This window comes from Pseudomonas sp. SWRI51, from assembly GCF_014268825.1.
Classification (GTDB): domain Bacteria; phylum Pseudomonadota; class Gammaproteobacteria; order Pseudomonadales; family Pseudomonadaceae; genus Aquipseudomonas; species Aquipseudomonas farsensis.
Map to the genome: position 1 here is coordinate 1 of NZ_JABWRG010000006.1, position 112719 is coordinate 112719.

The following is a 112719-nucleotide window of genomic DNA, read 5'->3' on the forward strand; positions in this document are numbered from 1 at the left end:
CGAAGCAGCCCCAGGATCTGAGCAGCATGCACAATCGCCGGGGCTGCTTCGCAGCCCTTTCGCGGCACAAGGCCGCTCCTACAGAGACTGCGCCGAGCGGACGCGGCCTGTGTGGGCTTGCCTCGCGATCGAAACGCAGGCACAAAAAAACCGCGCCAGGGCAAGCCGGGCGCGGTTCGGTCAACGCATCAACAATTACTTGTTGATGGCATCGCTCAGGCCTTTGGCCGGTACGAACTTGACGACTTTCTTGGCAGCGATTTCGATGGCAGCGCCAGTCGAAGGGTTGCGGCCGGTACGGGCAGGACGCTCGGAGACTTTCAGCTTGCCGATGCCTGGCAGGGTGATTTCGGCGCCGTTTTCCAGTTGGTCGGCGACGATCTGGCCCAGTTGCTCCAGGGCGTTACGCGCGGTGGTTTTCGGCGCGTCGATGGCTTCAGCGATGTCGGCAATCAGTTGGTCTTTGGTCAATGCCATGGTGGTGTTCCTTCCCTATCAAATTCAGAGGTTGTGCAGCGTGCTCGGTCGGTTGGTGGTCGGGCCAGCCCGGGACAATCCAGAGGCCGCGTCGATCGCGTATGTAGATACGCAAATCGGCGTTTGGTTCGACACCCGCCAACCTGGCTGCCAGCAATGCGCCACCCAAGGGGCGCAAGACGGCGCAAAGCTACCACAGGAATCGATAAATATCCGCCCTCGACCTGGTTTTTGTGCAGGTATTTCGGGGGTTTAGGCAAAAAACCGGCGATTTTGGACAAAAAATGCACAACCGCCATTTCTGCCAATATCTGGCCACTGCATCGCCCCCACCCTGGGGTAAACTGGGCGCCTTTTGCAGCGCGGTGCCACACCGCCCAACAGACCGAGAATTCCATGCCCATCCGACATTGCATCGTTCACCTGATCGACAAGAAGCCCGATGGCAGCCCCGCTGTACTGCATGCGCGCGACAGCGAGCTGGCCACCTCCGACGCCATCGAAAACATGCTGGCCGACCTCAATGACAGCTACAACGCCAAGCAAGGCAAAGCCTGGGGTTTCTTCCATGGCGAGTCGGGTGCCTACCCGTTCAGCGGCTGGCTGAAGCAGTACCTGGACGGCGAGAACACCTTCGCCGCGTTCAGCCGCACCGCCGTCGAGCACCTGCAAAAGCTCATGGAAGAATCCAACCTGTCGACGGGCGGCCATGTGCTGTTCGCCCACTACCAGCAAGGCATGACCGAATACCTGGCCATCGCCCTGCTGCACCACAGTGAAGGCGTGGCGGTGAACGCCGAGCTGGACGTGACGCCGTCGCGCCACCTGGACCTGGGCCAGTTGCACCTGGCGGCACGGGTCAACCTGTCGGAGTGGAAGAACAACCAGAACTCCAAGCAGTACATTTCATTCATCAAGGGCAAGAATGGCAAGAAGGTGTCGGATTACTTCCGCGACTTCATCGGCTGCCAGGAAGGCGTTGACGGCCCCGGCGAGACCCGCACCCTGCTCAAGGCGTTCAGCGACTATGTGGAGCGCGAGGACCTGCCGGAAGAGGCCGCCCGCGAAAAGACCCAGACCCTGGTCGACTACGCTACCAGCCAGACCAAGCTGGGTGAGCCGATGGGCCTGCAAGAGCTGTCCAGCCTGATCGACGAGGACCGCCCGGAGGCGTTCTACGACCACATCCGCAACAGCGACTATGGCCTGTCGCCGGAGATTCCGGCCGACAAACGCACCTTGAACCAGTTCCGCCGCTTCACCGGCCGCGCCGAAGGCCTGTCGATCAGCTTCGAGGCGCATTTGCTGGGCTCCAAGGTGGAGTACGACGAAGAAGCCGGCACCCTGGTGATCAAGGGCCTGCCGACGCAACTGATCGACCAGCTCAAGCGCCGCAAGGACTGACTCGGCCTGACGTCACGGCATAGGAGGCGACCAACGCCTCCTTGGCGCTCTTGCGCAGCTTCTTCACCAGCCGCTCCTGGCGCAACGCCTCGCCCTTGTCTGGCCATTGCTCGATGTACACCAACGCCTGCGCCGGGCTGGTCTTGAAGTAGCGCGCGCCCTGGCCTTTCTGGTGCTTGATGAACCGCCGCTGGGGGTCATCACTGATGCCGCAGTACAGCGAGCCGTTGGCCGCGCGCACCAGGTAGACGAACCAGGGTTTACCGGCTTGTTCTGGAACGTCTTCTTTCACGACACCCGACCTTTCCCTCATTAGCGTGGCAAGCCTTGTCAGCCCCGAAACACCTCAGCGCTGCTGAAACGCCTTGAGGCCACGTGCGGCCTGCTCGCGGACCTTGTTCTGCAGCATCGGCGTCCAGCCCAGCAACACACCCGGCAGGCCCAACGCCTGTCGCGCCCAGCGCCACAGGTCGAACGTGTCGTCGTGCTGGCAGATCAAGCCATCACGAATGACGAACCGCGCCTGAATATCATTGACCACCACGCGCCCGGTCTGGCTGAACAGATAGGTCGCCACCCAGTGCGCACCACCGCCGCGCTCGTCGCTGCGCACGCTGTCGAAGGTCAGGGTGAAGTCCTTGGCGCGGGTGATGAGCATGCGCCACATGTCCTTGGCGTCTTCACCCCGCAAGGTGCCGAACACCGGGTCGCTGAACACGATGTCGGCGCTGTAGCAGGCCACCATGGCCTCGGCATCGAGGCGCTGGAAGGCTTGGTAGAAACGGGTGATCAGGGCGCTGTTGGCGTCGCTCATGGGGTGGTCCTGCCACTGGATTGAGAGCGCACGATAATCCCCCGCCTGCGGCAACGCCACTTTCATTTACACGCTGAATGGCTCAATGCCACTGTCAGACCTTCTCACTGCTGACCTGAACATGCAGCGCCCGCCCGGCACCAAGGCCGAAACCGATGGCGCCAATGCCCAGTACGGCGAAGATCCAGCCCACCGCCTGCCAGCCGCCGGTGATGTCATGCACCAGGCCGACCGCGAACGGCCCCATGGAGGCCAGGGTGTAACCCACGCCTTGCGCCATGCTGGAAAGGTTGGCGGCCACATGGGCGTCTTTGGAGCGCAACACGATCAAGGTCAGCGCCAGCGCAAAGGTACCGCCCTGCCCCAGCCCCAGCAGCACCGCCCAACCCCACAGCCCGTCAATCGGGGCATACAGGCAGCCGAACAGGCCGGCCAGGGTCACCAGCATCACCACCACGATAGCCAGGCGCTGGTCACGGCCACGGGTGGCGAGCCAGGGGGCGCTGAGCGAGCTGATCAACTGCACGATCACCGAGCCGGACAGCACCAGGCCCGCATCCACCGCGCTCAAGCCGCGGCCAATGAGGATCGACGGCAGCCAGCCGAACACGATGTAGGCAAGGGAAGACTGCAAGCCCATGTACAGGGTCACCTGCCAGGCCAGTGGGTCGCGCCACAGCCCGCGCACCCGGTAGGCCACTTTATGCAGGCCGTGGCCCTGGCGTGCCTGGGGCAACCAAACCAGCATTGCCAAAAGCGCAGGCACCATCCAGAACCCGAGGCCCAGGGCCCAGTTGTCTTCAAAATGGTGGCTCAGCGGCACCGTCGCGCCCGCCGCCATGGCCGCGCCGAGGCACAGGGCCATGGTGTAGACGCCGGTCAGGGCGCCAGCATGCTGGGGGAAGTCGCGTTTGACGATGCCCGGCAGCAGTACGCCAATGATGCCGATACTCGCCCCGGCCACCAGGCTGCCGAGGAAAAGCCCGGCAACACCCAGCGCACTGCGCAGGAAGATGCCCAAAGCCAGGGTCAGCAGGATGCCAAGGATCACCCGCTCGCTGCCAAACCGGCGCGCCAGTACCGGCGCCAGCGGCGCGAACAGCCCCAGGCAAAGCACGGGCAAGGTGGTCAAGAGGCCTGCGGCCGAGGCGCTGAGGCCCAGGCCTTCCGAGACCTGGCCAAGCACCGGGGCCATGCTCGACAGTGCCGGGCGCAGGTTCAGCGCCACCAGCACCAGGCCGAGCAACAGCAGCCAGGGGCGCTGCAGCGTTAGGGGTTGCTGCTGCACTTGTTCGTCGTCGGCTTCGGCGTCGATCAACAGTTCGTCAAGTTCGCGGCTTGTACGTTCGCTCATGGTGGGTTTCCGATCAGGATTCGATGAGAGCCCGGCTCAGGCGCTTGGCGAGCTCCGGATCGCGTTGTTCGAGGGCGTCGAGAATCTGCCCGTGCAGGTCGAATACGCTTTGGCAGCGGGGCACGGTGGTCATGTTGTGCTGCAAGGCGGCGGCGACCACGCCTGAGAAGTAGCGGTACAGCTCGCTGAGGGCAGGGTTGTGGGCGGCGTCGACCAGGCGCTGGTGAAACTTGATGTCGCAGGCGACGTAGGCGTCGACGTCGGCATGAAAGTGCTCACCGCTTTGCTGCAGCGCCTGGCGCAGGGCTTTGAGGTCTTCGGGGGTACAGCGCTGCGCTGCCAGGCCGATGGCTTCGGCTTCGAGGATGTGGCGGGTTTCGCGGGCGTGTTCGAGGGTGCACTGGGCCATGGCTTGTACGGCTTGCAACGGGTCTTGGGCGGTGCGCAGGTAACTGCCGTCGCCTTGGCGGATTTCGACCAGGCCGCTGAAGGCGAGCACGCGCATGGCTTCGCGGACGGTGTTCCGGCTGATGCCCAGGTCGGTGGCGAGTTCCGGTTCGGTGGGCAGACGCTGGCCGACGGACCAGGCGCCTTGGGCGATGCGGGTGCGCAGTTGGTCGACGGCTTGTTCGACCAGGGAGCGTTTGATGAGTTGAGACACCGGTTTTTCGTCCAGTCATCGGATGAATTAGGGCGTAGAAGGGTAACGAGTTGGCGGGGTTCGGGCAACCGTAATTGCGCTGCTTCAAGGGAGGACTGCATTTGCCTCGGGATCCTGGGGCTGCTTTGCAGCCCTTTCGCGACACAAGGCCGCTCCTACAAATTGACCGCATCCTTGCTGGGGAATGCGGTCACCTGTAGGAGCGGCCTTGTGTCGCGAAAGGGGCGCAAAGCGCCCCCGGCTCAAGCCTGGCCCACGATCAACCCAAAGCATCCAACAGCGCTTGGTTCATCTCCGGCGTCCCCACCGTAATCCGCAAGAACTGCGCAATCCGCTCCTGCTTGAAGTGCCGCACAATCACGCCTTGCTCGCGCAGCCGCGCCGCAATCCCTGCCGCATCCTGCCCCGGGTGCCGAGCAAAGATGAAGTTAGCCGCCGAAGGCAATACCTCGAACCCACGGGCCTCAAGCGCCGCCACCAACACCTCGCGGCTGTCGATCACCTTGCGGCACGTCTGCTCGAAATATTCGCGATCCTCGAACGCCACGGCCGCGCCGACAATCGCCGCACGGTCCAGTGGGTAGGAGTTGAAGCTGTTCTTGATCCGCTCCAGCGCCTCGATCAGGTCCGGGTGGCCAACCGCCAAACCTACCCGCAACCCCGCCAGCGAACGCGACTTGGACAGCGTCTGCGTGACCAGCAGGTTGTCATAGCGGTCGACCAGGCTGATAGCCGTCTGCCCGCCGAAGTCGATGTAGGCCTCATCCACCACCACCACCGAATCCCGGTTGGCCTGCAACAACTGCTCAACCGCCTCCAAGGGCAGCAGGCAACCGGTAGGCGCGTTAGGGTTGGGGAAAATGACACCCGCATTAGGCTTGCTGTAGTCAGCCACACGGATCTGGAACTGCTCATCCAGCGCCACCGGCTCGTAGGCAATACCGTACAGCCCGCAATACACCGGGTAGAAGCTGTAGCTCACATCCGGGAACAACAGCGGGCCACGGTCATGCTGGAACAGGCCGTGGAAAATGTGTGCCAGCACCTCATCGGAACCGTTACCTACAAACACCTGCGCGGTGTTGACGCCGTAATAGCCGGCAACCGCCTGTTTGAGCCGGTCACTGTTTGGGTCGGGGTACAGACGCAGGTTGTCGTTCAACTCGCCGCGCATCGCCTCAAGCGCCTTGGGCGATGGGCCGTAGGGGTTTTCGTTGGTGTTCAGCTTCACCAGGCGCGCAAGCTTGGGCTGCTCGCCCGGCACGTAGGGCACCAGGTCCTTGACGAAAGGGCTCCAGAAACGACTCATGCTCAATTCCCCTTCTCGGTGAGGATGCGGTATTCGGCGCTGCGGGCGTGGGCAGTCAGCGACTCGCCTCGGGCCAGTACCGAGGCGGTCTGGCCAAGGTCGGATGCGCCCTGCTCGGAGCAGAAGATGATCGACGAACGCTTCTGGAAGTCATACACACCCAGCGGCGAGGAGTAACGCGCAGTACCGGAAGTGGGCAGCACGTGGTTCGGGCCAGCGCAGTAATCGCCCAACGCTTCGCTGGTGTGGCGGCCCATGAAGATTGCGCCGGCATGGCGGATCTGGCCAAGCCAGGCCTGCGGGTCGGCCACCGACAACTCAAGGTGCTCAGGGGCGATGCGGTTGGCCACCTCGATGGCCTGCTGCATGTCACGCACCTGAATCAGCGCACCACGGCCATTGATCGATTTTTCGATGATTTCGGCACGTTCCATGGTCGGCAGCAGCTTGTCGATGCTGGCGGCAACGCGGTCAAGGAATTCGGCATCGGGGCTGACCAGAATCGCTTGGGCGTCTTCATCGTGTTCAGCCTGCGAGAACAGGTCCATGGCGATCCAGTCCGGGTCAGTCTGACCGTCGCACACCACCAGAATTTCCGAAGGGCCGGCGATCATGTCGATGCCCACCTGGCCGAACACATGACGCTTGGCAGTGGCCACATAGATATTGCCGGGGCCGACGATCTTGTCCACCTTCGGCACGCTTTCGGTGCCGTAGGCCAGGGCAGCAACGGCTTGCGCGCCCCCCACGGTGAACACCCGGTCGACACCGGCGATGCAAGCTGCGGCCAGCACCAGCTCGTTGAGCTCGCCACGCGGGGTCGGCACGACCATGACCACCTCGGTCACGCCCGCCACTTTCGCAGGGATAGCGTTCATCAGCACGGACGACGGGTACGACGCCTTGCCGCCCGGCACGTACAGGCCAGCGCGGTCCAGCGGAGTAACTTTCTGCCCGAGCACCGTGCCGTCAGCTTCGGTGTATTGCCAGGAATCCTGCTTCTGCCGCTCGTGGTAGACGCGCACACGGTTGGCGGCCTTTTCCAAGGCTTCGCGCTGGGGCGCGGTGATGCGGGTCAGCGCCAGCTCAAGGCGTTCGCGGCCAAGAATCAGGTCATCGATGGACTTGGCATCGACGCCATCGAACCGCTGGGTGAACTCCACCAGCGCGGCATCGCCACGCTCACGCACCGCCTTGATGATATCGAGCACGCGCTGGTTGACCGCGTCATCAGACACGCTTTCCCAGCTCAGCAGATGATCAAGATGTCGGGCAAAATCCTGGTCAGCGGCATTGAGACGGGCAATTGCAGTGGACACGGTCATGGCGAGGGCCTCGGTAGATAGCGAATGCTCAGGCGCCCTAAGCTACCAGTCGATCCGCGCGGGCACCCGAGAAAAGTGGCTATGACGCGGATAGACGGGCGCGACAGCGAAGGTCGCGCGCAGAAGTCAGCCGCGGTGTCGTGATTCGACGGCGTTACGCAGGGTGTCGATCAGGCTCTGGATACGGGCGTGCTGCATTTTCATGGAGGCCTTGTTGACCACCAGGCGCGAACTGATCATGGCGATCAGGTCTTGCGGCTCAAGGCCGTTGGCGCGCAGCGTGTTACCGGTGTCGACCACGTCGATGATCTTGTCGGCGAGGTTGATCAGTGGGGCCAGTTCCATCGAGCCGTACAGCTTGATGATATCGACCTGGCGGCCTTGCTCGGCATAGTAGCGCTTGGCGACATTGACGAACTTGGTAGCCACGCGCAGACGGCCTTTGGGCTCAGGGGCGCCGGTAACGCCAGCAGTCATCAGTTTGCACTGGGCAATCTGCAGGTCGAGGGGCTCGTACAGGCCCTGACCGCCGTATTCCATCAGCACGTCCTTGCCGGCTACGCCCAGGTCAGCGGCGCCATGCTCGACGTAGGTCGGCACATCGGTGGCACGTACGATGAGCAGGCGCACATCATCCTGGGTCGTCGGGATGATCAGCTTGCGGCTCTTGTCCGGGTTCTCGGTAGGCACGATGCCAGCCTCTGCCAGCAGGGGCAGGGTATCGTCGAGAATGCGGCCTTTGGATAGCGCGATGGTCAACATGGGAAACGTCGGTCCTTAAGCAGCGACTGCCAGCCAGGTCGGGGACCTGGCCGTGTTCAATTCGGGGGCGCGTCCTTGCGCCGGCAGGCAGTTAGCCCGGTACGCGGCGGATTTTCGCGCCGAGCATCTGCAGTTTTTCTTCGATGCACTCGTAACCACGGTCGATGTGGTAGATGCGGTCGATCAGGGTATCGCCTTCGGCGACCAGTGCCGACAGTACCAGGCTCGCCGAGGCGCGCAGGTCGGTGGCCATGACGGGCGCGCCTTTGAGCGTCTTGGTGCCGGTGACGATGGCGGTGTTGCCTTCGACCTGGATCTGCGCGCCCATGCGGTGCATTTCGTACACGTGCATGAAGCGGTTTTCGAAGATGGTCTCGATGACAGCACCGGTGCCTTCGGCAATGGCGTTGAGCGAGATGAACTGCGCCTGCATGTCGGTCGGGAACGCCGGGTAAGGCGCGGTACGCAGGTTCACGGCTTTGGGCCGCTTGCCGTGCATGTTCAGCTCGATCCAGTCTTCGCCAGTGGTGATGTCGGCGCCGGCTTCCTTGAGTTTTTCAAGAACCGCTTCAAGGATGGTCGGGTCGGTATCCTTGACCTTGACGCGGCCACCGGTCACGGCAGCGGCGACCAGGTAGGTACCGGTTTCGATGCGGTCAGGCATTACGCGGTAAGTAGCCGGATGCAGACGAGGCACGCCATCAATGGTGATGGTGTCGGTGCCGGCGCCTTGGACGTTGGCGCCCATGGCGTTGAGGAAGTTGGCGAGGTCGACCACTTCCGGTTCGCGAGCGGCGTTTTGCAGCACGCTGCGACCAGTGGCCAAGGCTGCTGCCATCATGATGTTCTCGGTACCGGTCACGCTGACGGTATCGAAGAAGAAGTGCGCACCACGCAGGCCGCCCTCAGGCGCCTTGGCCTTGATGTAACCGCCTTCGACTTCGATGTGCGCGCCCATGGCTTCGAGGCCACGGATGTGCAGGTCGACCGGACGCGAGCCAATGGCGCAGCCGCCTGGCAGTGCGACTTCGGCATAACCGAAGCGAGCGACCATCGGGCCGAGCACCAGGATCGACGCACGCATGGTTTTCACCAGCTCGTACGGGGCGACCAGGGTCTTGATGGTACGCGGGTCGATTTCGACCGAAAGCTTCTCGTCGATCACAGGCTCGATGCCCATGCGCCCGAACAGCTCGATCATGGTGGTGATGTCGTGCAGGTGCGGCAGGTTGCCGACCGTCACCGGGCCATCGCACAGCAAGGTAGCCGCAAGAATCGGCAGGGCCGAGTTTTTTGCGCCGGAAATGCGGATCTCGCCGTCGAGACGCGCGCCGCCAGTAATAATCAGTTTGTCCATTGGTATCTCGCCGCCAAGTTGGCTCAGGTGCGCTCAGCCCAGGCTGCGCTGCTGAAGAATTTCATGGTTACCGCGTGGATTGCGCCGTTGGCAATCCACGGATTGAGGTGAGCGTAGACCGCTTGCTGACGCTTGACCGGGCTCTGGCCGGCCAGCTCGTCGCTGATCACGTTCAACTGGAAGTTGCAGCCTTCGCCTTCAACTTCTACCCGGGTTCCCGGCAATTTTTCTTCCAGAAAGCTTTTGACTTCTACGGCCTGCATGCTCAACCTCGATCGGCGCCCAACGCGCGCGGGTCGGCCATCATACAAAAAAGCCCCTCGCCTGCGAAGCCCAAGACGGGGCTTGCTGACCGAGGGGCCTTCACCATAAAGCAGGGCATCAGCCTGCAAGTACTTCATCGAGGTCATAGACCTCGGCGATTTCACGCATATCGTCAGGCATTGCGCGCACTTCGACCGCCTTGCCGGCGGCCTCGGCATCACGCATGAACGCCAGCAACAGCGACAGCCCGACACTGCTCGACTTCACCACTGCGGTGCAGTCGAGCACCAGCCGCTGCTCGCGACTGGCTGCAATCAGCGCCTTGCCCTGCTTGCGCAGGGCCGGGCCGCTACGGTAGTCCAGCACACCGGCCAGGCGCAAAACGCCAGGCTCGGCCATGCTTACGGCCGCTTCGGTCATTTGACTTCCTTCTCCGGCGAACTGTCGGCGGTCTGCTTGGCCTTGGCCACCTCGCCTGCCCAACCGTCGATGGTCTTGTCCAGGTCATTGCCATTGCGCTGCATGGCATCGGCGAACTGATCGCGGAACAGCTTGCCGATGTTGATGCCGTTGACGATGACGTTACGCACTTTCCATTCGCCGTCGAGCTTCTGCATCGTGTATTGCACCGGGTAGACCGCACCATTGTTGCCGGTGACTTTCATGCCGACGCTTGTGCGGTCGCCGTCTTCAGCCTTGGCCGGGTCGACGGTGATGCCCTGGTTGTTGTACTCAAGCAATGCATTGCCATAGAACTGCATCAGGCTGCGCTTGAAGTTTTCCTGGAAGCGCTGCATCTGCGCAGGGGTCGCCTTGCGCGAATACTTCACGGTCATGATGCTTTTGGAAATACCGTCGGCATCGACAACCGGGCCCAGATTATTGTTGAGCGCGTTGTAGAACGCCTCTGGGTTGGCCTTGTACTGCTCTTTATTAGCCTTGAGGTCACTGAGCAGCTGGGTCGTGGTGGTCTGGATGACCTCACGGGCAGACTGCCCGGGCGCCGCCAGGCTCAACAGAGGAAAGGCCGCCAGCAGTACCAGCAGGCCGCGTCGCAGGATGGAAACCATGGAGACTCCTTAATTAGCCGGTTGTGCTTCTTTCGGTTCCTTGCCCACCGAGTTGAGCAGGAACTTGCCAATCAGATCTTCCAGCACCAGCGCCGACTGGGTGTCGTGGATGGTGCTGCCATCCTTGAGAACCGCGTCTTCGCCGCCCACGCTGATACCGATGTACTTCTCGCCCAGCAGGCCGGCGGTCAGGATCGAGGCAGTGGAGTCGGTCGGCAGGTTGTCGACGTGCTTGTCCAACTGCAAGGTCACCCGGCCGGTGTACGAGTCGCGGTCCAGATCGATTGCCGTGACCTTGCCGATGGTTACACCCGCCATGGTCACTTTAGCTCTGACAGTCAAACCGGCGATATTGTCGAAGTACGCATAAACTTTATAGGTATCACTGCTCGGGCTGGCCGACAGGCCGCTCACACGCAGGGCGAGCAGCAGCAGCGCCAGGACCCCGGCCAGAAGAAACAGGCCGACACCGATTTCCAGGGTGCGGTTTTGCATCAGAAATCTCCAAACATCAAGGCGGTCAGAATAAAGTCCAGACCCAGGACTGCCAGCGAGGCATAGACCACGGTCTTGGTGGTGGCACGGCTGATCCCTTCTGAAGTGGGTTCGCAGTCATACCCCTGGAATACGGCGATCCAGGTCACCACGAAGGCAAACACCAGGCTTTTGATCAGCCCGTTGAGCACATCGTCGGTGAAAGAAACACTGTTTTGCATATTGGCCCAGAACGAGCCCTCGTAGACGCCAAGCCAGTCTACCGCCACCCACGAACCACCCCAGATGCCCACCACGCTGAAAATCAGCGCCAGCAGCGGCAGCGAGATGAAACCGGCCCAAAGGCGCGGGGCGACGATGTACTTGAGCGGGTCGACGCCGATCATTTCAAGGCTCGACAACTGCTCGGTGGACTTCATGTTGCCGATTTCAGCGGTCAGCGCAGAACCTGCGCGCCCAGCGAACAGCAGCGCGGTAACCACCGGCCCCAACTCGCGCAGCAAGGTCAGCGCGACCATCTGGCCCACGGCCTGCTCCGAACCGTACTTGGTCAGGATGCTGTAGCCCTGCAGCGCCAGCACCATGCCGATGAACACGCCAGACACGGCAATGATCGCCAGCGACAGCACGCCAACCGAATAAAGCTGCTTGACCAGCAACTGGAAGCTGCCGCCAATGCCGCCCCGGCCAATCAGCGCATGGCCCAGGAAAATGCAGGAACGCCCGAGCACAGCCAGCACATCGATGGCAGCACGGCCGAACAGGCGGATTCGTTCAAGAATGGATTTTCTGCGCATCAACGCGCCCCCAGCAGGTCGGCGCGGTAGTCAGGCGCAGGGAAGTGGAACGGCACCGGGCCATCAGGGTCGCCCTTCATGAACTGGCGAATACGCGGGTTGTCCGAGCCCATCAGTTCGGCCGGTGTGCCCTGCCCCAATACCTGGCCATCGCCGACTACATAGATGTAGTCGGCGATGCTCGCGGTCTCGGCCAGGTCGTGGGAAACCACGATGCTGGTAATGCCCAGGGCATCGTTGAGCAGGCGAATCAGACGTACCAATACGCCCATGGCGATCGGGTCCTGGCCAACGAAGGGTTCGTCGTACATCAGAATCTGCGGGTCCAGGGCGATGGCCCGGGCTAGCGCCACACGGCGCTTCATGCCACCAGACAGCTCGTCGGGCATCAGGTCGATGGCGCCGCGCAAGCCGACGGCCTGCAGCTTCATCAACACGATGTCGCGGATCATCTCTTCCGAAAGGTGGGTATGCACGCGCAGAGGAAAGGCGACGTTCTCGAAAACATCGAGGTCGGTGAACAGTGCACCGCTCTGGAACAGCACGCCCATCTGCTTGCGCGCATCGAACAGGTCACTGCGCGACAGGCTTGGCAGGTTCTGGCCGTTGACCCACACCTCGCCACCGGTCGGGCGCAGCTGTGCCCCCATCAGGCGCAGCAGCGTAGTCTTGCCGCAGCCCGAAGGGCCCATGATGCCTGTGACCTTGCCGCGGGGGATGCGGATGTCCACGTTGCTGAAAATGCTACGCGTGCCGCGTTTGAAGGTCAGGTCCTTCAATTCGACCGCATAGGCGTTATCCACACTCATCTAGACTCCTTGCAGTGCAGCCTCGTCCCATGGACGTGTGATTCCATCTTGAAGGCACACTGGTTCCCCGGCAGGCCGAATCGCGGCGAACTATACCACCGCTGCACAGGCCGGCCCAAGGCCGAGCCTGCGCCGTTCAGCCAGCAGACAGGCTTTGAGGGTTTTCCTACACGCATCGAAGAGGTGAGGTATTGCCTCTTTGCCGCTATAATCGCCGCCTTTTCATCAGGCATTGCGTTTTCGACATGAGCCAATCCAGCGAGCTGATCCAATCCGCCCAGCGCACCTTGCGCCTTGAACTCGAGGCCGTAGAGGGCCTGATGGCGCGTATCGACGCCAATTTCGTCAAGGCCTGCGAGTTGATCCTGGCCAGCAAGGGCCGGGTCGTGGTGGTCGGCATGGGCAAGTCGGGGCATATCGGCAACAAGATCGCCGCCACCCTGGCAAGCACCGGCACGCCGTCGTTTTTCGTGCACCCAGCCGAAGCCAGCCACGGCGACATGGGCATGATCACCCGTGATGACGTGATCCTCGCCTTGTCCAACTCCGGCAGCACCGCCGAAATCGTCACCCTGCTGCCGCTGATCAAGCGCCTCGGCATCCAGATGATCAGCCTGACCGGCAACCCCGACTCGCCACTGGCCCAGGCCGCCGAGGTCAACCTCGATGCGCGCGTGGCCCAGGAGGCCTGCCCGCTGAACCTGGCGCCGACCTCCTCCACCACTGCCGCCCTGGTATTGGGCGACGCCCTGGCCATCGCCCTGCTGGAGGCCCGCGGCTTCACCGCCGAAGACTTCGCCTTCTCGCACCCAGGCGGCGCACTGGGCCGGCGCCTGCTGCTCAAGGTCGAGAACGTGATGCATGCTGGCGACGAACTGCCCCAGGTTCAGCGCGGCACGCTGCTCAAGGACGCGTTGCTTGAAATGTCTCGCAAAGGCTTGGGCATGACCGTGGTACTGGAGGCCGATGGTACTCTGGCCGGCGTCTTCACTGACGGCGACCTGCGCCGCAGCCTGGACCGCAACATCGATATCCATGCCACGCTCATCGATGAAGTCATGACCGTCCATGGCAAGACTGCCCGCGCCGAGATGCTCGCCGCCGAGGCACTTAAAATCATGGAAGACCACAAGATCAGCGCCCTCGTGGTCATCGACAAGGACCGCCGCCCCAACGGCGCCTTGAACATGCACGACCTGCTGCGCGCCGGAGTGATGTAAATGAACCAGGACCTGATGCAACGGGCCAAGGCCATCAAGCTTGCGGTGTTCGACGTCGACGGCGTGCTCACCGACGGGCGCCTGTACTTCCTCGAAGATGGCAGCGAATTCAAGACGTTCAACACCCTCGACGGCCACGGCATCAAGATGCTCATGGCCTCGGGCGTAACCACCGCCATCATCAGCGGCCGCAAGACCCCGGTGGTGGAGCGCCGCGCCAGGAACCTCGGCATCCCGCACCTGTTCCAAGGCCGCGAAGACAAAATGGTGGTACTGGACGGCCTGCTCGCCGAACTCAATCTAAGCTACGAGCAGGTTGCCTACCTGGGCGACGACCTGCCGGACCTGCCGGTCATTCGCCGGGTCGGCCTGGGCATGGCGGTGCACAATGCTGCGGCGTTCGTGCGCGAACATGCCCACGGCATCACCCAGGCGCGCGGCGGCGAAGGTGCTGCACGCGAGTTCTGCGAACTGATCATGCAGGCCCAGGGTACCCTGGACGCTGCCAACGCTCACTACCTGTAAGGCCGGACATGTTCAGCAAGAAGGTTAAAAACATTGCGCTGCTCGGGGCTATCGCTGCCGTACTGGTGGCCGTCGGCTACTGGAACGTCAGCCCAGAAAGCTTCCTCGACAAGCCCGTGGCGCAGGTCGACGAAAGTGCCATCGACTACTACGCGGTCAATGCCCACAGTGTGCAGTTCACCCCTGAGGGCAAGCTGCAGTACGAAATGACTGCCGACAAGGTCGAGCACATGAAGGCCAGCGACGTCACCCTGGTGACCACGCCCGACCTGCACCTGTACCGTGGCACCCAGTTCCCGTGGCATGTGCAGAGCAAGCGCGCCGAGGTCAACCCGGACGGCACCGAGGTCGAACTGATCGACGCGGTCCGCGTGGCCCGCACCGACGAACGCAAGCGCGACACCATCATCACCACCACCCGCATGACCGTGTTCCCGCAGAAGGAATATGCGCAGACCGAGCAAGCCGTTAGAATCGACGGCGCCGGTGGCACCACTACGGGCAAAGGAATGAAAGCGTATTTGAAAGAAGGCAGGATGGACCTGCTCTCTAACGTAAGAGGACAGTATGAGGCTCGTTAAAACCATCCCCCTTCTGCTCAGCCTGGGCGTAGCACTGGGAAGCGCGAGCGCCTTCGCCCTGCCGAACGACCGTGACCAGCCGATCCGCATCCAGGCGGACAACGCCCACCTAGACGACAAGCAAGGCGTGGCCACCTATACCGGCGATGTCATCATCACCCAAGGCTCGATGATGATCAAAGGCAACACCGTGACCATGACCCGTGCCGCCAACGGCGACATCGACGTGGTCACCTCGGTGGGCAACCTGGCCTACTTCGAGCAGCAGCAAAGCGCAGCCAAGGCCGACAAGATGAAAGGCTGGGCGGTGACCATCCAGTACCAGGCGCAAAAAGACCTGGTCGTGCTCACCGACCGCGCCAAGGTCGAGAACGAAGGCAACACCACCGAAGGCGAGAAAATCGTCTACAACACCAAGACCCAAGTGGCTACCGCCGGTCGCGGTGGCAACGTGACTGCACCACGTCAGCGTATCGACATGGTCATTCAACCGAAGAAAAAGGCCGAGTAAATGGCAACCCTCAAAGCCCAGCACCTGGCCAAGAGCTACAAGAGCCGGCAAGTCGTGCGTGACGTCAGCCTGTCGATCGACAGCGGCCAGATCGTCGGCCTGCTCGGCCCTAACGGCGCCGGCAAGACCACCTGCTTCTACATGATCGTCGGGCTGGTCCAGGCTGATCAGGGCCGCGTGCTCATCGACAACCTCGATGTCAGCCACCAGCCCATGCACGGCCGCGCCCAGGCAGGTATCGGCTACCTGCCGCAGGAAGCCTCGATCTTCCGCAAGCTGTCGGTGGCCGACAACATCATGGCCATCCTCGAGACCCGCAAGGACCTCGACCGCGACGGCCGGCGCAAAGAGCTCGAAAGCCTGCTGCAGGAGTTCCACATCAGCCACATCCGCGACAACCTCGGCATGAGCCTGTCCGGTGGCGAACGCCGCCGCGTCGAGATTGCCCGCGCGCTGGCGACTGCACCCAAGTTCATCCTGCTGGACGAACCTTTTGCCGGTGTCGACCCCATTTCGGTGGGCGACATCAAGCAGATCATCCACCACCTCAAGAACAAGGGCATCGGCGTACTGATCACCGACCACAACGTTCGCGAAACCCTGGATATCTGTGAAACTGCGTACATCGTCAACGACGGCCAGCTGATCGCCGAAGGCGACGCCGAGACCATCCTGGCCAACCAGCTGGTCAAGGAAGTCTACCTGGGTCACGAGTTCCGCCTCTGATCCGGGCCGCCTGGAGCACTGTTGCCGCGAGTCGTTCAAGACTTAAGTGTTACAGTGCTCTAGGCAAACGCTGCATTTTCAGGCATATAACTTGCTTAAAATCGGCGCCCACGCGCCCTACGTGTAGTGGATGGCGCATGCGCGCCGGCGAACAAGGTATTAAGCCCCTGCCATGAAACCATCGCTCGTCCTAAAAATGGGCCAGCAACTGACGATGACCCCGCAGTTGCAACAGGCCATTCGTCTGCTCCAGCTTTCTACCCTGGACCTCCAGCAGGAGATTCAGGAAGCGCTGGAATCCAATCCGATGCTCGAACGCCAGGAAGACGGCGAAGATTTCGACAACAGCGACCCGATGGCGGACAACGCCGAAAGCAAACCGGTCGCCGAAGTTCAGGACAACAGCTTCCAGGAATCCACCAGCAGCAGCGAAAACCTCGAAGACGGCGACTGGGGTGAACGCATCCCCAACGAGCTACCGGTCGATACCGCCTGGGAAGATATCTACCAGACCAGCGCCAGCAGCCTGCCCAGCAACGACGATGACGAGTGGGACTTCACCACCCGCACCTCGGTCGGCGAGAGCCTGCAGAGCCACCTGCTGTGGCAACTGAACCTGGCGCCTATGTCCGACACCGACCGCCTGATCGCCGTGACACTGATCGACAGCATCAACGGCCAGGGCTACCTCGAAGACTCCCTCGAAGAAATCTGTGCAGGGTTCGACCCGGAGCTGGACATCGAGCTGGACGAGGTCGAGGCCGTATTGCACCGCATCCAGCAGTTCGAGCCGGCCGGCATCGGCGCTCGCACCCTGGGTGAATGCCTGCTGCTGCAATTGCGCCAACTGCCGGCTTCCACCCCATGGATGGCCGAGGCGCAGCGCCTGGTCACCGACTTCATCGACCTGCTCGGCGGGCGCGACTACAGCCAGCTGATGCGCCGCATGAAGCTCAAGGAAGACGAGCTGCGCCAGGTCATCGAGCTGGTGCAGAGCCTCAACCCGCGTCCCGGCTCGCAAATCGAGTCGAGCGAGCCTGAGTACGTGGTACCTGACGTGATCGTGCGCAAGGACAGCGAGCGCTGGCTGGTCGAGCTTAACCAGGAGGCGATGCCGCGCCTGCGGGTCAACCCGCAGTACGCAGGGTTCGTGCGCCGCGCCGACACCAGCGCCGACAACACCTTCATGCGCAACCAGTTGCAGGAGGCGCGCTGGTTCATCAAGAGCCTGCAGAGCCGCAACGAAACGCTGATGAAGGTCGCCACGCAGATCGTCGAGCACCAGCGCGATTTCCTCGAGTACGGTGACGAGGCCATGAAGCCGCTGGTGCTGCACGATATCGCCGAGGCGGTGGGCATGCACGAGTCGACCATTTCCCGCGTTACCACGCAGAAATACATGCACACCCCGCGCGGCATCTACGAACTGAAATACTTTTTCTCAAGCCACGTGAGCACCGCGGAAGGCGGCGAATGCTCGTCCACGGCGATCCGCGCGATCATCAAAAAACTGGTTGCGGCGGAAAATCAGAAAAAGCCATTGAGTGACAGCAAGATCGCTGGTTTACTGGAGGCACAAGGCATCCAGGTAGCCCGTCGCACCGTCGCCAAGTACCGCGAATCGCTGGGCATAGCCCCATCGAGTGAGCGCAAGCGACTGATGTAGCACCGGGGTCCGCCACAGCGTTTCAGTGGCAGGTGCAACACCTGCCTCTTTATGCACGGGCAATAAAGGAGAAGCTGTATGCAAGTCAACATCAGTGGCCAGCATGTAGAAGTTACCCAACCACTGCGCGATTACGTGCTTGAAAAGCTCGCCCGCGTGGAAGGGCATTTCGACAAGATCACCAATGCAACGGTGATCATGAAAGTCGAGAAGCTGCAGCAGAAGGTTGAAGCAACCCTCCAGATTCCCGGCGGCGAAGTGGTCGCCAATGCCGAACACCTAGACATGTATGCCGCGATCGATGCCTTGGCCGACAAGCTCGACCGCCAACTGAAAAAACACAAGGAAAAACAGCAAAGCTTGCTGCAAGGCGCAGCCGCCCGCTGATCCCCCTCATCCATGATCCGACTTGAAACCATCCTGACCCCCGGCCGTTCCCTCGTGAACGTGCCGGGCGGCAGTAAAAAACGCGCCCTCGAAAAGGTCGCCACCCTGATCGCCGACCAAGTACCAGAGCTGGAGATGCAAGACGTCTTCGAAAAGCTGGTCGCTCGCGAAAAACTCGGCTCAACCGGTTTTGGCAATGGCATCGCCATTCCTCACTGCCGGCTCGAAGGCTGCACGGCGCCGGTAAGTGCCCTGCTGCATCTTGACGCCCCTATCGATTACGACGCCATCGATGGCGCACCGGTCGACCTGCTGTTCGTGCTGCTGGTCCCCGAAGCTGCCACCGATGCCCACCTTGAACTGCTGCGCCAGATCGCCAGCATGCTTGATCGCAAGGACGTTCGCGATCGCCTGCGCTCGGCAAGCAGCAACGAGGCCCTGTACCAGGTTGTCCTGGACGTACAGAACGAGCACTGAACATGCGCCTGATCATCGTCAGCGGCCGCTCCGGCTCCGGCAAGAGCACCGCCCTCGACGTACTGGAAGACAACGGCTACTACTGCATCGACAACCTCCCTGCCGGGCTGTTGCCGCAGTTGGCAGAAAACGCGCTGATCAACACCGAGCTGCAGCAACCCAAGGTTGCTGTTTCCATCGATGCGCGCAACCTGCCCAGCCACCTGTCACGCTTCCCGGAACTGCTCGAGGACGCCCGCGCCCGGCACATCCAATGTGATGTGTTGTACCTGGACGCCGACGAAGACACCCTGCTCAAACGCTTTTCCGAGACACGCCGGCGCCACCCGCTGACCAACCAGAACCGCTCGCTGGCCGAAGCCATTCGCGTCGAAAGCGAGCTGCTTGGCCCCATCGCGGATCTGGCCGACCTCAAGATCGACACCACCAACCTGAACCTGTATCAGTTGCGCGACTCGATCAAGCTGAGGCTGCTCAACCAGCCCGAACCGGGTACGGCGTTTCTGGTGGAATCATTCGGCTTCAAACGCGGCATGCCGGTGGACGCCGACCTGGTGTTCGATGTGCGCTGCCTGCCCAACCCCTACTGGAAGCCGGAACTTCGTGAGCATTCTGGCCTCGAACAGCCGGTTATCGACTACCTGGCCGCGCAGCCGGACGTCGAGGAAATGTTCCAGGACATCTCCAGCTACCTGCTCAAATGGCTTCCGCGTTTTGCCGCCAGCAACCGTGCCTATGTCACCATCGCCATCGGCTGCACAGGCGGCCACCATCGCTCGGTGTATATCACCGAACGCCTCGGCCAGTTGCTCCAGCCCACCCTGAAAAACGTCCAGGTCCGCCACCGCGACCTCTAGCCACAGGATCCGCCCCACCATGCCCGCCCGCGAAATCACCATCATCAACAAGCTGGGCCTGCACGCCCGAGCGGCGGCAAAGTTCGTCGGAGTGGCCGGGCGCTTCCCCTGTCAGGTCCGCGTAGGGCGCGCGCCGGACAAACTGGTAGACGGCAAGAGCATCATGGCCGTCATGATGCTCGCCGCCGGCAAAGGCACCCAAGTGCACCTGTTTACCGAAGGTGAGCAGGAGGACGAAGCCATGGATGCGATTGTCGAACTGATCAACAACTTCTTCGACGAAGGCGAGTAGAGGCCCCACCGCAACATTCTCTGCCAATTGCCAGGATGAAATAAGACCTTGTTGTTTTTATACCTATACAGGTATAGATTCGATGGGTGGCTTCATGACGTTCAGCGGGCAACACAAAAAGCTGTACTGGGTAGCAAGCAGTAAAAAGGACCTTATGGCACTGCCGTTAGACGTCCAGCATGTGTTTGGTTTTGCCTTGCACCTGGCCCAAGAGGGCGGGCGGCATGTGCACAGTAAAATCCTGAAAGGCTTTTCCGGCGCTGGCGTGCTTGGTCGTGGAGGATCATGAAGGCAACACGTTCCGCGCGGTATACACCGTGCGCTTTGGCAACGCTGTCTATGTACTGCACTGCTTCCAGAAGAAATCCAGGACAGGCATCAAGACGCCCGAATCGGATATCGCCTTGGTCCGCATGAAGCTGCGGCTTGCACAGCAACATTCTGAAGGACAAATCCCATGAGCGAGATCGAAGAAGGCAGCGGCAACCTGTACGCCGACCTCAGCCACCCAGCTGCTGACGAAATGCTGGTCAAAGCTCGTCTGGCCAGCAAGATATGCAGCATCATCAAAGCTCGCCACCTGACTCAGGTTCAAGCGGCAGAAATTCTCGGCCTACCGCAACCGAAAGTTTCCGATATGGTTCGCGGCAAGTTCCGTGGCATTAGCGAGAGCAAGATGATCGATTGCCTGGCGCGTCTGGGGCGCGACGTTCAGATCGTGGTCAAAGCGGCCCCGCGATCTCGGCCCCAGGGGCGCGTAGAAGTAGTGTTCGCTTAAGCAAAGGGCAGTGGCCCTACCCACGCCCAGCCCTTCAAGACATCGCCGTATCCATCACCATCATCAGGCAAAAACCGATACACAGCCCCAAGCTGGCCAAACGGTGATGGCCATTGCTGCGCGACTCAGGGATGACCTCCTGGGTCACCACCAGCAACATGGCCCCCGCCGCGCAGGCCAGGCCTAGCGGCAACAGCAGTTCTGCAATGTTGACCAGCCACGCGCAGATCACCGCCGCCAAGGGCTCGACCAAGCCGGAAGCCGCGCCAATCAGAAACGCCTTGAAACGCGACATGCCGGCCCCAGCCAGCACCAAGGCGATCACCAGGCCTTCCGGCACGTCCTGCAACGCAATGCCCATTGCCAGGCTGTCGGCATCCGGCATACCGCCACCTGCGGACACACCGATCGCCATGCCTTCAGGAATGTTGTGGGCAATGATGGCAATGACAAACAGCCAGATGCGCGCGGCGATCACAGGCTGCTCGCCCGTCGCCACCAGCACCTGTGGGCAAGCGCCGGAAACCTTCAGGTCGATCAGAAACAGGCACAGGGCGCCGAACAGCAAGCCGCTACTTACAAGCCCGCCAGCCCCCCAGGGGCTGAAACCGATGGCCTGGGCAGCAGCCAGCCCGGGCATGATCAGGGAAAACGCCGTAGCCGCCAGCATCACCCCCGCGCCAAAACCCAAAAGGGTATCGGCTACCGCCACTGGCATGTTGCGGATAACCAGCACCGGTACCGCGCCCAATGCCGTGCCAAGCGCACACAGCGCGCCGCCCTCGAGTGCGCGCAGCATGCGTGGCTCGAGGTCGAGCCAGGCAAGACCGCGGGCCACCAGCAAAGCGGTGCCTACCAACAACAGCAAGGTGCCCAGCGCCAGGCGGAACAGCCGAACACTGCTGACAGACATCACGGCAGAGCGCATACCGGTTCGACTCACTTCAGGGCTTGATGGTAGCGGCGTTCCACTTCGGCCCAATCGACCACGTTGTAGAAGGCACCGATGTATTCCGGGCGGCGGTTCTGATACTTCAGGTAATAGGCGTGCTCCCATACATCCAGCCCCAGAATCGGCGTGTTGCCATGCATCAGTGGGCTGTCCTGGTTGCCGCTGCTTTCAACCACCAGCGTGTTCTGCGCGGTGACGCTGAGCCAGGCCCAGCCGCTGCCGAAGCGGGTCAGTGCAGCCTTGGTGAATGCCTCTTTGAACGCCTCGAAACCGCCTAACTGAGCGTCGATTGCCTTGCTCAGCTCGCCCTGCGGCTGGCCGCCGCCCTTGGGCGACATGACCGTCCAGAACAGCGAGTGGTTGGCGTGGCCGCCGCCGTGGTTGATCACCGCCCCGCGCAGGCTCTCAGGCAGCGTCTGCACCGCGCCCACCAGTTTTTCGACCGGCCAATCAGCCCATTCGGTACCTTCGATGGCTGCGTTCAAGCCGTTGACGTAGGCCTGGTGGTGCTTGGTGTGGTGGATTTCCATGGTGGCCGTGTCGATGTGCGGTTCCAGCGCATCGTAGGCGTAAGGCAGAGCAGGCAAGGTATGTGGCATATCAGTGGATTCCGTAGGCTGGGGTGCGATCGTTGATGCCGGTTTGTGCGACCAGTTCGCTGGCAGCCGGCGCCTGGCGATTGAGCAGGCGCTCGGTCCGCGGGTACTGGCCGTACTCGGCAATGAAACTCAGCAATTCGGTGTAGGTGCGCGCGCTGTGGCGCAACGCGGCGTCACGCAGCGGCTGCGGCAGACGAGTCTCCTGGCTGGCTTGTAGCAGCCGCTGGTGGGCGGCGCACAGGTAGTCGGCGCTTTCGTGTGGCTGGTTCAGGCGCAGGTGCAGGTCGGCCAGGTTATGGTGGGCAATGACCAACGCGGCCACCGCTTCGTCGACGTCATGCCAGCGCTCGAACAGCACCTGGGCCAGTGCCAGGGCTTGCAGATAATGTTCCCGGGCATCGACCAGTTCGCCGAGCTCAAACAGGCTATTGGCGTTTTGCGTGGTGCGTCTCAGTGCTGCATGACGTGCCTCCAGTGCGGCTGGGTGTTCAGATGCCGCCAGCGGTGAGTTTTTCAGGGTCGAGCAGTGCTTCGAGCTGGTCGCGGGACAGGTCGGTGTGCTCAAGCGCGACATCGATGACCGGGCGGCCCTGCTTGTAGGCGGTCTTGGCGATCTCGGCAGCCTTCAGGTAGCCGATGATCGGGTTCAGGGCCGTGACCAGAATCGGGTTGCGCGACAGCGCCTCCTTGAGCTTGGCCTCATTGACCGTGAAGGTCGCGATGGCCTTGTCGGCCAGCAGGCGGCTGACGTTGGCCATCAGCTCGATGCTTTCCAGCAGGTTGCGAGCGATCACCGGCAGCATCACGTTCAGCTCGAAATTGCCGGACTGGCCCGCCACGGCGATGGTGGCGTCGTTGCCAATCACCTGGGCTGCGACCATGGCGGTGGCTTCCGGGATCACCGGGTTGACCTTGCCTGGCATGATCGAAGACCCAGGCTGCAAGCCTTGCAGCTCGATTTCGCCAAGGCCCGCCAGTGGGCCGGAGTTCATCCAGCGCAGGTCGTTGGCGATCTTCATCAACGCCACCGCGCCGGTCTTGAGCTGGCCGGACAACGCCACGGCAGTGTCCTGCGAGCCGATCAGGGCAAACAGGTTTTCGCCTGGGGTGAACTCGATCCGCGTCAGGCCGCCCAACTGGCGGGCAAAGCCCTTGGCAAATTCGGGGTGCGCGTTGATCCCGGTGCCGACCGCAGTGCCGCCTTGGGCCAGGGCCTGCAAGGCCGGCAAGGTGGCTTCGATATGCGCGTGGGCTGCCTTGATCTGCGCCGACCAGCCACCGAGCACCTGGCTCATGCGCACCGGCATGGCATCCATCAGGTGGGTGCGGCCAGTCTTGACGTAACGGTGTACTTGCACAGCCTTGGCGTCGATCACCTGGGTCAGGTGACGCAGCGCCGGCAGCAGTTGCTCATGCAGGGCCAGCGCGGCGCTGACATGGATGGTGGTGGGGATGATGTCGTTGCTGCTCTGGCCGCAGTTGACGTGGTCATTAGCATTGACCGGCTCACCCAGCACGCGGCTGGCCAAGGTGGCGATCACCTCGTTGGCGTTCATGTTCGAGCTGGTGCCGGAGCCGGTCTGGAACACATCTACCGGGAAATGCTGGATAAAGTCCTCGGCCAGCAGTTGCTCCACGGCCTTGACGATGGCCGCGCCCTGCCCTGCGCTGATTTGCTTGAGCTCGATGTTGGTCTTGGCAGCGGCGGCCTTGGCCAGCAGCAGGGCGCGAATGAACTGCGCCGGCATCGGCTTGCCACTGACCGGGAAGTTGTCGACCGCGCGCTGGGTCTGGGCGCCGTACAGGGCCTGGGCCGGCACCTGCAGCTCACCCATGCTGTCACGCTCGATACGGGTATCACTCATCGTCTAATCCTTGCATCAGTTCATCGGGGGAAATCGATGGCAGCAGCACGCAATTGGCGAGCTGCATGGCATAGGGCTGCCAGCGCTGGTTCTGCTCACGGCGGTCGAGGTTGCGCAGGTCCAGCAGCGGGCGCCAGGCTTGATCAAGGCACAGGCAGCGCCAGTGCCAGGGCAGCATGCGGTCGCTGGCGGTATCGAGCAGCAGGCGCAGGGACGTCAGCGCCACCGTCCATGGCGAGGTCTCGGTGCAGCACACCAAATAGCGACCTTCGGCCAGGTAATGCTCGATCAGACGCGGCTCGTCGGGCTCCAAGGCGCAGCGGATACGGCGGCTGAGCCAGCGCCAGTTTTCCAGGTAGGGCAGTTCGTGGAGGACGGATTTCATGAACATCATTCGCCGGGTCACTGGGTAATGATATTCATTATTAATTGATAAACAGAATCACTTCAAGTGCGGCGAGGTAAACAAAAAACCCGGCGCGATGGCCGGGTTGTGTGTCACAGGCGTGGGAGCAGGCTTGCCCGCGATCGACCGCAATGGCCATCGCGGGGCAAGCCCCCCTCCTTACAAAAGCTGTTGTCAGCTGCCTGCTACAGTCATGCGCTCGATCAGCACCGAGCCTGTATGGATGTTGCTGCGGGTTTCGACATCGCTACCGATGGCAACAATTTGCTGGAACATGTCTTTCATATTGCCGGCGATTGTCACTTCTTGAACCGGGAACTGAATTTCACCGTTCTCGACCCAGAAACCGGCAGCACCGCGCGAATAGTCACCCGTCACCATGTTCAGGCCGTGCCCCATCAGTTCGGTGACCAACAGGCCGCGCCCCATCCGCCGGATCAACGCCTGTTGGTCCTCGACGCCATGGGTGACGAACAGGTTGTGCACACCGCCCGAGTTGGCGGTGCTCGGCAACCCCAGTTTGCGCCCGGAGTAGGTGCCCAGCACGTAGGAGACCAGCTCACCTTTGTCGACGAACGGTTTGGCGTAGGTCGCCAGGCCGTCACCATCGAACGCGGCGCTGGCCATAGCACGCGGGATATGCGGGCGCTCGTCGAGGGTCAGCCAGGCGGGGAACAGACGCTGCCCCAGGGTGCCTTCGAGGAACGACGACTTGCGGTAGAGGTTGCCGCCGGAAATGGCCGACAGGAAGCTGCCAAACAAGCCTCCGGCAAGCTCGGCGGCGAACAGCACTGGCACTTCGCAGGTAGGCACCGGGCGTGCGCCCAGGCGGCTGGCAGCGCGCTGGGCGGCGCGCTGGCCGATGCTGCGCGGGTCGGCCAGCAACTGGCCTTGGCGGTTGACGTCGTACCAGTAGTCGCGCTGCATCTGCCCGTCACCTTCGGCGATCATCACGCAGCTCAAGCTGTGACGGGTAGAGGCATAACCGCCGATGAAGCCATGACTGTTGCCGTACACGCGCACACCCTGGTGGGTGTTAAGCGAGGTACCGTCGGCATTGAGGATGCGCTTGTCGGCCTCGAACGCCGCAGCCTCACAGGCCAGCGCCATTTCAATCGCCTGTTCAGGTTCTATGCCCCAGTCGTGGTACAGGTCAAGGTCGGGAATGTCACGCGCCATCAAGGCTGCGTCAGCCAGGCCCGAGCAGTCATCCTCGGACGTGTGCTTGGCAATTGCCAGCGCAGCCGCGACGGTTTCGCGAATGGCTTCAGGGCCACTGGCGGAGGTACTGGCCGAGCCCTTGCGCTGGCCGACGTAGAGGGTGATGCCAAAGCCCTGGTCGCGGTTGAACTCGACGGTCTCGACCTCGCGCTGGCGCACCGTGGTGGACAAGCCCTGCTCCAGCGACACGGCCACTTCGCAGGCACTGGCGCCTTGGCGCCGCGCTTCGGCGACGATTGCTTCGACCTGTTCCTGCAACGCCGGCAGGTCCTTTGGACCTACGCTCTGGACTGCACTCATGGTTCTCTCCACTGAAAATTCTGCGTACGGCTTGGGTCATTCTACGACCGGGCCGGACAAGCGGCCCCCGACTGGTTATCATGGCGGCGATTTCCTGCGAGCTGCCCCCATGGTTGATTCCTACGACGACGCCTTCGATGGCGAAAAAAGCAAAACCCAGATCAAGCGCGAGCTGCATGCGCTGGTCGATCTCGGTGAGCGCCTGACCACACTCAAGGCCGACACCCTGGCCCGCCTGCCACTCACCGACGAGTTGCGCAAGGCGCTGGCCGAGGCCTGCAAGCACACCGCCCACGGCGCCCGTAAACGCCACATGTCGTTCGTCGGCAAGCTGATGCGCGATCAGGACCTGGACGGCATTCATGCCGTGCTCGACCAGATCGACAGCTCCAGCCGCCAGTACAACGAGCGTTTCCACGGCCTGGAGCGCTGGCGCGACCGGCTGATCGACGGTAACGACGAGGACCTCGAACGTTTCGTCAACGAGTTCCCCGACACCGATCGCCAGCACCTGCGCTCGCTGATCCGTCATGCCCAGCATGAAAAGGCGCGGAACAAGCCGCCTGCCGCTTCGCGCAAGGTGTTCAAGTACATCCGCGACCTCGACGAAAGCCAGCGCGGCTTGCGTTAAGGCCATTGAGGTTCAAGCCAGCCCCCATGCGGGGGTGGGCTTGAACCGCGATCGCGTTGCGCATCAAGCGCCGGTACCGCCCACGGTAATGGCGTCCAGCTTCAAGGTCGGCTGCCCAACGCCGACTGGCACCGATTGCCCGTCTTTGCCGCACGTGCCCACGCCACTGTCCAGGGCCAGGTCGTTGCCGACCATCGACACCCGGCTCATCGCTTCCGGCCCGTTGCCAATCAGGGTTGCGCCCTTGACCGGCGCGGTAATCTTGCCGTCTTCGATCAGGTACGCCTCGCTGGTGGAGAACACGAATTTGCCGCTGGTGATGTCCACCTGCCCACCGCCAAGGTTGGCGCAGTAGATGCCCTTTTTCACCGAAGCGATGATCTCTTGCGGGTCGCTTTCGCCGGCACGCATATAGGTGTTGGTCATGCGTGGCATCGGCAGGTGCGCGTAGGACTCACGGCGCCCGTTGCCCGTCACGGCCATGCCCATCAGCCGGGCATTGAGCTTGTCCTGCATGTAGCCCTTGAGAATGCCGTTCTCGATGAGTGTGGTGCACTCGGTCGGTGTGCCTTCGTCGTCGACGCTGAGCGAACCACGACGGCCTTCAAGGGTGCCGTCATCAACGATGGTGCACAGGCTCGATGCGACTTTTTCACCGATACGGCCACTGAACGCCGAACTGCCCTTGCGGTTGAAATCGCCTTCCAGGCCATGGCCGACCGCCTCGTGCAGCAGCACACCCGACCAACCCGAGCCAAGTACCACCGGCAACGTGCCCGCCGGGGCCGGGATTGCTTCGAGGTTGACCAACGCCTGGCGCAGAGCCTCGCGGGCATAGCCCATTACCCGCTCTTCGGTGAAGAACCGGTAGTCGGTACGCCCGCCACCGCCGTGCCCGCCGCGCTCGCGACGGCCATTGTGCTCGACGATCACGCTGACGTTGAACCGCACCAGTGGGCGTATATCCGCCGCCAGGCTGCCATCGGTGGCGGCGATCAGGATGCGCTCATAAACACCGGCCATGCTCACGCTGACCTGCTGGATACGTGGGTCGAGGGCACGGGTGGCGGCATCGACGCGCTTGAGCAACTCAACCTTTTCGGCGCGGCTGAGCACGTCCAGCGGGTTGTCCTGGCCGTACAGCGCAGCGACATCCTGGCTGCGGAACGCCTGCACGGTGCCGTTCTGGCCAGCACGGGAGATGGAGCGGGCAGCGCGGGCGGCAGAAGTCAGCGCCTCGAGGTTGATTGCATTGCTGTAGGCGAAGCCGGTCTTTTCGCCAGACTGGGCGCGGACACCAACGCCTTGATCAAGGTTGAAACTGCCCTCTTTGACGATGCCGTCTTCGAGCGCCCAGGTTTCCGAGATCTGGCCCTGGAAATACAGGTCGGCAGCGTCGATGCCGGGCCCGGCCAACTCGCCCAGCACAGCCTGCAGGCTTTCCAGCCCGAGGCCGCCGGGGGCCAGGAGCTGTTCGCTGACGGTGGTTAACATCTGGCTCATAGTCACTCCGAGGTGTGCGCAGGCCGCAAGGCGTCCTGCGAGAAAAAGCGCCGATGGTTGAGCACCGGCATGCGCGCCCTGATGGACGCCTGTTCATCACTGTCGCGCGTGGCCAGCAATACCGCTTCACCGCGCGCCTGTTGCGCAACGATCCGCCCCCAGGGGTCGATGATCGCCGCTTGCCCGTGGGTTTCCCGCGGGCCCGGGTGCAGGCCGCCCTGAGCGGCTGCCAGTACATAGCACTGGGTCTCGATGGCCCGTGCGCGAATCAATATTTCCCAATGTGCCGCGCCCGTCACTGCGGTGAACGCAGCGGGGGCGGTGATCAACTCGGCCCCGGCAGCGCGCAGCGCGCTGTACAACTCGGGAAAACGCAGGTCATAGCACACCGAAAGGCCAACGCGACCAACCGGCGTATCCGCCACTACCACTTGGCTGCCGTGGGCGTAATCGTCCGATTCGCGGTAGCGGCCACGGTTGTCGGCCACATCCACGTCGAACAGGTGCAACTTGTCATAGCGCGCGGCAATTTCGCCGTGCTCGTCAATCAATAGTGAGCAGGCGTTGGCCTTGGCCTCGGGTTGACCGACCGGTGGCAACGGCAGCGTGCCCGCAACAATCCATAACCTGAGGTCGCGAGCGGTGCGTTTCAACCATGGCAGGATCGGCCCTCGGCCCAAGGCCTCGGCGCGGCCAATGGCTGCGGCATCACGCCGGCCCATTGCGGCGAAGTTTTCCGGCAGTACCGCCAGCCGTGCGCCGCCCGCGGCGGCCTGCTGCAGCAGCACTGTGGCGCGCTGCAGGTTGGCCGCCACGTCATCCTGGCTGACCATCTGGATCACTGCTGACTTCATCGCCACCTCTTATTTGTCGAACGGCTTCACAAAGGTGATCTTAGGCTCTTTGATCGGGCCGTCGACCCGATAGTGCACACTGGCGAAGCGCGACACGCGGTCGCCGATCAGCCGATCGACCAGAAACAACGCGCCACCCACAGCCGGCGCACCGACAATCAATGCCGCCAGCGGCAGGTTGTTGGTGACGGGCAACGTCACCAGCAGCTTGGCATCGATGCGGTCGCGCACGAAGTCCAGGGTACCGTCCAGCTCGAAGTTGCTCGAAGGCCCGGTGACACTGATCGGCTCGCGGGTCACATACACCCCTTCACTGGCCACCAGCAAACCTTTGACCCGGTCGTAGGCCAGGCCTTTGCTGAACAGGTCGGAGAAGTCCAGGCGCAGACGCCGGCCAATCGAGTTGAAGTTGAGCAGGCCGAACACGCGTAGCGCCTGGGCGCTGCCTTCAACTTCGACGAACTGGCCCGAGCGCAGGGCCGCATTCATGCTGCCAGAGAAGCGGTTGATGCTGACCCAGGCGGGCGAACCGGGCCAGCGCCCATCGACGTCCATGCGGAAATCACGGCTGGTGACAGTGGGCGCAAAGCCCCAGGCCTTGAGCACTTCGCCCAGGTCCTTGCCGTCCAGGCGGCCCTTGTACCAGCTGGAGGTACTGCCAGGCACGCCCTCCCAACCACCATTGCCGTCAAGGTGCAAGCCCTTGAAGTTCAGGTCGATGTCGTCCATGCCCAGGCCGCGTGGGGTCTGGCGCAGTTTCAGGCTGGCGCTGCCGTACAGATCGTCACCGCGGTACAGCTTGTCGATGGCAAGGTCCAGTGGCGGCATCTTGCGTGGGTCGAAGCTGGCCAGCGGGTCCGGGGCGTTTTCATCCTGCTCTTGCGCAGGGTCGGCAGGCGGCAGGCGCAAGGTTTGCAGGCGGATGGTCATCGGCGCAGCCTTGGCATCCGGGATGCGCGCACTGCCCGCTACCTCCTTGCTGTCCACCCGCAGGTCCCAGGCAGGGCCGCCGCGCGCCAGGCGCACTACCGCCTGGTTAAGGTCAACGCCATAAGCCTTCAGCTGGCCGATGCTCAGGTCAACGCTCTGCAACAGTTGCCGGGCGCTGCCACCGGGGTCGTTGCCGGCAAGGTGTGCAGCCTTCTGCTGCCAGGGGTCCAGGTCCAGGCTGTCGAGCCGGCCGCGCACCCGCAGGCCCTGCCCGCTCGGCGGGATCGCCTCGTCCGTACCCAGCATCAACTCGCCACGGCCTTGGCCAAGCTTGTCGGCAGGCGCTGCGTAGGCAAAGCGGGCAAGGTCGGCATAGGCGGCATCAATGCGCCGCTCGGCGCCTTGCAAGGTCATGCTGAAACGGCTGTCGCGGGTTTGTGCGGCGGTCTTGCCGAACGGCGCCGGCAGGTCGATGGCTACGCCCTTGAGCGATGAATTGACGGTCAGGCGGTTATCCCGCGCGCCAAGGCTCACCTGCAACTGATACGGCACCTCACCGCTGACCGGTAGCGCCTGTTGCACCTGCAGCCATTCGGTGAGTGTCTTGACCGGCATCTGGCCACTGGCACTGACGCGCGTCTGGAACTGGCCATTCTTGCCTTCAGCGACAATCTGCGCACTGAGCGGTTTGCCAAACGCCTGCAGGCTCAGGTCCTTGGCACTCAAGCCCTTCTCGATATCGAAGCTGAAATCACCGGTAAGGTCGGTCAGTTCCAGGCTTGGCGGCGCGATCTTGAGCGTTGCGCCTGCGGTGGCGAAGTCCACCAGCACTTTCGGGCGCGGGCCGCGAGCCAATGGAATATCCAGTTTGACCTTGCCTGCAAGCGGGCCTTCGCCCTCCCAGGCTGCAAACGTCTCGCCAGTGCCGATCGGCGCCTGTTGGAGGATTTTCAGCCCATCGACAAGGCTGCCGTCGAAACTGCCATCGAGATACAGGTGGCTTTCCTTGCCAGCCTCGACATGCGGAATATCGACGTTGACGTTGCTGACTTTGGTGTCGAGCAGCAAGCCGCGGCGAGCCTTGACACGTACTCCGGTGTCTTCGATGAACACGTCGCCCTCAACCTGGGTGACCTTCGGCCAACCAGGCTGGTAGTCGAGGGTGGCGTCATGCACCTTGAAGAACAGGCTGATGTCGCGGGCGTGGGCCGGGGCGCCATGGTTGAGCGAACCCTGGTACTGGAAATAGCCCTCATCGACGTTGCCCTTGACGATGGCACTGCGCAGCCATTCATCCAACGCCGGGCTCAGCACTTCAGGCAGGTACTTGGCGGTGTAACGGCCATCACCCTCGGTGAGGCCGACGCGCAGGTCCATGTAATCCTCATGGCCGGGCTCCAGGTGCAGGCGAATAAGGAAGTCGGCGGCAATCTTGCCTTCCTCGCCCAGCACCTTGATGTACGGCGCCACCAAGGTGAAGGTCTGCTTGTCGATAGCCCAGGTCAGGCGCGCATTGGCTTTTTGGTAATGCCACGGTTTGCCGAAGATCGGGTAGAGATGCAGCATGAAGGCATCGGTATCGAGGCGTAGCTCGCCGTGCCCGAGGTCGCCGCTGATGGCGCCGCTGACATTCCCGGCAGCGGGTGCACCGTGGTAGGCATCAAAACCGACCTTCTCCAGGTTTGCCGCGAACTGCACGCGCTGGTCGCCTTCGGCTTTGGGGTGCAGGTCGAGTTGCACGTTGCGCAGGTTGCCGGTGACCTTGAGCGCATTGACCACGGTCAACAGCTTGTCGGGCAGCGGCGCCAGGCCGTTGATCAGCGGAGTCAACGGCGTCAACTCCAGGCGGTCGGCCTGGATTTTCCAAGATTCTTCAGCCGGGCTGTCGCCCACCCGTTGCGCCAGTTGCAGGTGGGACTCCCAGCGGTCCTTGCCGATGCTGGCGGCCAGGGAGTCGACGGTGACATCGAAGCCATCACCGCTGCGTTTGAACCAGGCATTGAGGGCCAGATCATCCAAGGTCACGGCTTTGCGGTCAGCGTAGGCGCCCTTCAAGCGCGGGGCATTCAGGCGTACCACAGCGTGCTGCAACTGGCCCTTGCTCCAGTCGACCCAGAACTCGCCACCTGCGTGCAACGTGGCAGCTTGCCATTGACCCAGCAGGCGCGGCGGCAGCCAGCGCGCCCAGTCGCTTTGCGGCAAGCTCACATAGGCCTCGACCCGCCCATCACGCCAAGCCTTGGCGGTGGCGCGGGTGCGCAGGCTGATTGCCAGCGGCTGGCCGTCGGGCAAGGTGGCACGCACATCCAGGCTCTGGCGCGAGGCCCCAGCCTGCAAACCGAGGCTGACATAAGTGAGGGTCAGCGGGTCGCGCTGCCAGGGCTGCAGCGTAACCTGGCTGTCGAAGAGGTCCAGACGCCCCAACTGGCGCAGCCGCTTGAGCGCCTCACCGGGGTCGAGCGGGCTGTCGTCCTTGTGCGGCAGGCCTTCAAGGGCCCACTGGCCCTGCTCGTCTTCACGCAGGATCAACTGCAAGCCGCCAAACTGGATATGCGCCAGGCGCACTTCGCGTGCCTTGAGGCTGGCCCAGAGGTCTGGCACGGCTTTGACTTCGTCCAGACGCAGGGTGTCTGCGCCTTCGCCAAGCTCCAGGTCGCGAATGCTCAACACAGGGGCCAGGCCGCTCCAGCGGCCTTCGAGGGCGCCAATATGCACCGGCAACCCCAGGGCCTGCTGCGCCTTGAGCTCGACGTCTGCGCGATATTCGGCGACCAGCGGGATAAGTTGCCGGCCAAGGCTGACGTACAACGCCACCAACACCGCCAGCAAGGCGCAGGCTGCCAGGCCCCAGCGGGTCAAGGCACCCAGAACGCGGTTCAGACGTTCCATGGCCGAGGCCCTCCGAGTCGTCCCTTAACTATGGCCGGTGAATAGCGCTTTGCCAGCCCGTCCATGGGGCGACCGCTTTTGAGCAAAGTCAGAGCAGCACCACATCGTATTGTTCTTGCGAGTACATGGATTCGACCTGAAAACGGATAGTTCGGCCAATAAAGGCTTCAAGTTCGGCGACGTTGCCCGATTCTTCATCGAGCAGGCGGTCCACCACCTTCTGATTGGCCAGCACACGATAGCCCTCGGCCTGATAGGCCCGGGCCTCGCGGAGGATTTCGCGGAAGATTTCGTAACAGATGGTCTCGGGGGTTTTCAGCTTGCCGCGGCCCTGGCAACCGGCACAGGGTTCACACAGCACCTGTTCCAGGCTTTCGCGGGTGCGCTTGCGGGTCATCTGCACCAGGCCAAGCTCGGTGATGCCAATGATGTTGGTCTTGGCATGGTCCCGTTCGAGCTGTTTTTCCAGGGTGCGCAACACCTGGCGCTGGTGCTCTTCGTCTTCCATGTCGATGAAATCGATGATGATGATGCCGCCAATGTTGCGCAGGCGCAGCTGGCGAGCGATGGCGGTGGCGGCCTCGAGGTTGGTCTTGAAGATGGTTTCTTCAAGGTTGCGATGGCCGACAAACGCGCCGGTATTGACGTCAATGGTGGTCATCGCCTCGGCGGGGTCCACTACCAGGTAACCACCCGACTTCAGCGGAACCTTGCGCTCAAGCGCGCGTTGAATCTCGTCTTCGACGCCATACAAGTCGAAAATAGGCCGCTCGCCGGGGTAATGCTCCAGGCGATCGGCGATTTCCGGCATCAGCTCGGCGACAAATTGCGTGGTTTTCTGGAAGGTTTCCCGGGAGTCGATGCGGATCTTCTCGATCTTGGCGTTGACCAGGTCGCGCAGGGTACGCAAGGCAAGGCCCAGGTCTTCGTAGATGACCGTGGGGGCACCGCACACCTGGATCTGTGAGCCGATCTGCTCCCACAGCCTGCGCAGGTAACGGATGTCCTGAAGGATGTCCTCGGCGCGTGCGCCTTCGGCAGCCGTGCGCAGAATGAAGCCGCCGGCGTCTTTCATCTCTTCGCGGGCCATGCAATCGGCGACCACTTGCTTGAGGCGGTCGCGCTCGGCTTCTTCTTCGATTTTCAGCGAAATGCCGACATGGCTGCTGCGCGGCATGTACACCAGGTAACGCGACGGAATCGACAGCTGGGTGGTCAGACGCGCGCCCTTGGTGCCGATAGGGTCCTTGGTGACCTGCACTACCAGGGCTTGGCCTTCGTGTACCAGAGCACTGATGCTCTCGACCGCCGAACCTTCGCGCTGGGAAATTTCAGAGGCATGGATGAACGCCGCACGTTCAAGGCCGATGTCGATGAATGCCGCCTGCATGCCCGGCAGCACACGCACCACCTTGCCCTTGTAGATGTTGCCGACGATGCCGCGGCGCTGGGTGCGCTCGACGTGCACTTCCTGCAGAACACCGTTCTCCACCACCGCCACGCGTGACTCCATCGGGGTGATGTTGATCAGGATCTCTTCACTCATGGCAGGCTCTCGTCAAAGGTCTCAGGTAATGATGGATCGCCGCACGGTGGCTGGCTAGCGCGCAAATGAATCCTCATGCGACTGCCAGCAGGGGATGGCGAACTGCTCAAGCAGCTCGGCCGTCTCGCTGAGGGGCAGGCCGACCACGGCCGAATAGCTGCCCTGAAGATGGCTGACAAACACTGCGCCCAAGCCCTGGATGGCATAGCCACCGGCCTTGTCCACAGGCTCGCCACTGGCCCAGTAGCGCCAGGCTTCATCGAAAGAAATGGCGCGAAAGCGCACGGTGCTGGTGACACACAGGCTCAGGCTGCGCTGGCCATCGGTCAATGCCACCGCCGTGAGCACCTGGTGCTCGCGGCCGGACAGGTCACCGAGCATGGCCAGGGCCTGCTCGCGGTCAGCGGGTTTGCCCAGGATCGTGCCGTCGAGCACCACGGTGGTGTCCGCACCGAGCACCACACCCGCGCCCTCGATGCCGCCGAAACCAGCCACAGCCTTGGCCCGGGCCAGGCGTTCGACATAGGCACCTGGCCCTTCGCCGGGCAGCGGTGTTTCGTCAATGGCGGCGCTGACGACCGTAAACGGCACGCCAATCTGCGCCAGCAATTCGCGCCGGCGCGGTGAGCCCGAGGCCAGGTACAACTGTGTCATGTGGACATCTCCCTGTCAGTGGTGGCGGGCCGTCAGTGAATGTGCAGGCGTACGCGCAGGCCACGCAGGGCGAAGCTCACCCACGGCCAGAGCAACGCACTGATCACCGCCGACCACACCAACGCCAGCGTTGGCAGGCGGTTGCCGGTCAGGGCGCTGAGCCACAGCTGGATCAGTTGGGCGATGCCGAAGACCACGAGGATGACCAGGCTTTGCTGCCATATCGGGAACATGCGCAGGCGCTGTTGCAACGACAGCACCAGGAAGGTGATCAGGGTCAGGATCAGGGCGTTCTGGCCCAGCAGGGTGCCGTACAGCACGTCCTCGGCGAGCCCCAGAATAAATGCGGTGGTCATGCCGACCTTGCCCGGCACGGTCAGCGTCCAGAACGCCAGCAGCAGGGCCAGCCACATCGGCCGGAACACTTCCATGAACTGCGGCATGGGCGAGACGCTCAGCAACAGGCCAATGGCGAAGGTCAGCCAGATGACCCAGCCGTTTCTGCTACGGGTGCTGGCCATTATTGTCTCCGGGGTTGGGCAGGCGTGGCAGCCGGTTGCGCTGGCGCCGCCGCTGGGGCGGCCTGGGGCGCAGGGGCAGCAGGTGCCGCCTGGCTGGCAGGGGCCTGGCCGTGGGTGGCGCCCTGGCGATCGGCTTCTTCCTGGGCCATGGCCGCTTCGGTGGCACGTTCTTCCGGGGTGCGCCGATCACTGAACACCAGGAGCATGTAGCGGCTGCGGTTCAGTGCGGCGGTGGGGATGGCACGCACAATGGCGAACGGCTGGCCGGAATCGTGGATCACTTCGTTGACCGTGGCCACCGGGTAGCCGGCCGGGAACCGCTGGCCCATGCCGGAGCTGACCAGCAGGTCGCCTTCCTTGATGTCGGCGGTATCGGCAACGTGGCGCAGTTCCAGGCGCTCGGGGTTGCCGGTGCCGCTGGCGATGGCACGCAGGCCGTTGCGGTTGACCTGTACCGGAATGCTATGGGTGGTATCGGTGAGCAGCAGCACCCGCGAGGTATATGGCATCAACTCGACCACCTGGCCCATCAGGCCGCGGGCATCGAGTACCGGCTGGCCGAGGAACACGCCGTCGCGCTCGCCCTTGTTGATCAGGATGCGGTGGGTAAACGGATTAGGGTCGACACCGATCAGCTCGGCGACTTCGACCTTCTCGTTGACCAACGCAGAAGAGTTGAGCAACTCGCGCAGGCGCACGTTCTGCTCGGTCAGGGCCGCCAGTTTTTGCAGGCGCCCCTGCAACAGCAGGGCTTCGGTCTTGAGTTTTTCGTTCTCGGCGATCAGCTCGGTGCGGCTGCCGAACTGGCCGGCCACACCCTGCCACATGCGCTGGGGCAGGTCGGTGATCCAGTAGGACTCCATCAGCACCAGGCCCATCTGGCTGCGCACAGGCTTGAGCAGGTCAAAACGCGAGTCGACCACCATCAGCGCGACCGACATCACTACCAGTACGAGCAGGCGCACGCCCAGCGAAGGGCCTTTGGAGAAAAGCGGTTTAATGGGCCGTTCCTCGTGGACGACGACTCAGGAAGTCATAGGGCATGGGGCAACGCACCGGCCTGCTTGCAGATTGACGGAAACGGCGCCGCGAAGACGCCTGATAAGCGCATACAGGTAGCACTGTGCGTGCTACCTGTAAACCGGGGCGCTGTGCTGCAACCGCGATCACTCGCTGGAGAGCAGGTCCATGGCGTGCTTGTCCATCATCTCAAGCGCACGGCCACCGCCGCGAGCGACGCAGGTCAGCGGGTCTTCGGCGACGATCACCGGGAGGCCGGTTTCCTGGGCAAGCAGCTTGTCGAGGTCACGCAGCAGCGCACCACCACCGGTCAGCACCAGGCCACGCTCGGCGATGTCCGAGGCCAGCTCCGGCGGCGACTGCTCCAGTGCACTCTTGACCGCCTGGACGATGGTCGCCAGCGATTCCTGCAGCGCTTCGAGCACTTCGTTGGAGTTCAAGGTGAAGGCACGCGGTACGCCTTCGGCCAGGTTACGGCCGCGTACGTCGACTTCGCGCACTTCGCCGCCTGGGTAGGCAGTACCGATTTCCTGCTTGATGCGCTCGGCAGTGGATTCGCCGATCAGGCTGCCGTAGTTGCGGCGCACGTAGGTGACGATGGCTTCATCGAAGCGGTCGCCGCCAACCCGTACGGATTCTGCGTAGACCACGCCGTTCAGCGAGATCAGCGCGATTTCGGTGGTACCACCGCCGATATCGACAACCATCGAACCGCGGGCTTCTTCGACCGGCAGGCCGGCACCGATGGCGGCGGCCATGGGTTCTTCGATCAGGAACACTTCGCGAGCACCGGCACCGAGGGCCGATTCACGGATTGCACGGCGCTCGACCTGGGTCGATTTGCACGGCACGCAGATCAGCACACGCGGGCTGGGCTGCAGGAAGCTGTTTTCGTGAACCTTGTTGATGAAGTACTGCAACATTTTTTCACAAACGCTGAAGTCGGCGATGACGCCGTCTTTCATCGGACGAATGGCAGCAATGTTGCCAGGCGTACGGCCCAGCATGCGCTTGGCTTCGGTACCGACAGCGACAACGCTTTTCTGGTTGCCGTGGGTACGGATGGCAACAACCGAGGGCTCATTCAGAACGATACCGCGCTCACGCACGTAAATAAGGGTGTTGGCAGTACCCAGGTCGATGGAGAGATCGCTGGAAAACATGCCACGCAGTTTCTTGAACATGGGAAAGTGACCCTGGGGAAAGCGTGGGTAAAAAAGTGCGGCAAACTCTAACAATGGCAGGGATTTTGGGCAAGGAGCCAATATGTTAAATTGGCTGTTTTTCCGAGCATGCCTGCCGGTGATCGCGGCTCTTCGACCGTAAAAAGCCCGGCATGTTCCTCAATTGCGCAGCCATTGCGCTTTTTCGTTTCTCCTGGAGATCCCCATGGCGCTTCAACGCTCCGACGTGGAAAAGATCGCCCATCTGGCCCGATTGGGCCTGAATGACAGCGAGCTGCCACGCATTACCGACGCCTTGAACAGTATTCTCGGGCTGGTCGACCAGATGCAGGCCGTCGACACAACTGGCATCGAACCGCTCGCGCACCCGCTGGAAACCACCCAGCGCCTGCGCCCCGACCAGGTCACCGAAAGCAACCAGCGCGATCGCTACCAAGCCATCGCCCCGATGACCGAAAACGGTCTGTACCTGGTTCCGAAAGTCATCGATTAAGGGAAAGCGCCTGCCATGCATCAACTGTCTCTCGCCGAGATCGCCCGCGGCCTCGCCGACAAGTCGTTCTCTTCGCAAGAACTGACCGGCGCGCTGCTGTCGCGTATCAAGCAGCTCGACCCGCAGCTCAACAGCTTCATCACCGTGACCGAACAGCAAGCCCTGGACCAGGCCCGTGCCGCCGACGCGCGCCGCGCAGCTGGCGAAAGCGGCGCGCTGCTGGGTGCCCCGATCGCCCACAAGGACCTGTTCTGCACCAACGGCGTACGCACCAGCTGCGGCTCGAAGATGCTCGACACCTTTACCGCCCCGTATGACGCCACCGTGGTCGCCAAGCTGGCCGAAGCCGGCATGGTCACCCTGGGCAAGACCAACATGGACGAGTTCGCCATGGGCTCGGCCAACGAGTCCAGCCACTACGGCGCGGTGAAGAACCCGTGGAACCTCGAACACGTGCCCGGCGGCTCCTCCGGTGGCTCGGCTGCAGCCGTGGCTGCGCGCCTGCTGCCGGTCGCCACCGGTACCGATACCGGCGGCTCGATCCGCCAGCCCGCGGCGCTGACCAACCTCACCGGGCTCAAGCCGACCTACGGCCGTGTCTCGCGCTGGGGCATGATTGCCTACGCCTCCAGCCTCGACCAGGGCGGCCCGATGGCCCGCACCGCCGAAGACTGCGCGCTGCTGCTGCAAGGCATGGCCGGTTTCGATGCCAAGGACTCCACCTGTGTGGATGAGCCGGTGCCGGACTACAGCGCAAGCCTCGGCGCCTCGCTGCAAGGCCTGCGCATCGGCCTGCCGAAGGAATACTTCGGCGCCGGCCTCGACCCACGCATCGCCGACCTGGTGCATGCCAGCGTCAAGGAGCTGGAAAAGCTCGGTGCCGAGGTCAAGGAAATCAGCCTGCCGAACATGCAGCACGCCATCCCGGCCTACTACGTGATCGCCCCTGCCGAAGCCTCCTCGAACCTGTCGCGCTTCGATGGCGTGCGTTTCGGCCACCGCTGCGCCGACCCCAAGGACCTCACCGACCTGTACGAGCGTTCGCGCGGCGAAGGTTTCGGGGTTGAAGTGCAGCGCCGCATCATGGTCGGCGCCTACGCGCTGTCGGCCGGCTACTACGATGCGTACTACCTGCAAGCGCAGAAAATCCGCCGCCTGATCAAGAACGACTTCATGGCCGCGTTCCACGACGTCGACGTGATTCTCGGCCCGACCACGCCAAACCCGGCCTGGAAGCTCGGCTCGAAAGTCAGCGACCCGGTTGCCGCGTACCTCGAAGACGTCTACACCATCACCGCCAACCTGGCCGGCCTGCCGGGCCTGTCGATGCCAGCCGGTTTCGTCGATGGCCTGCCGGTGGGCGTGCAATTGCTGGCCCCGTATTTCCAGGAAGGCCGCCTGCTCAACGTCGCGCACCAGTACCAGCAAGTCACCGACTGGCACACCCGCGCCCCCAACGGCTTCTGAGGAATTCACACATGCAATGGGAAGTTGTGATCGGGCTGGAAATTCATACCCAGCTCGCCACCCAGTCGAAGATTTTCTCCGGCAGCGCCACCACCTTCGGCTCCGAGCCGAACACCCAGGCCAGCCTGGTCGACCTGGGCATGCCCGGCGTGCTGCCGGTGCTCAACCAGGAAGCTGTGCGCATGGCGTGCATGTTCGGCCTGGCCATCGATGCCGAAATCGGCCCGCGCAACGTGTTCGCGCGCAAGAACTACTTCTACCCCGACCTGCCCAAGGGCTACCAGATCAGCCAGATGGACCTGCCGATCGTCGGCAAGGGCCACTTGGATATCGCCCTTGAAGACGGCACCATCAAGCGCGTCGGCGTCACCCGTGCCCACCTTGAAGAAGACGCCGGCAAAAGCCTGCACGAAGACTTCAATGGCGCCACCGGCATCGACCTCAACCGCGCCGGCACGCCACTGCTGGAAATCGTCTCCGAGCCGGACATGCGCAGCGCCAAGGAGGCCGTGGCCTACGTCAAGGCGATCCACGCCCTGGTGCGCTACCTGGGCATCTGCGACGGCAACATGGCCGAGGGCTCGCTGCGCTGCGACTGCAACGTGTCGATTCGCCCCAAAGGCCAGGTGGAGTTCGGCACTCGCTGCGAGATCAAGAACGTCAACTCGTTCCGCTTCATCGAGCGCGCCATCAACAGCGAGATCCAGCGCCAGATCGACCTGATCGAAGACGGCGGCAAAGTCGTGCAGGAAACCCGCCTGTACGACCCGAACAAGGACGAAACCCGCTCCATGCGCAGCAAGGAGGAAGCCAACGACTACCGTTACTTCCCCGACCCAGATCTGCTGCCGGTGGTCATCGAACCTGCGTTCCTGGAAAGCGTGCGCGCCTCGCTGCCAGAACTGCCGACGCAAAAAGTCGAGCGCTTCCAGAGCCAGTACGCACTGTCGGCGTATGACGCCAACGTGTTGGCATCGAGCCGCGAACAGGCCGAATACTTCGAGAAAGTGGTCAGCATTGGTGGCGACGCCAAACTGGCTGCCAACTGGGTCATGGTCGAGCTGGGCAGCCTGCTGAACAAGCTGGGCCTGGAAATCGACCAGTCGCCGGTCAGCGCCGAACAGCTCGGCGGCATGCTGCTGCGCATCAGCGACAACACCATCAGCGGCAAGATCGCCAAGGTGGTGTTCGAGAAAATGGCTGCCGGCGAAGGCTCTGCCGACCAGATCATCGAAGCCGAAGGCCTCAAGCAGGTGACTGACAGCGGCGCCATCGAGAAGGTGCTGGACGAAGTACTCGCCGCCAACGCCGAGCAGGTCGAGCAATACCGCGCCGCCGACGAGGCCAAGCGCGGCAAGATGTTCGGCTTCTTCGTCGGCCAGGCCATGAAAGCCTCCAAAGGCAAGGCCAACCCCGGGCAGGTGAACCAACTGCTCAAGGCCAAGCTCGAAGGGTGACCCCTGTCGCGGGGCTGCCTTGCAGCCCATCGCGGGCTAGCCAGCTGCCACAGGTTCTGGGTCAGCCCCAACTATCGAGGCTGGGCCAGTTCACTGTGAGCTGGCCCCACCCTGCGATGGGCTGCGAGGCAGCCCCAACTGCCTCAACGGAGCATCCCAATTGCTGAAACGGTCCCTCACCACCCTCGCCCTGTTCTCGCTACTGGCCGGCTGCGCCAGCCATGATATCGACCCGCGCGGCTATGATCAGGCCGGCACTGCTTCGTATTATGGCGCCCGCCATCACGGCAAGCGTACCGCCAGCGGCGAACCTTTCGACCAGCACGCCCTGACCGCTGCACACCGCAGCCTGCCTTTCGGCACACGCGTCCTGGTCACCAACCTGAGCAATCAGCGCAGCGTCATCGTGCGCATCAACGACCGCGGCCCGCACGCGCGCGGCCGGCTTATCGACCTGTCCCGAGCTGCCGCCGAAAAAATCGGCATGCTGCGTAGCGGAACCGCGCGCGTGCGGGTACAAGGTTTGAGCGACTGACCCCACTGGAGCCCTCGCCATTTTCGACCTGGCCACCCTCCCCACCTTCAGCCTTCTGCAACTGGCCAGCGGCCTGCTGCTGCTGATCATCGGTGCCGAACTGCTGGTACGTGTCGCCCTGCGCCTGGCTTCGCGCCTCCACGTGCGGCCATTGATCATCGGCTTGAGCCTGGTGGCATTCGGCAGCACCGCACCACAACTCACCGTCAGCCTGCAGGCCGCCTATCAAGGCGCCCCCGATGTGGCCGTCGGCAGCGTGATCGGCAGCAACATCTTCAATGTGCTGGTAATTCTGGGCCTGGCCGCACTGATCATTCCACTACGGGTATCACGGCAACTGGTGCGCCTGGATATTCCGCTGATGATCGCCGCCAGTGGGCTGGTTTACCTGCTGGCCAGCAATGGCCTGCTGGGGCGCTTCGAGGGCGTGGTATTGCTGCTGGGCCTGCTCGGTTACCTGTTGATGCTCTGGCACCAGTCCCGCCACTACGCACGTACCTATCCGGCCCCCAGCGTTCAGTCGGCGGGCGGGCGCTTCTGGACCGGCGTGGCATTACAGACACTGCTGGGCTTCGGCTTGCTCAGCGTAGCCGGGCACCTGCTGCTGGAAGCCTCTGTGGAAGTGGCGACTGACCTTGGGCTGTCCGAGCGGATCATCGGGCTAACCGTGGTGGCAGTCTGCACCTCGCTGCCAGAGCTGGCTGCCGCGCTGATCGCCGCCTTGCGCGGGGAGCGCGAAATCGCCGTGGGCACGGTGATCGGCAGTAACCTGTTCAACCTGCTGGCGGTGCTTGGGCTGACCGCCGTGGTGGCCCCGGAACCGCTGTCGATCTCACCGAATGCGCTGGCTTTCGACCTACCGGTGATGCTGGGCGTGGCGGCGCTATGCCTGCCGGTGTTCTACTCCGGCTACCGCATCACCCGCGCCGAAGGGGTGGTGTTCCTGTGCCTGTACCTGGCCTACGGCCTGCATGTAGTCACGTTCACCACCGGCCTGCCACTGGCCGGGCGGCTTGAGCGGCTGATGCTGTTTTATGTGCTGCCGGTGCTGGGTTTTGCCCTGCTGTACACCACCCTACGGGCGTGGCGTCGGCAGCACTGAGTGCAGGCCAGAACCCTGTTTCTTACACAATCGCCGGGCCCGCTGCGCGAGCCTTTCGCGACACAAGGCCGCTCCTACAATGACCGCGTCGGGCCCAAGTCCACAAGCCCATGCATTCCGGTGTAGGAGCGGCCTTGTGTCGCGAAAGGCTCGCGCAGCGGGCCCAGCGATCTTGGACAAGGCGCAAACCCGGGCGACACAGGGCCGCCCTTGCACTGTTCAGGCCTGGCGCTTCTTCTTCAGCTTGAACGCCACCCACAGCACGGTAATCCAGGCCGGGATCAGCATCACCGAGATGCGGATCGGCGGCGTCAGGTACATCACCACCAGAATCAGCACGATGAACGCCAGGCACAGGTAGTTGCTCACCGGGTGGCCCCAGCTGCGGTAAAACGGCGTGATGCCTGCCGCAAGCTTGGCCTTGCGGAACTTCAGGTGGGTAATGCTGATGCTCGCCCAGTTGATCACCAGCGCCGACACTGCCAGCGCCATCAGCAGGCCAAAGGCTTCGCCCGGCATCAGGTAGTTGATGACCACGCACAGCCCGGTGGCGAACGCCGACACGCCCAAGGCATTCAATGGCACACCCCGACGGCTGACCTTGAGCAACTGACGCGGTGCATCACCCTGCGAAGCCAGACCAAACAGCATGCGGCTGTTGGCGTACACGCAGCTGTTGTAGACCGACAGCGCGGCAGTCAGCACCACTACGTTGAGGATGGTCGCCACCAGGTCGCTGTCCAGCTCATGGAAGATCATCACGAACGGGCTGCCGCCCTGCACCACTTTCTGCCAGGGGTACAGCGACAACAGCACGGCAAGGGCGCCGATGTAGAAGATCAGGATGCGGTAGACCACCTGATTGGTCGCCTTGGGGATACTTTCACGCGGGTTGGCAGCCTCGGCCGCCGTGATACCCACCAACTCCAGGCCACCGAAACTGAACATGATCACCGCCAGCGCCATCACCAGCCCGGTCACGCCATTGGGGAAGAAGCCGCCGTATTGCCACAGGTTGGCGACACTGGCGTCGGGGCCGCCGTGGCCACTGCTGAGCAGCCAGGCACCAAAGCCGATCATGCTGACGATGGCTACGACCTTGATCAGCGCAAACCAGAATTCCAGCTCGCCATAGACCTTCACCTGGGTGAGGTTGATGGCGTTGATCACCACAAAGAAGATCGCAGCCGTGGCCCAGGTGGGGAAGTCTGGCCACCAGTACTTGACGTAGATACCCACGGCGGTGAGTTCGGCCATGCCAACCAGCACGTACACCACCCAGTAGTTCCAGCCTGAGACGAAGCCTGCAAACTCGCTCCAGTACTGGTGGGCAAAGTGGCTGAAGCTGCCGGCAACCGGCTCTTCAACGACCATTTCACCCAGCTGGCGCATGATCAGGAAGGCCATCAGGCCGGCAACTGCATAGCCCAGCAATACCGAGGGGCCGGCGAGCTGGATGGTCTGGGCGATGCCCAGAAACAGCCCGGTGCCGATGGCGCCGCCCAGCGCGATCAGCTGGATATGGCGATTCTTCAGCCCGCGCTGCAACCGCTCGGGCGTGCTCTGGTCTTGCATGAAGTGTCCTTTAGGTGTGGCAGTGTCATTGGTTTTATGTGCAGCAAGGGTCTAGATCCAACCGCCCCACTGCAAGACGAAAATGCCGATATTGGTGGTGATCGCCGCCATCAGCGTGGTGATCACGATGATCGATGCCGCCAACTCGTGGTTGCCATTGGCCGCCCGCGCCATCACGTAACTGGCCGCCGCCGTGGGGCTGCCGATGTACAGGAACAGGATGCCAAGCTCGGCGCCACGAAAACCGCAAAGCCAGGCGCCAAGGGTACCCAGGATCGGCAGCCAGACCATCTTCACCAGGCTGACATCCATCGCCAGCCTGCCGCTATCGCGCAGCGCTGACAGCGACAGGGTTCCGCCGATGCAGATCAGTGCCAGCGGCAAGGTCATCTGTGCCAGGTAATCACCGGAGGTCAGCAGCCAGTTCGGCAGCGGCACCTGGCCGTAGGCCATGGGAGTAGCCGCCAGCACGCTGAGGATCAACGGGTTGCTGAAAATGCTCTTGCAGATGCTCCACGGGTCGGACTTGAGGTCGGGGCTGTACACCGCCAGCACCACCGCCGACAGCGAGTTGTACAACAGGATCACCAGCCCGGCCAGCACTGCGCCGAGAGAAATACCATAGTCGCCGTACAGGCTGGCGGCCAGGGCAAGGCCGATTACGCCGTTGTTGCCGCGAAATGCGCCTTGGGTATAAATGCCGCGATCTGCCAGCGGGCTGCGCCAGATTGCCAGGCCCCAGGCGATGGCAAAACCTGCCAGGGTGGAGGCGACGAAATACAGGATAACCCCAGGTTTTACCGCAGCGGCAAGGTCGGCGTGATAGATGCCCAGAAAGAGCAGCGCCGGCATGCACACGTTGAACACCAGCGATGAGGCGACCTTGCTGAAATTGTCGTCGATCACGCCGATGCGCTTGAGCAGTATGCCCATGAACAGCATGGCAAAAACCGGGGCCGTGATGTTCAGCGTCTGGATAAGAAGGGCGAGCATGCGCAAGCGATCCTGAAGGGAGTGGCCGTTAGGCGGCTAATGATACGCCAACACGCCGGGAAATGCGGGGATCGAGGGGAATGCTGTGCGCTGAAGATGGCTGGGGCCGCGTTGCGGCCCTTTCGCGGCGCAAGGCCGCTCCTACAGAAGTCATCAGCCGGGGTAGGAGCGGGCTTGCCCCGCGATGGGGCCAACCCAGGCTTCAGCGCCGGACCGGGCGCTTCTGCAGTTTGCGCTGCAGGGTGCGCCGGTGCATGCCCAGCGCCCGCGCGGTGGCCGAGATGTTGCCCTCGTGCTCGCCGAGTACGCGCTGGATATGCTCCCACTGCAGGCGGTCAACCGACATCGGGTTCTCCGGCACCAGCGAGTCCAGGTCGGTGTGTTCCGACAGCAGAGCGGCCAGCACGTCATCCGCGTCGGCCGGCTTGCACAGGTAATTGCAGGCGCCACGCTTGACCGCCTCGACCGCCGTGGCAATGCTCGAGTAACCGGTCAGGATCACCACGCGCATTTCCGGGTCCAGCTCAAGCAACTTGGGCAGCAACACCAAGCCCGAGTCGCCTTCCATCTTCAGGTCCAGCGTGGCGTAGTCCGGCAGGTCCTGCTCGGCCAGTTTCAGGCCCTCTTCGGCAGAACCTGCGGTGCTCACCCGAAAGCCGCGGCGGCTCATCGCGCGCGCCATTACCCGGGTGAACGTAGCGTCATCGTCCACCAGCAGCAGGTGCGGCAGTTCTTCGCCTTCGACCTGGTTTTCTTCGCTCATCTTCAATCTCCTCGCTTGCCATGGGGCAGGCGCAATTCGGTCAGGGTGCCACCCTGCTCATGACTATAGAGTTTCACCGAACCGCCTGCGCGGGTCACACTGGCCTTGCTCAAGAACAGGCCCAGGCCGAAGCCTTTGCCCTTGGTGGTAATGAAAGGCTTGCCAATGGCTTCGGCAATCGCCGCAGGCACACCGGGGCCGTGGTCGCGGATGCTGATGACGATGTCCTGAGGGTCCCAGTCCAGGCGCACCTCCAGGTCGTCCGGGCAGGCATCGGCGGCGTTGTTCAGCAGGTTCAGCAAGGCCTGGGTAAGGTCCGGTGGCGGAGTCAGCCGCGGCACATCGCCGTCACGCAGGCGCTGGAAACGGTAGCTGGCCTCCGGGCGCATCAGGTGCCAGCGGTTGAGGGCCTCGTCGAGCCAGGCGGTGACCTCCTGCTCGACGATCGCCAGCCGGCGGTTGGCCTCGGCGGCGCGCACCAGTTGCTGCAGGGTCTCTTTGCACAGCTTGACCTGGTCCTGGAGGATCTGCAGGTCCTCCTGCAACAGCGGGTCGGTGTGGTCCTGGCGCATTTCGTTGATCAGCACGCTCATGGTCGCCAGCGGCGTGCCCAGCTCATGGGCGGCACCGGCGGCCTGGGTGGCGACGGCCAGCAGCTGTTCATCGCGCAGGCTTTCTTCGCGGCGCTCGGCACGCAAGTGCTCCTGGCGGCGCAGCTCTTCGGCCATGCGCGCGGCAAAGAAGGTGATCACCCCCGCAGCCAAGGCAATACTCAGCCACATGCCATAGACCTGCATGGTGTCGCGCGCCAGCGGCAGGGTTTCGAGCGGGTAGAACTGCACCAGCAACAAGCTGTAGGCCACCAACGCAATGCCCGACAGCACCAGCGAGTAGATCCACGGCAAGGTGACGGCGGCGATGGCCAGCGGCACCAGGTAATAAGAGACGAACGGATTGGTCGAGCCGCCCGAGTAATACAGCAGCGCGCTGTGGATCAGCAGGTCACAGGCCAGTTGCAGGGCGTATTCCAGTTCGGTAACCGGCAGCGACAGGCGCAGGCGCAGCGCGGTGAACGCGCACAGCAGCGATGACAGGGCCAGGGTGACTGCCAGGGAGAACCACGGCAGTGGCAACAGCTCGGTCCAGTAGGCGACCCCCACCGAGCCTGCCTGGGCAGCCAGGACGAGAACGCGGATAACGGTCAGGCGCCAGAGGTTCTGGCGTGTCGCGGATAGCGGATGTACGGCGGCGAGCATGAGCTCTCCCGATGAGTGCTCCAGGAAAATCGGCTGGAGTATACCGAAGGCAGGGGCCTCACTGCAGCGATGCGGCAAAGCGCCACAGTTTGTCACACATTCATGATGGCACTTTTGAACCCACTACACTGTCCTCGGTCTGAACGGCCATGCGTAGCACGAGCATCGTCGCCACGCCCCTACCTGCCAAGGAGCAACACATGCACATTTCCCGTCGCGGCAAAGCCCTCGCCCTGTCCTGCGGCATGCTCGCCAGCCTGCCCGCGCTGGCAGCCGATGAGCCGCGTTACAACCAGGTCTCGCTGCGTGCAGAGGTCAGCAAGGAAGTCGCCCGTGACCTGATGGTGGTGACCCTGTACAGCGAAGCGCAGAACACCGACCCGGGCAAACTGGCCAAGCAGATCACCGAAACCATGAACAAGGCGGTGCAACAGGCCCGTGATGCCAAAGAGGTGAAGATCAGCCAGGGTAGCCGCAACAGCTACCCGATCTACGACACCAAGGGGCAGAAGATCACCGGCTGGCGCGAGCGCGCCGAGCTGCGCCTTGAAAGTGCCGACTTCCCGGCCCTGTCCAAGCTCACCGGCGAGCTGCTGCAGGACCTGAAAATGGGCGGCATGGACTTCTCGATTGCGCCAGGCACGCGCAAGACCAGCGAAGACCAACTGCTCAAGGATGCCGTGGCAGCCTTCAAGGCCCGCGCGCAGCTTGCCACCGAAGCGCTGGGCGGCAGTGGCTACAAGGTAGTCAGCCTGAACCTCAACAGCAGCGGCTACCCACGTCCTTACATGCGCAGCGCGCCCATGGCGATGATGGCCAAGTCTGCCGACGAAGCGGCGCCAGCGCCGGATATCGAGGCGGGCACCAGCGAAGTGAGCATGAGTGCTGATGGCCTGATCGAAGTGCAAGTGCCCTGAGCCAAACCTGGCGGGCGCGCCCGCTTGCACTGTGAATTCAAGGCCGCGGGCACCTGCCCCGGCCTTATCACAGGCTAGCGCCAGCTCCCACAGAAACCGCGCCGAGCACCGACATTGAAGTCCGACTCAGATCCCTGTGGGAGATTCTATGGTTTTGTACAAGTCTGTTCTCGCCAGACACATCTCCTTGTGGCGAGCGGGCTTGTCCCGCGTTGGGCTGCGCAGCAGCCCCCTGAAAACCCAAGGGTAAACCTCAGGGCTGCTGCGCAGCCCAACGCGGGACAAGCCCGCTCGCCACAACTGCCATCATTTCCCATAGGATGGGGTCCAACCAGCAATGTTGCGGTTGAGCACGGTCTCTGTGGGAGCTGGCGCTAGCCTGCGATATGGCCGGAACAGGTTTGACCAAGCCCCCAACACTCCAATCGCCTACCCAGATTTCAGACCCTTCCTACGCCCTTTTAAGGCGCATCCCCTTGTAATCCCCGCTCCGAAAACCCTCGAAAAACTAGCGCAAATTCGACGCGCAAACGATCAACTCGATCAAAAATTACATGAATGCGACATCTGAGTACGCACGTTCCACATTTGCACCTCCACCCCGCCGCTGACGGTTGCAATGGGAACAGGGCCTGCATAAGTATCCGCAGGTCGGCTCACGAGGCCACCTCACTTCAAAAATGACAAAAAATGAGGCCATCATGCTCAAACACGCAGTCATTCCGTTCCTGTTAGGTGCAGGCTTGCTAGCCGGCGCACCGTCCGCGCTCGCTGCCAGTAACCTGGTGTTCTGCTCCGAAGGCAGCCCGGCAGGCTTCGACCCCGGCCAGTACACCACCGGCACCGACTTCGACGCCTCGGCCGAAACCATGTTCAACCGCCTGACCCAGTTCGAACGCGGCGGCACCCAGGTGGTGCCGGGCCTGGCCACCCAGTGGGAAGTCGCCGACGACGGCAAGACCTACACCTTCCACCTGCGCGAAGGGGTCAAGTTCCACACCACCGCCTATTTCAAGCCCACCCGCACCTTCAACGCCGACGACGTGCTGTTCACCTTCAACCGCATGCTCGACAAGAACCACCCGTTCCGTAAGGCGTACCCCACCGAATTCCCCTACTTCACCGACATGGGCATGGACAAGAACATCGCCCGCATCGAGAAGGTCGACGAGCACACCGTGCGCTTCACCCTCAACCAGGTGGACGCCGCGTTCATCCAGAACATCGCCATGGCCTTCGCCTCGATCCTCTCGACCGAATACGCCGAGCATCTGATGGCCAGCGGCAAGCCCAGCCATATCAACCAGCAGCCCATCGGCACTGGCCCGTTCGTGTTCCAGCGGTACCAGAAGGACACCCAGATTCGCTACAAAGGCAACCCGGCGTATTGGGCGCCAGAGCGGGTCAAGGTCGACAACCTGGTGTTCGCCATCAATGTCGACGCCTCGGTGCGCATCCAGAAGCTGCGCCGCAACGAGTGCCAGGTCACCCTGCACCCGCGCCCGGCAGACCTCGCCGCCCTGCGCCAGGACAAAACCCTGCAGGTGCTGCAAAAACCCGGTTTCAACCTCGGCTACATCGCCTACAACACCCAGCACCCACCGTTCGACCGGCTTGAGGTGCGCCAGGCCATGGACATGGCGGTGAACAAGCAGGCCATTCTCCAGGCGGTCTACCAGGACTCCGGGCAAATCGCGGTAAACGCCATGCCGCCGACCCAGTGGTCCTATGACGAAACCCTCAAGGACGCCCCCTACGACCCGGCGAAAGCCAAACAACTGCTGGACCAGGCCGGGGTCAAGCCTGGCCACGAAATCACCCTGTGGGCCATGCCAGTGCAGCGGCCCTACAACCCCAACGCCAAGCTCATGGCCGAAATGCTCCAGGCCGACTGGAGCAAGCTCGGCTTCAAGGTGCGCATCGTCAGTTACGAATGGGGCGAATACATCAAGCGCATGAAAAGCGGCGAACACGATATCGCCCTGATCGGCTGGACCGGTGACAACGGCGACCCGGACAACTGGTTGGGCACGCTCTACAGCTGCGGCGCCATCGGCAGCAACAACTACTCGCTGTGGTGCGACGCCCAGTACGACGCGCTGGTGAAAAAAGCCAAGCAGGTCACCGACCGCAAGCAGCGCACCGCGCTTTACCAACAAGCCCAGCAACGCCTCAAGCAACAGGTGCCGATCACCCCGGTGGCCCACTCCACGGTCAACCAGCCGCTGAGCCTCAAGGTGCATGACTTCAAGGTCAGCCCGTTCGGGCGCAACGTGTTTTCCGACGTCGCCGTCGACTGAAACTCCCAGGCGCAGGGCAAGCCATCAACCGCTGCCCGCGCCGTCCCGCTTGTGCCTGGTGATCCCAGGCAGCCCTGGCAATACCCGCAGCACCTAGCCACCCCCGAGCCCACAAGGCACGGGCATAACTAAAAGAACCAAAGGGAGCTTCAACTTGAAACCGATGAATAAAACCGCGCTGGCCTTGGCCATTGGCGCGCTCTGCTCGCTCGCCCACGCCGAACCGCAAAGCCAGAGCTTCGCGCCGCTGGCACTCAAGGCCGACAGCGCACAAAGCCAGGCCACAGGCTTCGTCGATGGCCAGAGCCTGTCGGGCAGCACCCGCAACTGGTACGCCCGCGAACGTGCCACCCGCGCACCGCTGTGGAAGTACACCAAGAGCGACGGCAGCCGCCACGACACCCACAGCCGCGACAACTGGCTGCAAGGCAACATCCTCAATTACAGCTCGGGGTTCACCCAGGGCACGGTCGGCTTTGCCGTCGAGGCCGCCGCCTACAACGTCATCGCTCTGGAGCGCGGCCGCGCTGCTGTAGCCGGCCCCAACAACCGTACCCTTACCCACAGCGACGGCGACCCGATCGGCCAGTGGAGCAAGCTGGGCCTGGGCAACGTCAAGGCACGGGTGTCCAACACCACGCTGACCCTGGGCCGCCAGTCGGTCGATACGCCCATGATCGCCTACATCGGCAACCGCGCGTTACCGTCGAGCTTCCAGGGTGCGTTTGTGCACAGCGCCGAGTTCGACAACCTGTCCTTCGACCTGGGCACCTTCGACCGCGTCTCGCCGCGTACCGAGCAGAGCCTGAGCAAGTTTCGCAGCGAGTACGGCGCAGCGGGCCTGGAAACCGACCGCGCCAGCACCGCCGGCCTGAACTACCAGCCGTTCAAGAGCCTGACCACCAGCCTCTATGCCAGCAGCGTCGAAGACTTCTGGAACCAGTACTACTTCGGCGCCAGCCACGTGCTGGGGGACAGCTCGCTGCTGAGCCTGACCACGGGCCTGAACTACTACAAGACCGTCGACGCCGGCAGCAAGAAGCTGGGCGACATCGACAACGACACCTATAGCCTGTCGTTCGGCCTGACCCACCAGGGGCACACCCTCAGCGCCTCATGGCAGCAGGTCATGGGCAACGAGTACTTCGACTACCTGCACGAAACCAACGGCATCTACCTCGCCAACTCGTTGCTGTCGGACTTCAACGGCCCCAACGAGAAATCCCTGCAAATCAGCTACGTGCTGAACATGGCGCAATACGGCGTGCCCGGGCTCAAGTTCAACCTGTACAAAGCCCGTGGCTGGGGCATCGACGGCACCCATTACCGTGGCACGGCCTACGACGTGCGCGGCATGGACGGCGAAAACCACTATGAGTGGGGCGTAGGCACCAGCTATGCGGTACAGAGCGGCATTCTCAAGGACAGCACCATCCGCGCCACCTACACCGCCCACCGCGCCAGCAAGGCCCAGGCCGATGGCAGCCTGGACGAACTGCGCCTGGTGACCACCATTCCATTCAACATTCTCTGACCGCTAGCGCCATGGCCCGCCGTGTTGCGGGCCATGGCAACTACGCTGGAACAATCACTGCAGGGAGGTCCCATGAGCTCACTCACGCTACGCGCGGCAATGGCAGCACTCATTTTCGGCGCAGCCTCGAACCTTGCGGCCAAGCCGTTGGTGGTCTGCACCGAAGCCAGCCCGGAAGGCTTCGACATCGTCCAGTACACCACTGCCGTCACCGCCGATGCCGCCTCCGAAACCGTGTTCAACCGCCTGGTCGACTTCAAGCCCGGTACCACCGACATCCAGCCGGCACTGGCCACCCACTGGGACATCAGCCCCGACGGGCTGCGCTACACCTTCCAGCTGCGCCAAGGGGTGAAGTTCCACACCACCGACTACTTCACGCCCAGCCGCGAATTCAACGCCGACGATGTGCTGTGGAGCCTCAACCGCCAGTTGCGCCGCGACCACCCATGGCACGACAAAACCAGCGTCGGTTACCCCTATTTCGAGAGCATGGCGTTCAGCGACCTGCTCAAGTCGGTGGAAAAAACCGGCCCCTACACCGTGGTCATTACCCTGAACCGCCCCGAGGCACCGTTCTTGCGCGACATGGCAATGGCGTTCACCTCGATCTACTCGGCCGAATATGGCGACCAGTTGCTCAAGGCCGGCAAGGCCGCCGAACTCAACAGCAAGCCGGTGGGCACCGGGCCGTTTGTTTTTCAACGCTACAACAAGGACGCGCAGGTGCGCTTCAAGGCCAACCCGGATTACTTTCGTGGCAAGCCGCCAAGCGATGGGCTGATCTTCGCCATCGCCACCGACAACAACGTGCGCCTGCAAAAGCTGCGCGCCAACGAGTGCCAGGTGGCGCTGTCCCCCAAGCCTGAGGACGTGCCGGCAATCAAGGCCGACCCTAAGCTGAAAGTCGCCGAAATCGAGGCGATGGTGACCGGCTACATCGCCATGAACACCGAACACCCGTACCTCAGCGATGTGCGCGTGCGCCGGGCGATCAACCTTGCCTTCGACCGCCAGGCCCACGTGGACCAACTGTTCGGCAAAGGCAACGCGCAGCTTGCGGTGAACCCCTACCCGCCTACCCTGATCGGCTTCAACCACGAAAACCGCAACCCGCCCCGAGATCTTGCCAAGGCCCGCGCCCTGCTTGCCCTGGCTGGGGTGCCGGATGGCACGACCTTTACCCTGTTCACCCGCAACGGCGGCGGCCCGACCAACCCCAACCCGCGCCTTTCAGCCGAAATGCTGCAGGCGGACCTGGCCAAGGTCGGCCTGAAGCTCGATATTCGCGTCATGGAGTGGGCCGAGATGCTGCGCCGGGCTAAAAAGGGCGAGGCAGACATGGTTTCGACAGGCTGGGGCGGCGACAACGGCGACCCGGACAACTTCCTCAGCCCACTGCTTAGTTGCGATGCCGTCAAAACTGGCGAGAACTATGCGCGCTGGTGCAACCCTAAGTTCCAGCAACTGATCACGCGTGCCCGTGAAGTGATCGACAACGATGAACGCGCCAAGCTCTATAGCGAGGCCCTGGCGGTGTACGATGAGGACCAGCCCTGGATCAGCATGGCCCACCCTAAACTGTTCACCGCCATGCGCGAGAACGTGGAGGGTTATGTGATCAACCCACTGACCAACAACAACTTCGCCACCACCAAGGTGAAGTAGAACAACAACGACCGCCGACACCCCACACGGGCACCGGCGGCACCGCCGTACCACGGCTGATGAGGTAACCCCGACAATGTTGAGTTTTATTGCCCGGCGCCTGGGCCTGCTGATTCCGACTTTTTTCGGTATCACCCTGCTGACCTTTGCGCTGATACGCCTGATCCCCGGTGACCCGGTGGAAGTGATGATGGGTGAGCGCAGGGTCGACCCTGAAATGCACGCCCAGGCCATGGAGCGCCTGGGGCTGAACAAGCCGCTGCCTGCGCAGTACGTGGACTACATCGGCAAGCTCGCCCAGGGCGACCTCGGTGAATCGCTGCGCAGCCGCGAAAGCGTGTGGAGCGAGTTTCTGACCCTGTTCCCGGCCACCGTGGAGCTGGCGTTTTGCGCCCTGCTGTTCGCCGGGGTGTTCGGCCTGCTGGCCGGGGTGATTGCAGCCCTCAAGCGCGGTTCGCTGTTCGACCATGGGGTCATGGGCATCTCGCTGACCGGCTATTCCATGCCGATCTTCTGGTGGGGCCTGGTGCTGATCATGTTCTTCTCGGTCAAGCTTGGCTGGACCCCGGTGACCGGGCGTATCGACGTGCTGATGGACATCGAGCCACGCACCGGCTTCATGCTCATCGACACCCTGCTCAGCGATGAAGAAGGCGCGTTCAAGGATGCGCTGATGCACCTGATCCTGCCGTCCATCGTGCTCGGCACCATTCCGCTGGCGGTCATCGCCCGCATGACCCGCTCCTCCATGCTTGAAGTGCTGCGCGAAGACTACATCCGCACCGCCCGCGCCAAAGGCCTGTCGCCGGCGCGCATCGTGTTCATCCACGGCCTGCGCAACGCGCTGATCCCGGTGTTGACCGTGTTCGGCCTGCAGATCGGCACCTTGCTCGGTGGCGCGGTGCTGACCGAAACCATCTTCTCCTGGCCGGGCATCGGCAAATGGCTGATCGAAGCCATCGGTGCCCGTGACTACCCGGTGGTGCAGAACGGCATCCTGTTGATCGCCTGCCTGGTGATCCTGGTCAACTTCGTCGTGGATATCCTCTACGGCCTGGCCAACCCACGCATCCGTCATCAGCGCTGAGGCCCAAGCCATGACTAGCCCTATTTCCAAAGCTGGCACTGCGCCTGGCGCCGTCGACCACAGCTCGCTGTACCCCTCGCCCTACAAGGAATTCTGGCAGGCGTTCTCACGCAACAAAGGTGCGGTAGCGGGCCTTTCCTTCATGCTGCTGGTGGTGTTTTGCGCGCTGTTTGCCCCTTGGGTGGCGCCGCACAACCCCAGCGAGCAATACCGCGACTTCCTGCTCACGCCACCGGTGTGGCTCGAAGGCGGCACCTGGCAGTTCGTGCTAGGCACCGACGAACTGGGCCGCGACCTGCTCTCCCGGCTGATCCAGGGCGCGCGCCTGTCACTGCTGATCGGCCTGTCGTCGGTGGTGATGTCGCTGATCCCAGGCATCCTGCTGGGCCTGTTCGCAGGCTTCTTCCCACGGCTGCTGGGCCCCTCGATCATGCGCCTGATGGACGTGATGCTGGCACTGCCCTCGTTGCTGCTGGCCGTGGCCATCGTCGCCATCCTAGGCCCAGGCCTGATCAATACCGTGATCGCCATTGCCATCGTGTCGCTGCCCTCCTACGTGCGCCTGACCCGCGCCGCCGTCATGGGTGAGCTGAACCGCGACTACGTCACCGCCGCCCGCCTGGCCGGCGCCGGGCTGCCGCGCCTGATGTTCGTCACCGTGCTGCCCAACTGCATGGCGCCGCTGATCGTGCAGGCGACCTTGAGTTTCTCCTCGGCGATTCTCGACGCCGCCGCGCTGGGCTTCCTGGGCCTCGGCGTGCAGCCCCCCACCCCGGAGTGGGGCACCATGCTGGCCTCGGCCCGCGACTACATCGAACGCGCCTGGTGGGTAGTGAGCCTGCCCGGCCTGACCATATTGCTCAGTGTGCTGGCAATCAACCTGATGGGCGACGGCCTGCGCGATGCGCTGGACCCGAAACTCAAGAACGCCGCCTGAGGAGAACGCCATGTCACTGTTGCAAATAGACAACCTGAACGTGCGCTTCGGCGACGCCAATGCCGTACCCGTGGTGGACGGCTTGGACCTTGCGGTCGATGCCGGCGAAATCCTCGCCATCGTCGGTGAGTCCGGCTCGGGCAAATCAGTCACCATGATGGCCTTGATGGGCCTGATCGACGCCCCTGGGCGCATCACTGCCGACACCTTGCGTTTTGCCGGCATCGACATGCTCAAGCTCAGCGCCCGGCAACGGCGCAAGGTAGTCGGCAAGGACATCGCCATGGTTTTCCAGGACCCGATGACCGCGCTCAACCCAAGCTTCACCGTGGGCTACCAGATCGAGGAAGTACTGCGCCAACACCTGGGCCTGAAGGGCAAGGCGGCGCGCCAGCGCGCGCTGGAGCTGCTGCAAAAAGTCGAGATTCCGGCGGCCGAAAGCCGCCTGGACGCCTACCCCCACCAGTTGTCCGGCGGCATGAGCCAGCGGGTGGCGATCGCCATGGCAATTGCCGGCGAGCCCAAACTGCTGATTGCCGATGAGCCCACCACGGCACTCGATGTGACCATTCAGGCGCAAATCATGGAACTGCTGGTCAACCTGCAGAAAGAGCGCAACATGGCGCTGATCCTGATTACCCACGATCTGGCCGTGGTTGCCGAAACTGCCAGGCGCGTGTGCGTGATGTACGCAGGCCAGGCGGTAGAGGTCGGCCAGGTGCCAGAGCTGTTCGAAGTCCCCGCCCACCCCTACAGCGAAGCCCTGCTGGCGGCCATCCCCGAGCACAGCATCGGTGCCGAGCGCCTGGCCACACTGCCTGGCATCGTCCCCGGCCGCTACGACCGCCCACAAGGCTGCCTGCTGTCGCCGCGCTGCCCGTATGTGCAAGAGCACTGTCGGCGCCAGCGCCCGGCCCTCGACCCCCAGGCCCATAGCCTGGCGCGTTGCTTCTACCCGCTCAACCAGGAGGTGGCGTGATGACCGTCGTACTTTCAGCCCGTGAGCTGACCCGTCATTACGAAGTGTCCCGTGGCCTGTTCAAAGGCCATGCGCTGGTGCGTGCGCTCAATGGCGTGTCGTTCGAACTGGAGGCCGGCAAGACCCTGGCAGTGGTCGGTGAGTCCGGCTGCGGCAAGTCCACCCTGGCCCGCGCCCTGACGCTGATCGAAGAGCCCACCTCAGGCTCCCTGCAAATCGCAGGCCTTGAGGTGAACGGCGCCGGCAAGCAGCAGCGCAAGCAATTGCGCCGCGATGTCCAGATGGTGTTCCAGAGCCCCTACGCTTCCCTCAACCCACGGCAGAAGATCGGCGACCAGTTGGCCGAGCCGCTGTTGATCAACACCTCGCTGAGCAAGGCCGAACGCCGCGAAAAAGTGCAGAAAATGATGGAGCAGGTGGGCTTGCGCCCCGAGCATTACCAGCGCTATCCGCACATGTTCTCCGGCGGCCAGCGCCAGCGCATCGCCCTGGCCCGGGCCATGATGCTGCAACCGAAGGTGTTGGTAGCGGATGAGCCCACGTCCGCGCTGGACGTGTCGATCCAGGCCCAGGTGCTGAACCTGTTCATGGACCTGCAGAAGGAATTCAACACCGCCTACGTGTTTATTTCGCACAACCTGGCGGTGGTGCGCCATGTGGCCGATCAGGTGCTGGTGATGTACCTGGGGCGCCCGGCGGAAATGGGCCCGAAAGAGGACATCTATGCCAAGCCGCTGCACCCTTACACCCAGGCATTGCTGTCAGCGACCCCGGCGATTCACCCAGACCCGCTGAAGCCGAAGATCCGCATCGTCGGTGAGCTGCCCAACCCGCTGAACCCGCCAGAGGGATGCGCCTTTCACAAGCGCTGCCCCTATGCGACTGAGCGCTGTGGCAAAGAAGTGCCGGCGTTCCGGCAGGTAGGAACTCGGCAAGTGGCTTGCCACTACGCCGAGCAGTTTCTGTAAGACTTGGTAAGCCGTTGGCAGTGGTTCGGCGAACCGAACCACTGCCAAGGTTTTAGTGCATGAAGATCGCGATCAGGATAATCACCGGGATCGGTACGCCAAGCATCCAAAGCAGAATCGAGCGCATGATGTCTCTCCTTTCTTAGTGTTGAACGCGACGAGCAGTCGCCGAATATTCCAGGCCTTCCGTTTCCAACCAGCGCACGCTGTCGCGGCGACGGCCACCCATCAGGGCTGCAAGGCTGGCGAAGAACGCGCCGCACAGCAGCGCGACGAAGGTCCACAGCGCGGTCCAGGCCGCTACTTTGGCTGCGGTGTCAGCCGCTTGCTGGGCCTGTACCTTGACTTGTTGCACCTGCGCGAACACCTGGTCCACACGGGCTTCGGCCTCGGCCTGGCTCAGGCGCGTGCGCTGGGCGACCAGTTGCGCAAGGTAGGCACGGTCACCTGGCTCCAGCGCCCCGTCCTGGGCAACCGCCTTGGCCAGAATGCGCGCAGCCACGCCATTGGCTGCATCCTCACCCACCGCAGCAGGGCCATCGGTACGGAACAACGTGTCGACAAAGTAGGAGTCTGGCTCGCCCTTGGGCGCCATGCTCGCCGCGGCACCCACGGCACTGGCACTTGCCTGCGCACCGGCGCTGAGCAGGCCACCGGCGGTGCTGGCGATCAGCATGGCGGCCACCAGGGTTGCCACGGCCCACGACAGGAAACCATGGGCGGTATCGCGGAAGTACACTTCATCGCCATGCAGGTTGGCCCACTTCACCCGCAGCCGACCGGCGATGTAACCGCCAAGGCCCGAGGCCAGGATCTGCGTCAGCAGCAGCCAGATAATCGTCGAAATGCCCAGCGCCTTGGCGCTCGCACCCTCGTTGGCCCATGGGGAGCTTGCGGCAAAACCAAGCCCGGCACCCAGCACCACAAGGATCAGGGAGAGCGCCGCAGCAGCGGCAGCACCAGCAAAGATGGCGCCCCAGGACACGCCTGAGCGAGCCTGGGAGTCGACATAGGTAGAGTCGGCAGTCGGGATCATGGTTGTTCGCCTTTATTGTGAGGTGACAGAGCAGTCAACGCTGTGTCCGGTGCAGGCCGTATGCCAGTTGTGACGAAAAATTACTTCTTTGAAAATCAATAAGTTGGAAATTGACGCAGTCCTAGGGTCGTGCAAAAAACCCGGACACACCCGTTTGGCTCAGGGTTTCTGCAATGTCTGCTGCGCCCAGCCCCTTGCCTGGCAACCAACGCCCCGGCACTATCGGGCCATGAGCTGCGACCTCCCCCGTGACGGCCCCGGGCAAACCCCGCTGACCGCCGATACCGTGCTGCGCTACCACCTGTGCTGGAAGCACCGCGACCTCGACGGCGTAATGGCGCTCTACCACCCCCAGGTGCAGTACCACGATTTCTTCCAGAACCGCGTGCTTGGTTACGATGAGCTGCGCGACTATGTGCGCGCCTGCCTGCCCCACGAGGCTGGCGAAGATATCGTTCACAGCGACCGCATTCGCGTCGATGGCTGCACCGCGTTCATTCAGTACCAGGTCACCGTGCAGGGCGGCGACGGGCTGGCCGCGTTCCAGTCGAGCGAGGCGATTACCGTCAAGGACGGCCTGATCTGGCGGGTCAACGAGTACGCGACGCTGGTGCGCCACGCCAGCAAGGGTGCCAGTGCCGGCGGCTTGCGCCCGGCCACCAGCCGCCTGGGCCTGTCGCCGCGCCAGCTGTCGACCATGGCCCAGGACCTGGAACACTACTTCCACCAGCAACGCCCCTACCTGGACCCGGAACTCGACCTGCAACAGGTGGCCGACGCGAGCGGTTACAGCCGCAACCAGATTTCCTACCTGCTCAACCAGGTGCTGGGCCAGAGCTTCTATCGCTACGTCAACCAGGCCCGCTTGCAGCACCTGTTGGCAAGTGTTGGCGACGGCCGGGGCGAGGCGTCCATCGATGACCTGGCATTCAGCGCAGGTTTCAATTCGCTGTCAGCCTTCTACAAGGCATTTCGCGAGCACACAGGCCTGACCCCCAAGGCCTACCTCAAGCAGATTTCCCTGCGTGCACGCACGTAAGACAGGCCCCGCTTCGCTTCACTAGGATCGTCCCCAGACCGATACCGATGTGGAGCACGCCCCGATGCAACCCCTGCGCACCTTGAGCCTGTGGATGGACCAACTCGATGAGCCGCTGTGCGCGCGGCCGGCGCTGCGCCAGGACCTGGACCTCGACGTGTGCATCATCGGCGCCGGCTACACCGGGCTGTGGACCGCCTATTACCTCAAGCGCCAGGCGCCGCAACTGAACATCGCGGTGATCGAGGCCAATATCGCAGGCTTCGGCGCCTCGGGGCGCAACGGCGGTTGGCTGATGGGCAACCTGCTGGGCGAGGACCGCCTGCTCGGCACTTTGTCGGCACACCAGCGCCGCGCCAGCATCGACCTGCTGCATGGCATCCCCGACGAGGTCCAGCAGGTATTGCAGCGCGAGGGCATCGACTGCGACTACCGCAAAGGCGGCGTGCTGTACTGCGCGGCGCGCTACCCCGAGCAGGAGCGCAGCCTGCGCGCCTGGCTCGATGACCTTTACCGCCAGGGCATGACCCCGGACGATTACCAGTGGCTGCGCCCTGAACAACTCGACGCACACCTGCGCATCAGCAACCCCTATGGCGCGATCTACAGCCCGCACACCGCCACCATTCAACCCGCCAAGCTGGTGCGCGGCCTGGCCCGGGTGGTGGAACGCATGGGCGTGACGATCTACGAAAACACCCCGGCCATCGACTGGCAAACCGGCGAGGTGCGCACTCCACTTGCGCGTATCCGCAGCCACTGGGTGGTGCCGGCCGTCGAAGGCTACGCCGCCAGCCTGCCGCCGCTGGGCCGCCACCAACTGCCGGTGCAGAGCCTGCTGGTGGCCACCGAACCGCTGCCCGAATCGACTTGGGAACAGATCGGCTTGAGCCAGGGCCAAGCCTTCAGCGAGAGCAGCCGCCAGGTGACCTACGGCCAGCGTAGCGCCGACAACCGGCTGGTCTTCGGCGCCCGGGGTGGCTACCGTTTTGGCGGCCGCCTGCGCGAAGACTTCACCCTGGCGCAGCATGAGGTGGAACTGCGCCGCTACCTGTTCGGCGAGCTGTTCCCGCAACTGCGGCATGTGCGCATCACCCACACCTGGGGCGGCAACCTGGGCATGGCTCGACGTTTCCACCCGCACATGCTGTGCGACCGGCAGCGCGGTTTGGCCCTGTCGGGCGGCTATGGCGGCGAAGGCGTTGGTGCCACCAACCTGGGCGGGCGCACCTTGGCCGCGTTGATTCTTGGCCAGCACAACGAACTGACCGCGCAGCCCTGGGTATACGACAACCGTCCGCTGTCGAGCCTGGCCAGCTGGCCGCCCGAGCCCTGCCGCTGGCTAGGCTACAACGCAATCATCCAGAGCTTCGTGCACGAAGACCGCACCCTGGCCAACCCGGCCACCGCGCCGTGGCGCCGACGCCTGGCCAGCGGCGTCGCCGACTTCATGGAAGGCTTCATGCACTGACTTGCCGTTATTTCCACACAGGGCCCATCGCCATGAGCATCACCCAGTTCAAGCACACCGACAGCGTTACGCTAGACAGCAGCAACCCGGTAGCCGTGCCGCTCGGCGAACCGGTCGCGGTCACGTCAGTCACTTGCGTCGAGCGCAGCGACGGGGTCGAAACCGGCATCTGGGAGTGCACCCCAGGGCGCTGGCGCCGGCAGATCGTGCAACAGGAGTTCTGCCATTTCATCAAGGGCCGCTGCACCTTCACCCCCGACGATGGCGAGCCCCTGGTCATAGAAGCCGGAGACGCATTGATGCTACCGGCCAACAGCACCGGCATCTGGGATATCGAACAGACCGTGCGCAAGACCTACGTACTGATTTTCTGATCCGCTGATCGCCTGCCTTCGACAACAACAGACAAAGCAAGGTACCCCGACATGCGCACACTCGTTCTCGCTCCCCTGATGCTGGCCGCAAGCGTGGCCGGCGCCGCCGAATCGGTAAAGATCTACAACTGGTCGAGCTACGTCGCCCCTGACACGCTGAAGAACTTCCAGCAGGCCACCGGCATCATCCCGACCTACGACGTCTACGACAGCAACGAGACCCTCGACGGCAAGCTGATGACGGGTAACTCGGGCTACGACGTGGTATTCCCGTCCAACCACTTCATGGCCCGGCAGATCCAGGGCAAGGCCCTGAAGAAGCTCGACAAGAGCCAGTTGCCCAACTGGAAGAACCTCAACCCGGTGCTGCTCAAGGCGTTGGAGGTGAACGACCCTGGGAACCAGTATGGCTTCCCGTACCTGTGGGGCAGCACCGGCATCGGCTACAACATCGACAAGGTCAAGGCGGTGCTGGGCGACAACGCGCCGGTGGACTCGTGGGATTTGATATTCAAGCCCGAATACATGAGCAAGCTGAAAAGCTGCGGTGTGGCGGTGCTCGACAACGGCCCTGAGCTGCTGCCGATTGCCCTGAACTACCTGGGCTTGCCGCCCCACAGCCAGAACCCGGCCGACTATGAAAAGGCCAAGGCGCTGCTGATGAAGGTGCGCCCGTACATCAGCTACTTCCATTCCTCGAAGTACACAGGCGACCTGGCCAACGGCGATATCTGTGTGGTGGTGGGCTTCTCGGGGGATGTGTTGCAGGCGAAGAACCGCGCCGAAGAGGCGAAGAACGGGGTCAAGGTGGGTTACACCATCCCCAAGGAAGGCGCGCCGATGTGGTTCGACATGGTCGCGATGCCGGCCGATGCGCCGAATGAGAAAGCCGGTTACGCCTACATGAACTACCTGTTGCAGCCGGAGGTGATGGCGGGCATCAGTGACTTCGTGCAATACGCCAACGGCAACCAGCAAGCCGACGCGCTGGTAGACCCGGCGCTCAAGCACAACACGATGATTTACCCAACGGATCAGGAGCTGGGCAAGCTGTATGCGCTGGAAGCGATGCCGGCCAAGATCGACCGTGTACGTACGCGGATATGGACCAGCATCAAGGCCGGCAATTGAGGGGCAAAATGGAGCAGGGCCTGCTCAGGCTGTGGTGAGTGGATTGCCATTGCGGCTGGGCGCGGCTTTCTGTAGGAGCGGCCTTGTGTCGCGAAAGGGCTGCGTAGCAGCCCCAATAATTTTGCTTGAGACCGAGATCCTGGGGCTGCTACGCAGCCCTTTCGTGACACAAGGCCGCTCCTACACAATCAAAAGCAAATTGCCTGAAACCATGGAATCTCTACAAAACTGCTGTCAGTGATGCTCGCGGGTAGCGCGGAATTTCACATCAGGCCAGCGTTCTTCCATCAATGCCAGGTTGACCCGGGTCGGCGCCAGGTAGGTCAGGTGGCCGCCACCGTCGATGGCCAGGTTTTCCATGGCCTTGACCTGGAAGTCCTCAAGCTTCTTCTTGTCGTCGCAGGTGATCCAGCGCGCCGACCACACGGTGATCGGCTCGTAGGCGCACTCGACCTTGTATTCTTCTTTCAGGCGGCTGGCGACCACATCGAACTGCAGTACACCGACCGCGCCGAGAATGATGTCGTTGCTGCGCTCCGGGAAGAACACCTGGGTGGCGCCCTCTTCTGCCAACTGCTGCAAGCCCTGACGCAATTGCTTGGACTTGAGCGGGTCTTTCAGGCGTACGCGGCGGAATAGCTCCGGGGCAAAGTGCGGAATACCCGTAAAGCCCAGCGCCTCGCCTTCGGTGAAGGTGTCACCGATCTGGATGGTGCCGTGGTTGTGCAGGCCGATGATATCGCCGGCAAAGGCTTCTTCGAGCTGCTCGCGCTCGGAGGAGAAGAACGTCAGTGCATCGCCGATGCGCAGGTCCTTGCCGGTGCGCACATGGCGCATTTTCATGCCCTTCTCGTACTTGCCCGAGCAAATGCGCATGAAGGCGATACGGTCACGGTGTTTCGGGTCCATGTTCGCCTGGATCTTGAACACGAAGCCTGTGAACTTGTCTTCGACCGGCTCAACGGTACGCTCGTGGGCAACACGGGCCAGTGGGCGCGGGGCCCAATCGACCACCGCGTCGAGCACATGGTCGACACCGAAGTTGCCCAGCGCAGTGCCGAAGAACACTGGAGTGAGCTGGCCACTGATGAATTCGTCACGGTCGAACTCGTGGCAGGCGCCCTGCACCAGTTCCAGCTGTTCGATGAAGCGGTCGTACTCATCACCCAGGTGCGCGCGCGCTTCGTCGGAATCGAGCTTCTCGATGATTTTCACCGCCGTACGCTCATGGCCGTGGCCCGGGGTGTAGACAATGATGTAATCGCCGGCCAGGTGGTAAACACCCTTGAAGTCGCGGTAGCAACCAATGGGCCAGGTGATCGGCGCGGCCTTGATCTTCAGCACCGCTTCGATTTCGTCGAGCAGCTCGATCGGGTCGCGGATGTCACGGTCGAGTTTGTTGATGAAGCTGACGATGGGCGTGTCACGCAGGCGGCAGACGTCCATCAGGGCGATGGTGCGCGGCTCTACACCTTTACCGCCGTCGAGCACCATCAGCGCCGAGTCCACCGCGGTCAGGGTGCGGTAGGTGTCTTCGGAGAAGTCTTCGTGGCCGGGGGTGTCGAGCAGGTTGATCATGTGCTCGCGGTACGGGAACTGCATCACCGAGGTGGTGATGGAGATGCCGCGCTGCTTCTCCATTTCCATCCAGTCGGACGTGGCGTGGCGGTCGGACTTGCGCGACTTCACGGTACCGGCGACGGCAATGGCCTTGCCCATCAGCAGCAGCTTCTCGGTGATGGTGGTCTTACCGGCGTCGGGGTGGGAAATAATTGCGAAAGTGCGGCGCTTCGCGACTTCGGCGGCCTGGTTGGTCATGGGAAATCGCCTGACTGGGGGATTAAAAATGGGGCCGTATCATACCCGAAGTTGTACGGGGACCAAAACCAGATCCCCGGCCTTTGGTCAGTGGTGGGAGATTAAGCGCGTTTTGCCCGCTCCTCGCTAAACCCATCAAGCCTGACCGGCGGGCGGCCAGGCATGTGCGCAATCAGCTCCAACGTACCGCCCAGTGCCTCCACATAGCTGCGCAAGGTCGAAATCAGCATGTCATTGCGTTTCTCCACTTTGGAGATCGTGCCCTGGCGCGTGTCCAGGCGCTCAGCCAAACCTTCCTGAGTGAATTCAAGTTGTCTTCGCAATGCCTGAAGTGTCAATTCTTCACGGATCAACTGGCAGCCCAACTGTTCGACTCGCTCCCTGCGTTCAGGGGGCAACCCGTTTATGACCTCATCAAGTGTCTTGGACATCGCTTTCTCCTTTGGACAGGTACTTGTCAAAACGAGCATCTGCACGCCTGATGAGCCCCTGATAGAACCGCTGTTCTTTCAGGCCACCCTTGTCGCCTGCCACCAATAGGACTGCATGCCGATTCGGGTCGAATGCAAACGCAATCCTCCAGACTGCAGCTCGCTCGGTGATCCTCAGCTCTTTCATGTTCGAATGCCGAGAGCCATTAAGCGTATCGACATAAGGGCGACCGAGCTCAGGTCCTGAGGACTGGAGTAACCGTAGGTAGCCCAGCATTCGATCCTGAGTACTTTCGCTCAACGCATCGAACTCAGTGATGAACTCCTCACAGAATCTAATCGTCCACACCGACAAAATACCTCCAGATGAATATTCCCTCAAGCGAATACTTAAAGAAATCGACCGGGAAATTTTGCCTATCAACGCAGGTCGGTCGATAGCAGACAATTCAGCGCCATGATGTAGGTTTTACGCTTGATTCTCGTGTGAATTTTCCCCACCCCCAGTGATTAACACTGGCCAAATGCCGCCTCAGATGGGAACCTTTGCGCCCCAGGAGACGTCCACTCCCCTGCAACCCGCTTCGGTTGGGGATTGGTTTCATCAGCATTTCGGGCCCGACGGGGTTCGGCTCATGGCCTGATCGCAGCCTTCGGCTTGCATCATGCTGCTACTCGCGAACACACCACCCGCCGCCAGCATTGGCCGGCTACCAAGAAGTGTGCTCGCCGACAACACAAGGAGTCCGCCTGTGGCTAAACGCTACGGTAAAGGGCTGTTGGGATGTGCCACCGTGCTCGTCATCCTGGCCCTGCTGATCCACTGGATCGGCATCGACACGATCGTGCGTTATCGCGACGATCTGGCTTTCTATCTGCAAGCGCACCTGGTTCTGGTGCTGGCTTCGATGGCGGCGGCGCTGGCCGTGGGCATCCCTGCCGGCATTGCCCTGAGTCGACCGCACCGGGTCGACAAAGCCGAGCGTTTCATGCAGTTGTTCAACGTTGGCAACACCATTCCTCCCCTGGCCGTTCTGGCCATCGCCCTGAGTATTCTGGGCATCGGCGCAGGCCCTGCGATCTTCGCCCTGTTCCTCGCCTCATTGCTGCCTATCGTGCGCAACACCTACGAAGGCCTGAAAAACGTCCCCGCCTCACTCAAGGAAGCCGCCACCGGCATCGGCATGACCCCGCGCCAGCAACTGTGGCAGGTGGAATTGCCCAATGCGGTGCCGATCATCGTCGGCGGCGTGCGCGTGGCGCTGGCGCTGAACGTGGGTACTGCGCCACTGGCGTTTCTGATTGGTGCCAACAGCCTGGGTAGCCTGATCTTCCCCGGCATTGCCTTGAACAACCAACCGCAGTTGCTGCTTGGCGCGGCCTGTACGGCGCTGCTGGCGCTGGCACTGGATGCGTTGGTGAGTTTCTCCAGCAAGCGCTGGCTGGAACGTGGCCTGGCCCAATAACCGAGAGGCAAGCATGAAAAAGACAATCGCCCTGCTGCTGGGCGCGGCCTTGCTATATGCAGGTTTTGCCCAGGCAGCCGAAAAACCGCTGGTGCGCATCGGCGCGCGGGTGTTCACCGAACAGACCGTGCTGGCCGAAATCACCGCCCAGTACCTGCGCGCCAACGGCTTCGATGTGCGCGTGACCTCAGGCCTTGGCAGCAACATTGCCCGCCAGGCCCAGGAAACCGGCCAGCTCGACCTGATGTGGGAATACACCGGCGTGTCGCTGGTGTCCTACAACCACATCGAAGAGCGCATGCCCAGCGCCGAAGCGACCTATGCACGGGTCAAGGCGCTGGATGCGCAGAAAGGCCTGATCTGGCTGACGCCCTCCAAGTTCAGCAACACCTACGCCCTGGGCTTGCCCAAGGAAGTCGCCAAGGCCTACCCGCAGGTCAACACCATCAGCGACCTCAACCAGGTGCTGCGTGACGAACGCGAGCGCAACCACCTGGTGGCGCTGGACACCGAGTTCGCCAACCGCCCGGATGGCCTGGTGGGCCTGAAGCAGATGTACGACCTGCAAGTGGGCCGCCCGAACATCCGCCAGATGGATGCCGGCTTGGTCTACACCGCGATGCACAACAACCAGGTGTTCGCAGGCCTTGTGTACACCACCGACGGGCGCCTGAACGCCTTCGAGCTGAAACTGCTCGAAGACGACAAGCATTACTTCCCCGACTACACCGCAGCCCCCGTGGTGCGCAAGCAAGTGCTCGACGCCAACCCGCAACTGGCCGCACTGCTCAAGCCGTTGGCCGAGCAGCTCGATGACGAAACCATGCGCCAACTCAACGCCAAGGTGGATGTCGAACACCAGAACCCCACTGCGGTGGCCGCTGCATTTTTGCGTGAACACCCGCTGAAGGAGGCACAGCCATGAGCTTGCTCAATACCTTTGCCCATCTGGACTGGGCCCAGGTGCTGCAACTGACCTGGCAACACATCATGCTGGTTGGCGTCGCGGTCACCCTGGCGATTCTGGTAGGCGTGCCGCTGGGCATCCTGATGACCCGCTTCCCCGCCGTTGCCGGCCCGCTGCAGGCCAGCGCCACGGTGCTGCTGACCATCCCCTCGATTGCCTTGTTCGGCCTGCTGCTGCCGTTCTACAGCAAGTTCGGCCAGGGCCTCGGGCCTCTGCCGGCGATCACGGCGGTGTTCCTTTATTCATTGCTGCCAATCCTGCGCAACACCTACCTGGCGCTGACCAGCGTCGAGCCCGGCATCCGTGAAGCGGCGCGCGGCATCGGCATGACCTTCGGCCAGCGCCTGCGCATGGTCGAGTTGCCCATTGCAGTACCGGTGATCCTCGCCGGCGTGCGTACCGCCGTGGTGATGAACATCGGCGTGATGACCATCGCCGCGACCATCGGCGCCGGCGGCCTGGGTGTGCTCATTCTGACCTCCATCAGCCGCAGCGACATGTCGATGCTGCTGGTCGGCGCCGTACTGGTGAGCCTGCTGGCCATCATCGCCGACCTGCTGCTGCAAACCCTGCAACGTGCCCTGACTCCAGAAGGACTGCGCTCATGATCGAACTCAAGAACCTCAGCAAGACCTTCAACGTCAACGGCAAAGACGTCAAAGCCGTGGACGCCGTCAGCCTGACGGTCAACGAAGGCGAAATCTGCACCTTCCTCGGCCCATCGGGCTGTGGCAAGAGCACCACACTGAAGATGATCAACCGCCTGATCACGCCGACCTCGGGCCAAGTGTTCATCAATGGCGAAGACACCAGCGCCCTGGATGAGGTGACCCTGCGTCGCCACATCGGCTATGTGATCCAGCAGATCGGCCTGTTCCCCAACATGACCATCGAGGAGAACATCACTGTGGTGCCGCGCCTTCTGGGCTGGGACAAGAAACGCTGCCACGACCGTGCCCGCGAGCTGATGCACATGATCAAGCTCGAACCCAAGCAGTACCTGCAGCGTTACCCGCGCGAGCTGTCCGGTGGCCAGCAGCAGCGTATCGGCGTGATACGCGCCCTGGCGGCGGAAGCCCCGGTACTGCTGATGGACGAGCCGTTCGGTGCGGTCGACCCGATCAACCGCGAGATGATCCAGAACGAGTTTTTCGAGATGCAGCGGGCGCTGAACAAGACCGTGATCATGGTCAGCCACGACATCGACGAGGCCATAAAACTGGGCGACAAGATCGCCATTTTCCGCGCTGGCAAACTGCTGCAGCTGGACCACCCGGACACGCTGCTGGCACACCCGGTGGATGATTTTGTAAGCAACTTCGTCGGCCAGGACAGCACCCTCAAGCGCCTGCTGCTGGTGCGCGCCGAAGACGCTGCCGACAACGCGCCGTCGGTCAGCCCGCAGACGCCGGTCAGCGATGCCTTGGAGCTGCTCGATGAGCACGACCGCCGGTATGTGGTGGTGACCGATGGGCAGAACAAAGCCTTGGGTTATGTGCGCCGTCGCGACATGCACCGCCAGCAGGGCACCTGTGCCGATTTCCTGCGCCCGTTCAACGCCACGGCGTCGCACGACGAGCATTTGCGCATCCTGCTGTCGCGCATGTACGAGTTCAACCGCGCCTGGCTGCCGGTGCTGGATGCCGACCAGGTGTTCCTTGGCGAGGTGACCCAGGAGTCGATTGCTGCTTACCTGAGCTCCGGGCGTTCACGCGGGGCCAAGACCAGCATCGTGTCGCCAGCTGAGGCGGTGGCTTCCTGATAGACAGCCGGGGGCGCTTTGCGCCCCGGCCTATCAGCCAGACGCCGACCAGGGCAAGAGCAAGCATTTCCACCTGTCCGGTAACAAAAAATTTATGCGCGATTTCATGCACGGGCGTCCCACGCACGTGTGGCCATAAATATGAACACTTCAGCCGCTTCAGCCATTCATCGCGCGCCGATCAAAATCGCTCGATCCCCATGTGGCCGGCCTCAACCGCCAACAGGCCAACGACGCGCATTCCACAATTTTTTACGCCCTAAAGAGCGTGGGGAACATCTGCCGGTCACACGAGTCGGTTATTCAAATGCAGAGTGGCCGATCCGCGACGAACACGCTCGGATTACCTGTTGATCTTGCTGTCTTCACGCCCTAAAGTGCGCGCCGAACGTCCATGCTGGAAACGATCCATCCGGCTCAAGTACTGACGACGAGACAGCAAGGTCACCCGCCGCCGCATCCCTTGGCACGGTTGACCTTTTTGCTTTCGGCGACATGCCTTGGGAAGTAGGCGAACCAAAGTGGGGATACGGAGGGCGTTCAGTTTGCAGCCACTTATTCTTTCAGTTTGCCCATGGAGCCCTTGAGCATGTCGATCCAGGTCGAAGACTATTTCGCACGTGACACCTTCCAGAAAATGAAGGCGTTCGCCGACAAGCAAGAAACCCCTTTCGTACTCATCGACACACAGATGATCAGCAAGGCCTATGACGACCTGCGCGCCGGGTTCGAATTCGCCAAGGTGTACTACGCGGTCAAGGCCAACCCGGCTGTCGAGATCATCGACCTGCTCAAAGACAAAGGCTCGAACTTCGACATCGCCTCGATCTACGAGCTGGACAAGGTGATGAACCAAGGCGTCAGCGCCGACCGTATCAGCTACGGCAATACCATCAAGAAGTCCAAGGACATCCGCTACTTCTACGAGAAAGGTGTGCGCCTGTACGCGACCGACTCCGAGGCTGACCTGCGCAACATCGCCAAGGCCGCCCCAGGTTCGAAGGTCTACGTGCGTATCCTGACCGAAGGCTCGACCACCGCCGACTGGCCACTGTCGCGCAAGTTCGGCTGCCAGACCGACATGGCCATGGACCTGCTGATCCTCGCCCGCGACCTGGGCCTGGTGCCTTACGGCATCTCCTTCCACGTGGGTTCCCAGCAGCGCGACATCAGTGTTTGGGACGCCGCCATCGCCAAGGTCAAGGTGATCTTCGAGCGCCTGAAGGAAGAAGACGGCATCGTCCTCAAGCTGATCAACATGGGTGGCGGCTTCCCGGCCAACTACATCACCCGTACCAACAGCCTGGAAACCTACGCCGAAGAGATCATTCGCTTCCTGAAAGAAGACTTCGGTGACGACCTGCCGGAAATCATCCTTGAGCCAGGCCGTTCGCTGATCGCCAACGCCGGTATTCTGGTCAGTGAAGTGGTGCTGGTGGCGCGCAAGTCGCGTACCGCCGTCGAGCGTTGGGTGTACACCGACGTGGGCAAGTTCTCCGGCCTGATCGAAACCATGGATGAGTCGATCAAGTTCCCGATCTGGACCGAGAAGAAAGGCGAGATGGAAGAAGTGGTCATCGCCGGCCCGACCTGCGACAGCGCCGACATCATGTACGAGCACTACAAGTACGGCCTGCCGCTGAACCTGGCCATCGGTGACCGCCTGTACTGGCTGTCCACCGGCGCCTACACCACCAGCTACAGCGCCGTAGAGTTCAACGGCTTCCCGCCGCTCAAAGCCTACTACCTGTAAAGGCCTGACGCTCAGCCAGGCTATCGAGGCGCTGCAGTACAGAAACTGAACTGCAGCGCCTTTTTATTCTGTGACAGCGGGTTTGCCCAAGTGCCGGTAAACTTGCGCCCACGCAGCCCAATTCTCTGCGCACACACGTGCTGTCAGCTCTCGACCAGCGCCTCGACTCGCTCGCGGTACAACGCGATTACCGGCGCCAGCCGCGGATCGTTCTGCGAACTCAGGGTCTGGATACTGCTTTGCAGAAAACTCACCGACCCGTTCTCTGCAGCCTGGCGTAGCCAGGTCAATGCCTCGCTCATTTCGCCCTGCTCGATCAGCACCGTGGCATGGCTGAACTGGCCGCGAAAATCACCCGCATTGGCCGAGCGCCGATACCAGCGGCGGGCTTTTTGCGCATCCGCTTCACAGGCAATACCCGCTTCCAGATAGCGGCCCAGCATGTTCATCGAACGGGCGTGCCCGGCGTGCGCGGCACGGGTGTAGCAGGCCAGCGCCTGGGCCTGATCAGGCGGCACGCCACGGCCGGTGGCCAGCAGATTGCCAAGGTTGTACATGCCCCAGTCCAGCTCCGCGTCCGCCGCCTTGGCATATTCAATGGCCGCACCGGTAAGGTCCACCTCGCCGCCCCAGCCGTGTTCAAGGCAACGCCCGAGCATGTTCTGCGCCATGGCGCTGCCGCCCTTGGCCGCGATGGCGAACCAGCGCCGGGCAACACTGGCATCCTGCTCGATACCGCGGCCATCGAGCAGGATCTGCCCCAGCAACAGCTGCGCCTGCACCACGCCCTGCCCCGCCGCCGCCAGAATCGCCTGGGCGGCCTGGCCAGGGCTGTGTTCGAGCATGGCCTGCAGGCCTGCGACATCCACGGCCTGCTCACGACGCAATTGATAGCTCATGGCTCAGACCTCGGCCCAGCGGCGCAGCAGGTTGTGGTAGGTGCCAGTGAGCTGCAGCAACGAGGGGTGGTCCGGCACATCGGCGCCCAATGCGCGGATGGCGTTGTCCATCTCGAACAGCAACGTCCGCTGGCCATCGTCGCGGACCAGGCTCTGGGTCCAGAAAAACGCGGCATAGCGCGCCCCGCGGGTGACCGGGTTGACCTTGTGCAGGCTGGTGCCGGGGTACAGCACCAGGTCACCTGCCGCGAGCTTCACCTGTTGCACGCCATAGGTGTCCTGAATCACCAGCTCGCCACCGTCGTAGCTGCCAGGGTCGCTGAGAAACAGTGTCGAAGACAGGTCGGTGCGTACCCGCTCGGGGCTGCCCTTGGGCTGGCGCAGGGCATTATCGATATGGAAATCGAAGTTGCCGCCTTCGCGGTAGCAGTTGACCAACGGCGGATACACCTTGTGCGGCAGCGCCGCCGACATGAACAACGGGTTGCGCCACAGGCGGTCGATCAGTGCCGCGCCCAGCTCTTTGGCAAGCGCGTGGCCCTCGGGTAATTGCAGGTTGTGCTTGGCCTTGGCGGACTGGAAACCAGCGGTGACCTTGCCGTCGGCCCAATCAGCCTGCTCCAGGGCCTGGCGGATACGGCTGATTTCGTCAGCATCGAACAGCCCGGGGATGTGCAGCAGCATGGTGGAGACGCCTGAACGGAAAGGGTGTCAATGATATTGATTCCCTTTTGCGTGGCACAAGCCCCCCTGATCGGTTTGCTTGCCTTGCCACCTTTAACGCTGGTTTGTTTCAGCGCTGAGACAAAGGTGTAAAGAATGTAAATTTATAGCGAATGGTAACGAGTCTCAATTGTTACTGACATTCGATTACATTAGCATCCGCCGCCTTGATACCTTGGGGAAGGCCAAAACCATGCGCCACGTGCCAACTGCTGTGAGTTCACCACGCCTGCTCGCCTCTGCCATCGGCGTGGCAATCAGCGCAACCTCCGCCTATGCCGCAGACCCTGCAGCCACCGCCATTACCCTCGACGCCACCAGCATCAATGGCAAGGCCGAGCAGGCCAGCACCGAGTACAAAGTCGAGAAGGCATCGTCGCAGAAGTACACCGCCCCCTTGGTGGATACCCCTCGCTCGGTCACCGTAATCCCGCAACAAGTGATCAAGGACACCAGCGCCCTCAGCCTGCAGGATGCCCTGCGCACCGTGCCGGGTATTACCTTCGGCGCTGGCGAAGGCGGCAACCCGCAAGGGGACCGGCCATTCATTCGCGGCTTTGACGCCCAAGGCGACACCTACCTTGATGGGGTGCGTGACACCGGCGCGCAAACCCGTGAAATCTTCGCCGTCGAATCGGTAGAAGTGGCCAAGGGTCCAAACTCTGCCATTGGCGGCCGAGGCGCTGCCGGCGGCACCATCAACCTGGTGAGCAAGCGCGCGCACCTGGGCAACTCGCTGGACGGCGCCTGGACCTGGGGCAGTGACCAGACCCAGCGCTACACCTTCGATGGCAACTACCAGTTCAGCGACAGCGTGGCCGGGCGCCTGAACCTGATGACCCACGAAAGCAACGTCGCCGGCCGCGACAAAGTCAACTACGACCGCTGGGGCATCGCCCCGTCGCTGGCTTTCGGCCTGGGCACGCCTACACGGGTCAACCTCGATTACTACCACCTCGAAAGCGACGACCTGCCCGACTCCGGCGTGCCCTACACCGTGCCTGCCGGCGGCACCGGCAACCGCACCTCGGCCAACCCGAGCAAGCCGTACGCCGGCGGCGACAGCAGCAACTTCTATGGCCTGACCAGCCGCGACTTCCGCAAGAGCCGGGTCGACATCGCAACCTTCTCCATCGAACACGACCTGAGCGACGCGCTGACCCTCAAGAACACCCTGCGCCACGGCAACAGCATGCAGGACTACATCCTGACCCAGCCCGACGACAGCAAGGGCAACGTCAGTAATGGCACCGTCTGGCGCCGCGCCAACACCCGTGTCGGCAACACCGCGACCACCACCAACCAGACCGACCTGTTCGGCGAGTTCTACCTGGGCGGGCTGAAAAACAGTTTCTCCACCGGCATCGAACTGAGCCGCGAGCAGAGCCAGCGCTCCACCTACAACGTCAACACCGATACCACGCCCGGCACCCCCGGCAACTCCAGCAGTACCTGCCCGCCAGGCTCCGTCGGCCAGGGCAGCGGCTACAACTGCACCTCGCTGGGCAACCCGAACCCGGACGATCCGTGGAACGGCGCCATCTCGCGCAACTACGCAGGCACCACCACGCGTAGCAACACCGCCGCGATCTACGTGTTCGACACCCTCGAACTGACCCCGCAGTGGTTGCTGAACATGGGCCTGCGCTATGACCATTTCGACACCGAGTACCGTGGCTACAACGCCGACGGCTCGACAACGGTCAACAGCCGGGGCGTAGCGGCCAAGGGCGAGGACACCAGCGAGTTCGTCACCGGCCAGTTGGGCCTGGTGTGGAAGCCGGCAGACAACGGCAGTGTCTATGTTTCCTACGCCACCTCCGCCACGCCGCCCGGTGCTTTGCTCGGCGAAGGCATGGAAGGCAACCCGCTGGGCGGCACCACCGACCGCCCCGGCAACCTGCTGAGCAGCGACATGCAGCCGGAAGAGACCACCAACTACGAAATTGGCACCAAGTGGGATGTGTTCGACGAGCGTCTGTCCCTGACCGCCGCGCTGTTCCGCACCGAAAAAGAAAACGCCCGCGTGCAAGTGGGCACCACCACGTACGAAAACGTCGGGGAAACCCGTGTGCAGGGCATTGAGCTGTCGGCCAGCGGCAAACTGACCGAAAAATGGCAGGTGTTCGCCGGCTACACCTACCTGCAAGCGCGCCAGATCGACGGCGGGCCATTGGGCAAGGCCAATGACGGCAACCAGTTGCCAAATACGCCGAACAACAGCGCAAGCCTGTGGACCACCTACCAGCTCACGCCGAAACTGACCATTGGCGGCGGCGCCTTCTATGTCGACGATGTGTTCGGCAACGTTGCCAACACCACCATGGTCGACAGCTACGTGCGCTACGACGCCATGGCCGCCTACAAGTTGACCAAGAACATCAACCTGCAGTTGAACGTGCAGAACCTCACCGACGAGTTGTACTACGACAAGGCATTTTCCACCCACTTCGCCAACCAGGCAGCAGGGCGCACCGCGTTGCTGACCACCAGCGTGCACTTCTGAGCCCAGCCGCGCGATAACACCGCCGCCCCGTTCATCAGTGAACGGGGCGTTCGCGTATCAGGGCATAATGCACGCCGCACAACAGCCGGCCCGTAATACAAGGTAACGATCGTGGTGAAGAAGACACTGTTCCAGCTGCACTGGTTGTTTGGCATCAGCGCCGGGCTGGTGCTGGCCGTGATGGGGATCACCGGCGCGCTGTATTCGTTCCAGGACGAACTGCTGCGTGCCTTCAACGCCGATGTGCTGAAGGTCGAAGTCCGCGCTGAAGGCGTGCTGCCGCCAGCCGAGCTGGTACGCCGGGTCGAGGCCGAGCAAGGCGACAAGGTGGCCATGCTGTGGGTCGATGTGCGCGAAGGCAACGCAGCGCGAGTTTTCTTCACCCCGCCGCCTGGCGAACGCCGTGGCCAGCTGCGCTATGCCGACCCCTACACGGGCGAACTCAAGGGTGACGCCAGCGGCCAAGGCTTCTTCAACCTGATGCTGGACCTGCACCGGTTCCTGGCCATGGGCGAAACTGGCCGGCAGATCACCGGCGCCTGCACCCTGATGCTGATCTTCTTCTGCCTGTCCGGCCTCTACTTGCGCTGGCCGCGCAAGGCATTGAACTGGCGTACCTGGCTGACCCTGGACTGGGCCAAGAAAGGCCGCGCATTCAATTGGGACCTGCACGCCGTGTTCGGCACCTGGTGCCTGCTGTTCTACCTGCTGTTTGCGCTGACCGGGCTGTCCTGGTCGTATCAATGGTACAGCTCGGGGCTCAACGCGCTGTTGGCCGACGCCCCTGCTGGCGGTCAACAGAAACGCGGCGAAGGCCGTGGTGGCCGGCATGGCCCGCCCAAGGCCGACAAAAATGCGCCGCCGCTGCAGGTCGATTACGACGCCATCTGGGCCAACCTCAAGCAAGCGGCAGGCCCCAAGCTTGCCATGTACAACCTGCGCCTGCCGCCGGCAGGTGGGCAAACAGCCAACCTGTTCTACCTGCAGGAAGACGCCGCGCACCCACGCGCCTTCAATACCCTGGTGCTCGACCCGGCCACCGGCCAGGTCAAAAGCCACCAGCGTTACACCGAAAAATCATTCAAGACGCAGTTGCTGCAAAGCATCTATGCCTTGCACGTGGGCTCTTACTTCGGCCTGCCGGGGCGGATCATCCTCACTGCCGCAAGCCTGACCATGCCGTTGTTCTTCGTCACCGGCTGGCTGCTGTACCTCGACCGCCGCCGCAAAAAACGCCAGGTCCGCGTTGCCCGGGGTGCGGTGGACAAAGCCTGCGACAGCGGCGACAGCTGGCTGATCGGTTTTGCCAGCCAAAGCGGCTTTGCCGAGCAACTGGCCTGGCAGAGCGCCGGCCAGCTCCAGGCCGCAGGGCTGCCGGTGCAGGTGCGCGCGCTTGGCGAACTGGGCGAGCCCGAGCTGCGCCAGGCAAGGCGTGCGCTGTTTGTGGTCAGTACCTTCGGCGATGGCGAGGCGCCCGACAGCGCCCGCGCCTTCGAGCGCAAGGTCATCGGCCAGCCTTGGGCCCTGGCCCATCTGAACTATGCCGTACTGGCCCTGGGCGACCGCCAGTACCCGCACTTCTGCGGCTTCGCCCGCCGTTTGCAGGCCTGGCTCGGCGAGCGCGGTGCCAGCAGCGCGTTCAGCCCGGTGGAGGTCGACAACGCCGACCCTGCCGCACTGCAACGCTGGCAGCAAGCGTTGGCACAATTGACCGGTGCTCAGCCGGTGAGCGCCTGGCAGCCGCCCAGTTTTGGCAACTGGCGCCTGGTGCGCCGGGCGTTGATCAACCCTGGCAGCCAGGGCGCGCCGGTTTATCTACTGGGGCTTGAGCCCGAGGTTGCGGCCAGTTGGCAGGCCGGTGATCTGGTCGAGATCCTGCCGCGCAATAGCCAGGCCCGGGTCGAGGCGTTGCTCAGTGGCCTGGGGCTGGACGCACAGGCCCAGGTGCAACTCGAAGGCCTGAACGAAACCCTCGGTCAAGCCTTGGCTAGCCGCCAGCTACCGGCCAGCCGCGAGCACCTGGTCGGCTTGCACGCCCAGGCGCTGGTAGATGCGCTTATCCCCCTGGGCACCCGCGAATACTCCATCGCCTCCATCGCAAGCGACGGTGTGCTGGAGCTGATTGTGCGCCAGGAGCGCCATCCTGATGGCAGCCTTGGCCTGGGTTCGGGTTGGCTGACGGCCTACTTGCCAGTCGAAGCCAGCGTCAGCCTGCGCCTGCGCCGCAACAGCGGTTTCCACTTGCCACAAGGCAGCGCGCCGCTGGTACTGATTGGCAACGGCACCGGGCTTGCCGGCCTGCGCAGCCTGATAAAGGAGCGGGTTGCTGCGGGCGAGCAGCGCAACTGGCTGTTGTTCGGTGAACGCAACCGCGCCCACGACCTGCTGTGCGGCGAGGAGCTGCAGCACTGGCTGGCCAAGGGCGAACTGGCACGCCTGGACCTTGCGTTCTCGCGGGACCAGGCTGAAAAAGTCTATGTACAGGATGTGCTGTTGCACCAGGCAGCAGAACTCAAGCGTTGGGTCGATGAGGGTGCGTTCATCTACGTCTGCGGCAGCCTGCACGGCATGGCCGCCGGCGTCGACGCAGCCCTGCATGGCGTGCTTGGCGAAACGCAGGTGCAGCAGTTGATCGAGGACGGGCGTTATCGGCGGGATGTGTACTGACACTGGGACGCATCGCGGAGCAGTTTGCTTTTGATTGTGTAGGAGCGGCCTAGTGTCGCGACGGGGTGCGAAGCAGCCCCAAGATCTGAGCACCATACAGAATCGCCGGGGCTGCTTCGCACCCCGTCGCGACACAAGGCCGCTCCTACAGAAGGCCGAACCACCGCGATTGGCCCTCAGTGCAACTCGAAACTATCTGCGTCCATGTGTGCCGGGAACCGAGTGCGGTAGCTGGCAAGCTCTGCGGCACTCAACACCACGGTGAACACCCCATCGGCCTCCCCCGCGCTCAGCAGGCTCTCGCCCTGGAAGTCCAGCACCTGGCTGTCGCCAGAATAGGCAAACCCCTTGCCGTCCGTACCCACCCGATTGACCGCTGCCACATAGCACAGGTTTTCGATGCCCCGCGCCGGTAGCAGACGGTTCCAGTGCAGGCGCCGCGCTGCCGGCCAGTTGGCGGTGTACAGCAGCAGGTCGGTGTCCTGGGCATCACGGCTCCACACCGGGAAGCGCAAGTCGTAGCAGATCAGCGGGCGAACCCGCCACCCCTTGAGCTCGAACTGCATCTGACGCTCACCGGGGGTGTAGTGCTTGTGCTCACCGGCCATGCGGAACAGGTGGCGCTTGTCGTAGTGCAGAATCTCGCCGTCCGGGCGCGCCCAGAGCAGGCGGTTGCGGTGGCTGCCATCTGCGGCTTGGATGATCACGCTGCCGGTAATCACCGCCCCGGCCTTCTTCGCCTGGGCCTTGAGCCATTTGTAGGTGGGGCCGTTTTCCGGCTCGGCGAGGCGTTCGGACTCCATCGAAAAACCGGTGGTGAACATCTCCGGCAGCACCACCAGGTCCACGTCGCCCGCCTGGCCGATCAGTTCTTCGAAGTGGGCGTAGTTGGCCTCGCGGTCCTGCCAGGCCAGGCTGGTCTGCACCAGCGCGACGTTGAGGTCAGGCAATGTACTCAGATCGCGCATAGTCGTTGCGCTGCCTGTTGCAGCGTCTCCTCACGTTTGGCAAAGCACAGGCGCACCAGGCGCTGTTCGGGGATGGGTTGCTGGTAGAACACCGACACCGGAATGCTCGCAACGCCATGCTCGCGAGTCAGCCACTCGGCCATGTCGACGTCGTTCAGGTCGGGCCGAATATGCGAATAGTCCACCAGCTGGAAATACGTGCCCGGTGTCGGCGTGAAGCTGAAACGCGAGCCCTGCAGCAGGTTGCAGAACAGATCGCGTTTGGCCTGATAGAAGCCCGGCAACTCGTCGATGTGCTCAGGGTGCTCGGCCATGAAATCGGCCAGGGCGCACTGCAACGGCGTAACGCAGCAGAAGTTGACGTACTGGTGCACCTTGCGCAGTTCTGCGCTCAGCGCAGGCGGCGCAATCACGTAGCCGGTTTTCCAGCCGGTCACGTGGTAGGTCTTGCCAAACGAACTGATCACGAACGCCTTCCGGTACAACTGCGGGTGAGCCAGCACGCTGGCATGGCGTACACCGTCGTAAATCAGGTGCTCGTAAACCTCGTCGCTGAGCAGGTAAATATCACGCTCAGCAATCAGGGCGGCCAGTTGGTCGAGGTCGGCCCGGCTGACCAGCGCACCGCTGGGGTTGTGCGGCGAGTTAAGCACGACCATGCGCGTACGCGGGCTGAGTGCGTCGCTGAACCTCTGCCAGTCGATACCGAAGCTGCCGTCCGCCAACGGCACATGCACGCAGCGCCCACCGGCCAGTTCCACCGCCGGTTCGTAGCTGTCGTAGCAAGGGTCGAAGACAATCACCTCATCGCCTGGGTGGATCACCGCCTGAATGGCGCAGAAGATCGCTTCGGTAGCGCCTGGGGTGATAGTTACCTCGTGGTCGGCATCAACGCCAACCCCGTACAGCCGGGAAACCTTGGCCGCTACCTGCTGACGCAGGGCCGGCAGCCCGGTCATGGGGGCGTATTGGTTGTGCCCGGCCGCCACGTGCCGGCCGACCGCATCCAGTAACGCCTGGGGGCCGTTGAAATCGGGGAAGCCTTGGGAAAGGTTGAGCGCACCGGTCTGCACAGCCAGTTGCGACATGGTGGTGAAGATGGTCGTGCCGACGTTCGGCAGTTTGCTGCGGATCATGGGGCCCTCTTTCCCGGGGATTGAGGGGTATAAGCTACTCGCTTGGCGCTTCAAGCTACAAGAAAAAGCGCGGGGAATTACCGCCTGCTCTTTCTTGCAGCTTGCTGCTTAAGGCATGACGCGGTGTCAGCGCTTGTCGCGGCGCTTCTTCTCGGCCTTCTTGTGGTGCGACATCAGGCGGCGCTTCTTGTTGACCTGGCGGTCGGTGAGGGTGTTCTTGTTGCCCTCGTACGGGTTCTCACCGCCTTTGTATTCAATGCGGATCGGCGTGCCGACCAGCTTGAGTACGCGGCGGTAGGTGTTTTCCAGGTAACGCGAGTACGACTTGGGCACTTTCTCGGTCTGGTTGCCGTGAATCACGATCAGCGGCGGGTTGGCGCCACCCAGGTGAGCGTAGCGCAGTTTGATGCGGCGGCCGTTCACCAGCGGCGGCTGGTGCTCGCTGACGGCGTCTTCGAGGATCTGCGTCAGGCGGCTGGTCGGCCAGCGGGTAACCGCCGACTTGAACGCAGCCTGCACCGACTTGTACAGATTGCCCACGCCGGTGCCGTGCAAGGCCGAAATGAAGTGGATGTCGGCAAAGTCGACGAAGAAAAGCCGGCGCTCAAGCTCGGTCTTGACGTAGTCGCGCTCGCCCGACTCCATGCCGTCCCACTTGTTCAGCGCGATCACGATGGCGCGCCCCGCCTCCAGGGCAAAGCCCAGCAGGTTGAGGTCGTGGTCTACCACGCCTTCGCGGGCGTCCATCACGAAGATCACCACGTTGGCGTCTTTGATCGCCTGCAGGGTCTTCACCACCGAGAACTTTTCGACTTCCTCGTGGATCTTGCCGCGCTTGCGCACGCCTGCGGTGTCGATGAATGTGTACTTGTCACCATCTCGCTCGAACGGGATGTAGATACTGTCGCGGGTCGTACCCGGCTCGTCGTAGACCACCACGCGCTCTTCACCCAGCATGCGGTTGACCAGCGTCGACTTGCCCACGTTCGGGCGGCCGATGATGGCGATCTTGATGCCATCTTTTTCGCTTGGGCCAGGAATACGGACGGCTTCTTCGCCTTCGGCGACTTCCATGGCCAGCGCGTCGTCTTCGGCGTCACGCGGGATATGGCCGAGCACCGATTCCATCAGGGCGTTGATGCCACGGCCTTGGGAGCCGGCCACCGGAATGGCGTTGCCCATGCCCAGCGGCGAGAACTCGGCGCGGGCGATGTCCGGGTCGATGTTGTCGATTTTGTTGGCAACCAGAATGGCCGACTTGTTGCGCTTGCGCAGGTGGTCGGCAATCATCTGGTCAGCAGCGGTCATGCCGGCACGGGCATCGACCAGAAACAGCACATAGTCGGCTTCTTCGATGGCCATCAGCGACTGCTCGGCCATCTTCTCGTCCATGCCCACTTCGTCACCGGTGATACCACCGGTGTCGACCAGGATGAACGAACGACCCTGCCAACTGGCATCGCCGTACTGGCGGTCACGGGTCAAACCCGACAGGTCACCGACGATGGCATCGCGGGTCTTGGTCAGGCGGTTGAACATGGTGGATTTGCCGACATTGGGCCGGCCCACCAGGGCGATTACGGGAACCATGCGGCTCTCCACTCTTGAATTCTTGAAAATGCAAAGGCCGCTGCAAAGCAGCGGCCGGAGTTCGGGCGGCGCATCATGCACCGCGGCTCAAGCCCGCAAGCGAGCTCAAGCATAGCTTCAGCGGATGGTCAGCGCCTCGAGCTTGCCGCTGTTGCCATAGACATAGATGGTGTCGCCGACCACAAGTGGACGGGCGCGCAGGCCATCGCTGTCGATACGCTCACGGCCGACAAAGCGGCCATCGACCTGGCTCAGCAGGTGCAGGTAACCCTCGAAGTCACCCACCGCTACGTAGCTTGAGAACACTTCCGGCGCCGTCAGCTGGCGGCGCGCCATGCTGTCGTTGCTCCACAGGGCGCTGGAAGAACGCTCATCGACACCTTCCACGGTGCCCGAAGCCAGGCTCACGTAGACGTTGCCAAAGCCCTGTGCGACACCGACATAGCTGGAGGCATCGCGCTGCCACAGCACACGCCCGCTTTCCAGCTCCAGGCCCGCTACGCGGCCCTGATAGGTGCTGACGTACAAGGTACCGCCCGACAGCAGCAAGCCACCGTCGATATCGACCACGCGGTCCAGCTCCGAACGGCCCTGTGGAATGGCCACGCGGCTTTCCCACACCGGCACGCCGTTGCTGATATCCACAGCCACCACTTTACCGGTGGACAGGCCGGCAACGGCCAGCTGGTTGGTCACGATGGGGGCACCGGTACCACGCAGTGTCAGCACCGCAGGGGTGCTTTCGTAGATCCAGCGACGGTCGCCAGTTGCAGCGTCCAGGCCGATCAGACGGTCGTCCTGGGTCTGCACGACCACCACGTCGCCGTTGTTGGCAGGCGGTGCCAGCACTTCGCTGGTCACCCGCGAACGCCAGCGCTCTTCACCGGTGCTGGAGTCGAGGGCGACCACTTCACCTTTGAGGGTGCCGACCATGACCAGGCCGTAACCTACGCCGACGGCGCCGGATACTGGCAGATCGAGGTCTTTTTTCCAGGCCACGTCGCCGTTGTTACGGTCGAGGGCGAACACCTTGCCGTTGACGTCAGCGGCGTAGATGCGGTCGTTTTCGATGGCGGGCACCAGGGTGTTGTACGTCTCACCCTGGCCGTCACCGATCGAACGGCTCCACTGCTTCTTCAGCACCACTTCCTCGGTGAACTTGGTCAGTTCGGCCGGGGGCAGTTCCTTCTTGCTGTTGCTGCTGCAACCTGCGGCCAGTACGGCGAGGGTGAGCACAGCTGCTTGTTTCCAACCCTTCACTTCAGGCGTCCCCTTTGGCCAGGTCATCCAGCTTCAGTTGCAGGCCACCGATCGCGGCGTCGTCAGACAGCGCGGCCTTGGCTTTCTCGTAGGCACTGTGTGCGTCATCGGCACGGCCCAGTTGTACCAGCAAATCGCCCTTGAGCTCCTCGCGGCTGGCCTGGAACGCCTTGTCGGTGTCGCCATCGAGCAGTTTCAGCGCGTCCTCGGCCTTGTCCTGCGCGGCAAGCACACGGGCCAGGCGCTGGCGCGAGATTTCGCCGAGGGTCGCATCGGCGGGTTTGTCCAGCACCGACTTGAGCTCGGCAGCGGCGTCATCGAGCTTGCCGCTGTCGACCGCGACCTTGGCCACGAACAGGCTGCCGTATTGGGCATAGGCGGTGCCGCCGAACTCGCTCTTGAGCTTGCCCGACAGTTCTGCAACCTTGCCGGCGTCCGGCTCGCCACTTGGGGTCAGCGAGGTTTCCAGCAGCGCCTGGTACAGTGCGGAGGCGCCCTGGGACTGGTTGTTCTGGTACTTGTGCCAGGTCTGCCAGCCCATCACTACCACGCCAGCCAGCAAGGCACCGGTCAGCAACGGCTTGCCGTTGCGGTTCCACCAGTCCTTTACGCCTGCCAGATCATCATCATCGGTACTCGACACCCCAATACTCCTTTTCGCCTATTCGTTGTTGAACCGCGTTACGCTTGGGCGATCGCGGTTTCCAGGTGCTCGGCAAGAGCATCCCAGGCAATGTTCTGTTGTTCGCCCTGGCCGCGCAGGGGCTTGACGCCGATTTGCTGCTTCGCGAGCTCGTCGTCGCCCAAAATCAGCGCGAACAGCGCGCCGCTCTTGTCGGCTTTCTTGAACTGGTTCTTGAAGTTGCCGCCGCCGGCGTTGACCGCCAGGCGCAGGTGCGGCAGACGATCACGCAGTTGCTCGCTGAGCTTCAGGCCAGCCAGCTCTGCCTGCTCGCCAAAGGCGCACAGGTAAACGTCGAGGGTCCGGCTGATCGACTCAGGCACTTTGCCCAGGGTTTCGATCAGCAGCAGCAGGCGTTCGATACCCATGGCAAAGCCAACGCCGGTGGTCGGCTTGCCGCCCATCTGCTCGACCAGGCCATCGTAGCGGCCACCGGCGCAGACCGTGCCTTGGGCGCCGAGCTTGTCGGTGACCCATTCGAATACGGTCTTGCTGTAGTAGTCCAGGCCACGCACCAGCTTGGTGTTGATCACGAACGGAATGCCGGCTGCATCCAGGCGGGCCTTCAAGCCGTCGAAGTGCACGCGGGACTCTTCGTCCAGGTACTCTTCAAGCTTGGGCGCGCCCACCAGGGCGGCCTGGGTGGCTTCGTTCTTGCTGTCGAGAATGCGCAGCGGGTTGCTCTGCAAGCGGCGCTTGCTGTCTTCGTCCAACTGATCGATACGCCCGGACAGGAACTCGACCAGCGCCTCACGGTAGCGCGCGCGGGCTTCGCTGGTGCCCAGGCTGTTGAGCTCCAGGGTCACAGCGTCCTGGATACCCAGCGACGCCCACAGGCGCCAAGTGAGCATGATCAGTTCGGCATCGATATCGGGGCCTGCCAGGTTGAACACCTCGACACCGATCTGGTGGAACTGGCGATAGCGCCCCAGCTGCGGGCGCTCGTGGCGGAACATCGGGCCGACGTACCAGAGCTTCTGTACCTGGCCATTACCGATGATGCCGTGCTCGAGCACAGCGCGCACGCACGCAGCGGTGCCTTCAGGGCGCAAGGTCAGCGAGTCCTTGTTGTCCTGGAAGGTATACATCTCTTTTTCGACGATGTCGGTCACTTCACCGATGGAGCGCTTGAACAGCTCGGTGAACTCGACGATCGGCGTGCGGATCTGGCTGTAGCCGTAGCTGTCCAGCAGGCCGGCCACGGTGCCCTCGAAGTAGCGCCACAGCGGCGACTGCTCGGGCAGGATGTCGTTCATGCCACGAATGGCTTGCAGCGATTTGCTCACGAAAAGTCCTTACGAATCTGTGTGTCAGCCGCGGGCGATCAGTGCCGCGTCGGCCTCGACCTTCTCGGCCGCTTTCTGGCGAATCAGCTTTTCCAGCTCATCCACCAGGTTGTCGTTGTTCAGTTTTTGCGCAGGTTTGCCATCGATGTACACCAGGTTCGGCGTACCGCCAGTCAGCCCGACATGGGCTTCCTTGGCTTCGCCGGGGCCATTGACCACACACCCGATCACCGCCACGTCCAGCGGCACCAACAGGTCTTCCAGACGCCCTTCGAGGTCGTTCATGGTCTTGACCACATCGAAGTTCTGCCGCGAGCAGCTCGGGCAGGCGATGAAGTTGATGCCCCGCGAGCGCAGGCGCAGCGATTTGAGGATGTCGTAGCCGACTTTCACTTCTTCGACAGGGTCTGCGGCCAGGGAAATACGGATGGTGTCACCGATGCCTTCGGCCAGCAGCATACCGAGGCCCACGGCAGATTTCACCGTGCCTGAGCGCAGGCCACCGGCTTCGGTGATGCCCAGGTGCAGCGGTTGGACGATCTGGCGGGCCAGCAGGCGGTAGGCTTCGACGGCCATGAACACATCCGAGGCCTTGACGCTGACCTTGAAGTCCTGGAAATCCAGGCGGTCGAGGTGCTCGACGTGACGCAGGGCCGATTCGACCAGCGCCTGGGGCGTAGGCTCGCCGTACTTCTTCTGCAGGTCCTTTTCCAGCGAGCCTGCGTTGACCCCGATACGGATCGGGATACCACGGTCGCGGGCAGCATCGACCACCGCGCGCACACGGTCTTCACGGCCAATGTTGCCGGGGTTGATGCGCAGGCAATCGACGCCAAGCTCAGCCACACGCAGGGCGATCTTGTAGTCGAAGTGAATATCAGCGACCAGCGGCACGCTGACCAGCTGCTTGATCTTGCCGAAGGCTTCGGCGGCGTCCATGTCGGGCACCGAAACCCGCACGATATCGACACCGGCATCGACCAGGCGCTGGATCTGCCCGACCGTGGCCGCCACATCGTTGGTATCGGTGTTGGTCATGCTCTGCACCGCGATGGGGGCATCGCCGCCCACCGGCACATTGCCGACCCAGATTTTGCGGGATTCGCGCCGTTTGATCGGAGATTCGCCGTGCATGACTTACTGTCCCAACTTCAGGCGAGCGGTCTCGCCACTGGTGAACGGGGCGACATCGACCGCCTGGCCGTTATAGCTCACCTGGGCGCCACGGGCGAAGCCCAGGCGTACCGCGAACGGTGGCTGGCCGGTCAGCTCCAGGCTGTCGCCCTTGCGCTTGATGGCACTGAACAGCACCTTGCCGTTGCCATCGGAAACTTGCGTCCAGCAGTCGGCAACATACTGGATGTGCACCTTGGCGCTGCCTGCAGCGGCTGCAGCAGGCTCAACGGCCGGTGCGGTGGCTGCAACGGCAGGCGCCGCAGCGGGAGCAGCGGGTGTAGGCGCGGTGACTGGCGGGGTAACGACCACAGGCTGGGCCGGGGTGCTTTCGGCAGCCGGGGCTTGCTCGGTGGCAGCGGGCGCAGCCTCGCTGGTGGCAGGCTCCAGCGGCAACACCTGGGTTTGAGGTTGTTGCGCCTCGCTGACGGCCTGGTCTTCAGGCTCGTCCAGCGGGTGAATCTGGGTAGTGCCGTCGGCGCTTTCGACTTCGACGTGCTCCAGGGCAATCTTGGCCAGGTCCTTGCCGCGCAGGCTGCCCTGGTCCTGCCACCAGACGAAGCCCCCGCCGACCACTGCAACCAGCAGCAGCAGGCTGACCACCCGCAGGATGTTATGCGACATGCGCACCGGTTCTTCGATACGGCCAAGGGCATGTACATCGCTGCCCTGGGCGTGGCTGCCGGTGAACTGGTCGAAAGCGGCCACGAGCGGCGCCTGGTCCATATCCATCAGTTTGGCGTAGGCACGGATATAACCACGGGCAAAGGTGTGCCCCGGCAGTTTGTCGAAGGCACCGGTTTCAAGGTTATTCAGCGAAGAAACCGTAAGGTTGAGCCGTTTTGCGACCTCAGCCTGGCTCCAGTCCCGCTGTTCGCGGGCCTGACGCAAGACATCACCGGGGTTGTGGCGAGGCGCTGCTGCTACTTCGGTGTGCGCGGCTTTCATCGTTGCTCCGACAGGTATTGCTGATATTCCGGCGTACCGGGATAAAGTCGTTGTAATTGCTGGCCCAATTGGGCAGCGGTGCCCTGCTGGTCAAGGGCGCTGGCCAGGCGAACGCCCAGCAGCAGGCTACGGGCATTCTGGTCGCTCAGCTGGCTGAAACGATCGTAGTAATCCCGCGCCGGCACATAATGCCTGTTTTCGTAGGACAACTCAGCCATTTCAAGCAACGCACGGGGTTGCCGCTGATTGAGCCGAAGCGCCTTTTCAAGATACGCATGGGCCTGTTCGGCCTCACCAAGCCTGCGTGCCGTCAGGCCAAGGTTCTCGTAGACCCGGGAGCGCTCAGGATACAGGGTATCGGCCGCTGCCTGACGAAACATTGCCTGGGCATCGGCAAAACGGCCTTGAGCATATAGGAAACTGCCGAAGTTGTTGCGGATTCGCGTATCGGCAGGCCGCACCGCCAGGGCTTTTTCGAAGTGCTGCAGCGCCAATTGCGGCTCGCCCTCGGCCTGGAACACCAAGGCCAACGCCGCGTGGGCATCGGCATCGCTGCTGTTCAGGGCCAGCGCCTGGATCAACGGTGCCTTGGCTTGCCCGGCCAGACCCTGCTGCAAATAGCCCAGCCCCAACTGCACATACGCCCTGCCCGCCTCTTCACGCCCTTGCCGAGTGGCAAGCGGATCGCCCGCACCGCCCGAAACGCAGCCGGCCAGCAACGCAAGCATGAGGATCGACAGCGCGGCGCGCAGGGTCATGGCTACAGGGCTCGTCAGAGACGCGGTGCGCTGTCTTGCGGCTCGTCGCTGGCAAGCTGACGCACTGCGATATAGCGCTCGCTGCGGCGGGTGCGGTCATTGACCTGCCCGACCAGCTGGCCACAGGCGGCGTCGATGTCTTCGCCACGGGTGGTGCGGGTGGTGACGTTGAAGCCACCGTGGTGCAGCAGGTCCTGGAAGCGACGAATGGCATTGTTGCTCGGCCGCTCGTAGCCCGAATGCGGGAACGGGTTGAACGGGATCAGGTTGATCTTGCACGGAACATCGCGCAGCAACTCGATCATTTGCGCAGCATGCTCAGGCTGGTCGTTGACGTCCTTGAGCAGGGTGTACTCGACGGTCAGGACGCGCTTGCCGCCGAGGGTTGCCATATAGCCCATGCACGACTCGAGCAGCACCTTGAGCGGGTACTTCTTGTTGATCGGCACCAGCTGGTTGCGCAGTTCGTCGTTGGGTGCGTGCAGCGACAGTGCCAGGGACACGTCGATATGCTTGGCCAGTTCGTCGATCATTGGCACTACACCCGAGGTGGAGAGCGTGACGCGACGTTTGGAAATGCCGTACCCGAGGTCATCCATCATGATTTTCATGGCGGCGATGACGTTATCGAAGTTCAGCAGGGGCTCGCCCATACCCATCATGACCACGTTGGTAATAGCGCGGTCGACTTTGGCAGGGACGGTCCCGAAGGATTTGTTGGCAAGCCACACCTGGCCGATGACTTCAGCGGCGGTGAGGTTGCTGTTGAAGCCTTGCTTGCCGGTGGAGCAGAAACTGCAGTCCAGGGCGCAGCCGGCTTGCGACGAGACGCAGAGCGTACCGCGGTCGTCGGTGGGGATGTAGACGGTTTCGACGCAGCTGCCGGAGGCAACGCGGATGACCCATTTACGGGTACCGTCTGCGGAAATGTCTTCGCTGACCACTTCCGGGGGGCGAATCTCGGCAACGGCCTCGAGCTTTTCGCGCAAGACCTTGCCTACGTTGGTCATGGCAGAGAAATCTGACACGCCAAAATGGTGAATCCATTTCATCACCTGGCCGGCACGGAAGCGTTTCTCCCCGATCGAGTCGAAGAACTGTTCCATTTCCGGCTGGGTCAGGCCCAACAGGTTGATTTTGCCAGTAGATGTCGTCATGGATTCACCCTCACCCGTAAGCTTTCGCTTAGCGAGTGGTTACCTCGGTAGCTGCGAAGAAGTAAGCGATTTCGCGAGCAGCAGCGGCTTCGGAGTCCGAACCGTGAACGGCGTTGGCGTCGATGGACTCGGCGAAGTCAGCACGGATGGTGCCGGCAGCAGCTTCTTTAGGGTTGGTAGCGCCCATCAGCTCGCGGTTGCGGGCAATGGCGTTCTCGCCTTCCAGAACCTGAACGACAACCGGACCGGAAGTCATGAAGGCAACCAGCTCACCGAAGAAGCCACGAGCGCTGTGCTCGGCGTAGAAGCCTTCGGCTTCGGCTTTGGACAGTTGCTTCATTTTCGAAGCAACGATTTTCAGGCCGGCTTCTTCAAAGCGGGAAGTGATCTTGCCGATGACGTTTTTGGCAACTGCGTCAGGCTTGATGATCGAGAAAGTACGTTGAACAGCCATGGAAAACTCCAGAAATATTAGTGTTACGAAAAATTAAACCCGCGAATTATACGCGGGTTCCAGGGGATTGCCTAACCTGCAGCGTGCGCTTAGTCGGCTTCGTCAATCCAGGCCGCCTGGATGGCCTCGAGTACTTTTTCGCCGCCGCGGGACGGATCGTCGCTGAATGCTGGCAACGCCAGCACCCAACGGTGCAGATCGACGAAATTCACATAACGAGGATCGACTTCCGGCTTGCTTTCTGCAAGCTCAATGGCGATCTCAAGTACATCAACCCATTTCAGACTCATGCAGACAGCCCTCAGTGCGGCGCTTCGGCGGCGTGGTTGAGCGAGTACTTGGGGATCTCGATGGTGATGTCCTGGTCGGCCACCACCACCTGGCAACCCAGGCGCGACTGCGCCTCCAGGCCCCAGGCCTTGTCCAGCATGTCTTCTTCGAGCTCATCGGCTTCTGCAAGCGAGTCGAAACCCTTGCGCACGATGCAGTGGCATGTGGTGCAGGCCTTGACGCCGCCACAGGCGCTTTCCATCTCGATGTGGTGATCGTGGGCCAGCTCCAGGATGTTGGTCCCGGTGGCCACTTCCACGGTCAGCCCTTCGGGGCAGAATTTTTCATGCGGCAGGAATGTCACCAGCGGCATCGGTTACTCCTCGATCTCATTCAGGTTGCGCCCGGCCAGTGCGGCTTTGACCGTCGAATCAAGGCGACGGGCGGCAAATGCATCGGTCACCTGCGACAGACGGCGAGTCTGCTGCTCGATGGCTGGGCCATCGGTGCCGGTAAGCAAATCACGTAGTTCCTGCATCTGGAATGCGATGGCGTCGCGCTCGTCAGTGCTGAGCAGACGCTCGCCATCGGCGTCCAGGGCGCCTTGTACCGCTTCGAGCAGGCGCTCGGCGTCGACCTGATGCTCGCGCAACTGGCGGGCGGTCTTGTCGGTGCTGGCGTGCTCGAACGAATCCTTGAGCATGCGGGCGATTTCCCCGTCGGTCAGCCCATAGGATGGTTTGACCTGGATGCTCGACTCCACGCCCGAACCCAGTTCGCGGGCGGCAACGCTGAGCAGGCCATCGGCATCGACCTGGAAGGTGACGCGAATTTTCGCCGCACCTGCAACCATGGCCGGAATACCGCGCAGCTCGAAGCGCGCCAGTGAACGGCAATCGCTGATCAGCTCACGCTCGCCCTGCAGGACGTGGATCATCATGGCCGACTGGCCGTCTTTGTAGGTGGTGAACTCCTGGGCGCGGGCCACCGGGATGGTGGTATTGCGCGGGATCACCTTTTCCATCAGCCCGCCCATGGTTTCAAGGCCGAGCGACAGTGGAATGACATCGAGCAGCAACAGCTCGCCGCCTTCACGACGGTTACCGGCCAGCGTGTCAGCCTGGATGGCAGCACCGATGGCGACCACCTGGTCCGGGTCGATGGAGGTCAGCGGCGCGCGGCCAAACAACGTGCCGACGGCTTCACGCACGCGCGGTACGCGGGTGGAGCCACCCACCATTACCACCGCGCCGACTTCGTCCAGCTCGACACCACTGTCGCGCACGGCGCGGCGGCAAGCCTTGAGGCTGCGCGCGATCATCGGCTCGATCATGGTTTCAAAGGTGGCGCGGCTCAGCTCACCCTGCCAAGCGCCGTGACGAACAGTGACGGTGTCGCTGTCGGTCAGGGCTTGCTTGGCGGCGCAGGCGGTCTGCAGCAGCAGGCGCTGGGTGGCGGGGTCGAGGTCGGCAGACAGCCCCGCCTGCTCGATGATCCAACCTGCGACGGCGTGGTCGAAATCATCGCCGCCCAGCGCGGTATCGCCACCGGTGGCCAGCACCTCGAACACCCCGGCGGTCAGGCGCAGGATGGAAATATCGAACGTGCCACCGCCAAGGTCGAAGATCGCCACCACGCCTTCGGCGTTCTGGTCCAGGCCGTAGGCCACGGCAGCCGCGGTAGGCTCGTTGAGCAGGCGCAGCACGTTCAGGCCGGCGAGCCTGGCAGCATCCTTGGTGGCCTGGCGCTGGGCATCGTCGAAGTAGGCAGGCACGGTGATCACCGCACCGACCAGCTCGCCGCCGAGGGTTTCTTCGGCGCGCTGGCGCAGCACCTTGAGAATGTCGGCAGACACCTCGACCGGGCTTTTGGCGCCCTGCACCGTGGTGATGAACGGCATGTGCGACTCGCCGCCGACAAAGCGGTAAGGCAGTTGCTCACCCAATTGCTTGACGTCGGCAAGGCCGCGCCCCATCAGGCGCTTGACCGAAAGAATGGTGTTCAACGGGTCGCTTGGCGCAGCGATGCGCGCAGCCAGGCCAACCTCGATGCCAGCGTCCAGGTAACGCACCGCCGAGGGCAGAATGACATTACCGTCGGCATCGGGCAGCGGTTCGCTGCGCCCGCTGCGTACAGCTGCGACGAGAGAATTGGTGGTGCCCAGGTCGATCCCCACCGCCAGGCGGCGCTGGTGCGGTTGCGGGGTCTGACCGGGTTCGGCGATCTGCAGTAGGGCCATGCTTATCTGAATACCTTAGGCGTCATCACGGGCAACGCCGGGTTAATCGTCGAGGCGCTCTTCGAGTTGGCGCACTTCTTGGGCGAGCTTGTCGAGGAACTGCATGCGGCGCATCAGGCGCTCGGCCTGCTCGCGCTCGGCGGGGTTGTCCCAACAGCTGGCAAAATCGTCGTTGAGCGTGTCCTGGGCAGCCTTCAGGCGCTTTTTGAACACGGCAACGCCGTCGAGGTCGGCTTCGTCCTGCAGGTCTTCGAGCTCTTCGCGCCACTGCATCTGCTGCAGCAGGAAGTCCGGGTCATGCACGGTGACTTCCTGGGGCACTTCGTGGCCGCCTATGGCCAGCAGATAACGGGCGCGACGCGGCGCACTGCGCAGCGTCTGGTAGGCATCGTTGAGGGCGGCAGACTTTTCCAGGGCCACGCGCTGCTCGCGCTCGGAAGCGTCGGCAAAGCGGTCCGGATGGACCTCACGGGCCAGTTCGCGGTAACGCGTGGCCAGTTTGTCGAGGTCCAGGCAAAAGCCGGGCTGCAGGTCGAACAGTGCAAAATGACAAGGAGTACCCACGGCCAGCCTCAAACGTTGAAGCTTTCGCCGCAGCCACACTCACCGCGCACGTTGGGGTTGTTGAACTTGAAGCCTTCGTTCAACCCTTCCTTGACGAAGTCCAGCTCGGTGCCGTCCAGGTAAACCAGGCTTTTCGGATCGATGATGATCTTCACGCCATGGTTTTCGAACACCTTGTCTTCGCCGGCCACGTCGTCGACGAACTCCAGCACGTAGGCCAGGCCCGAGCAGCCGGTGGTGCGCACGCCGAGGCGAATGCCCTCACCTTTGCCGCGCCCGTCGAGGGAGCGGCGAATGTGGTTGGCGGCGGCTTCTGTCATGCTGATAGCCATCGGGAACTCCTTACCTTGCAGTTAGATCAAGCCTTTCTTCTGCTTGTAGTCGCGAACAGCTGCCTTGATGGCATCTTCGGCGAGTACCGAGCAGTGGATCTTGACCGGCGGCAACGCCAACTCTTCAGCCAGCTGGGTGTTCTTGATGGTTTCGGCTTCGTCCAGGGTCTTGCCCTTCATCCACTCGGTGGCGAGGGAGCTGGAAGCGATGGCCGAACCGCAGCCGTAGGTCTTGAACTTGGCGTCTTCGATGATGCCTTGCTCGTTGACCTTGATCTGCAGACGCATCACGTCACCGCACGCTGGAGCGCCGACCATGCCGGTACCGACATCCGGGTCCTCGGCGTTCATCTTGCCGACGTTACGTGGGTTTTCGTAGTGGTCGATGACCTTTTCACTGTATGCCATGGTGCAATTCCTTCCTCATCAGGGAGCCGCTCTTGCCGGCGACTGCTTAGTGGGCGGCCCACTCGATCTTGGAGATGTCGACGCCGTCTTTGTACATGTCCCAAAGAGGCGACAACTCACGCAGTTTGTTGACCGCTTCGCAGACTTTCTGCGCCGCGTAGTCGACTTCTTCTTCGCTGGTGAAGCGGCCGAAGGAGAAGCGGATCGAGCTGTGCGCCAGCTCATCGTTACGGCCCAGCGCGCGCAGTACATACGACGGCTCGAGCGAGGCGGAGGTGCAGGCCGAGCCCGACGACACCGCGATGTCCTTGAGCGACATCAGCAGCGACTCGCCTTCAACGTAGTTGAAGCTCAGGTTCAGGTTGTGCGGCACGCGAGCGGTCTGGCTGCCGTTGACGTACAGCTCTTCAAGGTTGGAAACCTGCTTGAAGAAGCGGTCGCTAAGGGCCTTGATGCGGACGTTTTCAGCGGCCATTTCCTGCTTGGCAATGGCGAAAGCCTCGCCCATGCCGACGATCTGGTGGGTAGGCAGGGTGCCCGAACGCATGCCGCGCTCATGGCCACCGCCGTGCATCATGGCTTCAAGGCGAACCCGTGGCTTGCGGCTGACGTACAGCGCGCCGATACCTTTAGGGCCGTAGACCTTGTGTGCCGAGAACGACATCAGGTCGACCTTGAGTTTTTGCACGTCGATTTCGACCTTGCCAGCCGACTGCGCAGCATCGACGTGGAACATGACGCCACGCGAGCGGGTCAGTTCGCCGATGGCGGCGATGTCGTTGATCGAGCCGACTTCGTTGTTCACGTGCATCAGCGAGACCAGGATGGTGTCGTCGCGCAACACAGCCTCGACCATGGCCGGGGTGACGATGCCGTCTTCACCGGGCTCGAGGTAGGTCACTTCAAAACCTTCACGCTCCAGCTGACGCGCGGTGTCGAGCACGGCTTTGTGCTCGATCTTGGAGGTGATGATGTGCTTGCCCTTGGTCTGATAGAAGTGCGCCACGCCTTTGAGTGCGAGGTTGTCGGACTCGGTAGCACCGCTGGTCCAGACGATTTCGCGCGGGTCGGCGTTGATCAGTTCGGCAACCTGGCGGCGGCCGTTCTCGACGGCTTCTTCGGCCTTCCAGCCGAACACGTGGGAACGCGACGCCGGGTTACCGAAGTTACCGTCAACCAGCAGGCAGTCGGCCATTTTCTGGGCAACGCGCGGGTCGACCGGGGTGGTCGCGGAGTAATCGAGGTAGATCGGCAACTTCATTGAGTATCTCCTATCAGGCGGTGGCGTCGCTCGTCGCTGCAATCAGTCGACGGCGGACGTCTCAATCTTGTCCAGCTGGGCGGTACGGCCTGCGACGCGGCGCAGGTCCTGACGCTGGGCGACTTCCTGCACTTCACGGCGCATGACGAGGTCGGCCAGGCTGATGCCACTGAGGAATTCGTGGATCTGCTGGCTCAGATCGCACCACAGGTGGTGAGTCAGGCAGGTATCACCGGCATGGCAATCCCCCAGGCCCTGACAGCGGGTAGCATCGACCGATTCGTTGACCGCATCGATGACCTGGGCCACCTGGATGGTTTCCATGCCGCGCGACAGCTGGTAGCCGCCACCCGGGCCGCGCACACTGGAAACCAGGCTGCTGCGGCGCAGCTTGGCGAACAGCTGCTCCAGATAAGAGAGGGAGATGCCCTGGCGCTCGGAAATATCGGCCAGTGACACCGGCCCATGCTGCGCGTGCAACGCCAGGTCGAGCATGGCAGTCACGGCGTATCGGCCTTTGGTAGTCAGTCGCATGGCGTATGGTTACCACGGGAGTTACAGGATGTGAGCGAGTATGCGATTCCCGAGCATTTAAGTCAACTATTAGACCTAGTGCTTTAGTCGGGTATGCATGCGGGAGGCGGGCGCGAGTGTAGCAGAGCAGGGGCGTGAGCACACGCCCCATGTGTCGGGCAGGCGGAATCAGTGCGGCTGAGGGTCGCTCTGTTTCACTTCGGCGAAGTCGTCGGCAGGCAGCGCCGGCAACTCTTTGGCACAGTAGTCACTGCCCATTTTGGTCAGTGCGCCGCACATGCCTTCGAGGCGCTCATCTACCGCTTGCAGGTGGTCGAGCATCTGGCCGATGGCGCGCGCCACCGGGTCCGGCATATCGCCACTAACGCCATAGGCATCGAAGCCGATCTTCTCGGCCATGGCCTTGCGCTTGGCTTCCAGGGCATCGTCGTCGCTCTTGACGATGATGCGCCCAGGGATACCCACCGCAGTGGCACCCGCCGGCACCGCCTTGGTGACCACGGCGTTGGAGCCGATCTTGGCCCCGGCGCCAACCGTGAAAGGCCCCAGCACCTTGGCGCCCGCCCCCACCACCACGCCGTCCTCAAGGGTTGGGTGACGCTTGCCCTTGTTCCAGCTGGTGCCTCCCAGGGTGACACCCTGGTACAGCGTGACGTCGTCACCGATCTCGGCGGTCTCGCCAATGACGATGCCCATGCCGTGGTCAATGAAGAAGCGCCGGCCAATGGTGGCGCCGGGGTGGATCTCGATGCCGGTCATCCATCGACCGAAGTTGGACACCAGGCGCGCCAGCCACTTGAAATCGCGCCGCCACAGCGCGTTGCCCAACCGATGCAGCCAGATGGCATGCATGCCCGGGTAGCAGGTCAGCACCTCGAAGGCGTTGCGCGCCGCCGGGTCACGGTGGAACACGCTCTGGATATCTTCACGCAGACGCTCGAACATCGTTCAACCCTTCCTTTTATACGGCTCGCCCCGAGCGACCTTCTGGGTCTCGGTGAGGATGCCGCGCAAAATGCTCATTTCGGTACGATCGACCTCGCTGCGCCCATACAACCTGCGCAGACGCGGCATCAGGTGACGGGGCTTTTCGGGGTCGAGGAAGCCGATGTCCACCAGGGTTTTTTCCAGGTGGCCATAGAACAGCTCCATTTCGTCCAGGGTCGCCAGCTCGCCGTTACGCGACGCCGCGACGTCCTGCTTCTGTTCCCCACCCGCCTCACCCAGAGCTGCCAGCCAGGCCATGCGCACCTCATAGGAGAGCACCTGCACGGCAGCAGCCAGGTTCAGCGAGCTGAAATCGGGGTTGGAAGGAATGTGCACATGGAAGTGACATCGCTGCAGCTCGTCGTTGGTCAGGCCGGCGTGCTCGCGACCGAACACCAGGGCGATTTCGTCGCCTGCTGCGGCGCGCTCGACGGTCTTGCTTGCGCATTCACGCGGGTCGAGCAGCGGCCAGGGGATGCTGCGCTCACGGGCACTGGTGCCAATCGCCATGCTGCAGCCAACCAGCGCCTGCTCCAGGCTGTCGACGACGATGGCGTTGCTCAGCACATCGTCGGCACCTGAAGCACGCGCCGAAGCGTCAGCGGCGGGGAAATCCAGTGGCTGAACCAGCACCAGGCGCGACAGGCCCATGTTTTTCATGGCACGAGCAGCGCCGCCGATATTGCCGGGGTGGCTGGTATTGACCAGAACAACACGAATATTCTGCAACAAGGTGTTGAGCTCACGGATAGGTGGGAAGGGGCAAATGATCTTACAGAACCGACGGACGTAACGCCACGAAAGCGAATGTGACCCTTCTGCGCGGGCAGATTTCTGATAGACTAGCCGGCTTTCCTCTTTAACATCTCCAGGTGAAACGCCCATGCAGCCTATGCTGAATATCGCCTTGCGCGCCGCTCGCAGCGCCAGTGAACTGATTTTCCGCTCCATCGAACGCCTGGACACCATCAAAGTCGACGAGAAAGGCGCCAAGGACTACGTGTCCGAGGTTGATCGCGCCGCCGAGCAGACCATCGTTAACGCTCTGCGCAAAGCCTACCCGAACCACTCCATCCAAGGTGAAGAGACCGGCCTGCATGCTGGCACCGGTGAAGAAGGCAAGGACTACCTGTGGGTCATCGACCCGCTCGATGGCACCACCAACTTCCTGCGTGGCGTTCCTCACTTTGCTGTCAGCATCGCCTGCAAATACCGTGGCCGCCTTGAGCACGCCGTGATCGTCGACCCGGTTCGCCAGGAAGAATTCACCGCCAGCCGTGGCCGTGGCGCCCAGCTCAATGGCCGCCGCCTGCGCGTCAGCTCGCGCACCAGCCTCGAAGGCGCCCTGCTGGGCACTGGTTTCCCGTTCCGCGACAACCAGATGGCCGACCTGGACAACTACCTGGGCATGTTCCGCGCCTTGACCGGCCAGACCGCCGGCATTCGCCGCGCCGGCTCCGCCAGCCTTGACCTCGCCTACGTCGCCGCCGGGCGCTTCGATGCGTTCTGGGAGTCGGGCCTGTCCGAGTGGGACATGGCTGCAGGCGTGCTGCTGGTTCAAGAGGCCGGCGGCCTGGTCAGCGACTTCAACGGTGGCCACGACTTCCTCGAGAAGGGCCATATCGTTGCGGGCAACATCAAGTGCTTCAAGGCCGTGCTGACTGCTATTCAGCCGCACCTGCCAGAATCGCTGAAGCGCTGATTGCATCGCGCACAAAAAAGCACCCCTCGGGGTGCTTTTTTTATGTCCATTTTTTGCCCAGAAACCGCCCCCCCTGTAGGAGCGGCCTTGCGTCGCGAAAGGGCCGCAAAGCGGCCCCAGCACTATCAGTCGTGATCGCAAATCCTGGGGGCGCTTCGCACCCCTTTCGCGACACAAGGCCGCTCCTACAGGGCGATGCAGTTACTGGCCCGGCTGATTCTGGCTCAGCACCAGCTTGCCGTTTTTGTCCAGCGGGATGGTCGAGCCTGGCTCGTGGTCCATCTTCACCTTGCCCACCTGGTCACCAATCGAATAGGTGACGTTGTAGCCAACCACCTTGTCGCTGATGTCGTTGACCGTGTTGCAGCGGGTTTGCGTGGTGGTATAGGTGTCACGCTCCTGCATGTATTCCTGCGCCTTGTTACCGGCATAACCACCACCGACGGCGCCCGCCACGGTGGCAATCTTCTTGCCGGTACCGCCGCCCACCTGGTTACCCAGCAAGCCACCGGCCAGCGCACCGACCACAGTACCTGCGATCTGGTGCTGGTCCTTGACCGGCGCCTGACGAGTCACCGCCACGTCCTTGCACACCTGGCGCGGCGTCTTGATCTGCTGCTTGATCGGCTGCACGTCGGTGACCTGGGCGTATTCAGGCCCCTTGTTCACCAAGCTGTAGGTCGCCACAGCACCCCCGGCGGTGACACCGACTGCACCCAGTACCGCACCCACCAGCATTGATTTGTTCACGTGAACCTCCTGATCATACGTACGGGTCTTGCCCCGCTTTCTCCCAGCCTTGGAGCAAAAAAAAAGACGCGAGTTCAACACTCGCGTCTTTCTTTACGCCAAACGGTGCAGGAAAACCGTTACGGACGCTCGTCCACACCCTCGGTTTTCACCGGCGGGATCAGGTCTTCGCTGTTCAGGTTCAGCCAGATCAACACCACGTTGGCGATGTAGATCGACGAGTAGGTACCCGCCATGACACCGATGAACAGCGCCAGCGAGAAGCCGAACAGGTTGTCGCCACCGAAGATCAGCAGTGCGGCAATGGCCAGCAAGGTCGATACCGAGGTCGCGATGGTGCGCAGCAGGGTCTGGGTGGTCGAGACGTTGATGTTCTCGATCAGCGAAGCCTTGCGCATTACCCGGAAGTTCTCACGCACCCGGTCGAACACCACGATGGTGTCGTTGAGCGAGTAGCCGATGATCGCCAGCACCGCCGCCAGCACCGTCAGGTCGAAGGTGATCTGGAAGAACGACAGGATACCCAGGGTCACCACCACGTCGTGGATCAGCGAGATGATCGCGCCGACGGCGAACTTCCACTGGAAGCGGAACGCCAGGTAGATGAGGATGCCGCCGAGCGCCAGCAGCATGCCCATGCCGCCCTGGTCGCGCAGTTCTTCACCCACCTGCGGGCCGACGAACTCGACGCGCTTGAGGGTTGCAGGGTTGTCGCCACCGGCCTTCTGCAGAGCGGCCGCAACCTTGTTGCCCAGTTGCGGGTCATCGCCCGGCATACGCACCAGCAGGTCGGTGGTAGCGCCGAAGCTCTGCACCACGGCCTCGTGGAAGCCCGAATCGGCCAGCTCCGCACGCACGGCCTTAAGGTCGGCAGGGCGTTCGTAAGTCAGCTCGATCAGCGTGCCGCCGGTGAAGTCCAGGCCGAAGTTCAGCCCTTTCTGCCACCAGCTGAACAGCGCCAGCACGGTGAGGAGCACGGTAATGGCGAACGCGACATTGCGCACGCCCATGAAATTGATGGTTTTCATCGCAGCTCCCTCAAACCCACAGCTTCTTGATGTCACGCCCGCCGCAGGTCAGGTTGACCATTGCGCGGGTCACCATGACGGCGGTGAACATCGAGGTGAAAATCCCGAGGGACATGGTGACCGCGAAGCCCTTGACCGGGCCGGTACCCATGGCGAACAGGATGCCGCCCACCAGCAAGCTGGTCAGGTTGGCGTCGATGATCGCGGTATAGGCACGGTTGAAGCCTTCGTGGATGGCGCGCTGCACCGACATGCCGGCTTTCAGCTCCTCGCGGATACGCGAGAAGATCAGCACGTTGGCGTCCACCGCCATACCCATGGTCAGTACGATACCGGCGATACCTGGCAGAGTCAGGGTAGCGCCGAGCAGCGACATCAGGGCCAGCAGCAGCACCATGTTGCCCGCCAGCGCGACGGTGGCGATGACGCCGAAGCCGCGATAGATGGCAATGATGAACAGCGACACGAAAAGCATGCCCCACAGGGATGCATCGATACCCTTGGTGATGTTGTCAGCACCCAGGCTTGGGCCAATGGTACGTTCTTCGGCGAAGTACATCGGCGCAGCCAGACCACCGGCACGCAGCAGCAGGGCAAGTTCAGACGATTCGCCCTGGCCGTTCAGGCCGGTAATGCGGAACTGGCTGCCCAGCGGCGACTGGATGGTCGCCAGGCTGATGATCTTTTTCTCTTCCTTGAAGCTCTGTACGGCTACGTCTTTCTCGACGCCACCGACGGTCTGCTTCTCATAGCGGGTCACCGGTTTCTGCTCGATGAAGATCACCGCCATGCTGCGCCCGACGTTGGTGCGGGTGGCACGGCTCATCAGCTCGCCACCATGGCCGTCGAGGCGGATATTCACCTGCGGACGGCCGTGCTCGTCGAAGCTTGCCTGGGCATCGGTCACCTGGTCACCGGTGATGATCAGGCCACGCTCGACCGGCGCCGAACGGCCGCCTTCGCGGAACTCGAACACCTCGGTGGTGGCCTTGGAGGCACCCGGCTCGGCACCGAAGCGGAACTCAAGGTTGGCGGTCTTGCCGAGAATACGCTTGGCTTCGGCAGTGTCCTGCACGCCTGGCAGCTCGACCACGATCCGGTTGGCGCCCTGGCGCTGAACCAGTGGTTCGGCAACGCCCAGTTCGTTGACCCGGTTACGCACCGTGGTCAGGTTCTGCTTGATCGAGTATTCGCGGATTTCGGCAACCTTGGCCTGGGTCAGCGCCAGACGCAGCACGGCGAGCTCGTTGCGCTCGGTGGTGGTCAGGTCGAAATCACTGAAATTCTTGCGGATCAGGCTACGTGCCTGCTCGCGGGTGGCATCGTCAGAGAAGCCCAGCATGATCCCGCCATCCTGCTGCGGCAGGCTGCGGTAGCGGATGCGCTCTTTGCGCAGGAGGGTCTTGACCTCACCTTCGTAGACTTTCATGCGCGCGGTCATAGCCTTGTCCATGTCCACTTCCAGCAGGAAGTGCACACCACCGGACAGGTCCAGGCCGAGTTTCATCGGGCTTGCACCCAGGTTGCGCAGCCATTGCGGGGTGGTCTGGGCCAGGTTCAGGGCCACGACATAGTCGTCACCGAGGGCCTTGCGCGCCACGTCTTTGGCTGGAAGCTGGTCTTCCTGGTTGGTCAGGCGCACCAGCGCACTGCCCTTCTCGCCCAGGCTACCGCCTTTGACGGTGATACCGGCATCGTTCAGCGCCTTGGTGACGCGATCGAGGTCGGCCTGGCTGACATGCAGGGCGGAGCTGGCACCGCTGATCTGCACCGCCGGATCATCCGGGTAGAGGTTGGGTGCGGAATAAATGAAGCCGATCGCCAGGACCAGCACGATCAGCAGGTATTTCCACAGAGGGTATTTGTTCAGCATCACGCCGCCCGTTCAAGACGCGGGACGCTTTGCGCGCCCCGACTGGAAAATAAAACCGGTAACTCAGATAGCCTTGAGCGTACCTTTTGGCAGGGTCGCCGCAATGGCACCCTTCTGGAACTTCAGTTCGACGGTATCGGACACTTCCAGAACAACAAAGTCGTCAGAGACTTTGACAATTTTGCCGGCGATGCCGCCGTTGGTGACGACTTCGTCACCTTTCTGCAAGTTGCCCATCAGGTTTTTCTGCTCTTTGGCGCGTTTGGCCTGCGGGCGCCAGATCATCAGGTAGAAGATGACCAGAAAACCAACCAGGAAGATCCACTCGAAGCCGGTACCGGCTGGGCCGGCTGCTGGGGCTGCGGCGTCCGCGTAGGCGGCGGGAATCAAGAAGCTCATGGGTGCACTCCTAATGCAAATATTTTAATAATGGATGCGAACAGTCAGTCCAAAGGCGGCACGGCAAGCCCGCGCTTGGCATAGAAGGCGTCGACAAAGGCGGCCAATTTACCCTGTTGAATAGCCTCGCGTAAACCGGCCATCAAGCGCTGGTAATGGCGCAAGTTGTGGATGGTATTCAGCATGCTGCTCAGCATTTCGCCGCATTTGTCCAAGTGGTGCAGATAAGCGCGGGAGAAGTTGCTGCAGGTGTAGCAGTCGCAGGTCGGATCCAGCGGCGAATCATCATGGCGATGGAACGCGTTGCGGATCTTGATCACGCCGGTATCAACGAACAGATGGCCGTTGCGCGCGTTGCGGGTTGGCATCACGCAGTCGAACATGTCGACGCCGCGGCGCACACCCTCTACAAGATCTTCCGGCTTGCCTACCCCCATAAGGTAACGAGGTTTGTCAGCCGGCATCATGCCTGGCAGGTAGTCGAGCACCTTGATCATTTCGTGCTTGGGCTCGCCCACCGACAACCCGCCGATGGCCAGGCCGTCAAAGCCGATATTCTCGAGGCCCTCGAGCGAGCGCATGCGCAGGTCCTGGTACATGCCGCCCTGAACGATGCCGAACAGCGCCGCAGTGTTGTCGGCGTGGGCGTTCTTGGAGCGCTGGGCCCAGCGCAGCGACAGCTCCATGGAGGTGCGCGCGACATCGTGCTCGGCCGGGTACGGCGTGCACTCGTCGAAGATCATCACCACGTCCGAACCCAGGTCACGCTGCACCTGCATCGATTCTTCCGGGCCCATGAATACTTTCGAGCCATCGACCGGCGAGGCGAAGGTCACGCCCTCTTCCTTGATTTTGCGCATGGCGCCCAGGCTGAACACCTGGAAGCCGCCTGAATCGGTAAGAATCGGGCCTTTCCACTGCATGAAGTCGTGCAGGCCGTTGTGCTTCTTGATCACCTCGGTGCCCGGGCGCAGCCACAGGTGGAAGGTGTTGCCCAGGATCATCTCGGCGCCAATGGCCTCGATGTCACGCGGCAGCATGCCCTTGACCGTGCCGTAGGTGCCCACCGGCATGAACGCCGGGGTTTCGACGGTGCCACGCGGGAAGGTGATGCGGCCGCGACGGGCCTTGCCGTCGGTGGCCAGCAGTTCGAACGACATTCGACAGGTGCGACTCATGCTTGATCCTCTGGGCCGCGTGGCGCCGGATTGCGGGTGATGAACATGGCATCACCGTAACTGAAGAAGCGGTAGCCCTGCTCGACCGCCGCCGCGTAGGCAGCCATGGTCTCGGGGTAACCGGCGAAGGCCGAGACCAGCATCAGCAGCGTGGACTCCGGCAGATGGAAGTTGGTGACCAGGCAGTCGACCACATGGAACGGCCGGCCGGGGAAAATGAAAATGTCGGTATCGCCGCTGAACGCCTTGAGCACGCCATCGCGGGCGGCGCTTTCCAGCGAGCGCACGCTGGTGGTGCCAACGGCAACCACGCGCCCACCACGGGCGCGGCATGCCTGCACGGCATCGACCACATCCTGGCTCACTTCGAGCCACTCTTTATGCATGGTGTGGTCTTCGATGTTGTCGACCCGCACTGGCTGGAAGGTACCCGCGCCCACATGCAGGGTGACGAAGGCACGCTCGACGCCCTTGGCGGCGATCTTGGCCAGCAGCGCCTCATCGAAGTGCAAGCCAGCAGTTGGCGCGGCCACGGCGCCGGCACGTTCGGCGTAGACGGTCTGATAGCGCTCACGGTCGGCGCCCTCATCCGGGCGGTCGATATACGGCGGCAGCGGCATGTGCCCGACGCGCTCGAGCAGCGGCAGCACTTCTTCGCTGAAGCGCAGTTCGAACAGCGTGTCGTGGCGGGCGACCATTTCGGCCTCCCCACCGCCATCGATCAAAATCTGCGCGCCCTCTTTCGGCGCCTTGCTGGCGCGCACATGGGCCAGCACCCGGTGGCTGTCGAGCACACGCTCGACCAGCACTTCGAGCTTGCCGCCCGAGGCTTTCTGGCCAAACAGCCGCGCCGGGATGACCCGGGTGTTGTTGAACACCATCAGGTCGCCGGGGCGCAGGTAGTCGAGCAGGTCGGTGAACTGCTTGTGGGCCAGCACCCCACTGGGGCCGTCCAGCACGAGCAGGCGGCTGCCGTGGCGCTCGGCCAGAGGGTGGCGGGCGATGAGGGAGTCTGGGAGTTCGAAAGAGAAATCGGCGACGCGCATGATGATGTTCGGTTCGACAGGGCCGGGAAGTTTAGCCCAACGGACGAAAATTGACCATGAAAGCCGATTGACCGGTTGCACGACCCTCTCTATACTGCGGCGCCACAAGCCCTGATGGCGGAATTGGTAGACGCGGCGGATTCAAAATCCGTTTTCGAAAGGAGTGGGAGTTCGAGTCTCCCTCGGGGCACCAAATCTGAAAAAAAACCTTGCTCATGCAAGGTTTTTTTTTGCTCGAAAAAAAGCCTCGCTGGCCTGGCCTTTGATCTCAAGGATGATGACGCTTGAACACAACATCGGACCCAGAAAAAAAAGTATTCATGGATCGTTTGGCTGAGCGGACCAAGGACCATCCGTGGTGGTCTGTGGCGGTGCTCATGCTATGTATCGCTGCCACTTTCTGGGTTGTCCATTGTGCCCCATGGCACTGGGCACTCGTCGCCATCGTCGTTTTCTATGCTGCTTTCACGTTTGTGATTTTTTGCACTTCCCGCCCACGTGGCTGGGAAGGAAGCATCCTTTTCCTCACCTTTATCATGGCCGCGGTGCTCTTCATTGCTTTGTTTGGCTTTGTTTATAAAACAGGAAATCTCATCGTTTTCGAACACTGCTGCACATTAGAAAACAGTGTTCAGGAATGCACAACGAACACCGAGGCCTGGAATTGGTACTACTATTCGACTGTCGTTTTCACCACGCTTGGCTTCGGCGATGTCACCCCAACGCTGTTTGCCGGCAAGGTCGTGACCTCTGTGGAAGCCCTCCTTGGAATGGCATACGGCGTGACTGCCGTCATTACCTTTTTGGGGCGTCATTCGTGGCTTAATGCCCAGGGTAGCGCCGATGACAAGCAGGCTTCTCCAGCCGCGTCCCCTTGCCGCTCGGCAGATCCACAATTGATTTCCCTAGTGGGTGCAGTGGCCGCGCAGAGCCACGACCTTGCCAACCTGCGCGAACAATTTGCAACTCACCTCATGGAAACGGCCATCAAGCTGAAACACTTGAAATATGCGTTGTGGATAACGTGGGGGTTGCTTGCGATGTTGACGATCATCTTTGTTAGCTGGCAACTTCATTAACGAATGCGCCTCAGCCACTGTATGAACAGTCTGCCCCGAGGCCCCCTTCATCGCGGAGTGCGCGCATATCCGGCGCAGTGATGCACAGTAAGTTACACAAACTGCAACTTTGTGTAGAGCTATCTTAAACTTATCGTTGATTTCACCGTGGACTGGCGCCGGACAGTGTCAGGTCGGGCAGATCCACTCGGCGTGCTGGCCATCGCGGGGCAAGCCCGCTCCCACGCCGAATCTCCCACGCGCGCGCTCACACCTGAGCGCCTGCATCCAAAAAACTGCCCATGGACTAAGCTGGCCCTTCACCACCTGCGCGAGCCCGCCCATGAATCTGAGTCACCGCCCGGCAAGGACTGCCGACATCCCCGCCATCTGCTGCTTCCCGCAGGGCCCGGATGAGCTGTTCTACATGTTCCCAAGAGCCACCTACCCGCTTACCCCCGCGCAACTGAGCGAGGCAATAGCGCAACGCAGTTGCTCCACGGTTGTGGAAGGTGACGGGGTGGTGCTGGGCTTTGCGAACTTCTACAAGGCCGAATGCGATGGCGTTTGCGCGCTGGGCAATGTGGTCGTGGCCCCAGCTGCCAGGGGCCGAGGGGTGGCGCGCTATCTGGTGCAGGTCATGATCGAACTGGCCCGTGAAGAATTCGCCGCGCGTGAGATTTGGGTTTCATGCTTCAACCACAACACGGCCGGCTTGCTGCTTTATCCACAGCTGGGGTTCGTGCCGTTCGCCATTGAAGAGCGGCAGGCGCCAGATGGCAGCAGGGTTGCACTGGTACAGATGAAGATGGGCTCAGCCTGACCGCCTTTGCTCAACCACCCAAGGCGTGCGGCTGTGCCGAGAGATCAAGGCCCAATGCACGAATGACTTTGAGCACTGTGTCAAAGCGAGGCTTTGCGCCAGGGCCGAACGCCTTGTAGAGGCTTTCGCGGCCCAGGCCTGTCTCCTTCGCGATTTGCGACATCCCCCGCGCCCGAGCGATGTGGCCCAGCGCGCGGAGTATCTCGTCAGTATCGCCATCGGCAAGCACCTGGCTCAGGTATTCACTGATCGCTGCATCACTATCGAGCAACTGCGCCATGTCGAACGGGATGAGTTTCTCGCTCATATCAACTCCTTGGCCAGCGCCCTTGCCTTGAGGATGTCGCCAGCTTGTGAAGACTTGTCCCCGCCCACCAGGAGCAGGACCAACCTGTTGTTCCGGGTGATGAAGTAAACCCTGTAGCCGCCGGAGACATCGATACGCAGTTCGCTGATCCCCCCGCCGACCGGTTTGCAATCGCCTGCATTGCCCAACGAGAGACGCTCGATCCTCCGGCCTATCGAAAGCCGTGCGCGCAGATCACGCAGTTGGGCCAACCATAGGGAAAAGCTCTCCGTTTGTTCAATTTCATAGCTCACCGGACCTCCCCGACTGTATCCTAACGAATACAAACAATCAACGTTCAGGATCGCTGTACAGCAGATCCCCACCAACCCGGAACACTGCCTTGATCACGCAAACAGAGGCATCCAGCCGCTTCCCAGTCTCACGTGGTCTATTTCCCTATTCCCCGTCCCCCATTTCTTGTTACACCCCCGCCGTGAACCCCAACCGCGTCCGTGGCGTCGGATAAAGCACCACCGCTTCGAGACACCCCTTGTGAAAAACCTCCTCATCCGCAATTTCCGCCTGGCCCACAAGACCATCAGCTACATCGGCTGGTCACTGTTCTGGCTGCTGATCTGGGACGTGCTGGTCACCATCGACTTCATGCTGTTCTTCAACAGCAAGTTCAGCCTGCCGCTGATCCCATTGACTTTGCTGGGCTCGGCGCTGGTGGTGCTGGTGAGCTTTCGTAACAGCAGCGCCTACAACCGTTGGTGGGAAGCGCGCACCTTGTGGGGGGCGCTGGTGAACAGTTCGCGCAGCTTTGCGCGCCAAGTGCTAACGCTGATCGACGACCCGGACGATGGGCTGAACCCGGTAAAGGCCACGCTGCTACGCCGGCATATCGCCTATGTGAACTGCCTGGCGGCGCACTTGAAGAACGAAAAATGCCCGGACGAGTTGATCGCGTTCATTCCGCCGCAGGAATTCGAGCGGCGTAACCGCTCCAACAACTTTGCCAATGACATTCTCGGCGGCTCGGCGGCCTTGCTTGCGCGGGAGTATCAGGCCGGGCGGCTGGACAGCATTCGCCTGGCGCGGCTGGAGTCGACGCTGGTGGACCTGTCGAACGCACAAGGCGGCATGGAGCGCATCGCCAATACGCCGCTGCCCTACCCTTACGTGTATTTTCCGCGGCTGTTCATCACCCTGTTCTGCCTGATCGTGCCGGTGGGGCTGGTGGAATCGCTGGGCTGGTTCACCCCGCTGGCCTCGACCGTGGTGGGCTTCATGCTGCTGGCGATCGAGCGCATCGGCACCGACCTGCAGAGCCCGTTCCGCTCCAGCGAGCATCAAATCCCCATGGACACCATCTGCGAGACGATCGAGCGCAACCTGGATTCGATGCAGCGTGAATCGCAGTGCGAGGAGCAGATGGTCAAGTAGGCGGTCAACGGTGCGGGCCTCACTCGATCTTGTGTAGGAGCGGCCTTGCGTCGCGAAAGGGCCGCAAAAGCGGCCCCGGCGATATCAGCTTGAACTATAAATCTGGGGCGCTACGCCCCCCTTTCGCGACGCAAGGCCGCTCCTACACAAGACCGTGCCGGCCTAAACCAGCGCTCAGGCCCGTACATACCGCTGGCGCAATACGTCACTGAATGCATCCACCAACAACACCAGCACCAGCATGGCGATGATCACCGTGCTGGCCTGTGCCTCCTGGAACAGGCTGAGGGTGGTGTAGAGCATCTGCCCCAAGCCACCCGCGCCGACAAACCCAAGCACACTGGCCATGCGGATGTTGTTTTCCCAGCGATACAAGCTGTAGGCCAGCAGCTGCGGCCAGAGGTTGGGCAACGTGCCAAAGCAGAACGCAGCCACCTGGCTGGCGCCCTGCAAGCGAATGGCCGCAGCCGGCTCGGGTGGGGCGTTTTCCAGCGCTTCGGCAAACAACCGCCCGAGCACGCCTGCGGTGTGCAGCGCCAACGCCAGGGTGCCGGCATTCGGCCCAAGGCCTGCAGCCAGCACTGTGAGCGCCGCCCACACCAACTCCGGGATCGCCCGCAGCGCATTGAGCAGCAGCCGCGCGGCGCCTTGCAACGGCCAGCCGAAACGCCCAGCCGCAGGCAGTGCCAGCAACATGCCGAGGACCATCGCCAGCAAGTTGCCCATGCCGGACATCGCCAGGGTTTCCAGCGCGCCGCGCCCCACTGCGCGCAAATGCTCGGGCGACAGGTCTGGGTGCATGAAGCGCCCGGCGTACTCGCCCATTTGCGCCAGGCCGCCGTTGCCGACCAGCGCCTGCAAGTCCAGCTCCAGAAAGGCGAACGATGCCGCTACCGCCAAGGCAATACCCAGCAGCACCAGCCGGTTGATCAGCCGGCTCATGCCAGCCTGCCGCGCAGCAGACGGCTGAACAGATCAGCGAGCATTACCAGCAGCAAAAATGCCAGCAACATACTCGCCACCTCCGCCCCTGCGAACATGCGCATCGACAGGTCGATCTGCTGGCCCAGGCCGCCTGCGCCGACAAAGCCCATCACCACCGAGGCGCGCACCGCGCATTCCCAGCGGTACACGGTATATGACACCACTTCGGCTGCGGCATTGGGCAGAACGCCGTAACAGAACGCCAGCAACCGCCCACTGCCCGCCTGCAACAACGCATGGGCCGGGCGCTGGTCGACCGACTCGAAGATTTCGGCGTAGACCTTGCCGAGCATGCCGCTGTAGGTAATGGCAATGGCCAGCACCCCGGCCGTCGGGCCCAGGCCTACTGCGCGTACGAACAGCAGCGCCCAGACGATCTCCGGCACGCTGCGCAGAAACACCAGCACGCCGCGCACCGGCATGCGCAGCACCCGCGAGGCCCAGCCCGGCCTGCCGCCACGCGACGCCGCCCGCAACGACAGTGCGCGGCTGGCCAGCAGGCTGGTCGGCACCGCCAGCAGCAGCGCCAGGCTCATGCCGGCCGTGGCCACCGCCAGGGTCTGCAAGGTTGCCTGCCATAACAGGGCAAGGAAGTCGCGGTCGTGCGCCGGTGGCCAGAAGCCGCTGACGAAGCTGCCCATCTGCTGACGGTTTTCGGCTTGCAGCAGCACACCGGGGTTCAGCTCGCTCAGGTGCAGCCCCGGCCATAGCAGCGCCAGGCACACCACAGTCAACAGCACGCGGGGCAGCGCTGCCGGGTCGCGGTCAGCGGCAATCAGCATCGCGGAATCTGCACCGTCAACGCTGGGGCGCTAACCACCGGCGCTGCCAGATGCTCGTTGGCATACAGCGCCTGCAACAAATCGTCACCGACCGCGTGCGCCGGGCAATCGAACATCACCTGCCCTTCACGCAGGCCGATCACCCGAGGGAAATGCGCAAGCGCCAGCTCCACCGCGTGCAGGCTGGCGACCAGCGTCAGGCCCCGTTGCTGGGCATGGCGGTTGAGCAGCGCCAGGCTGTGCACGGCCAATACCGGGTCCATGGCCGACACCGGCTCATCGGCCAGCAGCAGCTCAGGGCGTTGATACAGCGCACGGGCGATGCCGACCCGCTGCAACTGGCCACCCGACAGCTGCCCGCATTGGGCGAATAGTTTGTCCGCCAGCCCAAGCTCGGCCAGCGCCTGGCGCGCACCCGGCACATCGCCTGGGTGCAGCAGGTTGAGCAGACCGCGCAGCGTGCCCCACTGCCCCAGCCGCCCGGCGAGCACCGCCGTCACCACCCGTTGCCGCGGCGGCAGCGGCGGCGCCTGATGCACCAGCGCCACCCGCGCGCGCAGGCGCTGGCGGGCGCCGGCAGGCAGCGCCCAAGGCTGCGCGCCAAGCAGTTCAAGCTGGCCGGCACTGGGCTGCACGGCAGTTGCCATCAAGTGCAGCAAGCTGGACTTGCCCGCCCCGGACGGCCCGATGATCGCCACCCGCTCGCCTGTTTCGATGCGCAGGTCGACGGCACTGAGCGCCTGCACCTGGCCATGGCGCAGGCTTGCCGCTTGCAGACAGATACTCACTTGAGCAGGCCGGCCTCGCGCGCTGCCTGTTCGGTGCCCTGGTAGTTTTCAGGCTTGGTCTCGATGAAGCGGCTGGCCGCCTGCAGGTCGAGGATGGCTTTGTCGGCAGGCTTGGCCGGGTCGAGGGCCAGGAACGCCTGCTTGATCTTGTCCTTGAGCGCCGGGTCCATGTTGCCGCGCACGGTCCAGTTGTAGTCGTAGTAGGTGGGCGTGGTGGCAAACACCTTGACCTTGCTGGTATCGACCTTGCCGGCATCCACCAGTTTTTGCCAGACGCTGGCGTTGAGCACCCCGGCATCCACCTTGCCCGCCGCCACCCAGGCCACGGTAGCGTCGTGGGCGCCGGAATAGGCGACGCGGCTGAAATAGCTCTCGGGCTTGATGTTGTCTTCTTTCAACATGAAGTAACGCGGCATCAGGCTGCCCGAGGTCGACGAGATCGAGCCGAAGGCGAACGTTTTGCCCTTGAGGTCGGCCAGGCTCTTCACATCCGGGTTGGCGGTGATGAACTTGGAGGTGAACTGCGCATCCTGCTCACGCTGCACCAAAGGCGTGGCGGTCGGGTCTTTGAGGTGCACCTGAACAAAGGTGAAACCACCCAGCCAGGCCAGGTCCAGGCGGTTGCTGGCCAGCGACTCGACCACGGCGGGGTAGTCGGCCACCGGCACGAACTGCACCTTCATGCCCAGTTTCTGCTCCAGGTATTCACCCAGCGGCTTGAACTTGCGCAACAGCTCCGTCGGCGCCTCGTCGGGGATGGCGCTGACCCGCAGCACATCGGCTGCCTGGGCGACAAATGCGCAGCAGGACAGAGCAAGGCCGGCGGCGAGCGCCAGAGGGCGTTTGAGCATGGGAGTTCTCCGATTCTGGAACAAAGGCTTTAGCGCGTAATCGGGGAAGTATAAGAGCCACGGGCACAAAGGCCAGCTTTGCTACAATCGCGCCAATCATTGTAGGTAGAGGTGCGTATGAACGAGCCGATTCGTCTGACCCAATACAGCCATGGTGCCGGTTGCGGGTGCAAGATTTCCCCCAAGGTGCTGGACGTGATCCTGGCCGAAAGCGGCACCCAAGCCCTGGACCCGAACCTGTGGGTGGGCAACGCCTCGCGTGACGACGCCGCGGTCTATGCCCTGGATGACGAGCGCGGCGTGGTGTCGACCACCGACTTCTTCATGCCCATCGTCGATGACCCTTACGACTTCGGCCGCATCGCCGCTACCAACGCCATCAGTGACATCTATGCCATGGGCGGCGACCCGCTGATGGCCATCGCCATTCTCGGCTGGCCAGTCAATGTGCTGCCGCCAGAAGTGGCCCGCGAAGTGATTCGCGGCGGCCGTGCGGTGTGCGCAGAAGCCGGTATTCCGCTGGCGGGCGGGCACTCCATCGACGCCCCCGAGCCGATCTTCGGCCTGGCCGTCACCGGTGTGGTGAGCAAGCGCCACCTCAAGCGCAACGACACTGCCCGCGCCGGCAGCACCCTATACCTGACCAAACCACTGGGCATCGGCATCCTCACCACCGCCGAGAAAAAGGCCAAGCTGCGCGAGCAGGACCAGGGCCTGGCCCGCGACTGGATGTGCACCCTCAACACCCCCGGCAGCCGCTTCGGCAAGCTGGCCGGGGTGCAGGCCATGACCGACGTCACCGGCTTCGGCCTGCTCGGCCACCTGGTGGAAGTCGCCGAAGGCAGCGGCGTGACCGCACGCCTGGACTTCGCGGCAGTGCCGCGCCTGCCAAGCGTCGACTATTACCTGGCCGAGGGCTGCATCCCCGGCGGCACCTTGCGCAACTTCGAAAGCTATGGCCACAAGATCGCCGCACTGAGCGACTCGCAGAAACACCTGCTGTGCGACCCGCAGACCAGCGGTGGCCTGCTGGTGGCGGTCAGCGCCGAAGGTGAAGCCGAGTTCCTCGCCGTAGCCCGCGAGCTGGGCCTTGAGCTTGCGCCCATCGGCACCTTGGTGGAACGACAGACCCACGCAGTCGAGGTGATTTGATGCGCCCCGACTGCACCGAGTTGCACCGATTGTTCGTCGACGATGTGCCGCTGATGGACATGCGCGCCCCGGTTGAATTCGCCAAGGGCGCCTTCCCCGGCGCAGTCAACCTGCCGCTGATGACCGATGACGAGCGCCACAAGGTCGGCACCTGTTTCAAGCAGCAAGGCCAGGCGGCGGCCATCGCCCTTGGCCACCAGTTGGTCAACGGTGCGGTCAAGCAACAACGCCTGGAGGCCTGGGCGGCGTTCGCCAAGGCCCACCCCGACGGTTACCTGTATTGCTTTCGCGGCGGGCTGCGCTCGCAGATCGTCCAAGGCTGGCTGAAGGAAGCCGGCATTCATTACCCGAAAGTGGTCGGCGGCTACAAAGCCATGCGCACCCTGCTGCTGGAAACCACCCAGCAGGCCGTGGCACAGTGCGATTTCGTGCTGCTGGGCGGGCTGACCGGCACCGGCAAGACCGATGTGCTGCTCAAGCTCGACAACGTGCTCGA

Annotated in this window: 115 protein-coding genes, 1 tRNA gene and 1 pseudogene (1 of these 117 only partly in view); 45 read left to right on the forward strand and 72 right to left on the reverse strand. The window is 62.7% G+C overall.

Features of this window, described 5'->3' with window-relative positions; translation table 11 throughout:
- Nucleotides 1-195: 195 nt before the first annotated feature.
- On the reverse strand, nucleotides 196-477 hold the full coding sequence (locus tag HU720_RS03585; RefSeq protein WP_060478742.1) for an HU family DNA-binding protein: 282 nt from the start codon (nucleotides 475-477) through the stop codon (nucleotides 196-198).
- Nucleotides 478-873: 396 nt separating this feature from the next.
- Between HU720_RS03585 and yejK the strand changes: the two genes are divergently transcribed.
- Entirely contained in the window at nucleotides 874-1881 is a 1008-nt protein-coding gene (gene yejK, locus HU720_RS03590; protein WP_186517321.1) for a nucleoid-associated protein YejK, read from the forward strand.
- On the opposite strand, the gene HU720_RS03595 is transcribed toward yejK, so the two are convergent.
- From HU720_RS03595 to HU720_RS03660, 14 genes are all read right to left on the reverse strand, one after another.
- The gene (locus HU720_RS03595) at nucleotides 1862-2173 is read right to left on the reverse strand and encodes a GIY-YIG nuclease family protein (protein WP_339599327.1); all 312 of its coding nucleotides are present in this window, start codon (nucleotides 2171-2173) and stop codon (nucleotides 1862-1864) included. The genes yejK and HU720_RS03595 overlap by 20 nt on opposite strands.
- A 54-nt stretch (nucleotides 2174-2227) precedes the next feature.
- Nucleotides 2228-2695: a nuclear transport factor 2 family protein gene (locus HU720_RS03600; protein ID WP_186517323.1), complete on the reverse strand. Its 468-nt coding sequence runs from the start codon at nucleotides 2693-2695 to the stop codon at nucleotides 2228-2230.
- A gap of 94 nt (nucleotides 2696-2789) precedes the next feature.
- Complete coding sequence (locus HU720_RS03605) at nucleotides 2790-4049, reverse strand: CynX/NimT family MFS transporter (protein ID WP_186517324.1); 1260 nt, start codon at nucleotides 4047-4049, stop codon at nucleotides 2790-2792.
- 13 nt (nucleotides 4050-4062) lie between these two features.
- Nucleotides 4063-4710 (reverse strand): FCD domain-containing protein, encoded by a 648-nt coding sequence (locus tag HU720_RS03610; RefSeq protein ID WP_186517325.1) that lies wholly within the window; start codon nucleotides 4708-4710, stop codon nucleotides 4063-4065.
- 259 nt (nucleotides 4711-4969) lie between these two features.
- A complete protein-coding gene (hisC, locus tag HU720_RS03615; RefSeq protein WP_186517327.1) occupies nucleotides 4970-6019 on the reverse strand; it encodes a histidinol-phosphate transaminase in 1050 nt (349 codons plus the stop codon).
- A 2-nt stretch (nucleotides 6020-6021) separates the two neighbouring features.
- Nucleotides 6022-7344 carry a histidinol dehydrogenase gene (gene hisD, locus HU720_RS03620; protein ID WP_186517329.1) on the reverse strand — a complete coding sequence of 441 codons (1323 nt, stop codon included), beginning with the start codon at nucleotides 7342-7344 and terminating at the stop codon, nucleotides 6022-6024.
- 126 nt (nucleotides 7345-7470) lie between these two features.
- On the reverse strand, nucleotides 7471-8106 hold the full coding sequence (gene hisG / locus HU720_RS03625; protein ID WP_186517331.1) for an ATP phosphoribosyltransferase: 636 nt from the start codon (nucleotides 8104-8106) through the stop codon (nucleotides 7471-7473).
- Between the two features lie 91 nt (nucleotides 8107-8197).
- The gene (gene murA / locus HU720_RS03630) at nucleotides 8198-9463 is read right to left on the reverse strand and encodes a UDP-N-acetylglucosamine 1-carboxyvinyltransferase (protein ID WP_186517334.1); all 1266 of its coding nucleotides are present in this window, start codon (nucleotides 9461-9463) and stop codon (nucleotides 8198-8200) included.
- A gap of 23 nt (nucleotides 9464-9486) precedes the next feature.
- Nucleotides 9487-9726, reverse strand: coding sequence for a BolA family protein (locus HU720_RS03635; RefSeq protein WP_186517336.1), 240 nt, complete (start codon nucleotides 9724-9726; stop codon nucleotides 9487-9489).
- 118 nt (nucleotides 9727-9844) lie between these two features.
- Complete coding sequence (locus HU720_RS03640) at nucleotides 9845-10147, reverse strand: STAS domain-containing protein (RefSeq protein ID WP_186517338.1); 303 nt, start codon at nucleotides 10145-10147, stop codon at nucleotides 9845-9847.
- Nucleotides 10144-10797, reverse strand: coding sequence for an ABC transporter substrate-binding protein (locus HU720_RS03645; protein WP_186517340.1), 654 nt, complete (start codon nucleotides 10795-10797; stop codon nucleotides 10144-10146). The genes HU720_RS03640 and HU720_RS03645 overlap by 4 nt, the downstream gene beginning before the upstream one ends.
- 9 nt (nucleotides 10798-10806) lie before the next feature.
- Complete coding sequence (mlaD, locus tag HU720_RS03650) at nucleotides 10807-11292, reverse strand: outer membrane lipid asymmetry maintenance protein MlaD (protein ID WP_186517341.1); 486 nt, start codon at nucleotides 11290-11292, stop codon at nucleotides 10807-10809.
- The gene (gene mlaE, locus HU720_RS03655) at nucleotides 11292-12089 is read right to left on the reverse strand and encodes a lipid asymmetry maintenance ABC transporter permease subunit MlaE (protein ID WP_186517342.1); all 798 of its coding nucleotides are present in this window, start codon (nucleotides 12087-12089) and stop codon (nucleotides 11292-11294) included. Before mlaE ends, mlaD begins: the two co-directional genes overlap by 1 nt.
- Nucleotides 12089-12898 carry an ATP-binding cassette domain-containing protein gene (locus HU720_RS03660; protein ID WP_186517343.1) on the reverse strand — a complete coding sequence of 270 codons (810 nt, stop codon included), beginning with the start codon at nucleotides 12896-12898 and terminating at the stop codon, nucleotides 12089-12091. Before HU720_RS03660 ends, mlaE begins: the two co-directional genes overlap by 1 nt.
- 245 nt (nucleotides 12899-13143) lie before the next feature.
- Here HU720_RS03660 and HU720_RS03665 point away from each other — a divergent pair, with 245 nt between their 5' ends.
- The 12 genes and pseudogenes from HU720_RS03665 to HU720_RS03720 all read left to right on the forward strand — a co-directional run bounded on the left by HU720_RS03665 (nucleotide 13144) and on the right by HU720_RS03720 (nucleotide 20918).
- Nucleotides 13144-14118: a KpsF/GutQ family sugar-phosphate isomerase gene (locus HU720_RS03665; protein ID WP_186517344.1), complete on the forward strand. Its 975-nt coding sequence runs from the start codon at nucleotides 13144-13146 to the stop codon at nucleotides 14116-14118.
- Nucleotides 14119-14643 (forward strand): HAD family hydrolase, encoded by a 525-nt coding sequence (locus HU720_RS03670; protein ID WP_186517345.1) that lies wholly within the window; start codon nucleotides 14119-14121, stop codon nucleotides 14641-14643.
- A gap of 8 nt (nucleotides 14644-14651) precedes the next feature.
- Complete coding sequence (lptC, locus tag HU720_RS03675; RefSeq protein ID WP_186517346.1) at nucleotides 14652-15224, forward strand: LPS export ABC transporter periplasmic protein LptC; 573 nt, start codon at nucleotides 14652-14654, stop codon at nucleotides 15222-15224.
- On the forward strand, nucleotides 15211-15735 hold the full coding sequence (lptA, locus tag HU720_RS03680; protein WP_186517348.1) for a lipopolysaccharide transport periplasmic protein LptA: 525 nt from the start codon (nucleotides 15211-15213) through the stop codon (nucleotides 15733-15735). Before lptC ends, lptA begins: the two co-directional genes overlap by 14 nt.
- Nucleotides 15736-16461: an LPS export ABC transporter ATP-binding protein gene (gene lptB, locus HU720_RS03685; RefSeq protein ID WP_186517350.1), complete on the forward strand. Its 726-nt coding sequence runs from the start codon at nucleotides 15736-15738 to the stop codon at nucleotides 16459-16461.
- Between the two features lie 172 nt (nucleotides 16462-16633).
- The gene (locus tag HU720_RS03690; protein ID WP_186517351.1) at nucleotides 16634-18127 is read left to right on the forward strand and encodes an RNA polymerase factor sigma-54; all 1494 of its coding nucleotides are present in this window, start codon (nucleotides 16634-16636) and stop codon (nucleotides 18125-18127) included.
- 78 nt (nucleotides 18128-18205) lie between these two features.
- Entirely contained in the window at nucleotides 18206-18514 is a 309-nt protein-coding gene (gene raiA / locus HU720_RS03695) for a ribosome-associated translation inhibitor RaiA (RefSeq protein WP_186517352.1), read from the forward strand.
- A 12-nt stretch (nucleotides 18515-18526) separates the two neighbouring features.
- Entirely contained in the window at nucleotides 18527-18991 is a 465-nt protein-coding gene (gene ptsN, locus HU720_RS03700) for a PTS IIA-like nitrogen regulatory protein PtsN (RefSeq protein ID WP_186517353.1), read from the forward strand.
- A 2-nt stretch (nucleotides 18992-18993) separates the two neighbouring features.
- The gene (gene rapZ, locus HU720_RS03705) at nucleotides 18994-19848 is read left to right on the forward strand and encodes an RNase adapter RapZ (protein WP_186517354.1); all 855 of its coding nucleotides are present in this window, start codon (nucleotides 18994-18996) and stop codon (nucleotides 19846-19848) included.
- A gap of 19 nt (nucleotides 19849-19867) precedes the next feature.
- The gene (locus HU720_RS03710; protein WP_186517355.1) at nucleotides 19868-20140 is read left to right on the forward strand and encodes an HPr family phosphocarrier protein; all 273 of its coding nucleotides are present in this window, start codon (nucleotides 19868-19870) and stop codon (nucleotides 20138-20140) included.
- Nucleotides 20141-20300: 160 nt separating this feature from the next.
- Nucleotides 20301-20601 (forward strand): annotated as a pseudogene (locus HU720_RS03715) (type II toxin-antitoxin system RelE/ParE family toxin).
- Nucleotides 20598-20918, forward strand: a complete 321-nt coding sequence (locus HU720_RS03720) for a helix-turn-helix transcriptional regulator (RefSeq protein ID WP_186517357.1) — start codon at nucleotides 20598-20600, stop codon at nucleotides 20916-20918. The pseudogene HU720_RS03715 and the gene HU720_RS03720 overlap by 4 nt, the downstream one beginning before the upstream one ends.
- Nucleotides 20919-20952: 34 nt before the next feature.
- Here the strand turns inward: HU720_RS03720 and HU720_RS03725 are convergent, their stop codons facing one another.
- The 6 genes from HU720_RS03725 to pmbA all read right to left on the reverse strand — a co-directional run bounded on the left by HU720_RS03725 (nucleotide 20953) and on the right by pmbA (nucleotide 26261).
- On the reverse strand, nucleotides 20953-21846 hold the full coding sequence (locus HU720_RS03725) for a ZIP family metal transporter (RefSeq protein WP_186517359.1): 894 nt from the start codon (nucleotides 21844-21846) through the stop codon (nucleotides 20953-20955).
- Nucleotides 21847-21857: 11 nt separating this feature from the next.
- Nucleotides 21858-22469 (reverse strand): superoxide dismutase, encoded by a 612-nt coding sequence (locus tag HU720_RS03730; RefSeq protein WP_186517361.1) that lies wholly within the window; start codon nucleotides 22467-22469, stop codon nucleotides 21858-21860.
- Between the two features lies 1 nt (nucleotide 22470).
- The gene (locus HU720_RS03735) at nucleotides 22471-22923 is read right to left on the reverse strand and encodes a hypothetical protein (RefSeq protein WP_186517506.1); all 453 of its coding nucleotides are present in this window, start codon (nucleotides 22921-22923) and stop codon (nucleotides 22471-22473) included.
- A gap of 34 nt (nucleotides 22924-22957) precedes the next feature.
- A complete protein-coding gene (locus HU720_RS03740; RefSeq protein ID WP_186517363.1) occupies nucleotides 22958-24334 on the reverse strand; it encodes a class II fumarate hydratase in 1377 nt (458 codons plus the stop codon).
- On the reverse strand, nucleotides 24327-24728 hold the full coding sequence (locus HU720_RS03745) for a FagA protein (RefSeq protein WP_186517365.1): 402 nt from the start codon (nucleotides 24726-24728) through the stop codon (nucleotides 24327-24329). Before HU720_RS03745 ends, HU720_RS03740 begins: the two co-directional genes overlap by 8 nt.
- 186 nt (nucleotides 24729-24914) lie before the next feature.
- Nucleotides 24915-26261: a metalloprotease PmbA gene (pmbA, locus tag HU720_RS03750; protein ID WP_186517367.1), complete on the reverse strand. Its 1347-nt coding sequence runs from the start codon at nucleotides 26259-26261 to the stop codon at nucleotides 24915-24917.
- 109 nt (nucleotides 26262-26370) lie between these two features.
- Here pmbA and yjgA point away from each other — a divergent pair, with 109 nt between their 5' ends.
- Nucleotides 26371-26892, forward strand: coding sequence for a ribosome biogenesis factor YjgA (gene yjgA / locus HU720_RS03755; RefSeq protein ID WP_186517369.1), 522 nt, complete (start codon nucleotides 26371-26373; stop codon nucleotides 26890-26892).
- Nucleotides 26893-26955: 63 nt separating this feature from the next.
- Here yjgA and tldD read toward each other — a convergent pair whose 3' ends face one another.
- From tldD to mreB, 8 genes are all read right to left on the reverse strand, one after another.
- On the reverse strand, nucleotides 26956-28395 hold the full coding sequence (gene tldD / locus HU720_RS03760) for a metalloprotease TldD (RefSeq protein ID WP_186517371.1): 1440 nt from the start codon (nucleotides 28393-28395) through the stop codon (nucleotides 26956-26958).
- 2 nt (nucleotides 28396-28397) lie between these two features.
- Nucleotides 28398-29249: a carbon-nitrogen hydrolase family protein gene (locus HU720_RS03765; protein ID WP_186517374.1), complete on the reverse strand. Its 852-nt coding sequence runs from the start codon at nucleotides 29247-29249 to the stop codon at nucleotides 28398-28400.
- A gap of 9 nt (nucleotides 29250-29258) precedes the next feature.
- Nucleotides 29259-33068 carry a YhdP family protein gene (locus HU720_RS03770; RefSeq protein WP_186517376.1) on the reverse strand — a complete coding sequence of 1270 codons (3810 nt, stop codon included), beginning with the start codon at nucleotides 33066-33068 and terminating at the stop codon, nucleotides 29259-29261.
- A gap of 88 nt (nucleotides 33069-33156) precedes the next feature.
- Nucleotides 33157-34614 carry a ribonuclease G gene (gene rng, locus HU720_RS03775; RefSeq protein ID WP_186517378.1) on the reverse strand — a complete coding sequence of 486 codons (1458 nt, stop codon included), beginning with the start codon at nucleotides 34612-34614 and terminating at the stop codon, nucleotides 33157-33159.
- 54 nt (nucleotides 34615-34668) lie between these two features.
- Entirely contained in the window at nucleotides 34669-35268 is a 600-nt protein-coding gene (locus HU720_RS03780; RefSeq protein WP_186517380.1) for a Maf family protein, read from the reverse strand.
- A 32-nt stretch (nucleotides 35269-35300) separates the two neighbouring features.
- On the reverse strand, nucleotides 35301-35789 hold the full coding sequence (gene mreD, locus HU720_RS03785) for a rod shape-determining protein MreD (RefSeq protein ID WP_186517382.1): 489 nt from the start codon (nucleotides 35787-35789) through the stop codon (nucleotides 35301-35303).
- Nucleotides 35789-36790: a rod shape-determining protein MreC gene (mreC, locus tag HU720_RS03790; RefSeq protein WP_186517508.1), complete on the reverse strand. Its 1002-nt coding sequence runs from the start codon at nucleotides 36788-36790 to the stop codon at nucleotides 35789-35791. The genes mreD and mreC overlap by 1 nt, the downstream gene beginning before the upstream one ends.
- Nucleotides 36791-36955: 165 nt before the next feature.
- Nucleotides 36956-37993 carry a rod shape-determining protein MreB gene (gene mreB / locus HU720_RS03795; protein ID WP_003255163.1) on the reverse strand — a complete coding sequence of 346 codons (1038 nt, stop codon included), beginning with the start codon at nucleotides 37991-37993 and terminating at the stop codon, nucleotides 36956-36958.
- Nucleotides 37994-38198: 205 nt separating this feature from the next.
- Here mreB and gatC point away from each other — a divergent pair, with 205 nt between their 5' ends.
- The 5 genes from gatC (at nucleotide 38199) to HU720_RS03820 (ending at nucleotide 43047) form a co-directional block, all read left to right on the forward strand.
- Nucleotides 38199-38486 carry an Asp-tRNA(Asn)/Glu-tRNA(Gln) amidotransferase subunit GatC gene (gene gatC, locus HU720_RS03800; protein ID WP_186517384.1) on the forward strand — a complete coding sequence of 96 codons (288 nt, stop codon included), beginning with the start codon at nucleotides 38199-38201 and terminating at the stop codon, nucleotides 38484-38486.
- A gap of 15 nt (nucleotides 38487-38501) precedes the next feature.
- Entirely contained in the window at nucleotides 38502-39953 is a 1452-nt protein-coding gene (gene gatA, locus HU720_RS03805) for an Asp-tRNA(Asn)/Glu-tRNA(Gln) amidotransferase subunit GatA (RefSeq protein WP_186517386.1), read from the forward strand.
- A gap of 11 nt (nucleotides 39954-39964) precedes the next feature.
- Nucleotides 39965-41410, forward strand: coding sequence for an Asp-tRNA(Asn)/Glu-tRNA(Gln) amidotransferase subunit GatB (gene gatB / locus HU720_RS03810; protein WP_186517388.1), 1446 nt, complete (start codon nucleotides 39965-39967; stop codon nucleotides 41408-41410).
- Between the two features lie 160 nt (nucleotides 41411-41570).
- Nucleotides 41571-41945, forward strand: a complete 375-nt coding sequence (locus tag HU720_RS03815) for a septal ring lytic transglycosylase RlpA family protein (protein WP_186517390.1) — start codon at nucleotides 41571-41573, stop codon at nucleotides 41943-41945.
- 61 nt (nucleotides 41946-42006) lie between these two features.
- Nucleotides 42007-43047, forward strand: coding sequence for a calcium/sodium antiporter (locus tag HU720_RS03820; RefSeq protein ID WP_186517510.1), 1041 nt, complete (start codon nucleotides 42007-42009; stop codon nucleotides 43045-43047).
- Nucleotides 43048-43266: 219 nt separating this feature from the next.
- Here HU720_RS03820 and HU720_RS03825 read toward each other — a convergent pair whose 3' ends face one another.
- The 4 genes from HU720_RS03825 to HU720_RS03840 form a co-directional block, all read right to left on the reverse strand.
- On the reverse strand, nucleotides 43267-44622 hold the full coding sequence (locus HU720_RS03825; protein ID WP_186517392.1) for an amino acid permease: 1356 nt from the start codon (nucleotides 44620-44622) through the stop codon (nucleotides 43267-43269).
- 51 nt (nucleotides 44623-44673) lie between these two features.
- A complete protein-coding gene (locus HU720_RS03830) occupies nucleotides 44674-45615 on the reverse strand; it encodes an AEC family transporter (RefSeq protein WP_186517394.1) in 942 nt (313 codons plus the stop codon).
- A 202-nt stretch (nucleotides 45616-45817) separates the two neighbouring features.
- Nucleotides 45818-46378 carry a response regulator transcription factor gene (locus HU720_RS03835; protein WP_186517396.1) on the reverse strand — a complete coding sequence of 187 codons (561 nt, stop codon included), beginning with the start codon at nucleotides 46376-46378 and terminating at the stop codon, nucleotides 45818-45820.
- A gap of 2 nt (nucleotides 46379-46380) precedes the next feature.
- Nucleotides 46381-47634 carry an ATP-binding protein gene (locus tag HU720_RS03840; protein ID WP_186517397.1) on the reverse strand — a complete coding sequence of 418 codons (1254 nt, stop codon included), beginning with the start codon at nucleotides 47632-47634 and terminating at the stop codon, nucleotides 46381-46383.
- A 200-nt stretch (nucleotides 47635-47834) separates the two neighbouring features.
- Here HU720_RS03840 and HU720_RS03845 point away from each other — a divergent pair, with 200 nt between their 5' ends.
- The 8 genes from HU720_RS03845 to HU720_RS03880 all read left to right on the forward strand — a co-directional run bounded on the left by HU720_RS03845 (nucleotide 47835) and on the right by HU720_RS03880 (nucleotide 58024).
- Nucleotides 47835-48551, forward strand: coding sequence for an SIMPL domain-containing protein (locus tag HU720_RS03845; protein WP_186517398.1), 717 nt, complete (start codon nucleotides 47835-47837; stop codon nucleotides 48549-48551).
- 701 nt (nucleotides 48552-49252) lie between these two features.
- A complete protein-coding gene (locus tag HU720_RS03850; RefSeq protein ID WP_186517399.1) occupies nucleotides 49253-50851 on the forward strand; it encodes an ABC transporter substrate-binding protein in 1599 nt (532 codons plus the stop codon).
- Between the two features lie 163 nt (nucleotides 50852-51014).
- Nucleotides 51015-52385, forward strand: coding sequence for an OprD family porin (locus tag HU720_RS03855; protein ID WP_186517512.1), 1371 nt, complete (start codon nucleotides 51015-51017; stop codon nucleotides 52383-52385).
- A 72-nt stretch (nucleotides 52386-52457) separates the two neighbouring features.
- A complete protein-coding gene (locus HU720_RS03860; protein ID WP_186517400.1) occupies nucleotides 52458-54053 on the forward strand; it encodes an ABC transporter substrate-binding protein in 1596 nt (531 codons plus the stop codon).
- Nucleotides 54054-54129: 76 nt separating this feature from the next.
- The gene (locus HU720_RS03865; RefSeq protein ID WP_186517401.1) at nucleotides 54130-55140 is read left to right on the forward strand and encodes an ABC transporter permease subunit; all 1011 of its coding nucleotides are present in this window, start codon (nucleotides 54130-54132) and stop codon (nucleotides 55138-55140) included.
- Between the two features lie 10 nt (nucleotides 55141-55150).
- Complete coding sequence (locus HU720_RS03870) at nucleotides 55151-56077, forward strand: ABC transporter permease subunit (RefSeq protein WP_186517402.1); 927 nt, start codon at nucleotides 55151-55153, stop codon at nucleotides 56075-56077.
- Nucleotides 56078-56087: 10 nt separating this feature from the next.
- Nucleotides 56088-57056 (forward strand): ABC transporter ATP-binding protein, encoded by a 969-nt coding sequence (locus HU720_RS03875; RefSeq protein ID WP_186517404.1) that lies wholly within the window; start codon nucleotides 56088-56090, stop codon nucleotides 57054-57056.
- The gene (locus HU720_RS03880) at nucleotides 57056-58024 is read left to right on the forward strand and encodes a peptide ABC transporter ATP-binding protein (RefSeq protein ID WP_186517406.1); all 969 of its coding nucleotides are present in this window, start codon (nucleotides 57056-57058) and stop codon (nucleotides 58022-58024) included. Before HU720_RS03875 ends, HU720_RS03880 begins: the two co-directional genes overlap by 1 nt.
- A gap of 142 nt (nucleotides 58025-58166) precedes the next feature.
- Here the strand turns inward: HU720_RS03880 and HU720_RS03885 are convergent, their stop codons facing one another.
- Nucleotides 58167-59060, reverse strand: coding sequence for a hypothetical protein (locus HU720_RS03885; protein WP_186517408.1), 894 nt, complete (start codon nucleotides 59058-59060; stop codon nucleotides 58167-58169).
- A 229-nt stretch (nucleotides 59061-59289) separates the two neighbouring features.
- On the opposite strand from HU720_RS03885, the gene HU720_RS03890 reads away from it, so the two are divergent.
- From HU720_RS03890 to HU720_RS03905, 4 genes are all read left to right on the forward strand, one after another.
- The gene (locus HU720_RS03890; protein WP_186517410.1) at nucleotides 59290-60099 is read left to right on the forward strand and encodes a nuclear transport factor 2 family protein; all 810 of its coding nucleotides are present in this window, start codon (nucleotides 59290-59292) and stop codon (nucleotides 60097-60099) included.
- A gap of 64 nt (nucleotides 60100-60163) precedes the next feature.
- Nucleotides 60164-61570: an FAD-dependent oxidoreductase gene (locus tag HU720_RS03895; protein ID WP_186517411.1), complete on the forward strand. Its 1407-nt coding sequence runs from the start codon at nucleotides 60164-60166 to the stop codon at nucleotides 61568-61570.
- 32 nt (nucleotides 61571-61602) lie between these two features.
- Nucleotides 61603-61944, forward strand: a complete 342-nt coding sequence (locus tag HU720_RS03900; RefSeq protein ID WP_186517412.1) for a cupin domain-containing protein — start codon at nucleotides 61603-61605, stop codon at nucleotides 61942-61944.
- A 51-nt stretch (nucleotides 61945-61995) separates the two neighbouring features.
- Nucleotides 61996-63075 carry a polyamine ABC transporter substrate-binding protein gene (locus HU720_RS03905; RefSeq protein WP_186517413.1) on the forward strand — a complete coding sequence of 360 codons (1080 nt, stop codon included), beginning with the start codon at nucleotides 61996-61998 and terminating at the stop codon, nucleotides 63073-63075.
- Nucleotides 63076-63309: 234 nt separating this feature from the next.
- Here HU720_RS03905 and HU720_RS03910 read toward each other — a convergent pair whose 3' ends face one another.
- From HU720_RS03910 to HU720_RS24195, 3 genes are all read right to left on the reverse strand, one after another.
- Nucleotides 63310-64893, reverse strand: coding sequence for a peptide chain release factor 3 (locus HU720_RS03910; RefSeq protein WP_186517414.1), 1584 nt, complete (start codon nucleotides 64891-64893; stop codon nucleotides 63310-63312).
- 101 nt (nucleotides 64894-64994) lie between these two features.
- Entirely contained in the window at nucleotides 64995-65324 is a 330-nt protein-coding gene (locus HU720_RS03915) for a helix-turn-helix transcriptional regulator (protein WP_186517415.1), read from the reverse strand.
- Nucleotides 65308-65772: a type II toxin-antitoxin system RelE/ParE family toxin gene (locus HU720_RS24195; RefSeq protein WP_225917093.1), complete on the reverse strand. Its 465-nt coding sequence runs from the start codon at nucleotides 65770-65772 to the stop codon at nucleotides 65308-65310. Before HU720_RS24195 ends, HU720_RS03915 begins: the two co-directional genes overlap by 17 nt.
- Before the next feature lie 304 nt (nucleotides 65773-66076).
- Here HU720_RS24195 and HU720_RS03925 point away from each other — a divergent pair, with 304 nt between their 5' ends.
- The 5 genes from HU720_RS03925 to HU720_RS03945 all read left to right on the forward strand — a co-directional run bounded on the left by HU720_RS03925 (nucleotide 66077) and on the right by HU720_RS03945 (nucleotide 71272).
- On the forward strand, nucleotides 66077-66790 hold the full coding sequence (locus HU720_RS03925) for an ABC transporter permease (protein ID WP_186517417.1): 714 nt from the start codon (nucleotides 66077-66079) through the stop codon (nucleotides 66788-66790).
- A gap of 13 nt (nucleotides 66791-66803) precedes the next feature.
- Nucleotides 66804-67715, forward strand: coding sequence for a glycine betaine ABC transporter substrate-binding protein (locus tag HU720_RS03930; protein ID WP_186517419.1), 912 nt, complete (start codon nucleotides 66804-66806; stop codon nucleotides 67713-67715).
- Nucleotides 67712-68365 (forward strand): ABC transporter permease, encoded by a 654-nt coding sequence (locus tag HU720_RS03935; RefSeq protein WP_186517421.1) that lies wholly within the window; start codon nucleotides 67712-67714, stop codon nucleotides 68363-68365. Before HU720_RS03930 ends, HU720_RS03935 begins: the two co-directional genes overlap by 4 nt.
- Nucleotides 68362-69519 (forward strand): ABC transporter ATP-binding protein, encoded by a 1158-nt coding sequence (locus HU720_RS03940; RefSeq protein ID WP_186517423.1) that lies wholly within the window; start codon nucleotides 68362-68364, stop codon nucleotides 69517-69519. The genes HU720_RS03935 and HU720_RS03940 overlap by 4 nt, the downstream gene beginning before the upstream one ends.
- Nucleotides 69520-70108: 589 nt before the next feature.
- Nucleotides 70109-71272, forward strand: coding sequence for a type III PLP-dependent enzyme (locus HU720_RS03945; protein WP_186517425.1), 1164 nt, complete (start codon nucleotides 70109-70111; stop codon nucleotides 71270-71272).
- Nucleotides 71273-71415: 143 nt separating this feature from the next.
- Here the strand turns inward: HU720_RS03945 and HU720_RS03950 are convergent, their stop codons facing one another.
- Complete coding sequence (locus tag HU720_RS03950) at nucleotides 71416-72171, reverse strand: tetratricopeptide repeat protein (RefSeq protein WP_186517427.1); 756 nt, start codon at nucleotides 72169-72171, stop codon at nucleotides 71416-71418.
- Nucleotides 72172-72174: 3 nt separating this feature from the next.
- Entirely contained in the window at nucleotides 72175-72855 is a 681-nt protein-coding gene (locus tag HU720_RS03955) for a Fe2+-dependent dioxygenase (protein ID WP_186517429.1), read from the reverse strand.
- Between the two features lie 232 nt (nucleotides 72856-73087).
- Between HU720_RS03955 and HU720_RS03960 the strand changes: the two genes are divergently transcribed.
- Both HU720_RS03960 and HU720_RS03965 read left to right on the forward strand, forming a co-directional pair.
- Nucleotides 73088-75400 carry a TonB-dependent siderophore receptor gene (locus HU720_RS03960; RefSeq protein ID WP_186517431.1) on the forward strand — a complete coding sequence of 771 codons (2313 nt, stop codon included), beginning with the start codon at nucleotides 73088-73090 and terminating at the stop codon, nucleotides 75398-75400.
- 111 nt (nucleotides 75401-75511) lie between these two features.
- Nucleotides 75512-78067: a PepSY domain-containing protein gene (locus tag HU720_RS03965; RefSeq protein ID WP_186517433.1), complete on the forward strand. Its 2556-nt coding sequence runs from the start codon at nucleotides 75512-75514 to the stop codon at nucleotides 78065-78067.
- A 176-nt stretch (nucleotides 78068-78243) separates the two neighbouring features.
- Here the strand turns inward: HU720_RS03965 and HU720_RS03970 are convergent, their stop codons facing one another.
- The 21 genes from HU720_RS03970 to trmJ form a co-directional block, all read right to left on the reverse strand.
- Complete coding sequence (locus tag HU720_RS03970; RefSeq protein WP_186517435.1) at nucleotides 78244-79035, reverse strand: amidohydrolase; 792 nt, start codon at nucleotides 79033-79035, stop codon at nucleotides 78244-78246.
- The gene (locus HU720_RS03975; RefSeq protein WP_186517437.1) at nucleotides 79023-80171 is read right to left on the reverse strand and encodes a pyridoxal phosphate-dependent aminotransferase; all 1149 of its coding nucleotides are present in this window, start codon (nucleotides 80169-80171) and stop codon (nucleotides 79023-79025) included. Before HU720_RS03975 ends, HU720_RS03970 begins: the two co-directional genes overlap by 13 nt.
- Nucleotides 80172-80297: 126 nt before the next feature.
- Nucleotides 80298-81761, reverse strand: coding sequence for a ribosome biogenesis GTPase Der (gene der, locus HU720_RS03980; protein WP_186517439.1), 1464 nt, complete (start codon nucleotides 81759-81761; stop codon nucleotides 80298-80300).
- Nucleotides 81762-81878: 117 nt separating this feature from the next.
- Nucleotides 81879-83021 (reverse strand): outer membrane protein assembly factor BamB, encoded by a 1143-nt coding sequence (bamB, locus tag HU720_RS03985; protein WP_186517441.1) that lies wholly within the window; start codon nucleotides 83019-83021, stop codon nucleotides 81879-81881.
- 1 nt (nucleotide 83022) lies between these two features.
- On the reverse strand, nucleotides 83023-83664 hold the full coding sequence (locus tag HU720_RS03990; RefSeq protein WP_186517443.1) for a tetratricopeptide repeat protein: 642 nt from the start codon (nucleotides 83662-83664) through the stop codon (nucleotides 83023-83025).
- Between the two features lie 38 nt (nucleotides 83665-83702).
- On the reverse strand, nucleotides 83703-84989 hold the full coding sequence (gene hisS, locus HU720_RS03995) for a histidine--tRNA ligase (protein WP_186517445.1): 1287 nt from the start codon (nucleotides 84987-84989) through the stop codon (nucleotides 83703-83705).
- Nucleotides 84990-85013: 24 nt separating this feature from the next.
- The gene (gene ispG, locus HU720_RS04000; RefSeq protein WP_186517447.1) at nucleotides 85014-86123 is read right to left on the reverse strand and encodes a flavodoxin-dependent (E)-4-hydroxy-3-methylbut-2-enyl-diphosphate synthase; all 1110 of its coding nucleotides are present in this window, start codon (nucleotides 86121-86123) and stop codon (nucleotides 85014-85016) included.
- Nucleotides 86124-86126: 3 nt separating this feature from the next.
- Nucleotides 86127-87110, reverse strand: coding sequence for a RodZ family helix-turn-helix domain-containing protein (locus HU720_RS04005; protein WP_186517449.1), 984 nt, complete (start codon nucleotides 87108-87110; stop codon nucleotides 86127-86129).
- Entirely contained in the window at nucleotides 87107-87868 is a 762-nt protein-coding gene (gene pilW / locus HU720_RS04010; protein ID WP_186517451.1) for a type IV pilus biogenesis/stability protein PilW, read from the reverse strand. The genes HU720_RS04005 and pilW overlap by 4 nt, the downstream gene beginning before the upstream one ends.
- Nucleotides 87869-87882: 14 nt before the next feature.
- Nucleotides 87883-89025 (reverse strand): 23S rRNA (adenine(2503)-C(2))-methyltransferase RlmN, encoded by a 1143-nt coding sequence (rlmN, locus tag HU720_RS04015; protein ID WP_186517453.1) that lies wholly within the window; start codon nucleotides 89023-89025, stop codon nucleotides 87883-87885.
- A gap of 28 nt (nucleotides 89026-89053) precedes the next feature.
- Nucleotides 89054-89479: a nucleoside-diphosphate kinase gene (ndk, locus tag HU720_RS04020; protein WP_186517456.1), complete on the reverse strand. Its 426-nt coding sequence runs from the start codon at nucleotides 89477-89479 to the stop codon at nucleotides 89054-89056.
- An 89-nt stretch (nucleotides 89480-89568) separates the two neighbouring features.
- The gene (gene iscX / locus HU720_RS04025; protein ID WP_186517458.1) at nucleotides 89569-89769 is read right to left on the reverse strand and encodes a Fe-S cluster assembly protein IscX; all 201 of its coding nucleotides are present in this window, start codon (nucleotides 89767-89769) and stop codon (nucleotides 89569-89571) included.
- Nucleotides 89770-89780: 11 nt separating this feature from the next.
- Nucleotides 89781-90122 carry an ISC system 2Fe-2S type ferredoxin gene (fdx, locus tag HU720_RS04030; RefSeq protein ID WP_186517460.1) on the reverse strand — a complete coding sequence of 114 codons (342 nt, stop codon included), beginning with the start codon at nucleotides 90120-90122 and terminating at the stop codon, nucleotides 89781-89783.
- A gap of 3 nt (nucleotides 90123-90125) precedes the next feature.
- Nucleotides 90126-91988 carry a Fe-S protein assembly chaperone HscA gene (gene hscA, locus HU720_RS04035; protein WP_186517462.1) on the reverse strand — a complete coding sequence of 621 codons (1863 nt, stop codon included), beginning with the start codon at nucleotides 91986-91988 and terminating at the stop codon, nucleotides 90126-90128.
- 42 nt (nucleotides 91989-92030) lie between these two features.
- Nucleotides 92031-92552 (reverse strand): co-chaperone HscB, encoded by a 522-nt coding sequence (gene hscB, locus HU720_RS04040; protein ID WP_186517463.1) that lies wholly within the window; start codon nucleotides 92550-92552, stop codon nucleotides 92031-92033.
- A gap of 8 nt (nucleotides 92553-92560) precedes the next feature.
- Entirely contained in the window at nucleotides 92561-92884 is a 324-nt protein-coding gene (iscA, locus tag HU720_RS04045) for an iron-sulfur cluster assembly protein IscA (RefSeq protein WP_186517464.1), read from the reverse strand.
- Between the two features lie 21 nt (nucleotides 92885-92905).
- Nucleotides 92906-93292 carry a Fe-S cluster assembly scaffold IscU gene (iscU, locus tag HU720_RS04050; RefSeq protein WP_007929523.1) on the reverse strand — a complete coding sequence of 129 codons (387 nt, stop codon included), beginning with the start codon at nucleotides 93290-93292 and terminating at the stop codon, nucleotides 92906-92908.
- Between the two features lie 46 nt (nucleotides 93293-93338).
- Nucleotides 93339-94553, reverse strand: a complete 1215-nt coding sequence (locus HU720_RS04055; RefSeq protein ID WP_186517465.1) for an IscS subfamily cysteine desulfurase — start codon at nucleotides 94551-94553, stop codon at nucleotides 93339-93341.
- Between the two features lie 42 nt (nucleotides 94554-94595).
- On the reverse strand, nucleotides 94596-95087 hold the full coding sequence (iscR, locus tag HU720_RS04060) for a Fe-S cluster assembly transcriptional regulator IscR (RefSeq protein WP_008092572.1): 492 nt from the start codon (nucleotides 95085-95087) through the stop codon (nucleotides 94596-94598).
- 168 nt (nucleotides 95088-95255) lie between these two features.
- Nucleotides 95256-96032, reverse strand: a complete 777-nt coding sequence (gene cysE / locus HU720_RS04065; protein ID WP_186517466.1) for a serine O-acetyltransferase — start codon at nucleotides 96030-96032, stop codon at nucleotides 95256-95258.
- 3 nt (nucleotides 96033-96035) lie between these two features.
- Nucleotides 96036-96806: a tRNA (cytosine(32)/uridine(32)-2'-O)-methyltransferase TrmJ gene (gene trmJ / locus HU720_RS04070; protein ID WP_186517467.1), complete on the reverse strand. Its 771-nt coding sequence runs from the start codon at nucleotides 96804-96806 to the stop codon at nucleotides 96036-96038.
- A gap of 151 nt (nucleotides 96807-96957) precedes the next feature.
- Here trmJ and suhB point away from each other — a divergent pair, with 151 nt between their 5' ends.
- On the forward strand, nucleotides 96958-97776 hold the full coding sequence (gene suhB / locus HU720_RS04075; protein WP_186517468.1) for an inositol-phosphate phosphatase: 819 nt from the start codon (nucleotides 96958-96960) through the stop codon (nucleotides 97774-97776).
- A 201-nt stretch (nucleotides 97777-97977) separates the two neighbouring features.
- On the opposite strand, the gene HU720_RS04080 is transcribed toward suhB, so the two are convergent.
- The 6 genes from HU720_RS04080 to queA form a co-directional block, all read right to left on the reverse strand.
- Complete coding sequence (locus HU720_RS04080; protein WP_186517470.1) at nucleotides 97978-98526, reverse strand: glycine zipper 2TM domain-containing protein; 549 nt, start codon at nucleotides 98524-98526, stop codon at nucleotides 97978-97980.
- A gap of 119 nt (nucleotides 98527-98645) precedes the next feature.
- Nucleotides 98646-99554: a protein translocase subunit SecF gene (secF, locus tag HU720_RS04085; RefSeq protein ID WP_186517472.1), complete on the reverse strand. Its 909-nt coding sequence runs from the start codon at nucleotides 99552-99554 to the stop codon at nucleotides 98646-98648.
- A 10-nt stretch (nucleotides 99555-99564) separates the two neighbouring features.
- The gene (gene secD / locus HU720_RS04090) at nucleotides 99565-101427 is read right to left on the reverse strand and encodes a protein translocase subunit SecD (protein ID WP_186517474.1); all 1863 of its coding nucleotides are present in this window, start codon (nucleotides 101425-101427) and stop codon (nucleotides 99565-99567) included.
- A 63-nt stretch (nucleotides 101428-101490) separates the two neighbouring features.
- On the reverse strand, nucleotides 101491-101826 hold the full coding sequence (gene yajC / locus HU720_RS04095) for a preprotein translocase subunit YajC (RefSeq protein WP_186517476.1): 336 nt from the start codon (nucleotides 101824-101826) through the stop codon (nucleotides 101491-101493).
- A 44-nt stretch (nucleotides 101827-101870) separates the two neighbouring features.
- Nucleotides 101871-102986 (reverse strand): tRNA guanosine(34) transglycosylase Tgt, encoded by a 1116-nt coding sequence (gene tgt, locus HU720_RS04100; protein ID WP_186517516.1) that lies wholly within the window; start codon nucleotides 102984-102986, stop codon nucleotides 101871-101873.
- A gap of 14 nt (nucleotides 102987-103000) precedes the next feature.
- The gene (gene queA, locus HU720_RS04105; RefSeq protein ID WP_186517478.1) at nucleotides 103001-104050 is read right to left on the reverse strand and encodes a tRNA preQ1(34) S-adenosylmethionine ribosyltransferase-isomerase QueA; all 1050 of its coding nucleotides are present in this window, start codon (nucleotides 104048-104050) and stop codon (nucleotides 103001-103003) included.
- Nucleotides 104051-104158: 108 nt separating this feature from the next.
- On the opposite strand from queA, the gene HU720_RS04110 reads away from it, so the two are divergent.
- From HU720_RS04110 to HU720_RS04120, 3 genes are all read left to right on the forward strand, one after another.
- Nucleotides 104159-104243, forward strand: a tRNA-Leu gene (locus tag HU720_RS04110).
- Nucleotides 104244-104334: 91 nt separating this feature from the next.
- Complete coding sequence (locus HU720_RS04115) at nucleotides 104335-105129, forward strand: potassium channel family protein (RefSeq protein ID WP_186517480.1); 795 nt, start codon at nucleotides 104335-104337, stop codon at nucleotides 105127-105129.
- Nucleotides 105130-105451: 322 nt separating this feature from the next.
- Nucleotides 105452-105931, forward strand: a complete 480-nt coding sequence (locus tag HU720_RS04120) for a GNAT family N-acetyltransferase (RefSeq protein ID WP_186517482.1) — start codon at nucleotides 105452-105454, stop codon at nucleotides 105929-105931.
- A gap of 10 nt (nucleotides 105932-105941) precedes the next feature.
- Here the strand turns inward: HU720_RS04120 and HU720_RS04125 are convergent, their stop codons facing one another.
- Nucleotides 105942-106238 (reverse strand): addiction module antidote protein, encoded by a 297-nt coding sequence (locus HU720_RS04125; protein WP_186517484.1) that lies wholly within the window; start codon nucleotides 106236-106238, stop codon nucleotides 105942-105944.
- Nucleotides 106235-106531 carry a type II toxin-antitoxin system RelE/ParE family toxin gene (locus HU720_RS04130; protein ID WP_186517486.1) on the reverse strand — a complete coding sequence of 99 codons (297 nt, stop codon included), beginning with the start codon at nucleotides 106529-106531 and terminating at the stop codon, nucleotides 106235-106237. Before HU720_RS04130 ends, HU720_RS04125 begins: the two co-directional genes overlap by 4 nt.
- Before the next feature lie 241 nt (nucleotides 106532-106772).
- Here HU720_RS04130 and HU720_RS04135 point away from each other — a divergent pair, with 241 nt between their 5' ends.
- Nucleotides 106773-107666 carry a bestrophin family ion channel gene (locus HU720_RS04135; RefSeq protein WP_186517488.1) on the forward strand — a complete coding sequence of 298 codons (894 nt, stop codon included), beginning with the start codon at nucleotides 106773-106775 and terminating at the stop codon, nucleotides 107664-107666.
- 174 nt (nucleotides 107667-107840) lie between these two features.
- Here the strand turns inward: HU720_RS04135 and phnE are convergent, their stop codons facing one another.
- Genes phnE through HU720_RS04155 form a run of 4 tightly spaced genes read right to left on the reverse strand, consistent with a single transcriptional unit; the run spans nucleotide 107841 to nucleotide 111071 of the window.
- A complete protein-coding gene (phnE, locus tag HU720_RS04140; protein WP_186517490.1) occupies nucleotides 107841-108608 on the reverse strand; it encodes a phosphonate ABC transporter, permease protein PhnE in 768 nt (255 codons plus the stop codon).
- Entirely contained in the window at nucleotides 108605-109432 is an 828-nt protein-coding gene (locus HU720_RS04145) for an ABC transporter permease subunit (protein WP_186517492.1), read from the reverse strand. Before HU720_RS04145 ends, phnE begins: the two co-directional genes overlap by 4 nt.
- On the reverse strand, nucleotides 109426-110220 hold the full coding sequence (locus HU720_RS04150) for an ATP-binding cassette domain-containing protein (protein ID WP_186517495.1): 795 nt from the start codon (nucleotides 110218-110220) through the stop codon (nucleotides 109426-109428). The genes HU720_RS04145 and HU720_RS04150 overlap by 7 nt, the downstream gene beginning before the upstream one ends.
- A complete protein-coding gene (locus tag HU720_RS04155; protein WP_186517496.1) occupies nucleotides 110217-111071 on the reverse strand; it encodes a putative selenate ABC transporter substrate-binding protein in 855 nt (284 codons plus the stop codon). Before HU720_RS04155 ends, HU720_RS04150 begins: the two co-directional genes overlap by 4 nt.
- Before the next feature lie 117 nt (nucleotides 111072-111188).
- On the opposite strand from HU720_RS04155, the gene selD reads away from it, so the two are divergent.
- Together selD and mnmH are read left to right on the forward strand one after the other, a co-directional pair.
- On the forward strand, nucleotides 111189-112223 hold the full coding sequence (gene selD / locus HU720_RS04160; protein WP_186517497.1) for a selenide, water dikinase SelD: 1035 nt from the start codon (nucleotides 111189-111191) through the stop codon (nucleotides 112221-112223).
- A protein-coding gene (gene mnmH, locus HU720_RS04165; RefSeq protein ID WP_186517498.1) for a tRNA 2-selenouridine(34) synthase MnmH crosses the window boundary here: on the forward strand, nucleotides 112223-112719 show its 5' end (the start). Its footprint extends 607 nt past the window's final position; the window shows 497 of its 1104 coding nt (coding positions 1-497); its start codon is at nucleotides 112223-112225; its stop codon lies beyond the right edge, outside the window. The genes selD and mnmH overlap by 1 nt, the downstream gene beginning before the upstream one ends.

Bases quoted from the DNA above. Each gene is read 5' to 3' on its own strand.
- HU720_RS03585 (WP_060478742.1), bottom strand. From the start codon at position 477: ATGGCATTGACCAAAGACCAACTGATTGCCGACATCGCTGAAGCCATC.
- yejK (WP_186517321.1), top strand. From the start codon at position 874: ATGCCCATCCGACATTGCATCGTTCACCTGATCGACAAGAAGCCCGAT.
- HU720_RS03600 (WP_186517323.1), bottom strand. From the start codon at position 2,695: ATGAGCGACGCCAACAGCGCCCTGATCACCCGTTTCTACCAAGCCTTC.
- HU720_RS03605 (WP_186517324.1), bottom strand. From the start codon at position 4,049: ATGAGCGAACGTACAAGCCGCGAACTTGACGAACTGTTGATCGACGCC.
- hisC (WP_186517327.1), bottom strand. From the start codon at position 6,019: ATGAGTCGTTTCTGGAGCCCTTTCGTCAAGGACCTGGTGCCCTACGTG.
- hisD (WP_186517329.1), bottom strand. From the start codon at position 7,344: ATGACCGTGTCCACTGCAATTGCCCGTCTCAATGCCGCTGACCAGGAT.
- hisG (WP_186517331.1), bottom strand. From the start codon at position 8,106: ATGTTGACCATCGCGCTATCCAAAGGCCGCATTCTCGACGATACCCTG.
- murA (WP_186517334.1), bottom strand. From the start codon at position 9,463: ATGGACAAACTGATTATTACTGGCGGCGCGCGTCTCGACGGCGAGATC.
- HU720_RS03635 (WP_186517336.1), bottom strand. From the start codon at position 9,726: ATGCAGGCCGTAGAAGTCAAAAGCTTTCTGGAAGAAAAATTGCCGGGA.
- HU720_RS03640 (WP_186517338.1), bottom strand. From the start codon at position 10,147: ATGACCGAAGCGGCCGTAAGCATGGCCGAGCCTGGCGTTTTGCGCCTG.
- HU720_RS03645 (WP_186517340.1), bottom strand. From the start codon at position 10,797: ATGGTTTCCATCCTGCGACGCGGCCTGCTGGTACTGCTGGCGGCCTTT.
- mlaD (WP_186517341.1), bottom strand. From the start codon at position 11,292: ATGCAAAACCGCACCCTGGAAATCGGTGTCGGCCTGTTTCTTCTGGCC.
- mlaE (WP_186517342.1), bottom strand. From the start codon at position 12,089: ATGCGCAGAAAATCCATTCTTGAACGAATCCGCCTGTTCGGCCGTGCT.
- HU720_RS03660 (WP_186517343.1), bottom strand. From the start codon at position 12,898: ATGAGTGTGGATAACGCCTATGCGGTCGAATTGAAGGACCTGACCTTC.
- HU720_RS03665 (WP_186517344.1), top strand. From the start codon at position 13,144: ATGAGCCAATCCAGCGAGCTGATCCAATCCGCCCAGCGCACCTTGCGC.
- HU720_RS03670 (WP_186517345.1), top strand. From the start codon at position 14,119: ATGAACCAGGACCTGATGCAACGGGCCAAGGCCATCAAGCTTGCGGTG.
- lptC (WP_186517346.1), top strand. From the start codon at position 14,652: ATGTTCAGCAAGAAGGTTAAAAACATTGCGCTGCTCGGGGCTATCGCT.
- lptA (WP_186517348.1), top strand. From the start codon at position 15,211: ATGAGGCTCGTTAAAACCATCCCCCTTCTGCTCAGCCTGGGCGTAGCA.
- lptB (WP_186517350.1), top strand. From the start codon at position 15,736: ATGGCAACCCTCAAAGCCCAGCACCTGGCCAAGAGCTACAAGAGCCGG.
- HU720_RS03690 (WP_186517351.1), top strand. From the start codon at position 16,634: ATGAAACCATCGCTCGTCCTAAAAATGGGCCAGCAACTGACGATGACC.
- raiA (WP_186517352.1), top strand. From the start codon at position 18,206: ATGCAAGTCAACATCAGTGGCCAGCATGTAGAAGTTACCCAACCACTG.
- ptsN (WP_186517353.1), top strand. From the start codon at position 18,527: ATGATCCGACTTGAAACCATCCTGACCCCCGGCCGTTCCCTCGTGAAC.
- rapZ (WP_186517354.1), top strand. From the start codon at position 18,994: ATGCGCCTGATCATCGTCAGCGGCCGCTCCGGCTCCGGCAAGAGCACC.
- HU720_RS03710 (WP_186517355.1), top strand. From the start codon at position 19,868: ATGCCCGCCCGCGAAATCACCATCATCAACAAGCTGGGCCTGCACGCC.
- HU720_RS03720 (WP_186517357.1), top strand. From the start codon at position 20,598: ATGAGCGAGATCGAAGAAGGCAGCGGCAACCTGTACGCCGACCTCAGC.
- HU720_RS03725 (WP_186517359.1), bottom strand. From the start codon at position 21,846: ATGCGCTCTGCCGTGATGTCTGTCAGCAGTGTTCGGCTGTTCCGCCTG.
- HU720_RS03730 (WP_186517361.1), bottom strand. From the start codon at position 22,469: ATGCCACATACCTTGCCTGCTCTGCCTTACGCCTACGATGCGCTGGAA.
- HU720_RS03740 (WP_186517363.1), bottom strand. From the start codon at position 24,334: ATGAGTGATACCCGTATCGAGCGTGACAGCATGGGTGAGCTGCAGGTG.
- HU720_RS03745 (WP_186517365.1), bottom strand. From the start codon at position 24,728: ATGATGTTCATGAAATCCGTCCTCCACGAACTGCCCTACCTGGAAAAC.
- pmbA (WP_186517367.1), bottom strand. From the start codon at position 26,261: ATGAGTGCAGTCCAGAGCGTAGGTCCAAAGGACCTGCCGGCGTTGCAG.
- yjgA (WP_186517369.1), top strand. From the start codon at position 26,371: ATGGTTGATTCCTACGACGACGCCTTCGATGGCGAAAAAAGCAAAACC.
- tldD (WP_186517371.1), bottom strand. From the start codon at position 28,395: ATGAGCCAGATGTTAACCACCGTCAGCGAACAGCTCCTGGCCCCCGGC.
- HU720_RS03765 (WP_186517374.1), bottom strand. From the start codon at position 29,249: ATGAAGTCAGCAGTGATCCAGATGGTCAGCCAGGATGACGTGGCGGCC.
- HU720_RS03770 (WP_186517376.1), bottom strand. From the start codon at position 33,068: ATGGAACGTCTGAACCGCGTTCTGGGTGCCTTGACCCGCTGGGGCCTG.
- rng (WP_186517378.1), bottom strand. From the start codon at position 34,614: ATGAGTGAAGAGATCCTGATCAACATCACCCCGATGGAGTCACGCGTG.
- HU720_RS03780 (WP_186517380.1), bottom strand. From the start codon at position 35,268: ATGACACAGTTGTACCTGGCCTCGGGCTCACCGCGCCGGCGCGAATTG.
- mreD (WP_186517382.1), bottom strand. From the start codon at position 35,789: ATGGCCAGCACCCGTAGCAGAAACGGCTGGGTCATCTGGCTGACCTTC.
- mreB (WP_003255163.1), bottom strand. From the start codon at position 37,993: ATGTTCAAGAAACTGCGTGGCATGTTTTCCAGCGATCTCTCCATCGAC.
- gatC (WP_186517384.1), top strand. From the start codon at position 38,199: ATGGCGCTTCAACGCTCCGACGTGGAAAAGATCGCCCATCTGGCCCGA.
- gatA (WP_186517386.1), top strand. From the start codon at position 38,502: ATGCATCAACTGTCTCTCGCCGAGATCGCCCGCGGCCTCGCCGACAAG.
- gatB (WP_186517388.1), top strand. From the start codon at position 39,965: ATGCAATGGGAAGTTGTGATCGGGCTGGAAATTCATACCCAGCTCGCC.
- HU720_RS03825 (WP_186517392.1), bottom strand. From the start codon at position 44,622: ATGCAAGACCAGAGCACGCCCGAGCGGTTGCAGCGCGGGCTGAAGAAT.
- HU720_RS03830 (WP_186517394.1), bottom strand. From the start codon at position 45,615: ATGCTCGCCCTTCTTATCCAGACGCTGAACATCACGGCCCCGGTTTTT.
- HU720_RS03835 (WP_186517396.1), bottom strand. From the start codon at position 46,378: ATGAGCGAAGAAAACCAGGTCGAAGGCGAAGAACTGCCGCACCTGCTG.
- HU720_RS03840 (WP_186517397.1), bottom strand. From the start codon at position 47,634: ATGCTCGCCGCCGTACATCCGCTATCCGCGACACGCCAGAACCTCTGG.
- HU720_RS03845 (WP_186517398.1), top strand. From the start codon at position 47,835: ATGCACATTTCCCGTCGCGGCAAAGCCCTCGCCCTGTCCTGCGGCATG.
- HU720_RS03850 (WP_186517399.1), top strand. From the start codon at position 49,253: ATGCTCAAACACGCAGTCATTCCGTTCCTGTTAGGTGCAGGCTTGCTA.
- HU720_RS03855 (WP_186517512.1), top strand. From the start codon at position 51,015: ATGAATAAAACCGCGCTGGCCTTGGCCATTGGCGCGCTCTGCTCGCTC.
- HU720_RS03860 (WP_186517400.1), top strand. From the start codon at position 52,458: ATGAGCTCACTCACGCTACGCGCGGCAATGGCAGCACTCATTTTCGGC.
- HU720_RS03865 (WP_186517401.1), top strand. From the start codon at position 54,130: ATGTTGAGTTTTATTGCCCGGCGCCTGGGCCTGCTGATTCCGACTTTT.
- HU720_RS03870 (WP_186517402.1), top strand. From the start codon at position 55,151: ATGACTAGCCCTATTTCCAAAGCTGGCACTGCGCCTGGCGCCGTCGAC.
- HU720_RS03875 (WP_186517404.1), top strand. From the start codon at position 56,088: ATGTCACTGTTGCAAATAGACAACCTGAACGTGCGCTTCGGCGACGCC.
- HU720_RS03880 (WP_186517406.1), top strand. From the start codon at position 57,056: ATGACCGTCGTACTTTCAGCCCGTGAGCTGACCCGTCATTACGAAGTG.
- HU720_RS03885 (WP_186517408.1), bottom strand. From the start codon at position 59,060: ATGATCCCGACTGCCGACTCTACCTATGTCGACTCCCAGGCTCGCTCA.
- HU720_RS03890 (WP_186517410.1), top strand. From the start codon at position 59,290: ATGAGCTGCGACCTCCCCCGTGACGGCCCCGGGCAAACCCCGCTGACC.
- HU720_RS03895 (WP_186517411.1), top strand. From the start codon at position 60,164: ATGCAACCCCTGCGCACCTTGAGCCTGTGGATGGACCAACTCGATGAG.
- HU720_RS03900 (WP_186517412.1), top strand. From the start codon at position 61,603: ATGAGCATCACCCAGTTCAAGCACACCGACAGCGTTACGCTAGACAGC.
- HU720_RS03905 (WP_186517413.1), top strand. From the start codon at position 61,996: ATGCGCACACTCGTTCTCGCTCCCCTGATGCTGGCCGCAAGCGTGGCC.
- HU720_RS03910 (WP_186517414.1), bottom strand. From the start codon at position 64,893: ATGACCAACCAGGCCGCCGAAGTCGCGAAGCGCCGCACTTTCGCAATT.
- HU720_RS03915 (WP_186517415.1), bottom strand. From the start codon at position 65,324: ATGTCCAAGACACTTGATGAGGTCATAAACGGGTTGCCCCCTGAACGC.
- HU720_RS03930 (WP_186517419.1), top strand. From the start codon at position 66,804: ATGAAAAAGACAATCGCCCTGCTGCTGGGCGCGGCCTTGCTATATGCA.
- HU720_RS03935 (WP_186517421.1), top strand. From the start codon at position 67,712: ATGAGCTTGCTCAATACCTTTGCCCATCTGGACTGGGCCCAGGTGCTG.
- HU720_RS03940 (WP_186517423.1), top strand. From the start codon at position 68,362: ATGATCGAACTCAAGAACCTCAGCAAGACCTTCAACGTCAACGGCAAA.
- HU720_RS03945 (WP_186517425.1), top strand. From the start codon at position 70,109: ATGTCGATCCAGGTCGAAGACTATTTCGCACGTGACACCTTCCAGAAA.
- HU720_RS03950 (WP_186517427.1), bottom strand. From the start codon at position 72,171: ATGAGCTATCAATTGCGTCGTGAGCAGGCCGTGGATGTCGCAGGCCTG.
- HU720_RS03955 (WP_186517429.1), bottom strand. From the start codon at position 72,855: ATGCTGCTGCACATCCCCGGGCTGTTCGATGCTGACGAAATCAGCCGT.
- HU720_RS03960 (WP_186517431.1), top strand. From the start codon at position 73,088: ATGCGCCACGTGCCAACTGCTGTGAGTTCACCACGCCTGCTCGCCTCT.
- HU720_RS03970 (WP_186517435.1), bottom strand. From the start codon at position 79,035: ATGCGCGATCTGAGTACATTGCCTGACCTCAACGTCGCGCTGGTGCAG.
- HU720_RS03975 (WP_186517437.1), bottom strand. From the start codon at position 80,171: ATGATCCGCAGCAAACTGCCGAACGTCGGCACGACCATCTTCACCACC.
- der (WP_186517439.1), bottom strand. From the start codon at position 81,761: ATGGTTCCCGTAATCGCCCTGGTGGGCCGGCCCAATGTCGGCAAATCC.
- ispG (WP_186517447.1), bottom strand. From the start codon at position 86,123: ATGCACGGCGAATCTCCGATCAAACGGCGCGAATCCCGCAAAATCTGG.
- HU720_RS04005 (WP_186517449.1), bottom strand. From the start codon at position 87,110: ATGAAAGCCGCGCACACCGAAGTAGCAGCAGCGCCTCGCCACAACCCC.
- pilW (WP_186517451.1), bottom strand. From the start codon at position 87,868: ATGACCCTGCGCGCCGCGCTGTCGATCCTCATGCTTGCGTTGCTGGCC.
- rlmN (WP_186517453.1), bottom strand. From the start codon at position 89,025: ATGACGACATCTACTGGCAAAATCAACCTGTTGGGCCTGACCCAGCCG.
- ndk (WP_186517456.1), bottom strand. From the start codon at position 89,479: ATGGCTGTTCAACGTACTTTCTCGATCATCAAGCCTGACGCAGTTGCC.
- iscX (WP_186517458.1), bottom strand. From the start codon at position 89,769: ATGAGTCTGAAATGGGTTGATGTACTTGAGATCGCCATTGAGCTTGCA.
- fdx (WP_186517460.1), bottom strand. From the start codon at position 90,122: ATGCCGCTGGTGACATTCCTGCCGCATGAAAAATTCTGCCCCGAAGGG.
- hscA (WP_186517462.1), bottom strand. From the start codon at position 91,988: ATGGCCCTACTGCAGATCGCCGAACCCGGTCAGACCCCGCAACCGCAC.
- iscA (WP_186517464.1), bottom strand. From the start codon at position 92,884: ATGGCTATCAGCATGACAGAAGCCGCCGCCAACCACATTCGCCGCTCC.
- iscU (WP_007929523.1), bottom strand. From the start codon at position 93,292: ATGGCATACAGTGAAAAGGTCATCGACCACTACGAAAACCCACGTAAC.
- HU720_RS04055 (WP_186517465.1), bottom strand. From the start codon at position 94,553: ATGAAGTTGCCGATCTACCTCGATTACTCCGCGACCACCCCGGTCGAC.
- iscR (WP_008092572.1), bottom strand. From the start codon at position 95,087: ATGCGACTGACTACCAAAGGCCGATACGCCGTGACTGCCATGCTCGAC.
- cysE (WP_186517466.1), bottom strand. From the start codon at position 96,032: ATGTTCGAGCGTCTGCGTGAAGATATCCAGAGCGTGTTCCACCGTGAC.
- suhB (WP_186517468.1), top strand. From the start codon at position 96,958: ATGCAGCCTATGCTGAATATCGCCTTGCGCGCCGCTCGCAGCGCCAGT.
- secF (WP_186517472.1), bottom strand. From the start codon at position 99,554: ATGAAAACCATCAATTTCATGGGCGTGCGCAATGTCGCGTTCGCCATT.
- secD (WP_186517474.1), bottom strand. From the start codon at position 101,427: ATGCTGAACAAATACCCTCTGTGGAAATACCTGCTGATCGTGCTGGTC.
- yajC (WP_186517476.1), bottom strand. From the start codon at position 101,826: ATGAGCTTCTTGATTCCCGCCGCCTACGCGGACGCCGCAGCCCCAGCA.
- tgt (WP_186517516.1), bottom strand. From the start codon at position 102,986: ATGTCGTTCGAACTGCTGGCCACCGACGGCAAGGCCCGTCGCGGCCGC.
- queA (WP_186517478.1), bottom strand. From the start codon at position 104,050: ATGCGCGTCGCCGATTTCTCTTTCGAACTCCCAGACTCCCTCATCGCC.
- HU720_RS04120 (WP_186517482.1), top strand. From the start codon at position 105,452: ATGAATCTGAGTCACCGCCCGGCAAGGACTGCCGACATCCCCGCCATC.
- HU720_RS04125 (WP_186517484.1), bottom strand. From the start codon at position 106,238: ATGAGCGAGAAACTCATCCCGTTCGACATGGCGCAGTTGCTCGATAGT.
- phnE (WP_186517490.1), bottom strand. From the start codon at position 108,608: ATGAGCCGGCTGATCAACCGGCTGGTGCTGCTGGGTATTGCCTTGGCG.
- HU720_RS04145 (WP_186517492.1), bottom strand. From the start codon at position 109,432: ATGCTGATTGCCGCTGACCGCGACCCGGCAGCGCTGCCCCGCGTGCTG.
- HU720_RS04155 (WP_186517496.1), bottom strand. From the start codon at position 111,071: ATGCTCAAACGCCCTCTGGCGCTCGCCGCCGGCCTTGCTCTGTCCTGC.
- selD (WP_186517497.1), top strand. From the start codon at position 111,189: ATGAACGAGCCGATTCGTCTGACCCAATACAGCCATGGTGCCGGTTGC.